This window comes from Bacillus sp. L75 (genome assembly GCF_003676355.1).
GTDB classification, from domain to species: domain Bacteria; phylum Bacillota; class Bacilli; order Bacillales; family Bacillaceae; genus Bacillus; species Bacillus velezensis.
On sequence record NZ_ML064901.1, the window covers coordinates 515,817 to 631,159 of the forward strand.

The 115,343-nt window shown below is 47.5% G+C and carries 115 protein-coding genes, 4 pseudogenes and 1 riboswitch (2 of these 120 cut by a window edge); of the genes and pseudogenes, 99 read left to right on the forward strand and 20 right to left on the reverse strand.

What is annotated here, in order from left to right; genetic code table 11:
• The 18 genes from D5S11_RS02680 to sufB form a co-directional block, all read left to right on the forward strand.
• Positions 1-1,007 carry the 3' portion of an acetyl-CoA C-acetyltransferase gene (locus tag D5S11_RS02680; RefSeq protein ID WP_003151841.1) on the forward strand. It extends 169 nt beyond the left edge of the window, so 1,007 of the gene's 1,176 nt are visible here — the last part of the coding sequence; its start codon lies beyond the left edge, outside the window; the stop codon is at positions 1,005-1,007.
• An 18-nt stretch (positions 1,008-1,025) separates the two neighbouring features.
• The gene (locus tag D5S11_RS02685; protein WP_020956311.1) at positions 1,026-2,810 is read left to right on the forward strand and encodes an acyl-CoA dehydrogenase family protein; all 1,785 of its coding nucleotides are present in this window, start codon (positions 1,026-1,028) and stop codon (positions 2,808-2,810) included.
• Positions 2,811-2,923: 113 nt separating this feature from the next.
• A complete protein-coding gene (locus D5S11_RS02690) occupies positions 2,924-3,280 on the forward strand; it encodes an arsenate reductase family protein (RefSeq protein WP_003151843.1) in 357 nt (118 codons plus the stop codon).
• A gap of 59 nt (positions 3,281-3,339) precedes the next feature.
• Positions 3,340-3,723, forward strand: coding sequence for a glycine cleavage system protein GcvH (gene gcvH / locus D5S11_RS02695; protein ID WP_003151844.1), 384 nt, complete (start codon positions 3,340-3,342; stop codon positions 3,721-3,723).
• Positions 3,724-3,777: 54 nt separating this feature from the next.
• Positions 3,778-4,014, forward strand: coding sequence for a YusG family protein (locus tag D5S11_RS02700; RefSeq protein ID WP_003151845.1), 237 nt, complete (start codon positions 3,778-3,780; stop codon positions 4,012-4,014).
• Between the two features lie 69 nt (positions 4,015-4,083).
• The gene (locus D5S11_RS02705; RefSeq protein ID WP_032868013.1) at positions 4,084-4,449 is read left to right on the forward strand and encodes a toprim domain-containing protein; all 366 of its coding nucleotides are present in this window, start codon (positions 4,084-4,086) and stop codon (positions 4,447-4,449) included.
• A 2-nt stretch (positions 4,450-4,451) separates the two neighbouring features.
• The gene (locus tag D5S11_RS02710) at positions 4,452-4,772 is read left to right on the forward strand and encodes a thioredoxin family protein (RefSeq protein WP_003151847.1); all 321 of its coding nucleotides are present in this window, start codon (positions 4,452-4,454) and stop codon (positions 4,770-4,772) included.
• A 96-nt stretch (positions 4,773-4,868) separates the two neighbouring features.
• On the forward strand, positions 4,869-5,219 hold the full coding sequence (locus D5S11_RS02715) for an SCP2 sterol-binding domain-containing protein (protein ID WP_007410085.1): 351 nt from the start codon (positions 4,869-4,871) through the stop codon (positions 5,217-5,219).
• Positions 5,220-5,327: 108 nt separating this feature from the next.
• Positions 5,328-5,434, forward strand: a riboswitch (SAM riboswitch).
• A gap of 105 nt (positions 5,435-5,539) precedes the next feature.
• Positions 5,540-6,565, forward strand: coding sequence for a methionine ABC transporter ATP-binding protein MetN (metN, locus tag D5S11_RS02720; protein WP_003151850.1), 1,026 nt, complete (start codon positions 5,540-5,542; stop codon positions 6,563-6,565).
• The gene (locus tag D5S11_RS02725; RefSeq protein ID WP_007410086.1) at positions 6,558-7,226 is read left to right on the forward strand and encodes a methionine ABC transporter permease; all 669 of its coding nucleotides are present in this window, start codon (positions 6,558-6,560) and stop codon (positions 7,224-7,226) included. Before metN ends, D5S11_RS02725 begins: the two co-directional genes overlap by 8 nt.
• A 13-nt stretch (positions 7,227-7,239) precedes the next feature.
• The gene (metQ, locus tag D5S11_RS02730; RefSeq protein WP_007410087.1) at positions 7,240-8,055 is read left to right on the forward strand and encodes a methionine ABC transporter substrate-binding lipoprotein MetQ; all 816 of its coding nucleotides are present in this window, start codon (positions 7,240-7,242) and stop codon (positions 8,053-8,055) included.
• A gap of 93 nt (positions 8,056-8,148) precedes the next feature.
• Entirely contained in the window at positions 8,149-8,526 is a 378-nt protein-coding gene (locus D5S11_RS02735; protein ID WP_031306536.1) for a carboxymuconolactone decarboxylase family protein, read from the forward strand.
• A gap of 192 nt (positions 8,527-8,718) precedes the next feature.
• Positions 8,719-8,871, forward strand: coding sequence for a YuzK family famiily protein (locus tag D5S11_RS02740; protein ID WP_003151857.1), 153 nt, complete (start codon positions 8,719-8,721; stop codon positions 8,869-8,871).
• A 176-nt stretch (positions 8,872-9,047) separates the two neighbouring features.
• Positions 9,048-9,833, forward strand: a complete 786-nt coding sequence (gene sufC / locus D5S11_RS02745) for a Fe-S cluster assembly ATPase SufC (RefSeq protein ID WP_003151872.1) — start codon at positions 9,048-9,050, stop codon at positions 9,831-9,833.
• Between the two features lie 17 nt (positions 9,834-9,850).
• The gene (sufD, locus tag D5S11_RS02750) at positions 9,851-11,164 is read left to right on the forward strand and encodes a Fe-S cluster assembly protein SufD (protein WP_015240539.1); all 1,314 of its coding nucleotides are present in this window, start codon (positions 9,851-9,853) and stop codon (positions 11,162-11,164) included.
• Positions 11,164-12,384, forward strand: coding sequence for a cysteine desulfurase SufS (sufS, locus tag D5S11_RS02755; protein ID WP_007410089.1), 1,221 nt, complete (start codon positions 11,164-11,166; stop codon positions 12,382-12,384). Before sufD ends, sufS begins: the two co-directional genes overlap by 1 nt.
• Positions 12,374-12,817 carry a Fe-S cluster assembly sulfur transfer protein SufU gene (sufU, locus tag D5S11_RS02760; protein WP_007613601.1) on the forward strand — a complete coding sequence of 148 codons (444 nt, stop codon included), beginning with the start codon at positions 12,374-12,376 and terminating at the stop codon, positions 12,815-12,817. Before sufS ends, sufU begins: the two co-directional genes overlap by 11 nt.
• A gap of 19 nt (positions 12,818-12,836) precedes the next feature.
• On the forward strand, positions 12,837-14,234 hold the full coding sequence (gene sufB, locus D5S11_RS02765) for a Fe-S cluster assembly protein SufB (protein WP_007410090.1): 1,398 nt from the start codon (positions 12,837-12,839) through the stop codon (positions 14,232-14,234).
• A gap of 34 nt (positions 14,235-14,268) precedes the next feature.
• Here the strand turns inward: sufB and csn are convergent, their stop codons facing one another.
• Both csn and D5S11_RS02780 read right to left on the reverse strand, forming a co-directional pair.
• Entirely contained in the window at positions 14,269-15,105 is an 837-nt protein-coding gene (csn, locus tag D5S11_RS02770) for a chitosanase (protein WP_053104475.1), read from the reverse strand.
• Between the two features lie 136 nt (positions 15,106-15,241).
• The gene (locus D5S11_RS02780; RefSeq protein ID WP_020956308.1) at positions 15,242-15,703 is read right to left on the reverse strand and encodes a DUF2691 family protein; all 462 of its coding nucleotides are present in this window, start codon (positions 15,701-15,703) and stop codon (positions 15,242-15,244) included.
• A 77-nt stretch (positions 15,704-15,780) separates the two neighbouring features.
• On the opposite strand from D5S11_RS02780, the pseudogene D5S11_RS02785 reads away from it, so the two are divergent.
• The 3 genes and pseudogenes from D5S11_RS02785 (at position 15,781) to D5S11_RS02795 (ending at position 18,068) form a co-directional block, all read left to right on the forward strand.
• Positions 15,781-16,475 (forward strand): annotated as a pseudogene (locus D5S11_RS02785) (class I SAM-dependent methyltransferase).
• Between the two features lie 37 nt (positions 16,476-16,512).
• The gene (locus D5S11_RS02790) at positions 16,513-17,628 is read left to right on the forward strand and encodes an NAD(P)/FAD-dependent oxidoreductase (protein ID WP_039063596.1); all 1,116 of its coding nucleotides are present in this window, start codon (positions 16,513-16,515) and stop codon (positions 17,626-17,628) included.
• A 65-nt stretch (positions 17,629-17,693) separates the two neighbouring features.
• Positions 17,694-18,068, forward strand: coding sequence for a nucleotide excision repair endonuclease (locus tag D5S11_RS02795; protein ID WP_007410094.1), 375 nt, complete (start codon positions 17,694-17,696; stop codon positions 18,066-18,068).
• A gap of 38 nt (positions 18,069-18,106) precedes the next feature.
• On the opposite strand, the gene D5S11_RS02800 is transcribed toward D5S11_RS02795, so the two are convergent.
• Positions 18,107-18,379 carry a DUF1648 domain-containing protein gene (locus D5S11_RS02800; RefSeq protein WP_007410095.1) on the reverse strand — a complete coding sequence of 91 codons (273 nt, stop codon included), beginning with the start codon at positions 18,377-18,379 and terminating at the stop codon, positions 18,107-18,109.
• 124 nt (positions 18,380-18,503) lie between these two features.
• Between D5S11_RS02800 and D5S11_RS02805 the strand changes: the two genes are divergently transcribed.
• The 3 genes and pseudogenes from D5S11_RS02805 to D5S11_RS02815 all read left to right on the forward strand — a co-directional run bounded on the left by D5S11_RS02805 (position 18,504) and on the right by D5S11_RS02815 (position 20,558).
• The gene (locus D5S11_RS02805; RefSeq protein ID WP_007410096.1) at positions 18,504-19,034 is read left to right on the forward strand and encodes an SdpA family antimicrobial peptide system protein; all 531 of its coding nucleotides are present in this window, start codon (positions 18,504-18,506) and stop codon (positions 19,032-19,034) included.
• A gap of 32 nt (positions 19,035-19,066) precedes the next feature.
• Positions 19,067-19,883, forward strand: a pseudogene (locus tag D5S11_RS02810) (sporulation-delaying protein SdpB family protein); the annotation flags it as partial.
• 84 nt (positions 19,884-19,967) lie between these two features.
• Complete coding sequence (locus tag D5S11_RS02815) at positions 19,968-20,558, forward strand: sporulation delaying protein family toxin (RefSeq protein ID WP_007410098.1); 591 nt, start codon at positions 19,968-19,970, stop codon at positions 20,556-20,558.
• Positions 20,559-20,591: 33 nt separating this feature from the next.
• Here D5S11_RS02815 and D5S11_RS02820 read toward each other — a convergent pair whose 3' ends face one another.
• Positions 20,592-21,518: a MerR family transcriptional regulator gene (locus tag D5S11_RS02820; protein ID WP_039063594.1), complete on the reverse strand. Its 927-nt coding sequence runs from the start codon at positions 21,516-21,518 to the stop codon at positions 20,592-20,594.
• Positions 21,519-21,714: 196 nt separating this feature from the next.
• On the opposite strand from D5S11_RS02820, the gene D5S11_RS02825 reads away from it, so the two are divergent.
• From D5S11_RS02825 to D5S11_RS02845, 5 genes are all read left to right on the forward strand, one after another.
• A complete protein-coding gene (locus D5S11_RS02825; protein WP_007410100.1) occupies positions 21,715-22,701 on the forward strand; it encodes an SIS domain-containing protein in 987 nt (328 codons plus the stop codon).
• A 73-nt stretch (positions 22,702-22,774) separates the two neighbouring features.
• Positions 22,775-24,040 (forward strand): ABC transporter substrate-binding protein, encoded by a 1,266-nt coding sequence (locus D5S11_RS02830; RefSeq protein WP_032865287.1) that lies wholly within the window; start codon positions 22,775-22,777, stop codon positions 24,038-24,040.
• Between the two features lie 24 nt (positions 24,041-24,064).
• On the forward strand, positions 24,065-24,955 hold the full coding sequence (locus D5S11_RS02835) for a carbohydrate ABC transporter permease (RefSeq protein WP_012118373.1): 891 nt from the start codon (positions 24,065-24,067) through the stop codon (positions 24,953-24,955).
• Positions 24,956-24,958: 3 nt separating this feature from the next.
• On the forward strand, positions 24,959-25,843 hold the full coding sequence (locus D5S11_RS02840; RefSeq protein ID WP_003151895.1) for a carbohydrate ABC transporter permease: 885 nt from the start codon (positions 24,959-24,961) through the stop codon (positions 25,841-25,843).
• Positions 25,844-25,856: 13 nt separating this feature from the next.
• On the forward strand, positions 25,857-26,711 hold the full coding sequence (locus D5S11_RS02845; protein WP_032867112.1) for a PfkB family carbohydrate kinase: 855 nt from the start codon (positions 25,857-25,859) through the stop codon (positions 26,709-26,711).
• Between the two features lie 24 nt (positions 26,712-26,735).
• Here D5S11_RS02845 and frlR read toward each other — a convergent pair whose 3' ends face one another.
• A complete protein-coding gene (gene frlR, locus D5S11_RS02850; RefSeq protein WP_020956300.1) occupies positions 26,736-27,464 on the reverse strand; it encodes a transcriptional regulator FrlR in 729 nt (242 codons plus the stop codon).
• 155 nt (positions 27,465-27,619) lie between these two features.
• Here frlR and D5S11_RS02855 point away from each other — a divergent pair, with 155 nt between their 5' ends.
• The gene (locus D5S11_RS02855; protein ID WP_032867113.1) at positions 27,620-28,726 is read left to right on the forward strand and encodes an ABC transporter ATP-binding protein; all 1,107 of its coding nucleotides are present in this window, start codon (positions 27,620-27,622) and stop codon (positions 28,724-28,726) included.
• Between the two features lie 49 nt (positions 28,727-28,775).
• On the opposite strand, the gene D5S11_RS02860 is transcribed toward D5S11_RS02855, so the two are convergent.
• Entirely contained in the window at positions 28,776-29,645 is an 870-nt protein-coding gene (locus D5S11_RS02860; RefSeq protein ID WP_108724743.1) for an endonuclease I family protein, read from the reverse strand.
• A gap of 199 nt (positions 29,646-29,844) precedes the next feature.
• On the opposite strand from D5S11_RS02860, the gene allC reads away from it, so the two are divergent.
• From allC to D5S11_RS02895, 7 genes and pseudogenes are all read left to right on the forward strand, one after another.
• A complete protein-coding gene (gene allC / locus D5S11_RS02865) occupies positions 29,845-31,086 on the forward strand; it encodes an allantoate deiminase (RefSeq protein WP_108724744.1) in 1,242 nt (413 codons plus the stop codon).
• Positions 31,087-31,104: 18 nt separating this feature from the next.
• Complete coding sequence (locus D5S11_RS02870) at positions 31,105-32,358, forward strand: pyridoxal-phosphate-dependent aminotransferase family protein (protein ID WP_108724745.1); 1,254 nt, start codon at positions 31,105-31,107, stop codon at positions 32,356-32,358.
• Between the two features lie 121 nt (positions 32,359-32,479).
• Positions 32,480-33,676 (forward strand): MFS transporter, encoded by a 1,197-nt coding sequence (locus tag D5S11_RS02875; protein ID WP_072589538.1) that lies wholly within the window; start codon positions 32,480-32,482, stop codon positions 33,674-33,676.
• A 966-nt stretch (positions 33,677-34,642) separates the two neighbouring features.
• Positions 34,643-34,834, forward strand: a pseudogene (locus tag D5S11_RS20155) (hypothetical protein); the annotation flags it as partial.
• Positions 34,835-34,877: 43 nt separating this feature from the next.
• Entirely contained in the window at positions 34,878-35,165 is a 288-nt protein-coding gene (locus D5S11_RS02885; RefSeq protein WP_032867125.1) for a hypothetical protein, read from the forward strand.
• On the forward strand, positions 35,162-35,491 hold the full coding sequence (locus D5S11_RS02890) for a hypothetical protein (protein WP_032867128.1): 330 nt from the start codon (positions 35,162-35,164) through the stop codon (positions 35,489-35,491). The genes D5S11_RS02885 and D5S11_RS02890 overlap by 4 nt, the downstream gene beginning before the upstream one ends.
• Positions 35,492-35,537: 46 nt before the next feature.
• Positions 35,538-35,800, forward strand: a pseudogene (locus tag D5S11_RS02895) (XkdF-like putative serine protease domain-containing protein); the annotation flags it as partial.
• A 140-nt stretch (positions 35,801-35,940) separates the two neighbouring features.
• Here D5S11_RS02895 and D5S11_RS02900 read toward each other — a convergent pair.
• Entirely contained in the window at positions 35,941-37,536 is a 1,596-nt protein-coding gene (locus tag D5S11_RS02900) for a PucR family transcriptional regulator (RefSeq protein ID WP_007408738.1), read from the reverse strand.
• Between the two features lie 179 nt (positions 37,537-37,715).
• Here D5S11_RS02900 and D5S11_RS02905 point away from each other — a divergent pair, with 179 nt between their 5' ends.
• The 6 genes from D5S11_RS02905 to yunB all read left to right on the forward strand — a co-directional run bounded on the left by D5S11_RS02905 (position 37,716) and on the right by yunB (position 43,522).
• Positions 37,716-39,080 carry an allantoinase gene (locus tag D5S11_RS02905; RefSeq protein WP_108724746.1) on the forward strand — a complete coding sequence of 455 codons (1,365 nt, stop codon included), beginning with the start codon at positions 37,716-37,718 and terminating at the stop codon, positions 39,078-39,080.
• Between the two features lie 72 nt (positions 39,081-39,152).
• The gene (locus D5S11_RS02910) at positions 39,153-39,506 is read left to right on the forward strand and encodes a YunG family protein (protein ID WP_031378393.1); all 354 of its coding nucleotides are present in this window, start codon (positions 39,153-39,155) and stop codon (positions 39,504-39,506) included.
• A gap of 26 nt (positions 39,507-39,532) precedes the next feature.
• On the forward strand, positions 39,533-40,384 hold the full coding sequence (locus D5S11_RS02915; protein WP_014305754.1) for a DUF72 domain-containing protein: 852 nt from the start codon (positions 39,533-39,535) through the stop codon (positions 40,382-40,384).
• A 19-nt stretch (positions 40,385-40,403) separates the two neighbouring features.
• Positions 40,404-41,225 (forward strand): sulfite exporter TauE/SafE family protein, encoded by an 822-nt coding sequence (locus tag D5S11_RS02920; protein WP_007613562.1) that lies wholly within the window; start codon positions 40,404-40,406, stop codon positions 41,223-41,225.
• Positions 41,226-41,242: 17 nt separating this feature from the next.
• Positions 41,243-42,637, forward strand: a complete 1,395-nt coding sequence (locus tag D5S11_RS02925; RefSeq protein WP_020956294.1) for a bifunctional metallophosphatase/5'-nucleotidase — start codon at positions 41,243-41,245, stop codon at positions 42,635-42,637.
• Positions 42,638-42,763: 126 nt separating this feature from the next.
• Positions 42,764-43,522, forward strand: a complete 759-nt coding sequence (gene yunB, locus D5S11_RS02930) for a sporulation protein YunB (protein ID WP_020954305.1) — start codon at positions 42,764-42,766, stop codon at positions 43,520-43,522.
• Positions 43,523-43,559: 37 nt separating this feature from the next.
• On the opposite strand, the gene lytH is transcribed toward yunB, so the two are convergent.
• Positions 43,560-44,537 carry an L-Ala--D-Glu endopeptidase gene (lytH, locus tag D5S11_RS02935; RefSeq protein ID WP_007408731.1) on the reverse strand — a complete coding sequence of 326 codons (978 nt, stop codon included), beginning with the start codon at positions 44,535-44,537 and terminating at the stop codon, positions 43,560-43,562.
• A gap of 202 nt (positions 44,538-44,739) precedes the next feature.
• On the opposite strand from lytH, the gene lipA reads away from it, so the two are divergent.
• The 4 genes from lipA (at position 44,740) to D5S11_RS02960 (ending at position 47,393) form a co-directional block, all read left to right on the forward strand.
• A complete protein-coding gene (lipA, locus tag D5S11_RS02940) occupies positions 44,740-45,636 on the forward strand; it encodes a lipoyl synthase (RefSeq protein WP_003151923.1) in 897 nt (298 codons plus the stop codon).
• Positions 45,637-45,853: 217 nt separating this feature from the next.
• Positions 45,854-46,129, forward strand: coding sequence for a YutD family protein (locus D5S11_RS02950; protein WP_003151928.1), 276 nt, complete (start codon positions 45,854-45,856; stop codon positions 46,127-46,129).
• Positions 46,130-46,154: 25 nt separating this feature from the next.
• Positions 46,155-46,589 (forward strand): DUF86 domain-containing protein, encoded by a 435-nt coding sequence (locus D5S11_RS02955; RefSeq protein ID WP_020956293.1) that lies wholly within the window; start codon positions 46,155-46,157, stop codon positions 46,587-46,589.
• A 33-nt stretch (positions 46,590-46,622) separates the two neighbouring features.
• A complete protein-coding gene (locus D5S11_RS02960) occupies positions 46,623-47,393 on the forward strand; it encodes a TIGR01457 family HAD-type hydrolase (protein ID WP_007408728.1) in 771 nt (256 codons plus the stop codon).
• A gap of 26 nt (positions 47,394-47,419) precedes the next feature.
• On the opposite strand, the gene D5S11_RS02965 is transcribed toward D5S11_RS02960, so the two are convergent.
• Positions 47,420-47,920, reverse strand: coding sequence for a phosphatidylglycerophosphatase A family protein (locus D5S11_RS02965; RefSeq protein WP_003151934.1), 501 nt, complete (start codon positions 47,918-47,920; stop codon positions 47,420-47,422).
• Between the two features lie 154 nt (positions 47,921-48,074).
• On the opposite strand from D5S11_RS02965, the gene cotNH reads away from it, so the two are divergent.
• The 5 genes from cotNH (at position 48,075) to D5S11_RS02990 (ending at position 54,657) form a co-directional block, all read left to right on the forward strand.
• Positions 48,075-49,091, forward strand: a complete 1,017-nt coding sequence (gene cotNH, locus D5S11_RS02970; RefSeq protein ID WP_007613555.1) for a spore coat-associated protein CotNH — start codon at positions 48,075-48,077, stop codon at positions 49,089-49,091.
• Positions 49,092-49,292: 201 nt separating this feature from the next.
• Positions 49,293-50,594 carry a homoserine dehydrogenase gene (locus D5S11_RS02975; RefSeq protein ID WP_003151938.1) on the forward strand — a complete coding sequence of 434 codons (1,302 nt, stop codon included), beginning with the start codon at positions 49,293-49,295 and terminating at the stop codon, positions 50,592-50,594.
• Positions 50,594-51,652, forward strand: coding sequence for a threonine synthase (gene thrC / locus D5S11_RS02980; protein WP_040238922.1), 1,059 nt, complete (start codon positions 50,594-50,596; stop codon positions 51,650-51,652). Before D5S11_RS02975 ends, thrC begins: the two co-directional genes overlap by 1 nt.
• The gene (gene thrB, locus D5S11_RS02985) at positions 51,649-52,578 is read left to right on the forward strand and encodes a homoserine kinase (protein WP_007613546.1); all 930 of its coding nucleotides are present in this window, start codon (positions 51,649-51,651) and stop codon (positions 52,576-52,578) included. Before thrC ends, thrB begins: the two co-directional genes overlap by 4 nt.
• A 102-nt stretch (positions 52,579-52,680) precedes the next feature.
• The gene (locus tag D5S11_RS02990) at positions 52,681-54,657 is read left to right on the forward strand and encodes a S9 family peptidase (RefSeq protein WP_020956289.1); all 1,977 of its coding nucleotides are present in this window, start codon (positions 52,681-52,683) and stop codon (positions 54,655-54,657) included.
• Positions 54,658-54,697: 40 nt separating this feature from the next.
• Here D5S11_RS02990 and D5S11_RS02995 read toward each other — a convergent pair whose 3' ends face one another.
• Complete coding sequence (locus tag D5S11_RS02995) at positions 54,698-55,033, reverse strand: NifU family protein (RefSeq protein ID WP_169510385.1); 336 nt, start codon at positions 55,031-55,033, stop codon at positions 54,698-54,700.
• A 79-nt stretch (positions 55,034-55,112) separates the two neighbouring features.
• Here D5S11_RS02995 and D5S11_RS03000 point away from each other — a divergent pair, with 79 nt between their 5' ends.
• Entirely contained in the window at positions 55,113-55,439 is a 327-nt protein-coding gene (locus tag D5S11_RS03000) for a YuzD family protein (protein WP_015240509.1), read from the forward strand.
• 37 nt (positions 55,440-55,476) lie between these two features.
• Here the strand turns inward: D5S11_RS03000 and D5S11_RS03005 are convergent, their stop codons facing one another.
• A complete protein-coding gene (locus D5S11_RS03005; protein ID WP_007613539.1) occupies positions 55,477-56,544 on the reverse strand; it encodes an NAD(P)/FAD-dependent oxidoreductase in 1,068 nt (355 codons plus the stop codon).
• 266 nt (positions 56,545-56,810) lie between these two features.
• Here D5S11_RS03005 and D5S11_RS03010 point away from each other — a divergent pair, with 266 nt between their 5' ends.
• The 4 genes from D5S11_RS03010 (at position 56,811) to D5S11_RS03025 (ending at position 59,818) form a co-directional block, all read left to right on the forward strand.
• Entirely contained in the window at positions 56,811-57,047 is a 237-nt protein-coding gene (locus tag D5S11_RS03010; RefSeq protein ID WP_007408721.1) for a YuzB family protein, read from the forward strand.
• A gap of 134 nt (positions 57,048-57,181) precedes the next feature.
• Positions 57,182-58,399 (forward strand): NupC/NupG family nucleoside CNT transporter, encoded by a 1,218-nt coding sequence (locus D5S11_RS03015; protein ID WP_007408720.1) that lies wholly within the window; start codon positions 57,182-57,184, stop codon positions 58,397-58,399.
• 123 nt (positions 58,400-58,522) lie between these two features.
• Entirely contained in the window at positions 58,523-59,377 is an 855-nt protein-coding gene (gene dapF, locus D5S11_RS03020; RefSeq protein WP_053104628.1) for a diaminopimelate epimerase, read from the forward strand.
• Positions 59,378-59,455: 78 nt separating this feature from the next.
• Positions 59,456-59,818, forward strand: coding sequence for a HesB/IscA family protein (locus tag D5S11_RS03025; RefSeq protein ID WP_003151967.1), 363 nt, complete (start codon positions 59,456-59,458; stop codon positions 59,816-59,818).
• A 142-nt stretch (positions 59,819-59,960) separates the two neighbouring features.
• Here D5S11_RS03025 and D5S11_RS03030 read toward each other — a convergent pair whose 3' ends face one another.
• On the reverse strand, positions 59,961-60,722 hold the full coding sequence (locus D5S11_RS03030; RefSeq protein WP_007408717.1) for an SDR family oxidoreductase: 762 nt from the start codon (positions 60,720-60,722) through the stop codon (positions 59,961-59,963).
• Between the two features lie 374 nt (positions 60,723-61,096).
• Between D5S11_RS03030 and D5S11_RS03035 the strand changes: the two genes are divergently transcribed.
• The 7 genes from D5S11_RS03035 (at position 61,097) to D5S11_RS03065 (ending at position 66,067) form a co-directional block, all read left to right on the forward strand.
• Positions 61,097-61,636: a GNAT family N-acetyltransferase gene (locus D5S11_RS03035; protein WP_032867147.1), complete on the forward strand. Its 540-nt coding sequence runs from the start codon at positions 61,097-61,099 to the stop codon at positions 61,634-61,636.
• A 258-nt stretch (positions 61,637-61,894) separates the two neighbouring features.
• On the forward strand, positions 61,895-62,467 hold the full coding sequence (locus tag D5S11_RS03040) for a hypothetical protein (RefSeq protein ID WP_007408715.1): 573 nt from the start codon (positions 61,895-61,897) through the stop codon (positions 62,465-62,467).
• A 67-nt stretch (positions 62,468-62,534) separates the two neighbouring features.
• On the forward strand, positions 62,535-62,870 hold the full coding sequence (locus tag D5S11_RS03045; RefSeq protein ID WP_003151973.1) for an uberolysin/carnocyclin family circular bacteriocin: 336 nt from the start codon (positions 62,535-62,537) through the stop codon (positions 62,868-62,870).
• Positions 62,871-62,952: 82 nt separating this feature from the next.
• Complete coding sequence (locus D5S11_RS03050) at positions 62,953-64,608, forward strand: hypothetical protein (protein ID WP_007408714.1); 1,656 nt, start codon at positions 62,953-62,955, stop codon at positions 64,606-64,608.
• Entirely contained in the window at positions 64,601-65,305 is a 705-nt protein-coding gene (locus tag D5S11_RS03055) for an ABC transporter ATP-binding protein (protein ID WP_012118340.1), read from the forward strand. The genes D5S11_RS03050 and D5S11_RS03055 overlap by 8 nt, the downstream gene beginning before the upstream one ends.
• A complete protein-coding gene (locus tag D5S11_RS03060; RefSeq protein WP_108724747.1) occupies positions 65,302-65,829 on the forward strand; it encodes a stage II sporulation protein M in 528 nt (175 codons plus the stop codon). Before D5S11_RS03055 ends, D5S11_RS03060 begins: the two co-directional genes overlap by 4 nt.
• Positions 65,830-65,845: 16 nt before the next feature.
• On the forward strand, positions 65,846-66,067 hold the full coding sequence (locus D5S11_RS03065) for a DUF5970 family protein (protein WP_003151978.1): 222 nt from the start codon (positions 65,846-65,848) through the stop codon (positions 66,065-66,067).
• 62 nt (positions 66,068-66,129) lie between these two features.
• Here D5S11_RS03065 and guaC read toward each other — a convergent pair whose 3' ends face one another.
• Positions 66,130-67,110, reverse strand: coding sequence for a GMP reductase (gene guaC, locus D5S11_RS03070; RefSeq protein WP_047936092.1), 981 nt, complete (start codon positions 67,108-67,110; stop codon positions 66,130-66,132).
• 216 nt (positions 67,111-67,326) lie between these two features.
• Here guaC and D5S11_RS19815 point away from each other — a divergent pair, with 216 nt between their 5' ends.
• Positions 67,327-67,470, forward strand: coding sequence for a hypothetical protein (locus D5S11_RS19815; RefSeq protein ID WP_003151982.1), 144 nt, complete (start codon positions 67,327-67,329; stop codon positions 67,468-67,470).
• Between the two features lie 40 nt (positions 67,471-67,510).
• Here D5S11_RS19815 and yumC read toward each other — a convergent pair whose 3' ends face one another.
• Complete coding sequence (gene yumC / locus D5S11_RS03075) at positions 67,511-68,506, reverse strand: ferredoxin--NADP reductase 2 (protein WP_020956286.1); 996 nt, start codon at positions 68,504-68,506, stop codon at positions 67,511-67,513.
• 311 nt (positions 68,507-68,817) lie between these two features.
• On the opposite strand from yumC, the gene D5S11_RS03085 reads away from it, so the two are divergent.
• The 4 genes from D5S11_RS03085 (at position 68,818) to D5S11_RS03100 (ending at position 71,468) form a co-directional block, all read left to right on the forward strand.
• A complete protein-coding gene (locus tag D5S11_RS03085; RefSeq protein ID WP_012118337.1) occupies positions 68,818-70,038 on the forward strand; it encodes an NAD(P)/FAD-dependent oxidoreductase in 1,221 nt (406 codons plus the stop codon).
• A 173-nt stretch (positions 70,039-70,211) separates the two neighbouring features.
• Entirely contained in the window at positions 70,212-70,337 is a 126-nt protein-coding gene (locus D5S11_RS03090; RefSeq protein ID WP_007408708.1) for a YuiA family protein, read from the forward strand.
• Positions 70,338-70,405: 68 nt separating this feature from the next.
• Positions 70,406-70,726 (forward strand): YuiB family protein, encoded by a 321-nt coding sequence (locus D5S11_RS03095; protein ID WP_003151989.1) that lies wholly within the window; start codon positions 70,406-70,408, stop codon positions 70,724-70,726.
• A gap of 100 nt (positions 70,727-70,826) precedes the next feature.
• The gene (locus tag D5S11_RS03100; RefSeq protein ID WP_108724748.1) at positions 70,827-71,468 is read left to right on the forward strand and encodes a 3D domain-containing protein; all 642 of its coding nucleotides are present in this window, start codon (positions 70,827-70,829) and stop codon (positions 71,466-71,468) included.
• 29 nt (positions 71,469-71,497) lie between these two features.
• Here D5S11_RS03100 and D5S11_RS03105 read toward each other — a convergent pair whose 3' ends face one another.
• Positions 71,498-71,974 carry a divergent PAP2 family protein gene (locus tag D5S11_RS03105; RefSeq protein ID WP_021495380.1) on the reverse strand — a complete coding sequence of 159 codons (477 nt, stop codon included), beginning with the start codon at positions 71,972-71,974 and terminating at the stop codon, positions 71,498-71,500.
• A gap of 147 nt (positions 71,975-72,121) precedes the next feature.
• On the opposite strand from D5S11_RS03105, the gene D5S11_RS03110 reads away from it, so the two are divergent.
• Positions 72,122-73,612 (forward strand): leucyl aminopeptidase, encoded by a 1,491-nt coding sequence (locus D5S11_RS03110; protein WP_108724749.1) that lies wholly within the window; start codon positions 72,122-72,124, stop codon positions 73,610-73,612.
• A 131-nt stretch (positions 73,613-73,743) separates the two neighbouring features.
• Positions 73,744-75,072, forward strand: coding sequence for a Na+/H+ antiporter NhaC family protein (locus tag D5S11_RS03115; protein ID WP_007613482.1), 1,329 nt, complete (start codon positions 73,744-73,746; stop codon positions 75,070-75,072).
• A gap of 46 nt (positions 75,073-75,118) precedes the next feature.
• On the opposite strand, the gene D5S11_RS03120 is transcribed toward D5S11_RS03115, so the two are convergent.
• A complete protein-coding gene (locus D5S11_RS03120; RefSeq protein WP_007408702.1) occupies positions 75,119-75,712 on the reverse strand; it encodes a biotin transporter BioY in 594 nt (197 codons plus the stop codon).
• 99 nt (positions 75,713-75,811) lie between these two features.
• On the opposite strand from D5S11_RS03120, the gene D5S11_RS03125 reads away from it, so the two are divergent.
• The 8 genes from D5S11_RS03125 (at position 75,812) to D5S11_RS03160 (ending at position 89,558) form a co-directional block, all read left to right on the forward strand.
• Entirely contained in the window at positions 75,812-76,408 is a 597-nt protein-coding gene (locus D5S11_RS03125; RefSeq protein ID WP_007408701.1) for a sulfite oxidase-like oxidoreductase, read from the forward strand.
• 175 nt (positions 76,409-76,583) lie between these two features.
• Positions 76,584-77,453, forward strand: a complete 870-nt coding sequence (locus tag D5S11_RS03130) for an alpha/beta hydrolase (RefSeq protein WP_020956282.1) — start codon at positions 76,584-76,586, stop codon at positions 77,451-77,453.
• A gap of 135 nt (positions 77,454-77,588) precedes the next feature.
• Entirely contained in the window at positions 77,589-78,374 is a 786-nt protein-coding gene (locus D5S11_RS03135) for a 2,3-dihydro-2,3-dihydroxybenzoate dehydrogenase (protein WP_020956281.1), read from the forward strand.
• A 23-nt stretch (positions 78,375-78,397) separates the two neighbouring features.
• Complete coding sequence (gene dhbC / locus D5S11_RS03140) at positions 78,398-79,594, forward strand: isochorismate synthase DhbC (RefSeq protein ID WP_007408698.1); 1,197 nt, start codon at positions 78,398-78,400, stop codon at positions 79,592-79,594.
• An 18-nt stretch (positions 79,595-79,612) separates the two neighbouring features.
• Positions 79,613-81,238, forward strand: a complete 1,626-nt coding sequence (locus D5S11_RS03145) for a (2,3-dihydroxybenzoyl)adenylate synthase (RefSeq protein ID WP_039063535.1) — start codon at positions 79,613-79,615, stop codon at positions 81,236-81,238.
• A 17-nt stretch (positions 81,239-81,255) separates the two neighbouring features.
• Entirely contained in the window at positions 81,256-82,182 is a 927-nt protein-coding gene (locus tag D5S11_RS03150) for an isochorismatase (protein WP_032869788.1), read from the forward strand.
• Positions 82,183-82,196: 14 nt separating this feature from the next.
• Positions 82,197-89,324, forward strand: a complete 7,128-nt coding sequence (locus tag D5S11_RS03155) for an amino acid adenylation domain-containing protein (RefSeq protein WP_108724750.1) — start codon at positions 82,197-82,199, stop codon at positions 89,322-89,324.
• An 18-nt stretch (positions 89,325-89,342) separates the two neighbouring features.
• Positions 89,343-89,558, forward strand: coding sequence for an MbtH family protein (locus D5S11_RS03160; protein WP_007408694.1), 216 nt, complete (start codon positions 89,343-89,345; stop codon positions 89,556-89,558).
• 44 nt (positions 89,559-89,602) lie between these two features.
• On the opposite strand, the gene D5S11_RS03165 is transcribed toward D5S11_RS03160, so the two are convergent.
• The 3 genes from D5S11_RS03165 to D5S11_RS03175 form a co-directional block, all read right to left on the reverse strand.
• Positions 89,603-90,286: a YukJ family protein gene (locus tag D5S11_RS03165; protein WP_094032812.1), complete on the reverse strand. Its 684-nt coding sequence runs from the start codon at positions 90,284-90,286 to the stop codon at positions 89,603-89,605.
• Between the two features lie 117 nt (positions 90,287-90,403).
• Positions 90,404-91,534 (reverse strand): alanine dehydrogenase, encoded by a 1,131-nt coding sequence (ald, locus tag D5S11_RS03170; RefSeq protein WP_003152011.1) that lies wholly within the window; start codon positions 91,532-91,534, stop codon positions 90,404-90,406.
• 103 nt (positions 91,535-91,637) lie between these two features.
• Complete coding sequence (locus D5S11_RS03175) at positions 91,638-92,867, reverse strand: sporulation transcriptional activator AdeR (protein WP_007408691.1); 1,230 nt, start codon at positions 92,865-92,867, stop codon at positions 91,638-91,640.
• 315 nt (positions 92,868-93,182) lie between these two features.
• Between D5S11_RS03175 and D5S11_RS03180 the strand changes: the two genes are divergently transcribed.
• From D5S11_RS03180 to D5S11_RS03255, 16 genes are all read left to right on the forward strand, one after another.
• Positions 93,183-93,476 carry a WXG100 family type VII secretion target gene (locus tag D5S11_RS03180; protein ID WP_003152013.1) on the forward strand — a complete coding sequence of 98 codons (294 nt, stop codon included), beginning with the start codon at positions 93,183-93,185 and terminating at the stop codon, positions 93,474-93,476.
• A gap of 75 nt (positions 93,477-93,551) precedes the next feature.
• Entirely contained in the window at positions 93,552-93,791 is a 240-nt protein-coding gene (gene yukD, locus D5S11_RS03185; protein WP_007408690.1) for an ESX secretion system protein YukD, read from the forward strand.
• A gap of 14 nt (positions 93,792-93,805) precedes the next feature.
• Positions 93,806-95,092 (forward strand): type VII secretion protein EssB, encoded by a 1,287-nt coding sequence (essB, locus tag D5S11_RS03190; RefSeq protein ID WP_108724751.1) that lies wholly within the window; start codon positions 93,806-93,808, stop codon positions 95,090-95,092.
• 54 nt (positions 95,093-95,146) lie between these two features.
• On the forward strand, positions 95,147-99,622 hold the full coding sequence (gene essC, locus D5S11_RS03195) for a type VII secretion protein EssC (protein ID WP_108724752.1): 4,476 nt from the start codon (positions 95,147-95,149) through the stop codon (positions 99,620-99,622).
• On the forward strand, positions 99,619-102,735 hold the full coding sequence (gene esaA, locus D5S11_RS03200) for a type VII secretion protein EsaA (RefSeq protein WP_108724753.1): 3,117 nt from the start codon (positions 99,619-99,621) through the stop codon (positions 102,733-102,735). The genes essC and esaA overlap by 4 nt, the downstream gene beginning before the upstream one ends.
• 7 nt (positions 102,736-102,742) lie before the next feature.
• Positions 102,743-103,216 carry a type VII secretion protein EssA gene (gene essA / locus D5S11_RS03205; RefSeq protein WP_007408686.1) on the forward strand — a complete coding sequence of 158 codons (474 nt, stop codon included), beginning with the start codon at positions 102,743-102,745 and terminating at the stop codon, positions 103,214-103,216.
• Positions 103,217-103,276: 60 nt separating this feature from the next.
• A complete protein-coding gene (locus tag D5S11_RS03210; RefSeq protein ID WP_094032815.1) occupies positions 103,277-104,008 on the forward strand; it encodes a (S)-benzoin forming benzil reductase in 732 nt (243 codons plus the stop codon).
• Positions 104,009-104,172: 164 nt separating this feature from the next.
• On the forward strand, positions 104,173-104,703 hold the full coding sequence (locus D5S11_RS03215) for an HD domain-containing protein (RefSeq protein WP_007408684.1): 531 nt from the start codon (positions 104,173-104,175) through the stop codon (positions 104,701-104,703).
• Positions 104,704-104,840: 137 nt separating this feature from the next.
• Positions 104,841-105,077, forward strand: a complete 237-nt coding sequence (locus D5S11_RS03220; RefSeq protein ID WP_014418770.1) for a DUF2642 domain-containing protein — start codon at positions 104,841-104,843, stop codon at positions 105,075-105,077.
• Positions 105,078-105,213: 136 nt separating this feature from the next.
• A complete protein-coding gene (locus D5S11_RS03225) occupies positions 105,214-106,320 on the forward strand; it encodes an AI-2E family transporter (RefSeq protein WP_007408683.1) in 1,107 nt (368 codons plus the stop codon).
• A 61-nt stretch (positions 106,321-106,381) separates the two neighbouring features.
• Positions 106,382-106,603 carry a spore germination protein gene (locus D5S11_RS03230; RefSeq protein WP_020956273.1) on the forward strand — a complete coding sequence of 74 codons (222 nt, stop codon included), beginning with the start codon at positions 106,382-106,384 and terminating at the stop codon, positions 106,601-106,603.
• Positions 106,604-106,675: 72 nt separating this feature from the next.
• Positions 106,676-106,924 (forward strand): YueH family protein, encoded by a 249-nt coding sequence (locus D5S11_RS03235; RefSeq protein ID WP_003152028.1) that lies wholly within the window; start codon positions 106,676-106,678, stop codon positions 106,922-106,924.
• A gap of 65 nt (positions 106,925-106,989) precedes the next feature.
• Entirely contained in the window at positions 106,990-107,388 is a 399-nt protein-coding gene (locus tag D5S11_RS03240) for a YueI family protein (RefSeq protein ID WP_020956272.1), read from the forward strand.
• Positions 107,389-107,484: 96 nt separating this feature from the next.
• On the forward strand, positions 107,485-108,036 hold the full coding sequence (locus D5S11_RS03245) for a cysteine hydrolase family protein (protein WP_003152033.1): 552 nt from the start codon (positions 107,485-107,487) through the stop codon (positions 108,034-108,036).
• Between the two features lie 17 nt (positions 108,037-108,053).
• Positions 108,054-109,520, forward strand: coding sequence for a nicotinate phosphoribosyltransferase (locus D5S11_RS03250; RefSeq protein ID WP_020954301.1), 1,467 nt, complete (start codon positions 108,054-108,056; stop codon positions 109,518-109,520).
• Between the two features lie 129 nt (positions 109,521-109,649).
• Entirely contained in the window at positions 109,650-110,873 is a 1,224-nt protein-coding gene (locus D5S11_RS03255; protein ID WP_007408678.1) for an EAL and HDOD domain-containing protein, read from the forward strand.
• A 6-nt stretch (positions 110,874-110,879) separates the two neighbouring features.
• On the opposite strand, the gene D5S11_RS03260 is transcribed toward D5S11_RS03255, so the two are convergent.
• Entirely contained in the window at positions 110,880-111,221 is a 342-nt protein-coding gene (locus D5S11_RS03260) for a YuzC family spore coat inner layer protein (protein ID WP_007408677.1), read from the reverse strand.
• Between the two features lie 462 nt (positions 111,222-111,683).
• Here D5S11_RS03260 and degQ point away from each other — a divergent pair, with 462 nt between their 5' ends.
• From degQ to D5S11_RS03285, 4 genes are all read left to right on the forward strand, one after another.
• Positions 111,684-111,824 (forward strand): degradation enzyme regulation protein DegQ, encoded by a 141-nt coding sequence (gene degQ / locus D5S11_RS03270; protein WP_108724754.1) that lies wholly within the window; start codon positions 111,684-111,686, stop codon positions 111,822-111,824.
• A 151-nt stretch (positions 111,825-111,975) separates the two neighbouring features.
• Complete coding sequence (locus D5S11_RS03275; protein WP_079891433.1) at positions 111,976-112,887, forward strand: polyprenyl synthetase family protein; 912 nt, start codon at positions 111,976-111,978, stop codon at positions 112,885-112,887.
• A complete protein-coding gene (gene comX, locus D5S11_RS03280; RefSeq protein ID WP_007613432.1) occupies positions 112,887-113,051 on the forward strand; it encodes a competence pheromone ComX in 165 nt (54 codons plus the stop codon). The genes D5S11_RS03275 and comX overlap by 1 nt, the downstream gene beginning before the upstream one ends.
• An 11-nt stretch (positions 113,052-113,062) precedes the next feature.
• On the forward strand, positions 113,063-115,343 hold the 5' portion of the coding sequence (locus D5S11_RS03285) for a sensor histidine kinase (RefSeq protein WP_108724755.1). The gene runs 8 nt beyond the window's last position; only the first 2,281 of its 2,289 coding nucleotides appear in the window; the start codon lies at positions 113,063-113,065; the stop codon falls past the right edge of the window.

Consider the following 115,343-nt stretch of genomic DNA (forward strand, 5'->3'; position numbering starts at 1 on the left):
CAACACCTGAAGCCGAACAAGGATTAAATATGGCGCGGAATATCGGTGCGCTGGCGGGGCTTCCTCATACGGTGCCGGCCATTACGGTGAACCGCTACTGCTCTTCCGGGCTCCAATCCATCGCTTACGGTGCTGAAAAAATCATGATCGGCGCGGGTGACACCGTCATTGCGGGCGGTGCGGAATCCATGTCGCAAGTTCCGATGATGGGGCATGTGACCCGCCCGAATATCGCTTTGGCGGAGCATGCGCCTGAGTATTACATGAGCATGGGGCACACAGCGGAGCAGGTAGCCGAAACGTACGGCGTATCCAGAGAAGACCAGGATGCATTTGCCGTCCGCAGCCATCAGAATGCCGCAAAAGCTCTTAAAGAAGGGAAATTCAATGACGAAATCGTGCCGGTTGAAGTATCGCTGACAGAAGTCGGTGATGACCATAAGCCGCGGAAAAAACAATTTACCTTTTCTCAAGATGAAGGCGTTCGTCCCGGCACATCGGCTGACGTCTTGGCGAAGCTCCGTCCGGCTTTTTCTAAAACGGGAACCGTGACGGCCGGGAACTCTTCACAAACAAGTGACGGCGCGGCGGCTGTCATGCTGATGGATCGCGAAAAAGCTTCGTCGCTCGGATTGGCGCCGCTTGTCAAATTCCGTTCCTTTGCCGTAGGCGGCGTTCCGCCTGAGGTAATGGGGATCGGTCCGATTGAAGCCATCCCGCGGGCGCTCAAGCTTGCCGGACTCGAATTGCAGGATATCGGGCTTTTTGAATTGAATGAGGCCTTTGCTTCACAGGCCATTCAAGTCATCAGATCGCTTGGGATAGATGAAGAAAAGGTGAACGTCAACGGAGGCGCCATCGCGCTCGGACATCCGCTCGGATGCACGGGAACGAAGCTGACCCTGTCACTCATTCATGAAATGAAACGGAGAAACGAGCAATTCGGCGTGGTGACGATGTGCATCGGAGGCGGCATGGGAGCTGCCGGCGTATTTGAACTCATTTAAAAAAAGGGGGAAACGAACATGAAACAGGAAACGGTCAACGTCAAAAAAGGCGGCAGCTTTCTGATTGAAGAGACGGGATATGATCAAATATTCACTCCGGAGGACTTTACAGACGAACACAAAATGATCGGCAAAACGACAGAAGACTATGTCGTAAACGATGTGCTTCCTTATATCGATGAAATTGAAAACCATCAGTTCGAGCATTCGGTCAGACTGCTGAAAAAAGCCGGAGATCTCGGCCTCCTCGGAGCAGACGTGCCTGAAGAGTACGGCGGAATCGGCCTGGATAAAATCAGTTCAGCCTTCATTACGGAAAAGTTTTCACGTGCCGGCAGCTTTTCGCTGTCTTACGGCGCCCACGTCGGGATCGGCTCATTGCCGATCGTGTTCTTCGGAACGGAAGAACAGAAAAAAACCTATTTGCCGGACTTGGCTTCAGGACAAAGAATCGCGGCATACGCCTTAACTGAGCCCGGTTCAGGTTCAGATGCCCTCGGCGCGAAAACCACGGCTGTTTTGAATGAAGCGGGCACACACTATATTCTTAACGGAGAAAAGCAATGGATTACAAACTCCGCCTTTGCAGATGTCTTTGTCGTCTACGCTAAAGTGGACGGAGATAAGTTTTCTGCATTTATCGTAGAAAAGAACTATCCGGGCGTGTCAACGGGACCGGAAGAGAAAAAAATGGGGATTAAGGGTTCATCGACAAGAACGCTGATTTTAGATCAGGCGGAAGTCCCAAAAGAAAACCTTCTCGGCGAAATCGGAAAAGGCCATGTCATCGCTTTTAATATCCTGAATATCGGGCGCTACAAGCTTGCCGTCGGCACAATCGGCGCTTCAAAACGGGTGATTGAGCTGTCTGCCGCTTATGCAAACCAGCGCCGGCAATTTAAAACGCCGATCTCAAGCTTCACGCTCACTCAGGAAAAGCTTGCGACGATGTCAGCTCGGCTTTACGCGATGGAGAGCTCTGTATACAGAACAGTGGGCTTATTCGAAGATAATATGAGCAGACTGACGGAAGCGGAGCAAAAAGACGGACGCGAAGTCGCGAAGTCAATCGCCGAGTACGCGATTGAATGCTCGCTCAACAAAATGTGCGGTTCTGAAACGCTTGATTATATTGCCGACGAAGGCGTTCAAATTCACGGCGGTTACGGATTTATGCAGGAATATGAAGTGGAGCGCGCCTATCGCGACTCAAGAATCAACAGAATTTTTGAAGGCACAAATGAAATCAACCGCCTGATCGTAACGAGCACGTTCCTGAAAAAAGCCGTAAAAGGTCAGCTGCCGCTCTTTGAAAAAGCAAAAGCGCTCCAAGAAGAACTCATGATGCTGATGCCTGAAGAGCCGGGCTCGGAGCCTCTTGGACAGGAAAAATACATTGTCAGACAGGCGAAAAAGATCGCCCTCTTGACAGCGGGTCTCGCGGCGCAGAAATACGGAAAAGAGATCGAAGGCGAGCAGGAAATCATGGTGAACATTGCCGATATCGTCAGCGCGCTGTACGCTTTGGAATCAGCCGTCCTCAGAACGGAAAAAGCGATTGCGGCGGACGGTGCCGAAAAAGCCGCGCAGAAGCTGTTATATACGGAAATCTTTGCCCAGGAAGCCCTTCAGAACATTGAAGCGCACGCTAAAGAATCACTGATCGCCATGGAGGAAGGAGATTCCCTCCGCATGATGCTTTCCGTGCTGCGCAAACTGACGCGCCTGACGCCGAAAAACCTCATTCAGAAAAAACGTGAAGCGGCAGCCGCCGTCTTCCGTGAAGAAAAATATACAGTCTGATCACATGCTGAAAGCGCTCCTTCATCAGGGGCGCTTTTTCATGAAGCAACGTTATAGGTTTTTACAAGTGATTGTGTTAAAATAACGACGATCATTTACAAGGGGTGAAGAAGATGTCGTTAAATTTTTACTGGTACCCTAAATGCGGAACGTGCCGTAATGCGAAAAAATGGCTGGAAGACCGCGGTAAGGAAATAAACGAAATACATATCGCGGAGGAAACTCCGTCGAAAGAAGAAATTAAAGACCTCTATGAAAAGAGCGGTCTTGAGCTGAAAAAGTTTTTCAACACGAGCGGAATGAAATACCGCGAGCTGAACTTAAAGGAAAAACTGTACCATATGTCAGAGGATGAACAGCTCGAACTTCTGGCATCAGACGGTATGCTCCTGAAACGCCCGATTACGACAGACGGCGAAAAAGTCACTGTCGGCTTTAAAGAAGACCAATTCGAAAAATATTGGATGTAATGCCAGGTTCAAAGAATTATGGTATCTTCTTATTATAAGAAAAAAATGGAGGGATTTAGATGAGCACACCGAAAGATATGCGTTATTCCAAAGAGCACGAATGGGTCAAAGTTGAGGACGGAAAAGCCCGCATCGGGATTACACATTTCGCGCAAGCCGAACTTGGCGACATCGTCTTTGTCGAGCTTCCGGAAGTCGGCGCCGAAATTAAAGCGGACGAGCCATTCGGCAGCGTGGAATCCGTCAAAACCGTTTCCGAACTGTACGCACCGATTAACGGAACGGTGACGGAAGTGAACGAAGACCTTGATGACAGTCCTGAATTCGTAAACGAGTCTCCGTATGAAAAAGCGTGGATGATCGTCGTGGAACCGGCTGATGCTGAAGAAATCGAAAACCTCATGACTTCCGAGCAATATGACGAAATGACACAAGAAGACTGATCGGATAGCAAAGGGGCCATTTGGACATTCTATCTGTAACGGGAGGTGTCTAAAATGGCTTTTGATAAACAAAAGGTCGATGTGACGGAGAACGTTACGGGCCGCTTTCAAAACGGCCGGTTTTCCTTGTTTCATGAAAATGAAGCCATCGGCGAGATGACAGGCATGGACCAGTACGAGCTCAAACAGGGCTTTTCATTTGAAAATCAAAAATTTTATAAAACAGCCGATGTCATAAACGGCAGCGATCCGAAATATGTCGATTGCGATTATGAGAATGGCTGGTGTTAACAGTTGGCGGTGAATTTCACTGCCTTCTTTTTCAATCTGACGCTAAAACAATCGGCAGGTGACGCGCTTATGTACAACGGAGATGAAAAGGTCATTATCGTAGAAGGAAAATCTGATAAAATCAAAGTCAGGGAAGTGCTCATCGAACCCGCGGAAATCGTCTGTACAAACGGAACGATCGGCCAAACCGAACTGGAAGATTTGGCGGACCGCCTGTTTGACAGAGACGTCTATATTTTAACGGACGCAGATGACTCCGGAGAAAAATTAAGAAAACAGCTGAAACGGGAGCTTCCCGACGCGCGCCATATTTATATAGACAGAACATACAGGCAAGTCGAGTCGTGCCCGGGCCATCATCTCGCATCTGTGCTGATCAGAGCCGGCTTTGATGCTGACACTGTATTTTTGAAAAAGAACGACCTGAGGTGGTAATCATGAAAGAACTCCAAGAAAATGAACTCGAATCGATTCAGGATGACGTTTATCTCCTGTATTTGTACACCCCGTTTTGCGGCACATGCCAGCTGGCGTCCAAAATGCTTACTGTCGTCGAAGAAATGCTGCCCGGCGCCGCCTTCTATAAAAACAACGTGAATTATTCCCCCGCATTCGCCAAAGCCTATCAGATTGAAAGCGTTCCGTGCTTTTTGCTGTTTAAAGGCGGAGAGCTTGTTGAGAAAGGATACGCCTTCCGCTCCGTTTCCTATTTATATGAGCTGATTAAACAAAAAACATCGCAAACGTTCCCGATGTGACAATATTTACAGGAAAATGTCGTGCGGTTTATAAAGGGTTCTGTCCGTTAAAAAGAGAAAGTGTATGTATGGCCATTAAAACGGGAGGTTATACGAGTGGAGAAAATAGAAGTTTCAGAGAATGACGGACAGCATCTGTTTTTGAAACCGCTATTAAACGCCTCAACGCTTCTGATTACATTCCAAGGAGAAACAGAAGCCTTAACGGTCTCAATTAACGGACAGGGAGAAATGAGAAAAACGTCGGTTTCAAAGGAAAAATCTAATTTGACCTTTTACGGAAACCAGACGGAAATCATTCATCTCCTGCATGGTGATGTCTCTTTGCAAAAGCTTATCCAAAGCGGAAAACTCAAAGTGAAAGGATCATTCAGAGCTCTGCTGAAGCTGGAGGCCATCCTCTGGCTGACAAACGGATTTTTTCAGGCGATCAGTAAACGGCCGTAACTCAATCTACTATGTGACAATAGCTTCCAATATTTATTTTATTGACTTTTTATCATTCGCCGTGCTATTCTACAGTAAGAATTTCCGGACGAAAATACGATATGTTTTCTCTTATCAAGAGAGGTGGAGGGAAGTGCCCTATGAAGCCCGGCAACCATCAACAATGTTGAAATGGTGCCAATTCACTCGAAGCGGTCTGCTTTGAAAGATGAGAGAAAGGCCTTTTTCAATAAGCCTTTCTGCTCATTTTTGCAGAAAGGCTTTTCTTTTGCGGAGAAACCCGGAAGATTTCTTAGAATAGTGTAAGGCGGGTGATTGCTTTGATCCATCTTCAAAATGTTTCAAAAATTTACAAAGCGAAGCATGGGGATGTCAATGCTGTCCAAGATGTCACTCTTGATATCAAAAAGGGCGAAATATTTGGAATTATAGGATATAGCGGAGCTGGTAAAAGTTCCTTAATCCGTCTCCTGAACGGCCTTGAAAAGCCGACGTCGGGAACCGTGGAAGTCGCGGGGACGGAATTAAATAAAGTAAGCAGCCGCGGGCTGAGAAAAGCGCGCCAGGAAATCAGCATGATCTTCCAGCATTTTAACCTTCTGTGGTCGCGCACCGTCCGGGAGAACATTATGTTTCCGCTGGAAATCGCCGGCGTGAAAAAAAGCGAACGGGTCCGCCGCGCTGATGAATTGATTAAACTGGTCGGATTAGAGGGGAAAGAAAAATCTTATCCGTCGCAGCTGAGCGGCGGTCAAAAGCAGCGTGTCGGCATCGCCCGGGCGCTCGCCAATAATCCGAAAGTCCTTCTGTGCGATGAAGCGACATCAGCGCTCGATCCGCAGACGACCGATTCAATTTTGGATCTTTTATCCGATATAAATGACAGACTCGGCCTGACGATCGTGCTCATTACCCATGAAATGCACGTCATCCGAAAAATCTGCAACAGAGTCGCAGTCATGGAAAACGGGAAAGTCGTTGAAGAAGGCGAAGTACTCCAAGTTTTCAGAAACCCGCGCGAACCGATGACCAAGCGTTTCGTTCAGCAGGTGACAGAACCAGAGGAGACGAAAGAAACCATCCAGCATTTTCTGCAGGAAACAGCGACAGGAAAAACGATTCAGCTTTCATTTGTCGGGCAGGCAGCCGAGCAGCCCCTCATTACGGAAATGATCCGAAACTTTGATGTGGACGTCAATATTCTGCAGGGGAAAATTTCACAGACGAAGGACGGAGCCTACGGTTCTTTATTCATTCATATTGACGGTCAGGAAAAAGAAGTAGAAAACGTGATCCGGTTCATCAAAGACAAACAGGTAGAAGCAGAGGTGATCACAAATGTTTGAAAAATGGTTCCCGAACGTTGATATAACCGAGCTGTGGACGGCCACATACGAGACCCTTTATATGACGGTCATCGCTTTAGTTTTTTCATTTATCATCGGAGCGGTTCTCGGTCTTCTGCTCTTTTTAACGGGCAAGGGAAGCTTATGGGAAAATAAAATCATTAACACCGTGATTGCGGCGGTCGTTAATATTTTCAGGTCTATTCCGTTTCTTATTTTAATTATTCTGCTTCTCGGCTTTACTAAGATTTTGGTCGGATCGATTTTAGGACCGAACGCCGCATTGCCGGCGCTGATTATCGGCTCCGCGCCGTTTTACGCCCGTCTTGCGGAAATTGCGCTCCGGGAAGTCGATAAAGGAGTCATCGAAGCTGCCAGATCAATGGGAGCAAAGACATCGACGATTATCTTCAAAGTGCTGATTCCTGAATCAATGCCTGCGTTAATTTCAGGCATCACCGTTACGGCCATCGCCCTGATCGGATCTACCGCCATTGCCGGCGCCATCGGTTCAGGCGGACTAGGAAACCTTGCATATGTAGAAGGCTACCAGTCCAATAATACGGATGTAACGTTTGTAGCGACAGTATTTATACTCATCATCGTCTTTATCATTCAGATTATCGGTGATGTAATTACAAATATAATAGACAAAAGATAAGGGAGGATTTACATTGAAAAAGATTGTATTAAGTGCGCTGCTGCTTGTGTTCGCGGGAGTTTTGGCCGCCTGCGGATCAAACGGCTCGAATAAAAAGGAAATCGTCGTCGCCGCGACAAAAACACCGCATGCTGAAATCTTAAAAGAAGCGGAACCGCTCTTGAAGGAAAAAGGCTACACATTAAAAGTAAAAGTGCTGAACGATTACAAAATGTACAACAAAGCGTTAGCTGATAATGAAGTGGATGCGAACTACTTCCAGCACGTTCCTTACCTTGAACAGGAAATGAAGGAAAATAAAGATTACAAACTCGTGAATGCCGGAGCCGTTCACCTTGAGCCATTCGGAATTTACACGAAAAAATACAAATCACTGAAAGACCTGCCTAAAGGCGCGACCATCATCATGACTAACAATGTCGCTGAACAAGGCCGTATGCTGGCGATGCTTGAAAAAGCCGGACTGATCACACTTGATCCGAAGGTGAAAACGATTGAAGCGACTACGAAAAACATTACGAAAAACCCGAAAAACCTGACATTCAAAAAAATCGCCCCTGAATTAACGGCGAAAGCATATAATGAAGAAGAAGGCGATGCAGTCTTCATTAACGTCAACTATGCGATTCAAAACAAACTGAATCCGTTAAAAGACGCGATTGAAGTGGAATCAACGAAAAACAACCCGTACGCAAACATCATCGCCGTACGCAAAGGTGACGAAAAATCAGAGAAAATCAAAGCGCTTATGGAAGTGCTTCACTCTAAGAAAATCAAAGACTTCATTGAGAAAAAATACGACGGAGCCGTGCTTCCCGTATCTGAATAAAGCGAAAACCCCGGATGAGTCATCCGGGGTTTTTTTCGGGTATTAATCGGAGAACTGTCCATAATAAAAGGGAAGGTTAACTTATTGGAGGGAATGGCAGTGGCTCAATACCAGGATAACGGCAAAAGCGTGCATGACGCGTTAAAACAATACAAAGAAGGTTTAGGCATATTTGAACAAAAAATGCCGATGATGGGGCGGAAGTTTAATGAATTTACTGAACAGTGTTTCTCAGCGGATTCATTAACTGAAAAAGAGAAACAATTAATCGCTCTGGGTATCAGCATCAGCGCTCAAGATGAATTTTGCATGATTTATCATACGAAGGGCTGCCTTGACCAAGGGGCCACAGAAGAAAACATCCTTGAGGTCATCAGCGTCGCGGCGGCATTCGGGGGCGGCGCGGCTCTCAGTCAGGGAGTGACCCTCGTGCAGCAGTGCATTCAGGAATTCGGACATACGACGCATTAGAATGAGCAATCGTGTGAATACCGTTTTTCAGATAAAGTGAGCGCCGGTTTCCGGCACATTCGAAAGGATTCAGGGGCACACTCTCTTTGGCCGGAGCAGGGGATCATTGTTACAATAGAAACAAATATATGAAGGGATTGATTCATTATCTGCACCAGCCACGAGAGACTGGACCTTGACTATACGCCTGAAATGGAAAAAGCGATGCAGAAGTCACACGGCATCGGCTACGAGGAATACGGACGGCGTCTTTCAAAAAGGATGGAAGTCGAACGGCAGAGGGAGCTTGAATATCAAAAAAGCAAGTTCCTCGCAGCGCAGCTTAATGAGAAAATCGGTCAGTAAAAAAGGGTGGATTTCCGCCCTTTTTCTGTTTCAAACAGCTTTAATTACGCCTTGATCTTTGATAAACTTTAGGAATGTTCCGGGTAATATAAAAAGTTGTATTTACTTTTCATTTGTTATAAAATTAGAATGAGAATAAATTGAGAATAATGATTATATATTTTGGAGGTATAGATATGGCTGCTTCAACATTAACGATCAAGGATCTTCACGTTGAAATCGAAGGAAAAGAGATCTTAAAAGGTGTAAACCTTGAAATAAAAGGCGGCGAATTCCACGCTGTCATGGGGCCGAACGGTACCGGTAAATCCACGCTTTCAGCAGCGATTATGGGACACCCGAAATACGAAGTTACAAAAGGCAGCATCACGCTTGACGGCAAGGATGTACTGGAAATGGAAGTGGACGAGCGCGCTCAGGCGGGTCTTTTCCTGGCGATGCAGTACCCAAGCGAAATCAGCGGTGTGACAAATGCCGATTTCCTTCGCTCTGCGATTAACGCACGCCGTGAAGAAGGCGATGAAATTTCTCTTATGAAATTCATCCGCAAAATGGACGAAAACATGGAGTTCCTTGAAATGGACCCTGAAATGGCGCAGCGTTACCTGAACGAAGGTTTCTCAGGCGGGGAGAAAAAACGCAACGAAATCCTTCAGCTTATGATGATCGAGCCGAAAATCGCCATTCTTGACGAGATCGATTCAGGTCTTGATATCGATGCGCTTAAAGTCGTTTCTAAAGGAATCAACAAAATGCGCAGCGAAAACTTCGGCTGCTTAATGATCACTCACTACCAGCGCCTTCTGAACTACATCACGCCTGATGTCGTTCACGTTATGATGCAGGGACGCGTAGTGAAATCCGGCGGCGCGGAGCTTGCACAGCGCCTTGAAGCGGAAGGTTATGACTGGATTAAACAAGAACTAGGCATTGAAGACGAAACTGTAGGCCAAGAAGCGTAAGCGTTAGGGGGATAATCATGACATTGGAAACGAAACTATCCGTAGATCAGGAATATGTCAAAGGCTTTTCCGAAAAGCATCAAGAACCTGCCTGGCTGAAAAACCTGCGCTTACAGGCTCTTGAAAAAGCTGACGATCTGCCGCTGCCTAAGCCTGATAAAACAAAAATCACAAATTGGAACTTTACAAAGTTCAACAAGCATACAGTAGAAAATGCGCCGCTTGCTTCTTTAGAAGATTTAGCTGATGAAGCAAAAGCGCTGATCGATATCGAAAACGAAGACAAAACGTTATACGTGCAGCGTGACCAAACGCCCGCTTTCCTTTCTCTTTCCAAAGAACTGAAAGACAAAGGCGTCATCTTTACGGACATCTTAACGGCTGCCCGTGAGCACAGCGACCTCGTTGAGAAGTATTTCATGAAAGACGGCGTTAAGGTCGACGAACATAAACTGACTGCGCTTCATGCAGCATTAATGAACGGCGGGGCATTCCTTTATGTTCCTAAAAACGTTCAGGTGGAGACGCCTGTTCAGGCCGTTTACGTTCATGAAAGCAATGACACGGCATTGTTCAACCACGTGCTGATCGTCGCTGAAGACCACAGCTCCGTCACTTACGTTGAGAACTACATCAGCACGGTGAATCCGAAAGAAGCTGTATTCAACATTATCAGTGAAGTGGTCACAGGTGATAATGCCAGCGTGACGTACGGTGCCGTTGACAACCTGTCAGCAGGCGTCACAACATACGTTAACCGCCGCGGAGCCGCGCGCGGACGCGACAGCAGAATCGAGTGGGCGCTCGGACTGATGAACGACGGCGACACGATTTCTGAAAACACGACAAACCTCTACGGAGACGGCACATACGGCGATACGAAAACCGTAGTTGTCGGAAGAGGAGAACAGACGGAAAACTTTACGACGCAGATCATCCACTTCGGTAAGGCTTCTGAAGGCTATATCCTGAAGCACGGAGTCATGAAAGATGCCGCATCTTCCATCTTTAACGGAATCGGCAAAATCGAGCACGGCGCGTCTAAAGCAAACGCTGAACAGGAATCCCGCGTTCTGATGCTGAGTGAAAAAGCACGCGGAGATGCAAACCCGATTCTTTTAATTGATGAAGACGATGTAACTGCAGGACATGCGGCATCTGTCGGCCGTGTGGACCCGATCCAGCTTTACTACTTAATGAGCCGCGGAATTCCGAAAGAAGAAGCGGAGCGCTTAGTCATTTACGGATTCCTTGCTCCGGTGGTAAAAGAGCTTCCGATTGAAGGAGTTAAGAAACAGCTCGTCTCCGTCATCGAAAGGAAAGTAAAATAATGAATATCACCGATATTCGTGAACAGTTCCCGATCCTTCATCAGCAAGTGAACGGACATGACCTCGTGTACCTTGACAGCGCGGCGACTTCCCAGAAGCCGCGTGCTGTCATTGAAGCAGTGGATCAGTATTACAGCAAATACAATTCCAATGTCCACAGAGGCGTTCATACTCTTGGCACGAGAGCGACAGACGGCTATGAAGGTGCGCGTGAAAAAGTCCGTAAGTTTATCAATGCGAAATCAATGGCTGAGGTCATTTTCACAAAAGGCACGACAACTTCACTGAATATGGTGGCGCTGAGCTATGCCCGCGCCAGCTTAAAACCCGGTGATGAAGTGGTCATCACCCAAATGGAGCATCATGCGAATATCATTCCGTGGCAGCAGGCTGTAAAAGCAACCGGCGCGACTTTAAAGTATATCCCGATGCAGGAAGACGGCACGCTTTCGTTAGACGACGTCCGGCAGACTGTCACAAGCCATACGAAGATCGTGGCAGTCGCTCATGTGTCAAACGTGCTCGGCACGATCAACCCGATTAAAGAGATCGCCAAAATCGCTCATGACAATGGCGCGGTCATCGTGGTGGACGGGGCGCAAAGCACACCGCACATGAAAATCGACGTTCAGGACTTGGATTGCGACTTCTTCGCGCTTTCTTCCCATAAAATGTGCGGCCCGACGGGAATCGGCGTGCTGTACGGCAAGAAAGAACTGCTTGAGAATATGGAGCCGGCCGAATTTGGCGGCGAAATGATCGACTTTGTAGGGCTTTATGAATCAACTTGGAAAGAGCTTCCGTGGAAATTTGAAGCAGGCACGCCGATTATCGCAGGCGCGATCGGATTGGGAGCTGCGATTGATTTTCTTGAAGAGATCGGACTCGACGAGATTTCCCGGCATGAGCATAAGCTTGCAGCCTATGCGCTTGACCGTTTCGAGCAGCTAGACGGCGTGACGGTATACGGTCCGAAAGAGCGGGCGGGACTTGTGACATTTAATCTTGATGAGGTTCACCCTCATGATGTCGCGACTGTCCTCGATGCTGAGGGCATTGCGGTCAGAGCCGGCCATCATTGCGCCCAGCCGCTCATGAAATGGCTGGATGTATCTGCTACTGCGAGAGCGAGTTTTTATCTGTATAATACAGAGGAAGAGATCGATAAGCTCGCGGAAGCCCTCCAAAAGACAAAGGAGTACTTTACAAATGTCTTTTAATGCAAATTTAGATACATTATACAGACAAGTGATCATGGATCATTACAAAAATCCGCGCAACAAAGGGGTTTTGGATGACAGCATCGTCGTCGATATGAACAACCCGACTTGCGGCGACCGGATCAGACTGACAATGAAGCTTGACGGCGATACCGTTCAGGAAGCGAAGTTTGAAGGGGAAGGATGTTCTATCTCCATGGCTTCGGCTTCCATGATGACGCAGGCGATTAAAGGAAAAGATATTGATACCGCCCTTTCCATGTCTAAGGTTTTCTCAGACATGATGCAAGGGAAAGAGTATGACGACTCGATAGATCTCGGGGATATTGAAGCTCTTCAAGGCGTTTCGAAATTCCCGGCCCGGATTAAATGTGCCACCCTTTCATGGAAAGCACTTGAAAAAGGAGTCGCTGGCGAAAAAGGCGGCAATTAAAAGATTGGAGTGAAAATGGATGGCTAAAAAAATGCCTGAAATTGGTGAATACAAGTACGGTTTTCACGATAAGGACGTTTCCATTTTCCGTTCAGAGCGCGGATTGACAAAAGAAATCGTAGAAGAAATTTCACGCATGAAAGAAGAGCCTCAATGGATGCTTGATTTCCGCCTGAAATCTCTTGAGCATTTCTACAACATGCCGATGCCGCAGTGGGGCGGGGATTTAAACTCTTTAAACTTTGACGAAATTACGTATTACGTAAAACCGTCTGAGCGTTCAGAGCGTTCTTGGGATGAAGTGCCTGAGGAAATTAAACAGACATTCGACAAACTCGGTATTCCTGAAGCTGAGCAAAAATACCTTGCCGGTGTTTCTGCACAGTACGAATCCGAAGTTGTTTACCACAATATGAAAGAAGATCTTGAAGAGCAAGGCATCGTCTTCAAAGACACAGACAGCGCGCTGAAAGAAAATGAAGACATTTTCCGCGAGCACTGGGCGAAAGTCATTCCGCCGACTGATAACAAGTTTGCGGCGCTGAACTCAGCTGTTTGGTCCGGCGGATCTTTCATCTACGTGCCTAAAGGCGTGAAGGTTGAAACACCGCTTCAAGCTTACTTCCGCATCAACTCTGAAAATATGGGTCAGTTCGAACGTACGCTGATCATCGTTGACGAAGAAGCAAGCGTTCATTACGTAGAGGGCTGTACGGCTCCTGTGTACACAACAAACTCGCTTCACAGCGCGGTTGTTGAAATCATCGTCAAAAAAGGCGGCTACTGCCGTTATACAACAATTCAAAACTGGGCGAACAACGTTTACAACCTAGTAACGAAACGTACGGTTTGTGAAGAAAACGCGACGATGGAATGGGTTGACGGAAATATCGGTTCTAAATTGACGATGAAATATCCGGCTGTCATTCTGAAAGGTGAAGGCGCGCGCGGCATGACGCTTTCTATCGCTCTTGCGGGTAAAGGACAGCATCAGGACGCAGGCGCGAAAATGATTCACCTTGCACCGAATACGTCATCCACAATCGTATCAAAATCGATTTCCAAACAGGGCGGAAAAGTAACATACCGCGGTATCGTCCACTTCGGACGAAAAGCGGACGGCGCCCGTTCAAACATCGAGTGTGATACGCTCATTATGGATAACAAATCAACTTCTGATACAATCCCTTACAATGAAATCCTGAACGACAACATTTCATTGGAGCACGAAGCGAAAGTATCAAAAGTTTCTGAAGAACAGCTTTTCTACTTGATGAGCCGCGGTATTTCTGAAGAAGAAGCAACAGAAATGATCGTTATGGGCTTCATCGAGCCGTTCACAAAAGAACTTCCGATGGAATACGCAGTTGAAATGAACCGTTTGATCAAGTTCGAAATGGAAGGCTCCATCGGTTAATAGTAAAACCCCGCCATTTGGCGGGGTTTTTTGTTTATTGGATAGTGAAATTACCGTATTCGCTTGACCGGACATGAATCGGCCCGTTTAAATTGTAGTTCTTCTCTTTGACAATATCGCGGAAAACGTCGACACGGGCAACCGATTCTCTCCATTCATCCTGAGTATCCTCATCTGACGGATTCATCAGATCGTCATAGCGCACATCCAAGAATTTATTGAGCCATTTCTTCTCGTCAATTCCATCTTTCGGTGACCCGCCCATTTTTTTGTTCGTGCGTTTAATCAGGGCATAAAAGGAGTCTGGATCATCGCCGTCGCCATGCTGAATCACCGTATCGTACATCACTGCTTTTGCCAAGGCCGTTTTCAGTCCGGCATTTTCTGAACGTTTCATCGCCGGCTGATAATACAAGCTGTCATTTACCTTATCCTGGGCAGCGCGGAAGGCTTTATCATTGCCAAGTGAGCGCCAGGCAGAAGCGAATCCTTTCAGATTGCTGATGTCATCGCTTTCGTCCTTCGCAAGACGCCGCAATTCAGGCAAATACTTTTTCAATTTGTTATTCGGCACCGCTTTCGTGTATACTTCGACTACTTCCAGCGCATCTCCGGTAGCCGTCGTAAAGCCGGCCCGCCCGCAAGTGTAACCTCTTCCGTCATCCAACGCTTCAATATATCCGTATTGGATTTCCGTCTTTCCGTTTTCAAAGATGCTGGTCAGCTGTTCCGCCCGGCGCTTCTGATCCTTATTCAGCCCGGCCGCAAAAACCGTACCGCTCATCATCAGGGTAAAAAACATGGTGAAAATAAGTGACGAAACCGCCGTCTTCTTCCAAAAACCTGCTTTTTTCTTCAAGCTGATTTTCATTGCCATACCCCTTTCATATGTAAGTTACGCACTCAGTATACATGAGGGGGTTGTTTTTTTGTTGAAAACACACGAATTTGTCAATATTTTGAATCCTAAGCCCTATCAGGCGCTTCATAAAAAGGACGCACCTTCATCAGACAGACAATCCCGTTCTCGCGTCATTCTCATCTGTAACATAGTCAACGCGGAGAAATCCGCATTGTACAGCCTGCTGATAAAGGGCTTCGAGCATATCCGGATCTTTGCAATATAACGTTACATACGAGCAATCTGCAATGAGAAGCACAAGCTCACAGGAACTCTCCAAATACTCCTCGTACGTATTGATTTCCGTTACCATCCCGCCCGGGAAAGCTTTCAATTCAGCAAAAATCATATAATAAGGGTTTCCTTCCAGACGCTGACGGAGTTCTTGACCCTGAATGATGCGCTGATTTTGCGGAAACAGGTCTGTATCGATGCCTTCTTTGAATTCCGTATACGCCTCTCCATCACCGATAAACCACGTATAGGAAGAGATGGGGAACGGTTGTAATATATCTGCCGCAAACCGCCCGAATTGATTTGGGATGTTAAATGTAATGCCGCGTTTCATATGGTCGTATCTCCTTTCGGCTTTTGCTAGAATAATATGGTATACCATTTGGATAAATATTGAAAGGGGTGGGTGTTATGACAACACGATACGGAATTGATGCGCCTTATGGAGCGTTTGGATTTATCTTTATTGCGCTCCTTTATGCCGCAGGCACGTTATACGGCATGATTCCTCCTTACTGGGGCTGGCTGACGGGCACCTTGTTTTTATTGCTCGGTCTTTGGATGCTCTTGTATTCAACGGCCATTAAACTTTTACACCGCCATCGCATTCTTGCGCTATCCGGTTTAAAGCCGGACATGAAGGTGCTTGATGTCGGTACGGGGCGGGGGCTATTAGCCATCGCCGCGGCTCAAAAAGGCGCTGACGTCTCAGCGATTGACAAATGGTCAAGCTGGGACCTGGTCGGAAACGGAAGAGACGCATTTGAAAAGAACAGACAGGCTGAAAGAGCGCCGGAAATTGATTTGTATGACGGACTGGCGCAAGACATGCCGTTTCCTGATGAGACGTTTGATCTTGTCATTTCGCATTTTGTCGTACACAACATTTCAGGCAGAAAAAAGAGGGAACGGGCGATTGCGGAAATGGTGAGGGTGCTGAAGCCTGGCGGCATTTTGGCCGTGTCAGATATAAAAAATACATCACAATACAGAGAGATTTCTTGAGGAAAACGGCTTTCAGACAAGAACGTATTCCTTTTATTATACGTTTCCGTTTTCGAAACTCTGTCAGGACTCCAGTAGGAACCGGGCGCTCCATTTGTTAAAATAAATAAGACAAAACAGATAGAAAAGGTGTTACACATGAAGTCTTATATAATTATCGGAGCCGGCATTCTCGGTGCGTCCGCGGCTTATCATCTCGCAAAGGCCGGTGCGGATGTAACGGTCATTGATCGGAAACACCCGGGGCAGGCGACTGACGCCGCGGCGGGGATCGTCTGCCCGTGGCTGTCGCAGCGCCGCAATCAGGCATGGTATGCGATCGCAAAAGGCGGAGCCCGCTATTATAACCAATTGATACAGCAGCTTGAAGCGGACGGAGAAACAGAAACCGGTTATCAAAAGGTCGGAGCCGTCAGCCTCCATACGGATGAAAAAAAGCTCAGCCAAATGGAGGAAAGAGCTTATAAAAGAAGAGAGGACGCCCCTGAAATCGGTGACATTACAAGACTGACTCCGGAAGAAACGAAGGCGCTGTTCCCCGCGCTGTCGGAGGAATATGGGGCGGTTCATGTCAGCGGCGCGGCCCGGGTGAACGGGAGGGCGCTTCGTAAGGCGCTGTTAAACGCGGCCGTTAAGCACGGCGCGGCGGTTTACAATGAAGAAGCGTCAATATTGACAGAGGACGGTGCCGTCATCGGTGTGAAAACCGCAGAACGCACGCTTACTGCCGATCAGGTTCTCGTAACGGCCGGCGCTTGGGCGGGAGAGCTGCTTGAGCCGCTCGGCATCCGCTTTTCAGTATCATTTCAAAAGGCGCAGATCGTTCATTTAGAGCTTCAGGGAGAGGATACGGGCGGCTGGCCCGTCGTCATGCCTCCAAACGATCAATACATTCTCGCCTTTGACAGCGGCAGAATCATAGCGGGCGCGACTCATGAAAACGATACCGGCATGGATTTGCGGGTGACGGCCGGCGGTCTCCGCGAGATTTTTGACAAAGCATTAACCGTGGCGCCGGGGCTTTCAGACAGTACTGTAATAGAGACAAGAGTCGGTTTCAGGCCGTTTACTCCCGGTTTTCTTCCCGTCATCGGCAAAGTGCCGAATATCAGCGGACTCCTCGTTGCCAACGGGCTGGGCGCCTCAGGACTGACGAGCGGGCCGTATCTGGGGGCTGAACTGGCGAAACTCGCGCTCGGGCAGCAGACGGAAATTGATTTGAGCCTTTATGATCCGGCCGGGGCGCTTGAATAAAAAATAGCTTTTGGCGCATTCTTATGATAGGATGGAGCTTTAATGAATAAGAGGACGTGACCCATTTGATAAAAATAAACCTTCCTGCTCCTGATGTAACCATTACGGAACGGCAGCAGTCACCGTCGGAGAATGAACCGGCGATTAAAGCGATTTACGGTTTCATTGATTTTCACCAAATTCCGAGAGACAAAGGCGGCATCTTTATGTTTTATAACATTCATGATGAGCTGCTGTTTGTCGGGAAAGCCCGTAAATTAAGACAAAGAATCAAAAAGCATTTTGAAGACAATGTGTCGCCTGTTAAACATCACAGGGACGAAGTGTATAAAATTGAAGTATGTGTCGTAAATGATCCGATGGAAAGGGAGATTTACGAAACGTACGCGATCAATACCCTTCAGTCGAAATACAACATTGAGAAAGTATTTTATAAATAAGAAAAACCGGAGCTTAAGGGCTCCGGTTTTCTTTATGTTTACAGTGCCAGCCACATCACGGCAATATGCACGATCAGCAGACAGTAAACGACGAGGAATAGCTGGACGACCTTTTTTCTGAATAACATGCAGATCATCATGAGCACGGGAAAAATCAGGACGCCGGCCGTTTTATTGATTGATGTATTCGGACGGTTCGACACGTCATAGTGAATGGCCATATCAGCAGGAAGAAACGGATAAAACACAATCGACAGAATAAAGGCGAGAACTACAGCTCCCCACAGCACTTTATCATTCATCAAAAACATATGAACACTCCCTTTTTTACATATAATAGTATATTAGTCCGAAAAATCTAATTTATCAATATTTTACCTGTTGATTGGTGTATAATCATGTCAATGAAATTTCCATACGCTAGGAGGGTTTCAATTGACTGACAAGAAGCAAACCAGCATGTTTTCATTCTTTCTTTTTATCATGGCCGCCTGGATCATCGTTTTGTTTTTTACCGTCATCGCGGCACTGCCAAGCTCCGCCATCCAATTAACCAAGCATCAATCCAAAACCGTTTCCATGATTTATCCGCAAAGCTGGGGATTTTTCAGTAAAGATCCGAGAGAAGACAGCTTGAATATCTATCTTCTTGATGCCGATGAGGAGCTCAGATGGCCGAATAATTCTCTGAAAAATGTCATCGGCTTAAACCGCTACGGCCGGACGCAAGGGATAGAGCTCGGCCTTATGCTGGAAAAGCTGCCTTCCAAAGAGAAGTGGAACGACTTCACGACTGGCCAAGACATTAAGGATACCACATTTTTGAAAATGAAAAATGAGTCTCCCTCCCCAAGGCTGAAAGGGAAAATGATCATTACATATGAACGCATTACCCCATGGGCATGGAGCCAGCATACCGAAACGAAAAGAACCATCCAAAAATACATCGGAGTGGATGTCAATTGATTCAGGATGCAAAAAAGCAGCTCACCTTATGGATGATGAAGAATCCGCCTTGGACAAATGTGTACGGGCTTGCCAGAAGCTTAATCGCGCTCGGCACGCTGCTGACATTGCTGTTCAATCCGGCGTCTGTCTTCTTCAAAACGCAAAATCAAATGCTCAGCTTTTCCGACACGTTCAGCCTGTTTCTGCTGTTTCCCGATTTCCGTTACATTGAGATCGTCAAAGCCGTTTGTATCTGTATGTTAATCCTTGTCGTCATTGGCTGGCGGCCCCGCCTCACCGGTTTTTTTCACTGGTGGATTTCGTACAGCTTCCAAAACTCCGCCGTTACTCTTGACGGGGGAGATCAAGTGGCTGCCGTTTTTACGTTGCTGCTGCTCCCGCTGACATTAACCGATCCGCGGAAATGGCACTGGTCTCCGTACGAGGCGTCTTTTGAGAAAAGGCCGCTTGAGCCTTATTACCGCTCCTTGTGCTGGGCGACGCTGACAATCATCAGAATACAGGTCGCAATGCTGTATTTTAACTCCGTCATTGCCAAACTGATGGAAGAAGAGTGGCAGAACGGAACTGCCGTTTATTACTATTTGAACGATCCGATGCTGGGTCTGCCGGATGCGCTTCACGGTCTGTTTGACTTTATCCTGCAGTCCAAGCTTGTCATCATCCCGACTTGGGGCACGCTTATTGTGCAAACCATTATGTTCTGCGCTTTGTTCGCTCCGAAAACATATTGGCGTCTGATATTGTTTATCTCCATTTTTATGCACGAAATCTTTGCCGTTATGCTGGGGCTTACCTCGTTTTCCATTACGGTGGCTGGTATTTTGGTCCTGTTTTTGGTGCCGGCAGAGAAAACAGTAGCTTTGAACCATTACAATCCCCTTTTTATCAGATACAATTTTTTCAATAAAAGGAAAAGGAGGAAATTATTTGGTTAAAAGCAAGAAGTCCGCAGCTGCCATGATGCTGGTGTTTGTTTTAATGGTCGCATTAGTCGGCCCGCATGCCGCGGCGAAAACTGAGCCGTCGGTCTCTTATTCGGGTGAAGACATTTTTTCCGGCATCTTTTTCGGACAAGGTGAGGTCGCAAAGCTCCTTCCTGAAGTATGGGATACCAAGGCTGTCAAAAAGATTGATCAGGATGAATTAAAGCAAGTTTCCGATCAGGTGATCGCTGATATTAAAAAGTCATCGCCGGATTATTTTAAAGAGTTGAAAGCGGCGGTCTACAGCGGCGATTATGAGAAAGTGAACAGCGTCATTGATCAAGGTTCGCAGATTATGGCGAAAGTGCTGAAAGAAGAGTTTGACAAAAAGAGCATGGACAAAGGAAAATCAACGGCCATCGGCCAATGCGCAACGGCTGTATGGGTATTTTTAAACGCGGCGGCCGCCATTGAGACGATCGCTCTTGCGGTAGCGGCCATCATTTTGACAGTAGCAAGCGTTGACGAAGATTCCGACTTAGGAAAAGAGCAGCTCATCGCTAATGTCGTTGACCGCATTAACGCGCAGCACTGAGGCTGAAGAAAGAAAACGCTAAGGAAACGAACCTTAGCGTTTTTTTGATTGAAGCATCTGTTTTAAATATGCTTCTGAATCAAAGCCGAGTTCCTCGTCGGCTTCTTTTTTCAGTTCAAGCTGAAGTCGCACGTACGTGTCATATTTCGGGCTGAGCTTTTGAAGAAGATTGCTGAAAGGCGATCCCGCCTTCAGCGCGGGCAGATCAGAAGCGGATTCTCCGACCTTGATCAGGCTTTCCCTGTATTCTTCATCTGTCTGCACTCTTTTCACAAGCTGAATGATGATGTTTTTATGAGTGTCCCAAGTGGCGGGGTCTCTCTCCAAAATCCGCTCGATAAATTGGTCATGCTGTACTTTGTGCTGCTGGAGCTGAGCCGGATCCTCCTTGCCGACCAGCTGCATCATCGGGTGTGCAGCCGGAACTTCTTCCATATCATCCAATACTTTAATAAGCTCCGCCCATATCGTTTTTTTCTCATCTGTATCAATAGAAAAGTCGAGGAACGGTTCAAACAGCGCGGCGATAAATTCTCCGAAATCTCCCGGGAACAGTTTTTTCAGCTGAAGTCCCATATACTTCGGTTCATCTATTTTGACCTCGCCGATATCATGCAGAATTGAATCGACATTTTCCGCATCTTCCACGCGCTTGATCAGCATTTCAGTCAGTTTCCGTTCCTGCTCAAGCTCTTCAATCTGCCGGCTGAGCTTTTGATGCTGCCGGCGCAGTATATCATGCAGACTGCTGCCCTCTAAGAGGAACGCTTTAATATCGCTTACAGACAGTGCCAGCATTCGGAGGGCGGCAATCATTTTCAGCGTATTCACGTTCTGAGCGGAATACTCACGGTATCCGTTATCAGGGTTTTTGCTGACGGTGATTAAACCTTCCTGCTCATAATATTTGATGGCTTTTTTCGTGAGACCCGTCTGCCTGGCGGCTTCTTTTATATTCATTCTGAATCACTCCCTGTTTTTCATTCTAAACGTGTCTCTAAGGGTCAGGTCAAGAGAGGGCGGGAAATAAGACGGGTTTATTTTATATTTTAGAAATTTCAGAAAATATGATTGACAACGCACCTTTGTTGCGATTAATATAACGTTATATAATGTTATATAACGTTATATAATAAAACACTGAGGAGTGAAGGATTTGAGTCAAACTGCCGCACAAGTGAATCACAAAGTTCAGGCTTTCTTGGATGATCTGAAAGGAAAAACGATTGACCACGTCTTTTTCGTCGCTTGCGGGGGTTCTTCAGCCATTATGTATCCGAGCAAGTACGTGTTTGACAGAGAGGCGAAAGCCATCAGCTCTGATCTCTACAGTTCAAATGAATTTATTCAGCGCAATCCCGTTCAGCTCGGAGAGAACTCTCTCGTGATTTTATGTTCTCAGTCAGGCAATACGCCGGAAACGGTGAAAGCCGCCGGTTTCGCCAGAAAAAAAGGCGCGCTTACGATTGCGATGACCTTTGAGCCTGATTCGCCGCTAGCGAAAGAAGCCGAATATGTCGCGGTGTATGACTGGGGTGAGAATGCACAGGCGATAAATACGAATTACGGGGTTCTGTATCAAATCGTGTTCGGCGCTTTACACGTGCTGGAAAACCATCCCGCGTTTGAGTCGGCGATCGACGGACTCAATAAGCTCCAGACCGTATATGACAAAGCGCTTAAACAAGAAGCGGATCACGCAAAGGCATTCGCGAAAGCCCACGAAAAAGAAGATATCATTTACACGATGGCAAGCGGTGCGAACTACGGCGTCGCTTACTCCTACAGCATCTGCATTCTCATGGAAATGCAATGGATTCATTCCCACGCCATTCATGCCGGAGAATATTTTCACGGACCGTTCGAAATCATTGATGAATCCGTTCCATTTATTATCCTGCTCGGCTTAGACGAAACAAGACCCCTTGAAGAGCGGGCGCTTTCCTTCTCAAAAAGATACGGCAAAAAACTGACTGTGCTTGATGCGGCAGCATATGATTTTTCCGGAATTGACGATTCTGTAAAAGGCTATCTGGCTCCTCTCGTATTAAACCGGGTGCTCAGAAGCTATGCGGATGCGCTGGCGGAAGCAAGGAACCATCCGTTAAGCCAGCGGCGTTACATGTGGAAAGTCGAATATTAAGAACGCGCATTATATTTCACCGGACTATAATGATATATAACGTTATAGTCCGGTGACAAAGGAGGAAAAGCATCTGAAAAAGCTCATCTGCCTGTTCGTTCTGTTAGCCGTATGTCTGTCAGCCGCCGCCTGTTCAAGCCAAAGCAGTTCCTCTGACGGAAAAGTGACTCTGAAGTTTTTTCACAGGTGGCCGAAGGAGCCGGAAAAAAGCTATTTTGAAGAAGCGGTCAAAGAATTTGAAGCCGCTCATCCGGATATTCATATCCAAACGGAAGCGGTCTTAAACGATTCTTATAAAGACAAGGTGAAAGTCATGCTCGGAACAACGAGCCCCCCTGATATTTTCTTTTCATGGAGCGACCGGTTTGCTTATAAATTCATCAAAGGAGATAAAGCCCTCGATCTGTCGTCTTACTATCAGCAGGATAAAGATTGGTCCTCACAGCTTGTGCAGTCACAAATCAAACCTTTTACGCATGACGGAAAACAGTACGGTGTTCCGTGGCAAATGGACGCTAAATCATTCTTTTATAATAAGGACATTTTTAATTCATTACATTTGAAGCCCCCGGCGACATGGGATGAACTGATCACAGTCTCTGAGAAATTGAAAGAGAACGGATATATTCCGATCAGTTTCGGCACAAAAGCGCCTTGGACCATTTCTCATTATATCGGGACGCTGAACCAGCGTATGGTGGATGAAAAAACGCGGGCGAAGGATTACAGCCCGGAAACCGGGGAGTTTACGGACGAAGGCTATGTCAAAGCGCTTGAAAAGCTTCAGGAACTTCTGCCGTACTTTACAAAGCACGTGAACTCCGTTGATCACGAATACGTGCGCCAGCAGTTTACGAGCGGCAAAGCGGCGATGATTTATGCGGAAACGGCAGAAATTAAGCTCGTCGAACCGGTCAATCTGGGCTTGTTTCCTTTCCCGAAAATCAGCGGCGAAAAGGGATCTCCCCGTGCACTGACCGGATCTCCGGAAGGATTTATGATTTCCTCAAAAACGAAGCACCCGAAAGAAGCCATGGAATTTCTTCAGTTTTTAACCTCGAAAAAAATGGGAGAGAAGCTGATAAAAGACGTCGGTAAATACAGCGCGGTTCAGGGAACGGCGACAGAAAACAATTCCACCCCGATCCAGCGTGAAGCCGTGCAGGATATCGTCCGCGCCGAAACAATGGTGCCGTGGTTTGATATGGATGTTGACGTTGAAATCGCCGATGTGTATGCGGCAGGCGTTCAGCAGATGCTCGGCGGCACAATGACACCGCGCGAGGTGATGAATTCCGTGCAGAAAGCGGCGCGTCAAGTCAAAGCGTCATCTGAATAGAACAGATTTCTTTGGAGAAAGGAGATGAGGATTTCCTTGGTCAGCCGAAAACGTTTCATTCCGTATCTGTTTCTCGCGCCCGCGCTGATTTTTCTGCTGTTCGTTTACATTCCGATTATTGAGAATGTGTTTTTCAGTCTGTTTGAATGGAGCTCATTTCAACCCGAAAAGACGTTTATCGGTTTGAAAAATTATATTGACCTGTTTCACGATCCCGTATTTTTTACAGCGCTCCGCAACAATGTGCTGTATGCGGTCATATCGCTGATTTGCCAGGTTGGCGGCGGCTTAATTCTGGCGGCCGTGCTGGAAGACAGATTGGTAAGAAAATGGTCGCCGTTTTTCCGCACGGTCTTTTTTCTTCCGGTCGTCATTTCCATGACCGTCATTGCGCTGTTGTTTGATTTTATTTATAACCCGGAAATCGGGCTTTTGAATCAGCTGCTGGAAGCCGTCGGACTTGATGAACTGACCCGGGCGTGGCTGGGCGATGAAAACACCGCTATGCTGTCTGTCATTTTTGTGTCTCAATGGCAGTCTGTCGGTTACATCGCCATGCTGTACATTGTCTCGATTCAGAGCATTCCTGCTGAATTATATGAATCGGCGCAGCTGGACGGAGCCGGAAAAATCCAGCAGTTTTTTCACATTACGGTGCCGCAGACGAAAGAAATGTCGTTTGTTGCTGTGGTGATGACGCTGACCGGCGCATTTACCGTATTTAATGAACCGTATATTCTGACCGGCGGAGGTCCGGGCAATGCTTCAGAAGTGCTGAGCACATTTTTGTATAAGAGCGCTTTTACAAAGGATATGATGGGCTACGCTTCTGCGATCGCGACGGTGGTGCTTTTGCTGACGCTTGCTCTGTCGCTTATTCAGATGAAATTCTTTAAGACCGGAAAGGAGGAGTAGCCGATGCTTCCTGAAAAGACGGACTTGCGTCATGCCCGTCAGGCCGTCAGAACAGGCGGAAAACCGAGAAAATGGTATGTCGGGGAAACGTCTGTGTGGCTGTTTCTCTTTATCTACCTCATTGCCGTTGCTTATCCGCTGTTATGGATGGCGGTCAGCGCCTTTAAAAGCTCGGATGAGATTTTTGAGCACAGCTGGTCGCTGCCCTCTGTCTGGCATCCCGAAAACTTCGTATCCGCATGGAACCAAGGGATTTCCGCTTATTTTATGAACAGTGTCATTGTGACCGTGCTGACTTGTCTCATCACCGTATTTGTGAGCGCCTGGGCGGCATACGGGCTGGCCCGTTTTCAATTTAAAGGAAAAGGGTTTGTGCTGATCATTTGTCTTGGCGGCTTGATGCTGACGCCGCAGGTCAGTCTTGTGCCGCTGTACTCCATTATCCAGTCATTGGGACTGTACAATACGTATTGGGCATTGATTCTTCCGTACGCCGCCTACCGTATTCCGTTTACCGTGATTCTGATCCGTTCCTATTTTTTGTCGATCTCCAAAGAGCTTGAGGAAGCTGCCTATCTGGATGGATGTACAAGTTTCGGAATATTTTTCAGAATATTCTTACCTATGAGCGTGCCGATTCTGGTGACATCAGGCATTTTGACGGCTTACCATACATGGAATGAGTTTATGTTTGCGATTATTTTTATCGATGATGAAAATTTACGGACGATTCCGGCCGGGCTGATGCAGTTCAGAGATGCGCTGCAGACGGATTGGGGCGTGCTGCTGGCCGGGCTGACGATTTCTGCTGCTCCGATCATCGCGCTGTTTCTATTGATGCAGAGATATTTTATCCGCGGCATTGCTGCGGGAAGCGTGAAAGGATAAGGAGGATGAAAAGATGAAACTGATAGCGGCCGGAGATAATGTAGTAGATTATTATCAGGATCAGGAGACGTTTTACCCGGGCGGAAATGCGTTAAACGTAGCCGTGCTTGCCCGGCGCTTAGGCCACGAAACTTCTTATATCGGGATTCTCGGCAGTGATGAAGCGGCGGATCACGTATTGAATGTGCTGAAACTGGAAAAGGTGAATGCCGATCTGATCCGCCGGGCATACGGAGAAAACGGGATGGCGGTCGTCACGCTTGATGAAAGAGGGGACAGGATATTTGCCGGATCAAATAAAGGCGGCGTGCAATCGCGTCTGACGCTCGCTTTTCAGGAGAATGACATCTCATTTATCGCCGGACATGATCTGCTGCATACGAGCGTATACAGCAGGATAGAACGTGACCTCCCGATGCTGAGCGGCCATGTGCCGATTTCCTTTGACTTCTCTGTAAAACGTGACGAAGCCTATTTAGAAGCGGTCTGTCCGTACGTGACGTATGCGTTTTTTTCCGGGAGTGATTTGAGTGAAAGTGAATGTATGCGGCTTGCCGAAAAAGCCCGCGGTTTCGGAGCGAAAATCGTCTGTCTGACAAGGGGGGAATATGGCGCGGTGTTATCGGATGGGGAACGCGTCTATCATCAGCCGGTGGTAAGAGCTGATATAATAGATACATTGGGCGCGGGTGATTCTTTTATCGCCGGGTTTCTTACCGATTTCTTCGAGCATCAGGATATTCGGCGAGCGCTTACTGCGGCCGCCGGGACGGCTGCCAAAACATGCGGAGGGTTCGGAGCGTTCGGTTACGGGCATCCCTACAGGCCGGGCGGCGGGAAAAGCAGTGAAAAAACGAGAATACGATAAGCATTGTCTCGTTTTTTATACTTGTTACGCATAGGGACTGTTAATGGTAAACGTAACGCGGTCGGTATGCATTAAAAACAGCGAGCTGTATATCGGCTTGTCTTTTGACATAAATGCGGTTTTGTCAATTTCAAAAAGCGCATCCCCGATATCACAAGCCAGATAGCGGCTTTCTTCCTGCTTGGCGTATACGACATTTAACAGCTTCGTATTATGGGTGGGCACCACCTGATAGTGCTGTTTCAAAATGTCATGCATCGACACGCCGCCTTTAATATGCTTGCCGATGTCGGGAAATAAACTGAGCGGATAGTGGGCGATTTCGAATGAGAGCGGCTGGTCGTCGTGAAATAAAATGCGTTTTAATTCAAGAACGGGACTTTCGGAAGCGACGCGAAGTTTTTGGGCGATGGATTTAGGCGCTTCAATGGTTTCATGGGAAAGGATCTGGTGTTTCGGTTTTTTCCCCGTTGATTCCATAAATTCTGAGTAGCCGTTGACCGCGATGAGCTCCCGCTTCAGTTTAGGGCTTTTAACGAACGTTCCCTTTCCCTGCTGCCGGACGAGCCAGCCTTCTTCCACAAGATCAAGGATGGCCTTCCTGACCGTTATGCGGCTGACGTTGTACGTTTCGCACAGCTCATTTTCGGTCGGCAGTTTTACGGACGGCGAATAAACGCCCTTCTTGATATCGTCCGCGATAATTTGTTTCAGCTGAATATATAAAGGTTTCGAGCTCCCGTTATTTAACAATGGGACGGACCTCCTTTGTCAAGTAGTAGTACTATTATATGTATTATGACGTTATAATACAAATTTGCTTTTCATTTATGAATCTGTCAGAAACCCCGAACATTTTTAACATAACAGAAAGATGTGGCGGTTTCCAGTATTGGAGGAGGTTTCGAATGGCATCATTAACATTTGACCATATCAAAAAAACATACGGCGCCCAATCGGCGGCAGTGAAGGATTTTCACTTAGATGTAAAAGATGAGGAGCTGCTGGTGCTTGTCGGGCCCTCCGGCTGCGGCAAATCTACGACACTCAGAATGATTGCCGGACTGGAGAGCATTTCTGAAGGGAAGCTTTATATCGATGGAGACGCGGTGAACGATCTGCCCCCGAAGGATCGCGATATCGCGATGGTTTTTCAGAATTACGCGCTGTATCCCCACATGACGGTGTTTGATAATATGGCGTTCGGTTTGAAGCTCAGAAAGCTGCCGAAAAAAGAAATCGCAGAGCGAGTCCGGACGGCCGCTGATATTTTGGAAATCGGGCATCTGCTCAAGCGGAAACCGAAGGCTCTTTCAGGCGGACAGCGGCAGCGGGTTGCGCTCGGCCGGTCGATCGTGCGGGAGCCGAAAGTGTTTCTGATGGACGAGCCGCTTTCCAACTTAGATGCGAAATTGCGAGTGACGATGCGCGCCGAAATCAGCAAGCTCCATCAGCGTTTGAAAGCGACCATCGTTTATGTGACGCATGATCAGACGGAAGCGATGACAATGGGCGACCGGATTGTCGTGATGAATGAAGGAGATATTCAGCAGGCCGCAAGCCCCCATGAGATTTATCATTATCCGGCGAATCTGTTTGTGGCGGGTTTTATCGGTTCTCCGAGTATGAATTTTATAAAAGGCGTCATTGAAGAAAGTCACGGGCAATGGTATTTTGCCGGTTCGTCCGTTCGTCTGCCCATTCCGAAAGAAAAAGCGGCCGTTCTTGTGCAGAAAGGATACAGCGGTAAGGAGATGATTGCGGGGCTGCGTCCGGAGCATTTGACGCTTGCCGGACAATCAGAGCACCCGCCTGAAGCGGTGTGCCGCGCTGTGGCGGAAGTATGTGAAAACTTAGGCGCGGAGATGTACGTTCATGCGGTGAGCGGAGATGACCGCATGACGATCCGTCTTGACGGCGCTTCACAGGTGAAACCCGGCGATGCCATTCTGCTTGCGGTCAATATGAACCGGGCCGTCTTTTTTGATGCCGACACTGAAAACGCCGTATATTGAAAAAGGGAGCCTGATGATCGGGGCTCCCTTATCACTTCTTATGATACGATTACCAGATTTCGTCCGCCCATTCCGGATGGTCGATAAACGGATTGCGGTTATGCTGATAGTCTTCGTAAATGATTTCGTTCCGCCGTTTTTCCTTACTGTCGACGGGGTCTTGTTGATTCCATTTGAGCAAAACGGACAGTTTTCCCATGTAAGGAGCTGAGCCGTTTCCGGTTTTATCATTCAGCTCAAGGTCGGGATACCCGTCTTCTCCTTCATAACGCACCGCCATGTAAAACAGCATGCGGGCGACGTCTCCTTTAACCTCATCGCGCGGCTCCCAGGAATCGCCGTCGTAATAATTGCCCGGCGCTTTCGGGTATTCTGAGCCGCCGTTATCAAAATCCATATTTCCTCTGGCACTGTTCACCTGAACGTCTGCAGGGCGCAGATGATGAATGTCCGTCCCGGGGCCGGCAGCTGTTCCGAAGTTTCCGTGTGACTTTGCCCACACGTGTTCGCGGTTCCAGTCCCCGGCGCTGCCGCCGTTTTTACTTTTGGCCCGTGATTCCTGGGTGTAGAGCAAGATGACATTGTTCGGGTTTGCCGGATCTTCGTCAGTTTCCTTCAATGCATTCCATACTTGGCTGTAAGACAGCTTTGTATGTCCGCTGATGATGCGGTGCAGGGCGCTCTTTAAGGCCGTTCCGCTTTTTCCGGAAGCTTCTTTGTAATATGTGTCCGTATCCGCAGACGGAGTGATGACAGCTGAGGCAGTTTGCGGAAAAAGAGTTGTGTCGCCGGCAGTTGAAACCGCCATCCGGCTGTACAGATTCGTGTCAGCCGGCGCGCCCGCAGAGGCTGACGGCGCGGCCCATCCAAAAATGAAAAACAGGCAGACAATCGGCAGAAACCAAAGTTTTTTTGTCATGACTTGCCCTCCTTTACCTCTATTATCTGAAAAATAAATCTACTATTCTATCTTTTTTGAAAAATGGTTCCTTCGGCTTATTGGTCAAAGTATCCGGAAAATCATTGATTTTTTGGAAGATAAGATAATGAACTCGTTATGCGCTCCTTCTATAATGAAGATCATCTTGTCAGTTTTTCAGTTTAAAAGGAGGGCGTGTATGGAACATCAGCAGCTTTCGGCGGCGAATATCGGGATTTCCGATGACATACAATGGCTGTCTCAATTCGGCGCTTCCGCTTCCGGCGGAGTGACGAGGCTTTTATATACGAAAGAATGGATGGACGCCCAGCTTGCCGTCAAAAAGAAAATGGAGGCGTTCGGGCTGGAAACGGCATTTGACGATGTCGGAAACGTGTTCGGCCGGCTGAACGGCACAGAATCGCCTGATGAGGTGATTCTGACCGGGTCGCATATTGACACCGTTATTGACGGCGGCAAATATGACGGTGCGTTCGGCGTGCTGGCGGGCATGCTGGCGATCCGTCATTTGCATGAGACGTGCGGGCGTCCGAAAAAAACGCTGGAGGCTGTGTCGCTCTGTGAAGAGGAAGGGAGCCGTTTTCCCATCACCTATTGGGGCTCCGGCAATATCACCGGTGCTTTCACGCTTTCAAATGCGGAAACGCCGAAAGACGCGTCTGGCATTTCTCTGAAAGAAGCCATGCGGCAGAACGGCTTCGGTGCAGGCCGTTATCCAGCACCGCTGCGCACCGATATTAGTGCCTTTCTGGAAATTCATATTGAACAGGGGCAAACGCTTGAACGATCGGGAAAGGATATCGGGATTGTCACCGGGATTGCCGGACAGAGACGCTATACCGTTACGCTTGACGGTGAATGCAACCATGCCGGCACCACTTCAATGAAATGGCGGAAAGACCCGCTCGCGGCGGGAAGCAGCATCATCCACGAACTGATGCTTTCAGCGGAAAGACAGCCGGAAGAGCTCCGTCTGACGTGCGGGAAAATGACGGTTGAACCGAATATGGCGAATGTCATTCCGGGCCGTATCCAGTTTTCCGTTGATATTCGCCACCGGCAGGAAGACGTGCTGGCAGCCTTCCATCAGAAACTGGCGTCGATTGTTGAAAACATCAGCCGCAGCAAAGGAGTCAGGCCCATTATTGATGAATATATGAGGATAGAGCCGGTTCAAATGAATCAGACACTGACGCGTACCGCAGCGGAGGCTGCAAAAGAACTGGGGGCGGACCCGGAGAAAATCGTAAGCGGAGCGGGACATGACGCCCAGATGCTCGGCAGAACCTTTCCGGCCTGCATGCTGTTTGTACCGAGCCGTGGCGGGATCAGCCACTCGCCGCTTGAATTCACACCCGTACATCAGCTTGAAACCGGCGTCCTTACGCTGGCGAATGTATTACATAAACTTGCCTATTAACGTAAAGGGGGAATCGGCGTGCCGACCAGAAAAGAATTGTGCATTCCGCAAAGAACGATTATGACACCGGGACCGACAGAAGCTGAACCGAGAGTGCTGAGGGCGATGGGCGCTCCGATCATCGGCCAGTTTGACCCGGCATTTACCGGCATCATGAACGAAACGATGCAAATGCTCCGTGAATTGTTTCAAACGGAAAACCGCTGGGCCTATCCGATTGACGGTACATCAAGAGCGGGGATTGAGGCTGTTCTCGCAAGTGTGATAGAGCCGGGCGACAGCGTGCTCGTTCCGATATACGGACGCTTCGGATACCTGCTGACTGAAATCGCCGAGCGGTACGGAGCGGACGTTCATACGATCGAGTGTGAATGGGGAACGGTCTTCCGGCCTGAAGAGATTATCAGCGAGATGAAAAAGATTTCCCCGAAAATCGTCGCTATGGTGCACGGAGAAACATCAACGGGGCGGATTCACCCGCTGAAAGAAATCGGGGAAGCGTGCCGCGCCCAAGACGCACTCTTTATCGTGGATGCCGTGGCCACGATTGGCGGATGCGCCGTAAAAACGGATGAATGGAAGATTGACGCAGTCATCGGGGGAACGCAAAAATGCCTATCGGTCCCTTCCGGAATGGCGCCGATTACTTATAATGACCGGACGGCAGCTGTCATTGCCGCGCGTAAAAAGGTAGAACGGGGCATTGCGACGGCAGCTGACGGCAAAAGGCTGTCCGGTCATCGGCCGGTTATGAGCAACTATTTTGATCTGAGCCAGCTCGAAGATTATTGGAGTGAAAGAAGGCTGAATCACCATACAGAAGCGACAGCAATGCTTTATGCGCTGCGGGAGGGTGTGCGCCTTGTCCTGGAAGAAGGACTTGAAGAACGGTTCCGCAGGCATCGGCGTCATGAAAAAGCGCTTACGGCGGGACTTGCAGCGATGGGCCTTGATTTATTCGGCGATCCGGAGGCGAAGCTGCCTGTCGTCACATGCGTGAAGATTCCGCCGGAAGCAGACGGCGAATCGATCAGAAGGATGCTTTTGTCTCAATTCGGAATTGAAATCGCCAGCTCGTTCGGTCCGCTGCAGGGGAAAATTTGGCGAATCGGAACGATGGGCTACAGCTGCAGAAAGGAAAATGTGCTGTTTGTGCTGGCTGGACTTGAAGCGGTTCTGATCAGACACGGAGTTTCAGTTAAAGCCGGGGAAGCGCTGCAGGCGACCCTTAACATATATGATCTGCCGGCTGAAACCGTTGTGCGGTCATGAGACATGAAAACGAGATTGAAATCATCTGGACTTTTTTCCCTTTTCCCCGTTATACTGAATGGTATAAAAAATGACAAATATGGAATGATCATCTGTTTGTCTGGGGAGAAGGTAAGAAATCATGGCGTACATGGGCCGATTGTCAATTTTAATGCTGAATATGTTTATTGCGATGCTTGGAATCGGATTGATTATTCCGATTATGCCCGCATATATTACCGAATTCGGAGCGACGGGGAGCACGATGGGTCTGCTTGTTGCATCGGCGGGGCTTACACAGCTTTTATTTGCGCCTATTGCCGGGGAAATAACCGACAAATACGGACGGCGGAAACTGATTATTTTCGGCATTGCCGCCTTTGCCGTGTCACAATTGATCTTCGCTTTTGCAGGAAGCCTGTGGCAATTGTTCGCATCCCGCCTTTTGGGCGGAATGGGCGCGGCGTTTTTAATGCCGTCAATGTTCGCTTACATTGCGGATATTACGACCGAGGAAGAACGCGGGAAAGGAATGGGGCTGTTCAGCGCGGCGATGACGCTCGGTGTCGTCATCGGACCCGGTGTCGGAGGCTATTTGGTTCATTACGGCATGTCTGTGCCGTTCATCGTGTCCGCAAGTCTCGCCTGCTTTTCAACGGTGCTTTCATTTTTCTTTCTGCCCGAAACGCTGGGACGTGAAAAGCAGCTGGAAGCCCGGGCAAAAACGGAAAAACGTGAGCATCTGTTTAAGCAAATGTCACGCGCGCTCAAATCGCCGTTCGCGTTTATGCTGATTCTGGTTTTTGTGCTGAACTTCGGAATTATGAACTTTGAATCCGTTTTCGGCCTTTACGTTGACCATAAACACGGATTTAAAGCGTCTGATATTGCCTTTATTATTACGGCTGCGGGTCTCATCGGCGTGTTTGTGCAGGCGGTCGGCGTCAGTTATCTCGTCCGCAGGTTCGGGGAAAAACGCGTCATTAACGTGACGTTGATCGGGGCTGCTGCAGGACTTGTGTGGTGCCGGTTTGCGGGTTCATATTGGGCCGTTTTTGCCGCGGCAATCTTTTTCCTGACGCTGACATCGCTGCTCCGGCCGGCGGTTAATACGATGCTGTCGAAGCTCGCCGGTGACCAGCAGGGGTTTGCCGGAGGGATGAACACCTCATTCATCAGCTTAGCGAATATCGCCGGACCGTCAGCCGCCGGTTTTCTCTTTGATGTAAATATGGAATTTCCGTATATGCTGGGAGCGGCCATTCTCGCCATCAGTTTTCTGGCCGCGCTTGGCTGGGGCAAAAAGACACAGACCCGGCCGTTCACGCAGCAAGGATAGAATCAAAAGCCTCCGGGTATCCGGAGGCTTTTTGCTGATTGCCGTTTATTCTTTGGCTCTGCATCTCTGAAATTGCAGAGATGCGCATAGAAGGAAAATCATATCGAACGCCATTGTGAATTATAGGGAAATCAGTTGTTCCATATGCTCAAGCGCGAATGGAAACCGGAACAGGTGTAGATAAAGGAAAACCAGCTTTATCGCTTGACGAGTCTGACGAATTTGATGCCGGAAGTTGATCAAAAAAGAAGGCAGTCAGGCGGGGACATCATTGAGCGGAAAATGCTGAGAAGGAAAAAGCAGTGGTTTGGAACTTGCTGTTTCGTATGCAGAGGGAGAGCATTCTGATAAAACGGGTCATTGAAATAATACGAACTGTTCAGATGGGGTCTATTGGTGTATTACGGAGTGGCGGTCTTATAAAACCTCTCTCGGGTGATTTTGTGATGGTTCCCCTGCACGAATTTTGCAGGCTAAAACCCGCAATTAGGCCAACACACAATTATGCAAGAGACAATCATCTAAAAAGGGTGTCGGTAAGTACAATATGGTGTACGGAAAAGGAGTTGAAAATGTTGTATTATTACCCGTCATTCCATTTGTATCAGCGGCAAGAATTTAATTCTTATCCATGGGCCCATCAATTGACCCATTCAGGGAGCTCCACCTATGTTTCCGCGCGCCCTCCTTTTTATAATTCTCCATGTTACAGAGAGTGCATAAGAAGCGGAGCGGATAGTTATTTCTGCTGCTATATCTGCGGTTTTTGTTAAAAAGAAAGACTTATAGAAGTAAGTGATCTTTCCAAGATGACAGTGAGACCATTATCCAGACAGCCATTAGCCAACATACGAAGCTTCATTACGATTCACGGAGGGGAAGCGCCCCTCCTTTTTTGGAAATTTTATAAAATCCCCTTGCACGGCCCGTCAGAAGTGGTATTTGGTCTTGATGTGTTCGACTGTTGGTATTGACAAAGAATTCAAGATACCAGGAAGCAGCGAAACTTGTATGTATCAGCGAGACACAAAGTTTTCCGCCGCTGAGCGGGTTAGTTCTCACTGCGTTCTATCTCCTGTAGTAGATAACGAGATTTTGGGGCTGTCTGCTGAAGAAAAAGAAGAGATTCGCAGTGAAGTCTTAGCAAACATGGAATAAAATAGTATAATATCCTCATTACTTTTACGAAATGAGGGAAGTTATGGATTGGTTGGAGTTTTGGTCATCAGTAATAAAATCTATTGCCTGGCCTATTATTGTTTTGATAGCAGTGTTTTTTTTGAGAAAGCCCGTTACTCAATTAATTGAAAAAATAGCTGAATGGAAGCTAGCTACACTTAAATATGGAGATTTTGAAGCAACATTTAGTCAAGGTCTTCAAAAAGTCGAGTCAGAGTTAGATGAGTCTGATACTAGCGGCAGTTCTGAGCCTGACGATTCTCAAACAAATAAAGAGCCTTCTTTAATTCAGATACTAATATCAATATGATAGCTAGAGAAGCTCCTTACTTAGCAGTTGTCCTATCTTGGGTTTTGGTTGAGCATGAACTAGACGCTGCTATGGCAAGAGTAGGTTTTGATAGTGATACACTTAAGGGGAAATTTGTAACTGCAAAATTAAAAATGAGGTACCTTATTGAAAATAAATATTTAGACAAGAGTTATTATGATGCTTTTAGTGACCTGTTACGTTTAAAAAACGTAGCTTCACACGAATATAAAGAAGCTAAAAACATTAGTTACTATGATTCTATGAAATATAACAAATTAACAAAAAAAATAATCAAAGGGCTCAAAGATATAGCTCCTTTTTAAAGATCTTCTATCATGAAGGTCTTTTTATTTTGAAATGAGTGAACACATGCCAAGAGAACTGATAAATGCAAAAATCACACATGTTTCTTACGTAGACAAGGCTGCTAATCAAAAGCAGTTTTTTTTATGAAATCAGAAAAAGAAAAGCAGCATGACTTTCAGGGCGGCGTTGGTGAAGTGGTTGAGTCTTATGTCGCTCCCCGCTGATTTTTAAATGAATGGCGAAACCATCAAAAAAGGATCATGGGTGCTTGTGACAAAGGTACCGAGGCAATTTGGGAGGAAATTAAAAAGAGTGAGATTATCGGTTGTATCCTGAATATCGAAAAAGCCTGATGATATCAACGGAAGCAGATGTTGATGGCAGCATTTTTTGAGAATTTAGCTGAATGAATTCCCCTTAAATAGGATGCGGGAGAACACCCCGCATCCCTGTCTCTAACGATTTCTTAACCGATCAGCCGCTGCATTCTCAGCGCGAGCCGCAGGCGCATCGTCGTCTCCGGATCTTTTAAGCTTTTGCCGAGCAGTTCCTCGCATTTTTCTAAACGATAGATCACCGTATTTCGATGGACGTACAGGCGCTTAGCCGTTTCTGAAATCTGGCAGTGGGTCTCCAGATAAACAGACAGCGTATGAAGCAGGCTCTGGTCCTCCTTTTGCCGGTCGGCCAGGCTTTGGAGGGTGGCTTCGTAAAATTTCTTCACATCTTCCGCCGGAAGCAGGCGGAGAAGCTCCGGCACGTCTTTGGCATGATAGATTTGAATAAACTCCGCGCTTCTGGACAAATGCCCGGATGAAATGGCGTCTGAAGCTTCAGTAAAAGCGTCAGGGACGTCGATCAGCTTTTGGCATATGTTTGAGATGCCGAAGGAGACAGTCCGTTTAAATTGCGTCCGGACCTGCTTTTGAAACTGCTCCAAAAAGCTGATGACAGACGCGTGCATTTCATTCCAGCTGTCTGTCGCTTCAATTAAAAGAATACCGACATTTCCTTTAATAAAGAGATGAGGGGGAAACGGGAAGGATGACAGCTCCCCTTCAAGCAGATCAAATACATGATCGGAAACGAGCTGATTTTCGGTAAAGCTGATCGTTTTCTCATTTCGGTCAAGCTTTCCGCAAATGCACATGTATTTCTGATCCCAGCGGAGCCGGAATTCTTTGGCGCGGCTTTTGATTTCTTCATGGCCGGTAAACGAGCGGTCGATGAAATTGCTGAAAAATTCATTGCGCGCCCGTCTGCTGAATTGTTTGACGGCATTTTCTTTCAGCAGTTCAAAGGAAATGACGTTAGCCGCCTGTTCAATAGTCAAAATCATGCCTTTATCAGCGGTCTGCACCAGCTCCGGTATCACCAGATAACCGCAGTTTTTTTCAACATTCAGAATCGGCAGGACAGAATACGCCTTTCTGTCGGACAGCATGGAAAAGCAGGTGAAATAAGGCCCGGAAAGGGAATAACAGATGTTTTTCAATAAAGACGTGTCAATGGGTATGCGGTGGGACGATGATAAGAGTTTTGTATGCTGATCCAAAAGCAGCACGGGAAGCCGGAGAATGTCTGAGAGCTTCTTAAGCAGGGATTGCAGCCCCTTGCCGCTCATGATGTGGTTTGTGAATTTTTTATGGGCGTAAATGGCCTGCTGGAGCTCATTTGAACGCATATCAAGAATATGGCTCAGTGTGGCGTTGACGATATCTCCCAGCCTGATGTCTTCCGGCAGCTCAATAATCGGAAATTCATACCGGTCGGCAAGCTCCGCGGCATCTTTCGGAATGACATTAAGATAACGCTTCGTTTTGATCCCCAGTCCCGCGCAGCCCCGTTTTGCCATGAGGCGGATCAAATCTTTCAACAGTTGCGGGCGGTCCTTCAAGTGGTAAGCCGTGGTGACGAGCAATTCGTTTTTATGTAAAAAATCAGCGATGTCCGGCGCATCCATCATGTTGACGTGCTGCACCTCCCTCCAGCCGCCGGATTTGCCTGCGATTAATGCAGCCCGCTCATAAGCGGGAATCTTCATCACGTCATAAATGTTCATCAGTCAGTCTCCTTTCAGGTTCTAAAGACAACCATTGGTTAATATGAATAAAAATCATCAAAAATTATAGCGGTTTTGCTGATGTATTACGATCATAGTAGCAGTAAACTGGCAATCATAGACGCATGTTGTGATAAAAACTGACAGAAAATCGTCATCCTTACAGGGAGGAAGATAAAATGGCCTATGACGTAATTGTAAAGGGTGCGAAAGCTGTACGAAAAGGCGGAACAGAGCGGGCTGATATCGCCGTCAAGGACGGGAAAATCGCCTTGATCGGACCCGGCATTGACGAAAACGCGGAACAAGTGGTGCAGGCGGACGGCATGTATGTGTTTCCGGGCGCGGTCGATTGTCACGTCCATTTCAATGAACCCGGCCGAGAAGAATGGGAAGGCATTGAAACCGGCTCAAACATGCTGGCTGCCGGCGGCTGTACGGCTTATTTTGATATGCCGCTTAACTGCATCCCTTCGACGGTAACTGCTGAAAACCTGCTGGCAAAGGCGGAAATCGCCGAACGGAAGTCAGCGGTTGATTTTGCGCTTTGGGGCGGTTTGATGCCCGGATATACCGAACATATCCGGCCGATGGCAGAAGCGGGGGCAATCGGGTTTAAAGCGTTTCTGTCTAAATCGGGAACGGATGAATTTCAATCAGCCGATGAACGGACTCTTTTAAAGGGAATGAAGGAAATCGCGGCGTGCGGCAAGATTTTGGCCCTGCACGCAGAAAGCGACGCCCTCACCCGATTCCTTGAAGCCGAGTACGCGCTCCAAGGGAAAATTGATGCCCGCGCTTACGCTTCCTCCCGTCCGGAAGAGGCCGAATGCGAGGCTGTGCAGCGGGCGATTGAATATGCAAGAGCGACGGGATGCGCGCTTCATTTTGTACATATCAGCACGAAACGGGCCGTGCTCTCCATTCAGCAGGCGAAAAAAGACGGATTGGATGTCACCGTTGAAACGTGTCCGCACTACTTATTATTCAGCTTTGAAGACTTCCTCAAAAAAGGGGCGGCCGCCAAATGCGCTCCGCCGCTCCGCTCAGAGGCTGATAAAGAGGAAATGATCGGGGGTTTGGCTGAGGGCCTGATTGATATGGTGTCTTCGGATCATTCTCCCTGTCATCCGTCTTTGAAACGCGAGGATAATATGTTTCTGTCGTGGGGCGGGATCAGCGGAGGCCAATTTACGCTTCTCGGCATGATTCAATTAGCGATCGATCATGGGATTCCGTTTGAACATGTGGCCCGATGGACGGCCGAAGCACCGGCCAAGCGCTTCGGGTTAACGAATAAAGGTCGGCTTGAAGAAGGATTTGACGCTGATTTTGCCATCGTCCGGCCGGAACCTTTTACCGTCACAAAAGAAACGATGTTTTCCAAACATAAGCAAAGCCTGTATGAAGGCCACACCTTTCCATACCGAATTGCTGCAACCTACAGTAAGGGACGCTGTGTGTATCAGGATGGCGGTCGTAAGCAGAGCGGGGCTTTCGGAACATTCCTGAAGCCTTCTCAAATAAAAGAGCCGATTCTCTGATGAGAATCGGCTTTTTTTGTCGTTTGGAAAGCGGGTCTCGTGGTATCTTTTTATAAAAAGGAGTAAAACACATTGTATGATCAAATCTTGAACATATTAACGGCATCCTGGTCGCGCAAGACTAGTACAAAATGGACGGAAGATTGCCCGGCCAAAGGCCAGTGCGGCGTAACGGCTTTAGTCATCCAAGATGTTTACGGCGGTGACATTCTCAAAACAAAAACCGGCACAAGCTGGCATTTTTATAACCGAATAGACGGGGAGATATATGATTTCACGAGCGGTCAGTTTTCAGAGCCGATCGTCTATCAGCACATTCTTTCTTCCAGAGATGAGGCATTTTCGGACACCAATGAACATCAGTACCGGTTCCTGAAAAGTGCATTCAGAAAAAACATGGAAAAAGAAAGAGAAAAACACCTGTGATAAACTAGAGTGAGAGGTGAAGGATTGTGATTTATATCGGACTGACGGGGTGGGGGGATCATGACAGCATCTATCCGCCTAAAACAGCGGGCCCGCAAAAACTGCAGGCGTATTCCTCCCATTTTCCCATCGTTGAGCTGGACGCGAGCTTTTACGCGATACAGCCCGCCCGCAATAATGAAAGATGGGTCAAAGAGACGCCGGAATCTTTTCAATTTGTCATTAAGGCATATCAAGGAATGACGGGTCATCAGCGCGGCGATATTCCCTTTGAATCGAAGGAAGAAATGTTTGAGGCGTTTAAGCTGTCATTATCGCCGTATATAGAGCATGGAAAGCTTGCCATGGTGCTGTTCCAATTCCCGCCGTGGTTTGACTGCAAGAAAGAAAACGTCGCATATTTAAGATGGTGCAGGCAGCAGATGGGCGATATCCCGTGCGCGCTTGAATTCCGCAACCGGTCTTGGTTTTCTCCGCCATTTTACGAACAGACGCTTTCCTTTATGAAGGAGGAAGGCTGGATTCACAGCATATGTGACGAGCCGCAAATCGGCGAGGGCAGCATTCCGACCGTCCTGAAAGCAACGGATGAAGAAAAAACGCTTGTCCGTTTTCACGGGCGGAACAAACAGGGCTGGATCAAACCTGACGGCGGACAAAATTGGCGTGAGGTCAGATATTTATACCGCTATAACAAACAGGAGCTCAAAGATTGGAAAAACAATCTTCAGGAGCTGAAAAAACAGTCGCGCAATCTGTATGTGCTCTTCAATAATAACTCAGGCGGAGACGCCGCCGATAACGGGCTTGAGATGCTTGAAATGTTAAATATCTCATATACCGGACTTGCTCCGAAGCAGCTCGACCTATTCAGCTAGAAAAGAGGTTTCAAGACACATGTCTTATCTTATTTTGATTATATTGGGATTTATCGCGGGAACGGTCGGCAGCCTGATCGGGCTTGGGGGAGGAATTATCATCGTGCCGGCAATGCTCTATTTAAGCACGATGACTCCGTTTTTCCATGACGTAACACCGCAGACTGCCATCGGCACGTCCCTTTTGGTGATTATTTTTACGGGCCTGTCATCAACTCTGGCCTATATGAAATATAAAACCGTTGACTACAAAAGCGGACTGATCTTTTTTATCGGTTCCGGCCCGGGAAGCATCATCGGCGCGTATTTGTCTAAACTTTTTAATGCGCATACGTTTTCCGTCTGGTTCGGACTTTTTATGATTTTGATTTCCATTACATTAATGCTGAAGGCGAAAGCAAAACCGGTCAATAAAGCGCATAAAGGCATGATCCGGACATATGAGGATGAATCGGGTGAGCTTTATACATATTCGTACCGTATTTTTACCGGTATCGTGATTGCCTTTTTCGTCGGTTTATTGGGCGGTCTTTTCGGCATTGGCGGCGGCTCTCTTATGGTTCCGGCCATGATGCTGTTATTTTTGTTCCCGCCGAAAGTGGCTGTGGCGACGTCAATGCTCATTATTTTCTTATCCTCCGTGACGGGTTCCGTGTCACATATCGCAGAGGGCCATGTCAATTGGCTGTATGCGCTGTGCCTCGTTCCGGGCGCGTGGTTCGGCGGCAAAATGGGCGCGTGGGTTAATAAGCGGGTGCAGACGAAAACGATCGTGCTTTTCATGCGGGTCGTCTTGATTTTGATCGGCTGTGAATTGATTTATCAAGGGATATTCAGCTAAAAGGTAGGAGAGATGGTATGTTAGAGAAGCTCCGTTTATATCATACGAATGATTTGCACAGCCATTTCGAAAATTGGCCGAAAATCGTACATTATATTGAGCAGAAGAGAAATGAACATGAAAAAGACGGGGAGGAAACACTCGTATTCGACATCGGCGATCATATGGACCGATTCCAAATGATAACGGAAGCGACCTTCGGCAAAGCGAATGTCGACTTGTTAAACCGGCTTGAGATCGATGCGGCTGCCGTCGGGAATAATGAAGGAATTACGCTGCCTCACGATGAGCTGGCGGATTTATATACCCATGCCGCGTTTCCCGTCATTGTGTCCAACCTGTTTGACGCGGATGGACAGCGGCCGGAATGGGCCGAGCCCTACGTGATCAAAACACTGAAAAACGGGATGACCGCCGGCATACTCGGCGTCACGGTGCCGTATTATCCCGTCTATCAAAAACTCGGCTGGACGGTGACGGATGCGGAAAAAAGCATTCAAGAATCACTTGACGATATCAAGGGCAAAGCGGACATCATCATTCTGCTTTCTCATTTAGGCCTGATCGATGACCGGGCCGCAGCGGAAAAATTTCCGGACATCGATGTCATTCTTGAATCACATACGCACCACCTTCTTGAGGACGGACAGGACATAAACGGCGTATTGCTTGCATGTGCGGAGAAATACGGGAACTATGTCGGCTGTGTCGAGCTGACGATAGAAAGTGAATCACGAACCATTGTCAGCAAACAGGCGTCTGTACAGAAAATGGCTGATTGGCAAGGGGAATCTGAAGATACGGCGGCTTTTCTGAAAGAGAAGGAACGGGAAGCGGAAAACCTGCTCTCCGAACAAGTCGCCAACCTGAATGAAGAAGCCGGCGTGAAGTGGTTTGAGGAATCGCCGCTCCCGCTTCTATTAGCCGAAGCGCTGAAAAGCTGGTGCGGCTGTGAAGTCAGCATGGTGAATTCAGGCGTCATTTTGGGGCCTTTACAGAAGGGGCCTGTCACAAAACTTGACCTGCACCGCATCTGCCCTCATCCGATCAATCCGGTCGCCGTGCGTCTTTCAGGCAGGGAACTCCAGGAAACAATCAGCCAGGCCGCCTCGGAACAAATGGAGCAGCTGCGGATAAAAGGCCTCGGCTTCCGCGGGGAAGTGATGGGCAGGATGGTATATGCCGGAGCGGAGGCAGAGGCCGGCATCCTTGAAGACGGTGTGACGCATCTCCTCAATGTGAAAGTGAACGGAGAAGAGATTGATCCGGAGCGGATATACTCGGTTGCCGTTCTCGATATGTTTACACTCGGAAAGCTGTTCCCTTACATCCGCGATTCAAAAGAAAAGCAATACTTTATGCCGGAGTTTTTAAGGGATCTGCTCGCCTGGAAGCTCGCGCGGCAGCCGTAATGTCATGTAGCTGCCCGCCGTTCCATTTCACCCGAATGAGTGAAAGCGGGACTTTTTAAGAGTGAAAATAAAATACTATGTCCCCTCTTACAAGCATACATTGTGATATGTAAGGGGGGATTTTTCTTGCCTAGATACCGGAGCGCTCTTCGCAAGAGAGGGCCTTTGCCTTTTCGATATGTGCTTCTTCTGTCGTTTGCTTTTTTTATCATATCGACGGTCATCAGCCTTTGGATGATCAACTCCTCAATCAAACCGGTGCTGATGAACATAGGAGAAATGGAAACCAAACGGGTGGCGACAGAGGTCATTACGGAATCCATTGAAGAATACATGTCTCACAGCGACAATGTGAAAGATATGGTCGATATGAAAACGGATGAAAACGGAAAAGTCACAACGATGGATTTTAATACACAAATGGTCAACAGTATGAAGGCGAAAGTGACAAAGCAGCTTCAGGCTCATCTGAAGGAAGCGGAGTCGAACAATAAGCAGCATGAAACGGAAAAAGGCGCGAAAACGGCCGATGAAATTATGATCGATATTCCCTTAGGGCAGGTCACGGGAAACAGCATTCTCGGAAATCTGGGGCCGAAAATCCCCGTGCGCTTTAACCTGATCGGTGATGCGTTAACTGATGTGAAAACAAAAATAAAGCCGTACGGCATTAACAATGCCCTGATCGATATCAGTATTTTTGTGGAAATAAAAGTGAAGGTCATTATTCCGTTTGCCAGTAAGACATCAGTCGTGACAAATAATATTCCGGTCTCCATTAAAGCGATTCAAGGAGAGGTGCCGCAGTTTTATAACGGAAGCGGCGGGTCAGGTGTGACGCCTTCCGTCCAGCTGCCGAGTGAAAAACAGAAGAAAGATAAATAAAAACACACAGCCGCAATCTTTCCTGGCGGCTGTGTGTTTACTTTTTCCTGCGGATTTCTTTTCGTTCCCATGCCCTTAAATGGGGATACGGATCAAAAGACCATTCCGATCTGCCGTTATCTTTATACATCCCGTAGTGAAGATGCGGCGGAAATTTTCCCGCGGTGCCCGGCGGTCCGTACCCGGAACTGCCGACAGAGCCGATCACCTCTCCGGGTTTGACGATCTGGCCTTTATGCACACCTTTTGCAAAGCCGTTCAGGTGAGCGAAGTAGTGATACGTGTTATTGATATCCCTGATGCCGATTCTCCAGCCGCCGAAACGGTTCCAGCCCTTCATTTCAACAATACCGTAGCAGGTCGATCTGACGGGGAGCCCGTAATGAGCGAACAGATCCGTTCCTTCGTGAATCCGGCGCCCGCCGAAACCCCGTGCGGCGCCCCATGTGCTGCGGTAGCTGTAATCCGTCTTCACGGGAAGCGGAAAAGCGTGCTCTCCGAGATCAAGGCGGCCGAACGTTTTAAACAGTGTCATGAATTCGGTGATAATGCCGACCGTCTGATCACGGCGGTAATAATTCCAGAGACCGATGCGGATATGGTCAAGATCGGTTCCGAATCCCGCTAAATACTGAGCAAATGTATAAAGGATATCCTCATCATTGCTTACCTCGGCTTTTCCGTCGCCGTCGCCGTCCAGGCCGATCCCGTCAAATACTTTAATGCTGAGAGGCGCATCGTCCTTAGGATTTGGATTTTCAGGGCCGCTCCACAAATGATCCGGAATATAAATGCTGATGATTCCCGCTTTTTCCGGCAGATCCTTTCGGTTCGAGCGGACATTTTCTTCATATTGATCAACTGCCGCAAGCACATACCAAGGAATCTGCGTGACTGCTTCGGCTTTGCGGTACAACTGCATCCGTTCGCCGTAAACAAGAGCCGATTGTTCTTTCCCGCTTGCAGCCGGACAGAAAACTGAAAAAAGGAGAAGAGCAGATAACAGAACTTTCACAACATGATCTCCTTTCAGGATTGAATACAAATAGTTTGCGGCAACAATCCGAGAAAATGTAAGTAATTCTCTTCCCTTGTCGAGAAATTTTTCCTATGTTAAAGTGACTATTGAATAGAAATCCGCAAGTTTTATATCCATCGTGAAATAGAAATTTTTCGCACACGAACATGAATAAAGGGTTAATGGAGATGATGGGGAAATGGCAAAGAAAGACGAGCATCTGAGAAAGCCGGAATGGCTCAAAATAAAGCTGAACACGAATGAAAACTATACGGGTCTGAAAAAATTAATGCGTGAAAATAATCTGCATACCGTATGTGAAGAAGCAAAATGCCCGAACATCCATGAATGCTGGGCTGTCAGACGTACGGCGACGTTCATGATTCTCGGTTCCGTCTGTACGAGAGCATGCCGCTTCTGCGCTGTAAAAACGGGACTGCCGACTGAGCTGGATCTGCAGGAACCGGAACGCGTAGCTGATTCCGTCGCGCTGATGAATTTAAAACACGCCGTCATCACGGCCGTAGCGCGTGATGATCAGAAAGACGGCGGAGCAGGCGTCTTTGCGGAAACGGTCCGGGCGATCCGCAGAAAAAGTCCGTTCACGACAATTGAAGTGCTGCCATCCGATATGGGCGGAAATTACGACAACCTGAAAACATTAATGGATACCCGTCCTGATATTCTGAACCACAACATTGAAACCGTCCGCCGCCTGACACCGAGAGTCCGGGCCCGCGCAACATATGACCGTTCTTTGGAATTCTTGCGCCGTGCGAAAGAAATGCAGCCTGACATCCCGACGAAATCAAGCATTATGATCGGTCTCGGCGAAACGAAGGAAGAAATTATTGAAGTGATGGACGACCTGCTTGCGAACAATGTCGACATCATGGCGATCGGCCAATACCTGCAGCCGTCGAAAAAACATTTAAAAGTCCAAAAATATTATCATCCGGACGAATTTGCCGAACTGAAAGAAATCGCGATGCAAAAAGGCTTCAGCCACTGTGAAGCAGGCCCGCTTGTCCGTTCTTCCTACCATGCGGATGAACAAGTGAACGAAGCGTCTAAAAAACGCCAGGCCCAAGCATAAGATAAGCCGAAAAAACCCAAAACGCCGCAGGTTTTGGGTTTTTTGTGATGGAGCCGTTTTTGCAGGGAAAAAGTCATTCTTGAATAAGGATCGTCTGAACCGCTACACTGGATATAAAGAGGAAAAATTCTCCGTCCGTCCGAACCGTCTCATTTTGCAATTGATGGACAGAAGTCAATGAATTATGATAGTAAAGAGTGATAAAAGAGGTGAAGACATGATTCTTATTCAAAATGCCGAGTTTGAACTCGTACACGATTTTAAAAACGGCTTTAATGAAGAAGCGTTCAAAGCCCGCTATTCGGACATATTAAATAAATATGATTACATTGTGGGAGACTGGGGATACAGTCAGCTGCGGCTCAAAGGCTTCTTTGATGACCAGAATCAAAAAGCAACCTTTGAAACGAAAATCAGCACATTGGACGAATACATTTACGAATACTGCAATTTCGGCTGCGCGTATTTTGTTTTAAAACGAATCAGAAAATAATTGATGCAGAAGGGGATGCTGTCACGTGTATTTTGTTGACAGAAATAATATCGAACAAACACTCCGTTTTTTTGAGACCCAGCTGGCGCTGTTTGACAGCACGCCTGCATGGGAGAGCGAGATCGAAAAAAGGGCGCTTGAGCGGATCAGCCATCTTATGATCGAATGCATTCTCGATGTCGGAAATGATATGATTGACGGCTTTATCATGCGCGATCCGGGGAGTTATGACGACATCATGGATATTCTGACGGATGAAAAGGTGGTAGCTGAGGATGAAGGGAATAAGCTGAAGCAACTGATCTCTTCCAGAAAGCAGCTTGTCCAGGAATATCAGCACGCCGATCATCAGGAGCTGTTTACGCTGATCACGTCAAACAGAGATGTGCTGAAAGCCTTTCCGGCCCGTGTAAGAACCTACCTGGAAACAGAATTAGGGCCTGTTTCCGCATTTAAATAACAACGAGTGAGAAAATCCACAGGAGTGTTGAGTATGAAGGATTATAAAGGATATTTGATAGATTTGGACGGCACAATGTACAACGGGACGGAAAAAATCGAAGAAGCGTGTGAATTCGTGAGAACGCTTAAAGCGCGCGGCATTCCGTATTTATTCGTGACGAACAATTCTTCCCGGACGCCGAAGCAGGTGGCGGACAAGCTGATGAGCTTTGACATTCCGGCATCTGAAGAGCAGGTCTTCACGACGAGCATGGCGACTGCGCAGCATATCGCCCAGGAGAAAAAAGACGCGTCGGTGTATGTGATCGGCGAAGAAGGCATCCGTCAGGCCATTGAAGAAAACGGGCTGAGCTTCGGTGAAGAAAACGCGGACTTTGTCGTTGTGGGAATCGACCGCGGCATTACATATGAAAAGTTGGCAACGGGATGCCTTGCGATCAGAAACGGCGCCCGGTTCATTTCAACAAACGGCGACGTCGCCATTCCGACTGAAAGAGGGCTTTTACCAGGGAACGGTTCGCTCACATCCGTTTTGACGGTGTCAACGGGCGTTGAGCCTGTCTTTATCGGCAAGCCTGAATCCATTATTATGGAACAGGCGATGCGTGTGCTCGGAACGGATATTTCCGAAACACTCATGGTCGGCGATAACTATGCAACGGATATTATGGCCGGCATCAATGCGGGCATGGATACGCTGCTGGTTCATACCGGAGTGACAAAGCGTGAGCATATGGCAGATTACGGCCAAAAGCCGACATATGCGATTGACTCTTTAACCGAATGGATTGAACATCTATAAAAAAGGGACGGCCATGACGGCCGTCCTTATTCTGTATTTCTGGCGCTGTGAGCAAGCCGGCTTGAAGCCGCTGCTGCGATTGCGCCGACGATATCATCAAGAAACGTATGGCATTCGCCCGTAGATTTATCATTTAACCGCCCGAGAATACCGGGTTTTTCTTTGTCAATGTAGCCGTAATTCGTAAAGCCGATTGAGCCGTATATATTCACGATAGAGAAGGCGAGCACCTCGTCAACCCCATACAGGCTTTCATCAATCGCCAGAATGGTCTGAAGCGGTTCAGACAGCTTTTTTTGTTCGGCGAGCACATCTAATTCTATTCCCGTTAAAATGGCGTTTTGCACCTCGCGTTTTGCGATGACACGGTCCACATTGAGCCTGCATACCTCCATCGTCAAATCAGGATGATATTTTTTTTGAAGGAAATACACCAGCTCGGCAATATCGTCCGTCTCAACCCCCCGTTCTTTTAAACGCGCCCTGGCGACAGCTTCCACCTGATTCAGTTGTTCCTTTTCTGACATTTGCTTCACCCAATCTTTTTTTACTAGTTTATACAACACTCTTCCGATGTGTACGATGTTTCTCCACTTGATTCAAAGGATTACAATATGTATTCATAATTCCGCCGGCGTATGACTACGATGTGAATAGCTCTAATTTTTCAGGCAGGTGATTATGATGAAAAGCATCATTAAAGAAAAATACGGCATCCACGTCAGACAGCTCTCCGTTTATCAGAAATACCAATGCTTCCAGACGCCTAATTCCTTCTTTCTTATAATTCCCGTTTCCGGGTTTTCGCAATCAGAGCTGACGGAGCTTTACTACATGAGTCAGTATTTACAAGAACAAAGTGACCCATACGTTTCAGTGTTTATCTTTACGAAGGAAGGAGAACTGACCTTTGAGGACGAAGGCAAAACGTATGCGCTCTTAAAAGCGCCGATTCCCGTCTCAAACCGGTCGTTTTCTGTCGGAGGGGAGCTTGCCGAATTTCACAGAAAAGGGCGGGGTTTTCCGTACGAAGTGAAAGAAGCGGGCAGGATCGGCCAATGGAAGGACTTATGGGGAAAACGGGTGGATCAGCTGGAATCATTCTGGATGCAGAAAATTCATATGTCTCCGCTTGAACCGTTCGAAAAGAAAATGATCGAAGCATTTCCTTATTATTCAGGCTTAGCGGAAAACGCCATTCAATATTTAGTGGATACGGAGCTGGATGACAATCCCGGCGCAGAAGACTCGGGGACAATCTGCCATCAGCGGATGGAACGGGATACCTGGTCGGAGGAATCATTGATCCGCATTCCGGGCGATTGGGTATTCGACCATGCCGCCCGTGATATTGCGGAATATATGCGCAGCACATATTTGTATCATCGTGACGACCTGCTCAAAGATGGGTTTTTGTTTCTGCAGGAATATGAGCAAGTTACGCCGTTATCCTCCTTTTCCAAACGCCTGTTTTACAGCCGCCTGCTGTTTCCGCTCCATTTCTTCGAGACGGTGGAGAGCTATTACATTTCTCATGATTCTGAAAAACAGTTTTACGAAGAGCAGCTTGACTACATTCTTGCCGACTGCACCCGCTATGAACAGTTTTTACAGACATGTCACAACATGATGAATGTCAGGTCGGCGCAGGTTTTTGTCCCGCCTGTGGCGTGGCTCGGAAAAGGAATCAGTTCGTAAGAAAATATGACGTAAAAATATTTAGAAAATAGGGAATCTTGTCATATCAGTGTGTTAAGCGTTTTCATAGCCGTAGAAACAATATTCAGCCGCTTGTCAAAACAAATGCGGGCTTATATAATATTTGTAACTTAAATGTCTGTGAAGGGTTAACAATTGTCCTTTTCTAGTGGACAAAAGGAAGAAAGGTGGAGTTTCTCTTTGGAAGCGATTCGTATTGGACTGTTAGGACTGGGAACCGTGGGAAGCGGAGTCGTCAAAATTATACAAGATCATCAGGATAAGCTTATGCACCAGGTCGGCTGTCCGGTGACAATCAAAAAAGTGCTAGTTAAAGATATTGATAAAAAACGAGACGCAGACCTGCCGAAAGAAGTGCTGACGACAGAAGTCTATGATGTGATCGATGACCCTGAGGTCGACGTGATTATTGAAGTCATCGGCGGTGTCGAACAGACGAAGCAATATCTTCTTGATGCCTTGAAAGCGAAAAAACATGTTGTGACCGCAAATAAAGATCTGATCGCCGTATACGGGTCAGAGCTTTTAGCCGCCGCAAAGGAAAATGGCTGTGACTTGTATTATGAAGCGAGTGTCGCCGGCGGAATCCCGATTTTACGCACGCTCGAAGAAGGCCTTTCCTCTGACCGGATCACAAAAATGATGGGAATCGTCAACGGAACGACGAACTTCATCTTAACGAAAATGATTAAAGAAAAAAGCCCGTATGAAGAAGTGCTGAAGGAAGCGCAGGATCTCGGATTCGCGGAAGCGGACCCGACCGCCGATGTAGAAGGCCTCGATGCCGCACGCAAGATGGCGATTTTAGCCCGTCTCGGCTTCTCTATGAACGTCGATCTGGACGATGTCAAAGTAAAAGGAATTTCCCGGATTACGGATGAAGACATCAGCTTCAGCAAACGGCTCGGCTATACGATGAAGCTGATCGGCATCGCCCAGCGTGATGACAATAAAATCGAAGTCAGCGTTCAGCCGACACTGCTGCCGGATCATCATCCGCTCTCTGCGGTGCATAACGAGTTTAATGCCGTTTACGTGTACGGAGAAGCTGTCGGCGAAACGATGTTTTACGGCCCCGGAGCCGGAAGCATGCCGACTGCGACATCGGTCGTTTCCGATCTGGTCGCGGTCATGAAAAACATGCGTCTCGGCGTAAACGGAAACAGCTTTGTCGCCCCGCAGTTTGAAAGAAATCTGAAGCAGCCGTCTGATATCTATGCCCAGCAGTTTTTAAGAATTCACGTCAAAGACCAGGTCGGCTCTTTTTCAAAAATCACATCGGCCTTCTCAGAGCGCGGCGTCAGCTTTGAAAAAATTCTGCAGCTGCCGATCAAAGGCCATGACGACCTCGCGGAAATCGTCATCGTCACGCATCATACATCGGAAGAAGATTTCAGTGACATTCTGCAAAACTTAAATGACCTCGAAGTCGTACAAGAAGTAAAAAGCACATATCGCGTAGAAGGGAACGGTTGGAGCTAATGTGGAAAGGACTCATCCATCAATATAAAGAATTTCTGCCGGTGACGGATCAGACGCCGGCCCTGACATTGCATGAAGGCAACACGCCGCTGATTCACCTGCCGAAACTTTCCGAAAAGCTCGGAATTGAACTGCATGTGAAAACAGAGGGCGTTAATCCGACGGGATCCTTTAAAGACCGCGGCATGGTCATGGCGGTCGCCAAAGCGAAAGAAGAAGGCAATGATACCATCATGTGCGCCTCTACAGGGAACACATCCGCGGCAGCTGCGGCATACGCGGCGAGAGCCGGCATGAAATGCATCGTCATCATCCCGGACGGAAAAATCGCCTTCGGAAAACTTGCGCAGGCCGTCATGTACGGTGCGGAAATCATCGCGATTGACGGAAACTTTGACGACGCGCTGGCCATCGTCCGGTCGATTTGCGAAAAATCACCGATTGCATTAGTGAATTCAGTAAACCCTTACCGGATTGAAGGGCAAAAAACAGCGGCCTTTGAAGTATGCGAACAGCTCGGCGGAGCGCCGGACATTCTGGCGATCCCGGTAGGAAACGCCGGGAATATCACGGCCTACTGGAAAGGGTTCAAAGAATACCATGAGAAAAACGGCACCGGACTTCCGAAGATGCGCGGTTTTGAGGCGGAAGGTTCTGCGGCTATCGTTCGCGGCGAAGTCATTAAAAATCCAGAGACCGTTGCGACGGCAATCCGAATCGGGAATCCTGCCAGCTGGGACAAAGCGGTGCTCGCTGCGGAAGAATCAGCCGGAAAAATTGATGAAGTCACAGATGAAGAAATTCTTCACGCTTATCAGCTGATTGCCCGTGAAGAAGGCGTGTTTGCTGAACCGGGCTCCTGTGCATCCATCGCCGGCGTTTTGAAACAGGTGAAATCCGGTGAAATTCCAAAAGGCAGCAAGGTTGTCGCAGTTTTGACCGGAAACGGCCTGAAAGATCCGAACACGGCTGTAGACGTATCTGACATAAAACCGATTACGCTGCCGACAGATGAGGACAGTATTCTGGAATACTTAAATGGAGCGGCGCGTGTATGAATGAGGCGGAGATGCTGTTTTCCATTACGGTTCCGGGAAGCACCGCCAACTTAGGGCCTGGGTTTGATTCCGTCGGGATGGCGCTCAGCAGATATTTGAAGCTTTCGGTTTTCCGAAACGATGAATGGCAGTTCTCGGCGGAAACCGAAACTGTCGCGGGCATCCCTCAAGGAACGGACAACCTCATCTACCAAGTCGCCAAACGGACGGCTGACCGCTATCAGAAAGAGCTGCCGCCCGCCCATGTCAAAGTGTGGAGTGACATCCCCCTTGCACGGGGTCTCGGAAGCAGCGCGGCCGCTATCGTCGCCGCCATTGAGCTTGCGGATGAGTTATGCGGCCTGCAGCTGTCGGAAAGCGACAAGCTGCACTTAGCCAGTCTTGAAGAGGGACACCCTGATAATGCCGCTGCTTCTCTTGCAGGAGGGCTTGTGATCGGCCTTCACGAAGAAGATGAAACACATATCGTGCGTGTTGCCGAAGCGGATATCGACGTTGTGGCAGTGATTCCGTTTTACGAAGTTCTGACCAGGGACGCAAGAGACGTGCTCCCGAAAGAGCTGCCGTACCGACGCGCCGTTAAAGCAAGCGCCGTCAGCAACCTTCTCGTTGCTGCGATCATGTCAAATGACTGGGCGCTCGCCGGGAAAATGATGAGAAAAGACATCCTCCATCAGCCGTACCGCGCCATGCTTGTTCCTGAGCTTTCAAAGGTGGAACATGCGGCCGAAATGAAAGGCGCCTACGGGACGGCGCTGAGCGGAGCGGGACCGACGATTCTTGTCCTGATTGAAAAAGGAAAGGGAGAAGAGCTGAGAAAGCAGCTTTCTGAGCATTTCCCCCACTGTGAGATTGCGGCGCTTACCGTCCCGTCAGAAGGAAGCGTAATTGAACGGAATCCTTTAGAGCAGGTGAAAAGTGTATAATGATAAAAAAGCGTTCTTCCCATCAGAGAAGGACGCTTTCTTTTTCTGGAGAAGGATTTTTATTTAGGGAAGCGAAATAAAAAAGAAAAGGAGGAGATACGATTGAAAAAACTCATAACCGAGGAGGACATTGCGACTCTCGTATCCGTGACAGACCCGCAATATGCCCCTGACGGCAGAAGAGCCGCTTACGTCCGGACAACAGTCAATCATAAGCGTGATTCCTATTCCTCAGCCATTATGGTATATGACACAGAATCCGGCATCTCAAACCCATGGACTTTCGGGGACAACAGAAATACAAGTCCGCGGTGGTCACCTGACGGACAGCGCCTCGCCTTTGTTTCTGACAGGGAGAACGGCGTCCCTCAGCTGTACATCATCGACGCTGCCGGCGGAGAGGCAAAGCAGGCGGCCGATATTCCTTGGGGCGTATCAGATCCGATATGGGCGCCCGACGGCAGATCCGTGCTTGTGTCCGTCAGTCTGACATCAGCGGAGCGCGCCGATGAGAAAGAAAAAAAGAAGCATGACGAGTATGAGCCGGTTGATATTCAGTCATTAACATATAAACGTGACGGGAAAGGCCTGCTGAACGGAAGCTGGGCCCAGCTTGTGCTGATTCATCTTGAAACGGGGGAGATTCAGCAGCTGACCGATCATGAAGCGGATCATTATGGCGCGGCCTTTTCACCGGATGGCAGGCAGCTTGCGTTTACCGCCAATTTATGCGAGCCGGGTGACGCCGGAAAGCCGAGCGATGTCTATCTGATGAATCTGGCGGACGGAAGCCTGAAGCAGATTACGCCGCACCGCGGTTCTTTCGGTTTCTGCGTGTTTTCACCAGACGGTTCTTATATCGCGATGCTGGGCCATGAAAATGAATTTCGCAATGCGACTTTAGAGAAAGCGTGGCTGTACGACGTGAAAACTGAGCGGCTCTCCTGCCTGACCGACATGCTGGATGTTCATTTGAGCGATGCGCTGCTTGCGGATTCAATCATAGGAGGAGTGACGCCTCGGCCGGTATGGACAAACGACGGGCAGGGTTTTTACGTTCTCGGGAGCGAGCAGGGAAGCACCGGTATTTATTATATCTCGATTGACGGCCTCGTATATCCGATCCGATTAGAAGAAGAGTATGTGAATGGTTTTGCTTTTCATCCTGATCAGAAAAGCTGTATCGCTGTCATTGCCAAACCCGCACAGCCTTCCGAGCTTTACAGCATTTCGCTCGAAGATGGGGAAGAGAAGCAATTGACATCCGACAATGATCGGTTTATTGAGGAGCGCATCATATCCGTGCCGGAAAAGCTGCAATATGAAACAAAGGACGGGCTGACGGTAAACGGCTGGTTTTTAAAGCCCGCCGTTTTTGAAGAGGATCAAACTTATCCGCTCATTCTATACATACACGGCGGGCCTCACATGATGTACGGCCATACGTATTTTCACGAATTCCAAGTGCTGGCCGCACAAGGATATGCTGTCGTGTATGTCAACCCGAGAGGAAGCCACGGCTACGGGCAGGATTTTGTCAATCGTGTCAGGGGTGATTACGGAGGCGGAGATTACCGTGATGTCATGCAGGCGGTGGATGAAGCTGTTCAGGCGTATCCGTTTATTGACAGCGGCCGTCTCGGTGTGACGGGCGGAAGCTACGGAGGGTTTATGACAAATTGGATTGTCGGGCAGACCGGCCGTTTTAAAGCAGCCGTCACGCAGCGCTCCATTTCAAATTGGTTCAGCTTCCACGGTGTCAGCGATATCGGTTTCTTTTTTACTGACTGGCAGCTCGGACATGATTTGTTTGAGGAAGCGGATAAGCTTTGGGATCGTTCTCCTGTAAAATATGCGTCCCGCGTTTCGACGCCGCTTTTGATCCTGCATGGTGAGCGAGATGACCGCTGTCCGATAGAGCAGGCGGAGCAGCTCTTTACCGCGTTGAAGAAATTGAACAAAACGACGTCGTTCATCCGGTTTCCGAAAGCCACGCATGAGCTGTCGAGAAGCGGCCATCCGGAACAGCGGATGAAACGCATCCGTTATATTTGTTCATGGTTTGATGACTATTTGTAAAAAATAAAAAACCAGGCTGTCATGCAGCCTGGTTTTATGATTAAAATACTTGTTCTACTTCAACGACACCCGGTACTTCTTCAAGAAGGGCGCGTTCGATTCCGGCTTTCAGCGTAATCGTTGAACTTGGGCAGCTGCCGCATGCGCCAAGGAGGCGAAGCTTTACAATGCCTTCGTCTACGTCAACAAGCTCACAGTCACCGCCGTCACGAAGCAGAAACGGGCGTAATTTATCCAATACTTCCTGTACTTGCTCTTTCATTTCAACCTCAGTCATGAGATTCGCTCCTTTCATATACATAAAACCATTATATTCACAGTAACGGTAAAAATCTAATGTTTGGTTTGCAAAGCTGCTTTCCCCATTATAGCATATTTAAACTTGAACATAAAAACCGTTTTTTATACAAAAGCTGCCCCGTCCTTTGTATACTGGTGTAAAGGGGATGATATACATGACAAAGCCGGTTACGCTCAGTGTTTACGGCGCTGAAACGCTTTGCGCAAGCTGCGTGAATATGCCGAGCGCCAAAGATACGTTTGAATGGCTGGAGGCGGCGCTGCAACGGAAATATCCGGAACAGCCTTTTCACATGCGGTATATTGATATTGACGCACCGCCTCAGCAAAAGGAGACAGAAGAACTTGCGGAGCGCATCAGAAACGATGAATTTTTCTATCCGCTCGTGCTGGTGGAGGATGTCATTGTGGGGGAAGGGAATCCGCATTTAAAAGATATATATGAAGAAATGGAAAAGCGCGGCTATGTTGCGGGCTCTTAAAAATGGCCGCTGATCGCAATCAGCGGCTTTTTTCTTATCAGCCGTTGTGATGCTTGTACATCCATAAAAGGCCTGATTTTAATAAACGGGGCACACGCCCGATGAGCGGACGGTCGTTGACAAGACCGAAGCCCGCTTTTTTTCCGAGTGAACCGAGAACGCCTTTCAGCTTAAATTGCGGCATTGTTTCCGGCAGCTCTTCATTGTTCCAGCGTTTCAGGAGGATCTGCACAATTTGTTCCGCCTGTGCTTCAGCCAGCTGGGCGCTCGGCGCATGCGGCAGGCTCGCGCAATCACCGACGACGTAAACATGCTCATCTCCCGGAAGGTTGTGATGCGGTGTTAAAACGATGCGGCCTTGCGGATCTTTTTCAGCGTCCAGTTCTCTGACGGCTTTATTCGGCTGAATTCCCGCCGTCCACACGATGGCATCGGCCGGTATTCCTTCATCATGATTATAAACGATCCCGTCTTCCACTTTTGTAATATTCGCATTATTGATAATGGTGACGCCGTGTTCTTCAAACCATTTCTGAACATACTTGCTGAGTCTTTTCGGAAAGCTTGATAAAATCAGGTCGCCCCGGTCAAATAACATAATCTTCAGATCGTCACGGCTCTCTCTTAATTCACTGGCAAGCTCCACGCCGCTTAATCCCGCTCCGACGATAGCGACAGATGCATTGGCGCCGAGGTTGTTCAGCTTTTGATAGGCTTCGCGTGACTGATCAATGGTCTGAATGCTGTAAGTATGTTCCGGCGCGCCGGGCACGTTATGATACTTATCCTCGCAGCCCAGTCCGATCACCGCGTCATCGTAAGAAATCGGTTCGCGGTCATGAAACAGAACCTGTTTGTTTTTCGTGTCGACGGAAGCCACCTCACCGTATTGAACATCCAGATTCGGATGCTCAGGAAAAGACACCCTGATATGATGATCAGAAATCGTGCCGGCGGCGAGCGCATAATATTCTGTTTTTAAGCAGTGATACGGGTTTCTGTCAATCAGCGTGATGGATATATCTGACGGAAGCTGGTTCGGCAGTAAGCGGTGCAGCACCCGCATGTTTCCGTAACCCCCGCCGATCAAGACCAATTTTTTCATAATGATTCCCCTTTTGCCCGAAAAATATGGTAGTCAATGTTGTTACAAAATAACGAACTATGTAAAATAACATCTTGAATTATATCGAATTTGATCTAAAACCACAATAATAGTTTTAAAATAACCTACAAATTGACCAGAAAACACGTAATAGTAAAACCTTTAACCTGAATTAATATGTTACGATAACATTGAGTGTGAAACCGGATCTTTGACGAATAGAGGAAATTCCGTTAGGATAAGGTACATATGTGAGGTGAAACCGCATGAATCCGATGATTGAATTCTGTGTCAGCAATTTAGCGCGCGGTTCCCAGGAAGCACTTGAGATCTTAGAGAAGGATCCGAACTTGGACGTGCTTGAATACGGCTGTTTAAGCTATTGCGGGAAATGCATGGAGTCCCTGTTCGCCCTGGTTAACGGCGAAGTGGTTACGGGAGGCACGCCTGCTGAACTGGTTGACAACATATATACATTCATAGAAGAAAATCCGATGTTTTAATCAGAGGCTCCGAACGGGGTCTCTTTTTTATTGCGCCCCGGGTTTTGGCAAAATAAAAAATTTGTAGACAGCAAAAATAAATATTGTTATCTTAATAAAGACTTTTTTTAAATAAAATTTTAGAGGTGGATTCATTGAATATCGTTTGGGGGCTGCTCGGGGCAGTTGCTATATTAGCCATTGCTTTTTTGTTATCAGAGAAGAAAAGCAAAATTAACCTGCGAACCGTCATTGTCGGTTTATGTTTACAAATGGCCTTCGGATTCATCGTATTAAAGTGGGACGCCGGACGGGCCGTATTTTTATGGTTCTCAAGCCGTGTGCAGCTTCTCATTGATTATGCGAACGAAGGCATCAGCTTTATTTTTGGCCCGCTGATAAAAGTGGGCAGCAGCCCGGCTTTTGCGCTGAGCGTTCTGCCGGTCATTATCTTTTTCTCAGCGCTGATTGCCGTTTTGTATCACTTGAAAATCATGCAGCTCATCTTTCGCGTCATCGGAGGCGGACTGTCAAAACTTCTTGGGACAAGCAGAACGGAATCGCTTGCGGCGGCTGCGAATATTTTTGTCGGACAGTCTGAATCACCGCTTGCCATTAAACCGCTGATTGCGGGATTGACCCGTTCCGAGCTGTTTACGATTATGACGAGCGGCCTTTCGGCTGTAGCGGGTTCGACGCTTTTCGGTTACGCCCTGTTAGGCATTCCGATCGAATACCTGCTGGCGGCCAGCTTTATGGCGGCTCCCGCCGGTCTCGTGTTCGGAAAAATTTTAATACCTGAAACGGAAAAAACGCAGACGATAAAAGGCGATTTTAATATGGACGAAGAAGGCGAAGGCGCCGCTAACGTGATTGATGCAGCGGCAAAAGGCGCGTCCACGGGCCTTCAGATTGCTCTAAATGTCGGCGCCATGCTGCTTGCGTTTGTCGCGCTCATCGCCGTAGTGAACGGAATTCTCGGCGGAATCGGCGGCTGGTTCGGTTTCAAACATATTACATTAGAATCCATTCTCGGTTACGTGTTTTCACCGATCGCATTTGTAATCGGCGTTCCTTGGCATGAAGCGCTCGGAGCGGGAAGCTATATCGGACAGAAACTTGTGCTGAATGAGTTTGTCGCTTATTCAAACTTCGGTCCGCATATTGCGGACTTTTCTAAAAAAACGTCTACGATTATCAGCTTTGCGCTGTGCGGATTTGCCAACTTCTCTTCGATTGCGATTATGCTCGGCACACTGGGCGGTTTGGCCCCAAGCCGCCGTTCGGACATTGCGCGCCTCGGATTAAGAGCGGTTATTGCGGGAACACTCGCAAACCTTCTCAGCGCGGCGATTGCCGGCATGTTTATTTAGTAAACGATAAAAGCTCCCTGCATATGCAGGGAGCTTTTATGTATGAAAAACGGGGGATATTTGTATTGTGTCCGAGCAGAAGAGCTTTTATACTAAGTAAAAGAAAAAAAGTTGGAGGCCGATATGAATTCATTCCGTTTTACCAAGATGCACGGTCTTGGAAACAGTTATATATATGTAAATCAATTTGAAGAACAGCTGCCGGAAGAACGGCTGGCTGAGATTGCCGTTAAAGTGTCCAGCATTCACACGGGCATCGGCTCTGACGGAATGATCCTCATCTGTCCGTCAGAAAAAGCGCCCGTCAAAATGCGGATTTTTAATAATGACGGCTCAGAAGGGAAAAATTGCGGCAACGGCCTTCGCTGTGTGGCAAAGTACGCATACGAACATAAGCTGACAGAAGAAACGTCCTTTTTCATTGAGACGCTTTCAGGTCTAGTGAAAGCAGACATTACAGAGGACAACGGGATTGTGCGTGAAGTCGCCGTTGATATGGGCGAACCGCGCCTCACCAAAAAAGAGCTGCCGATGCTCGGCAATGAAGATGAACGGACGATCGATGAAACCTTTGTTTTTGGAGAAACGGAGCTTTCCGGAACAGCCGTATCAATGGGAAACCCCCATATTGTTTTTCCGGTTGCGGATATCAATCAAGCGCCTCTTACAACGCTCGGTCCCGTCATTGAAAAAGACCCGAGATTTCCGGAAGGCGTCAATGTCGAATTTGTGGAATCCGTCAGCGCCGATGAACTTCATTTCCGCGTATGGGAACGCGGCTCCGGCATTACACAGGCTTGCGGAACAGGCGCCTGTGCGGCGGCTGTCGCATCCGTATTGAACGGTGTTTCCGAACGAAACCGGGATATCACCGTTCATTTAGCGGGAGGCGACCTTGTGATTAATTGGCAGGACAACGGGCACGTGCTGATGACGGGACCCGCCGAAACCGTATGCAGCGGCGTCTATTATTTGTAAACAGCTCGTTTGAGAAATACTCTCCTCAAGGTTTATAATAGATATCAGCATCCGTTTTTTAAAAAAGGAGGTCTACCTATGAGTGTTCCAGTAACCATCACTGAAGCAGCGGCTTTGCATATAAAAGATATGATGAAAGAGCATGAAGAAGAAAACGCGTTTCTCCGTGTGGGCGTAAAAGGCGGCGGCTGCAGCGGCCTGTCTTACGGAATGGGATTTGAGCACGAAAAAGGCGAAAAAGACAGCATGTTTGAACAGCACGGAATCACCGTTTTGGTCGACAGCGAAAGCCTTGATATTATGACCGGCACGATCATTGACTTCAAACAGTCCATGATGGGCGGCGGTTTCACCATTGACAACCCGAATGCCATCGCTTCCTGCGGCTGCGGTTCATCTTTCCGCACGGCCAAAAACGCCGGTACGCCGGAAGAGTGTTAAGGGTCAACCCGCCATTCTTAGGATGAAAAAATATGACGTCTTTCTTTCCGGTGGCGCTTGCACCATTGTTAAAAAAGGCGTTTATCTGTTTAATAAAAGGAAAACCCGCTCAACAGAAGCGGGTTTTCCTTTTTCAAAGAGGTTATTCGATTGTATGTTTCATAGCATGGTACATATTTGCCGTATGTTCATCGGCTTTATCCCGTGACATGCGCAGCCGTTCTTCTGAAGAACCATATCCGATTTCTTGTTTGCCCTCTTTCAGTCCTTTAAAAATCCCATCAGCGAATTCATCCAGCGGTTCTCCTTGAGTATGCAGCCCTGCTCCGCCTAAATCTGTATTCACCGCCGGAGGCGCAACTTCAATCACTTCTACAGATGAATCAGAAAGCTGATGTCTCAGACTCATTGTAAATGAATGAAGCGCCGCTTTCGTTGCTGAATAGATCGGTGCAATGGCAAGCGGTGTAAAAGCCAATCCCGAAGAGACGTTAATGAAAGCCGCATCTTCTTTTCCGGCAAAAAACGGAGCGAACAGCATAGACAGGTGGAAGGGAGCTTCAATGTTCGTTGTGATTTCTTTATTGAAATAGTCCCAATTGTCCTTCGCATCCGCTTTCAGCACATGAAAACGTTGTTGAATCCCCGCGTTGTTTACTAACACATTCACTTCCGGATAATTTTCTTTCACCCAATCAAACAGTGATATACGTTCAGATGGAATGCTCAAATCACTGACATATGTAATAAGATCCGGGAATGTTTCCTTTGCTTTTTGAAGAGCGTGCTCACGCCGTCCGGTCACGATGACTTTATTTCCCGCTTTTAAAAACCGTTCTGCGAAAGCCAATCCTATTCCGGCATTTCCGCCTGTAATCAGTATTGTATTTCCCGTCAGTTTCATATTAACTCCTCTTTTCCGATTGTTTTTACATTTCTTTGTCACATTTCAGCTTTGATCCAATCAATATATTCATCCCGCAAATAGGCATGAAATAAGACAGCAGTGATTCTGTAAAATTGATTTTAGATCATCGGGAAACCCGCCAAAACTATTCTTTCCTTGTCACAATATGATGATACGGCTTAAAGCACGGTTTAAGTCAACAAAAGAACCTTGTGCTTCCGTTTCGGTTACTCACATCAGACATAGGTCACGAAAGGAAAGGTGAACGTAAAGTCTTGGAATTTTCTTAATGCGATAAAGCGTACCGTATCACATGGGTGAGAGGCAATTAAAAAAACGTTTCTGATCAAAACAAAAGGACGGCGATGCATATGCAGGAAGGAAACAGCGTTGATATCAGGCCGCTCAGCTTGAATGATGCAGAGCAGGAACTGGTTTTGCAGACGGAAAACCGCATGTTTTTTGAACGGTTTGCCATGACGAGACAAGAGGATTTTTATACGCTGGAAGGCCGGAAAAAACGAATTGAACAATCACTGAAGAATGCAGAAAATGATACTGAATACAGCTTCGGCATTTTTCTTCAGGATCAGACCCTGATTGGCACGATCAGCCTTTTTCAGGTGGTTCGGGGTTCCCTCCAAAGCGCTTTTATCGGTTATTTTTTAGATGGCAAATATAACGGAAAAGGCTATGCGACGAAGGCTGTTAAGCTGGCAGTCGAATATGCATTCAATGAGCTGGAACTGCATCGGATAGAAGCCGGAGTTATGCCGAACAATAAGGCGTCAATCCGGGTGCTCGAAAAAGCTGGCTTTCATAAAGAAGGCATTGCGAGAAAAAATGTAAAAATAAATGGAAAATGGGAAGATCATCAGGTGCTGGCGATCATACATCCGGAGGATACATGACGATATCCTCCTTTTTTATATCCTGCGTCTCTTTCGACAGATTCTTCCTAAAACTTCAAATCAATTGTCTAAATCATACTATTTGCAAATTCGAAAAAAAATAAAGGGTACATAGCACCAAAAACTCTGAAAGTTGTGCTCTTTGTCAACGCGTTCTAAAGTCATATTTTTCGAAAGGATATTGATTTTTTGATAGGATTAAACTAAATTGTAAAAGTATAGAATAGTTAATTTATTTTGTAAGAAAAGGATGATAATATGATAGGTCAATTGAGCAATAAAAAAATATTTTTAAGTTCTTTTTTCATCATTTTGATCTGTTCATTACTCTTCCAATTCAGTATTTCAGATAAAGTTCTGCAGTCGTATTATTCTTCCGTCGGAGAAAATACCTACGATATCGGGGAGAAAAGTGTTCGTACGATTGTCATGTTTCTGCAAGGGTTTATGATCTTCACAACTTTTGTGGAAATTCTGATAGGCGGATTTCTGTTATTCGTTGCCGCTTTTATTCTCGGTACAAAAAAACCGAAAAAAATATATTTGCTTCTATATACGCTGACTTCTTTAATCTCGGCATTTAAAATGTTGATTCTTTCAGTTGTTAACTACTTAACGGCTGATTCCTCGCTTATATATTCTGCCGGCGGCACCAGCTTGAGTCTGCAGCTGCTGGATCCATTTCTGCTCATATCAATCGCGGCTCTTTATGCTGCTGCGGGAAAACTGACCGATCTCAGTAAAGGCAAGAGAATCATTTTGACTGGATGTTTTGTTTTACTAAAACTCTTTACTATTTTCTTAAACTATTTTATGGCGGATAAAATTTAGCTCGGGAGAGAGTCAATTAAGCTGAATTTTATTATAAATTAAAAAAACAGAGTAGGGAGATGTTATGATGAACTTAGTAAAATCTAATAAAAAGTCTTTCATTTTGTTTGGCGCGGCTCTTGCTGCAGCAACATTGGTTTATGCACTATTATTAACGGGAACTGAATTAAACGTGGCGGCGGCTCATGCATTCTCAGCCAATGCTGAATTAGCTTCTACTCTCGGCATCTCTACAGCAGCAGCTAAAAAAGCAATTGATATTATTGATGCGGCATCAACAATTGCTTCTATCATTTCTCTTATCGGTATCGTTACAGGCGCAGGCGCGATTTCTTATGCAATCGTTGCAACAGCAAAAACAATGATTAAGAAATACGGCAAAAAATACGCAGCTGCTTGGTAAAATCGATCAATAAATAATTGCTCTTTTTGTACAAGCTGCAAAAAGAGCCTCTCTCCCAAATACATATGTAAGGATTGAAAGTATGATAGTCAAACAAATTGCGGCTCTTATCAAATATAATACCCTGTCATCGTTTCGAAAAAGAAAGGAAGATTGGGGCATTCCTCAACTCAACAGCAAACTGCTGTCTGCCATTATTATTTCTCTGTTATGTTTATATCTCGTTTTCCTGGGATGCGGTGTTGTATTCGGGACAAAACTGATTCAGCTGCCCCTCAGCGCATGGGGGCAATTTGTTTTAATCGCCGTTTCACTTGAGCAGCTTTTTTGGGCTGCCGGCTTCTTTAAAGAACATCACAATGCCTTTCTGCTGGATACGCGCAAGGTCATTCATCAATTAAAAAAGGTTCGTTTTTTACAGCTGTTTTCTGTTTTTGCCGGCCAGGCGATCAAAAAAACCATTTTCGTATGGTATCTTTTTGTTTTTCCGGTCTTTTTATTTTTATCAAGCGCAGGCATGACCGGGTCTGCGGCGGTCATCGTATTTTTCTTGGGCTTCGTTTATTTTCTTCTCAATTTATTTTTATCTATGCTGTTTTCTTATGTTGTTTATCTTCTTACAAATATGTGGAGCAAATTGTTTTACTTGAAAATCATGAAAGGCATTTTATTCAGCGTCAGCCTGCTGGTTCCGCTTGCAGTCGGGTATGCCGTTTATCTTCTCGTGTTTGGGGAGTATACCGCAAAGGATATTTCAAGCTTTACGGAGTCACCGGCTTTCCGGAACATCCTCATGAATACGCCGTATGTATGGTTAGCATTCCGCTCACATTCCGTGCTCGTTTTCGCTGCGGTGTTTGCGGCCGCCGTCCTTTTAACGGCGGGGATGTTTAAACTATGGTCGGCCACGCTGAAGAAAATGGACCTTATTCCTTATATGTTTTTGACAAATGCAGATTTTGCGCCAAAGCTGAAATTATATAGAAATAACAAAATATTTCATGCCGTTTTTCAAAAGGATCTGCTGTTTTTATCTAGAATTGACGGGTTTTTTATCAGGAACTTCGGCAGTATGCTGTATTTGTTCATGCTGTTTTTAGGTTTTTGTATTCCGCTTCTATCGCATCATTTTATCGGGTATTCGGCAGCCGCCATCGTGTCTGCGGCGGTTATCATTGCGAACTTTTCGTATCAGCTCGTCGGAGATGCGCTCAAAACAGTATTATCAGTTGACGGAGAAATAAAAAATCAGCATCTGTTTCACCGAAATATCAAACATGCGTGGCAGCTGGTGTTTCCGAAAGTATGTATTTATAATCTCGCCGCTCTTATCTATTCGTTCATCATCACCATTTTGATTACGGTGTTTTTTCCGTCTTCCGCTGCGCTGACGATTTACTTGTTTATTGTGTTTTTATGTTCGGGTTTTTTATACAGTCTTGTCCAGATTTCAAGCACCGCCCTGTATCCTAAGAAAAACTGGGAGCATATGTACGAAATTGGAGAAGCGGGGAAAGCAAAGACGTATAACAACTTATACGGGTCTTTCATTTTCATTGTGTCGCTTCAAATCGCTGCGATCACGTCGTATTTTATCTATAAAAAGCCGGAACTTGAAACGATGCTTATTCATTCTGCATCAGGTATTTTTGTCCTGTTCACACTATTAAACTATGGAGTCATGTTTCTGTTTCTTCGCAGAATCAATATGGCGGAAAGGTTTGCGAACAATGATTAAATTAGTGAATATACAAAAAAACTATAGTGAAAAACAGGTGTTGAAAGATATTTCGTTTGAGGTGAAAAAAGGCTCAATTTATGCTTTGCTGGGGACTAATGGAGTCGGGAAAACAACGACTTTGAAAATCATTTCGGGCCTGCTTAAACCGACTTCAGGCAGCGTCATGATTGACGGTAAGGAACTGGATTCAGAAGAGGGGGGGCAAATATCGGCTGATATCGGTTTTGTGCCCGACCATGCCTTTTTATATGATTATTTAACGGGAGTCGAATACTTGCGTTTTACAGCGGAAATGTTTCAAGTGCCGTCTCAGCGGACAAATGAGTATATAAAGAATATGTTAGAGACGCTGAAGCTTGCTCAAGACGGAAATCAGCTGATTAAAACATATTCACATGGAATGAAACAAAAATTATCAATTGCGGCCGCGCTCATTCATCAGCCAAAGATATTAATTCTTGACGAACCGCTGACGGGCATTGATTTAATCAGCGGTAAAACGATACGGACGTTATTAAAGGAATACGTCAAACAGGGACATACGGTCCTGTTATCGACTCACTTGCTGGAGCTGGCGCATTCGCTGTGCGATACGATCGGTATTATACATGAGGGCGTTTTTGCGGCGGAGTATCAGTCATCCGAGCATTCATTAGAAGAGATTGAAAAATTGGCTGAGAGTATCTATACATGATGAACCGAATGTTGCCGGCAATCAGAACGTCCGCCATTCCGTTAACCGCGTCATTGCTGTTTTTTTCAGGCGGTGTGATCGCTGCGTTTTTTTCCGATCACTTTGTTTCAACCGCGTCTTACAACGGCTCGTCAGGCGCGGTTGAACTGCTGAAAAACAATGCAATCGCTTGTCTGTTTTTAGCCGCGGGTTTTTTTACCTTTGGGTTGACCTCAATCTTTTATTTATTCACCAACGGGTTTATTTTAAGCGGCTCTATTATAGAAAATCTGCATAGCGGGGTTCCTTTTTATCAGATTTTTTTACTGCTAATTCCTCATGGTATAATTGAAGTTCCTGCGTTATTATTAAGTGGCGCCATTGGTTTTAAGGGCGTTGAATTGGTCATCAGGCTGTGTTTTTCTAAGGAAAAAAAGATAATAGCTTCAATGTTCAGGCATATTGGAATATTGGTGCTGCTTATTATTTGTCTGCTGATCGCCGCTGCCATTATTGAAGCTTACATCACACCAATTTTTAAGTAAAAGGGGCAGAAATCATATGAGAAGTAAATTATCATTAATCGGTGTGCCGATTGTTATGATTATCGGTTATATCATTTCTTTATCCTTTGAGTGGCTGTTTCCTGTTCTTACTTTTGGGGTGGCAGGACTATATCTCTTTATATTTGCTCCGGTGCAAAATAAATTCATTCGTTACATCTTTTTGTTTATTTTTGTGATTAATCTGTTGGCCAGTGCGGCTCTTTATTTCGGTATTTAATAAAAAAATGACATTCATATTGAATGTCATTTTTTTATTTTTTTTTGCGGCTCTGCTGCGTGTTAAAATCTGTCGCCGTTGAAAATAGAGTTTTTTACGATCACGTAGTCGACATTGCGGATGGCTTCGAGTGTATTGCCGCCGGCGTAAGAGATGGAAGATTGCAGATCCTGCTCCATTTCAACCAGCGTGTCCTGTAAAGACCCTTTATGTTCGACATGCATTTTTTTGCCTTCGACGTTTTTCTTTTCGCCTTTTTGAAATTCAGAAGCGGAGCCGAAATATTCTTTGTACAGCTTGCCGTCGATTTCGATCGTTTGTCCCGGTGATTCTTCGTGGCCGGCGAATAATGATCCGATCATGACCAAGGATGCGCCGAATCGGATGGATTTCGCAATATCGCCGTGCGTGCGGATGCCGCCGTCAGCAATGATCGGTTTGCTCGCCGCTTTTGCGCACCAGCGAAGCGCGGCTAATTGCCACCCGCCGGTTCCGAAGCCGGTTTTAATTTTGGTGATGCAGACTTTCCCGGGGCCGATTCCCACTTTTGTCGCGTCGGCGCCCGCGCGTTCCAGCTCCCTTACGGCTTCAGGCGTCCCGACATTCCCTGCGATGACAAAGCTTTCCGGGACATGTTCTTTAATAAATTGAATCATGCTGATCACGGCATTGGAATGGCCGTGCGCGATATCAATGGTAATATAATCCGGCACAAGCTCCTGTGCTTTCAGCTCCCGGATGAATTCATAATCATTTTCCTTCACGCCGACACTGATGGAAGAAATCAGTCCGCGCACTTTCATATCCCGGACAAAAGCCAGGCGTTTTTCCGGCTCGAAGCGGTGCATGATATAAAAATACCCGTTTTCCGCGAGCCAGGCCGCGATGTTTTCATCTATTATCGTCTGCATGTTGGCCGGCACGACCGGAAGTTTAAACGTGTGTCCGCCCAATGTAACTGATGTATCACATTCAGATCGGCTGTCCACAATGCATTTTGCAGGAATCAGCTGAATATCTTCGTAATCAAATACATTTTCCATATATAACACCCCTAAAAGCGAATAATAGAATTGAATAAAATTAAAATGTTCGTCTTTTTATAATGTACTTTGTTTTGTCAGGAATGTCAAATGATTTCATGCTGCCTCATATGCGGTCAGCTTGTCATCCATTTGCAGTTTGGTTATCATAGTAGTATTGGGTGTTGTAAGACATTTGTTACGATAGATAGATTTGCAAAGAAGGGAGGGGCCGGTGTGGAACAAAAACAGCCCGGGCACAGCCCGAAAGCCCAGAAAATTCAGGACCGGATTATTTTAGGCACGATTTGGGTCGTGTCGGCGCTTGTCATTGCGCTCGTTGTCGGAACCGTCATGAATTATATTTGGATGTTTAAATAAAAAAGAGTCTGTGCCGGTATGACACAGACTCTTTTTTATATTATTTTTCAAACATGCTTGTAGAATGCATTGGCTGGACACGCGCTTTCGGGTCCATGTAGGCCTTCGCGTTGTTCACGGCTGTCGGAGCTTCGCCGAAACCGCTGGCGATCAGCTTGACTTTGCCTTCATATGTGCAGATATCTCCGGCGGCAAAGAAGCCTTCAATATTCGTTTCCATCGTGCTTTTGACGACGATGGAATTTTTCTCGATGTCAAGGCCCCAGTTTTTAATCGGGCCGAGAGAAGAAACAAAGCCGTAGTTTACGATCAGGTCATCAATTTCAATGATTTCTTTACGGTCGCCTTTCACTTCTTCGAGAACGAGCTGTTCGATCCGGTCTTCACCGACAAGTTCAGCGGGAACAAACGGTGTCAGCACGTTGACTTTAGAATTATGCAGGTTTTCGACACTGTGCTCATGCGCGCGGAATTTATCACGGCGGTGGATGATGCTGACTTCTTTCGCGATCGGCTCAAGCATGAGCGCCCAGTCAACCGCGGAATCGCCGCCGCCCAGAACGGCAACGCGTCTGCCTGCGAATTGATTGAGGTCGTCAATGAAGTAGTGAAGGTTTTTGCCCTCATATTGTTCCGCTGATTCCAGCTCAAGCTTTCTCGGCTTAAATGCGCCGTTTCCCGCGGTGATAATAACCGTTTTTGAATAATGCGTTTCTGAATTCGTGACAAGCTTAAACACACCGTCCGCCTGTTTTTCAACAGATTCAACGGCCTGCTCTAAGCAGATGGTCTGATCGAACTTTGCCATTTGCTCTTTTAAATTGTTCACAAGTTCTTGGGCGCGGATTTTCGGGAATCCGGCTACATCATAAATATATTTTTCAGGGTACAGCGCGCTGAGCTGGCCGCCAAGCTGAGGCAGGCTCTCGATGATTTTGACGCTCGCCTGTCTCATTCCCCCGTAAAAAGCGGTAAACAGGCCGACCGGGCCGCCGCCGATGACCGTAATATCATAAACCTTTGAATCCTCTTGCATACCAAATTGCCTCCTAATTGAAAATTGTTATTAATTATAACATACAATTTAAAAGGATGACGAGTGCCGAAAACCGCCCGGCCGCTTCATTCTTGAAAAAAATTGCGGCCGCCGCTAATATGGGGACAAATTCCAATCTGTTTTTTCCTGAATGTTTTCTGATTCTTCCGGATAGTATGGTGATATGCAGACATGTGCGGTTTTCTAAAAAATTTTATATTTCATTTCATAAAATCCCGCCAATAAGCTGAAGCTAATACAAATGTTGATTTGATTATGCGTCTAACAGCAAAAAAAAGAAGGTGGATGTGATGGCATTGAATAAACCCAAAATCGTGGTTTTAGGTGCAGGTTATGGTGGATTAATGACAGTAACAAGGCTTCCGAAGCATATCGGGGCAAATGACGCTGACATTACTTTGGTCAATAAACACAATTATCATTATGAAACGACATGGATGCATGAAGCGAGCGCAGGAACGCTGCATCATGACCGCTGCAGATATCAAATAAAAGATGTAATCAATGAATCACGGGTCAAATTTGTGCAGGATACGGTAAAAGCGATAGATGTGCAAAATAAAAAGGTGACGCTTTCACAAGGGGACATCCCTTATGATTATCTTGTCATCGGGCTTGGCGCCGTCCCTGAAACATTCGGGATTAAAGGCTTAAAAGAATTCGCTTTTCCGATCGCGAATATTAATACGTCGCGCCAGCTGAAAGACCATATTGAGCTCCAATTTGCGACATACAATACGGAGGCCGAAAAACGCCCTGACCGCTTAACCATCGTTGTCGGCGGAGCGGGCTTTACGGGAATTGAATTTCTCGGTGAGCTTGCGAACCGCAAGCCGGAGTTATGCAGATATTATGATATAGATGAAAGTCTTGTCCGGATCGTCTGTGTCGAGGCCGCCCCGACGGTTTTGCCGGGATTTGATCCGGAGCTTGTCGATTACGCCGTTCAATACCTTGAGAGCAAAGGCGTTGAATTTAAAATCGGCACCGCGGTTCAAGAATGCCGCGCAGACGGTGTCACAGTCGGCAAGAAAGATGAAGAGCCGGAAGAAATCAAATCACAGACCGTTGTCTGGGCCGCGGGCGTGCGCGGACATCCGATCGTGGAGGAAGCGGGTTTTGAAAATATGCGCGGCCGTGTCAAGGTCAACCCTGATCTTCGGGCGCCGGGACATGATGACGTTTTTATACTCGGCGACAGCTCGCTCTTTATCAATGAAGAGACGGAACGGCCGTACCCGCCGACTGCTCAGATCGCGATGCAGCAAGGAGAAACGGTCGCCAAAAATCTGGGCGGTTTGATTAAAGGAGGCCAGCTTGAAGAGTTCAAGCCTGACATTAAAGGAACCGTTGCCTCCCTCGGTGAGCATAACGCCGTCGGAGTCGTATACGGCAGGAAGCTCAAAGGCACGCCGGCGTCCTTTATGAAAAAGGTCATTGACAACCGCTCGCTCTTTATGATCGGCGGGCTGGGCCTGACGCTGAAAAAAGGGAAGTTTAAATTCTTCTGAAAACCCGCGGCCGCGGGTTTTCTCTTCTTTTAAAAAAGAGCGCTATCAAAAGAATGTAAAAGAAAAAAATGAATGTTTTCGCTTACATGAGTTATTTTGTTACATATTCTGACTTGGTGCTTGACAAGTAAATATGATATATTATCAGAAAATTAAGAAAAAGGGTGATCCGCATGAAAACGACAGCAAAAAGCACGGCGGCGTGTCCGTTCTGCTCAGGTAAAGGGTATTTTCAATTGCTTCTTGGCGGCTCCGAAACATGTCCCTCCTGTCAGGGAAGCGGCAAAGAGAGACGCTGATTTTTCCAGACGTTGACTTTTTTACCGCCCCCGAGGTACACTGAAAGTGCTGTAGGGGGTGGATGTTTGTGATTAGTTTGCCGGTCGTCCTGATCTCAATCGTACTATTTTTTGTACTGTTTTTCGGCATAGGCTTTCTGTTGAACATGCTGCTTAGAATGTCGTGGATTATGGCTGTTGTCTATCCGATTGTATGCCTTTTCATTATCAGCAATAAAAAGATGATCAGTTACGTGCAGGCGCCGGGGGAATCCTTTCAAAGCCTGTTTCAGCGCATCATGTCATTAGCGGTTGCGGATGTCGTGATTTTGGCGGGCGGACTGGCGGGAGCCATCATGTCAGGCATTGCCATAAAGGCGCTCAGAAAAAGAGGATATCAAATGTTTTAAGCCGCTTTCTTATTCGAGAAAGCTTTTTTTGTGCCGCGGCGCTTTTTGTATAGCACCCCACCGAGTTGGGAACAATGACTCGGAGGAGAGTGATTTCAGATTGACGATAATCAGACGCGTATTCATGATCGTGCTCTTTTTGGGCGCATGCCATGCGACATACTTTTCCATAACGGGTGTTGAAGCAAAGGATCTGACAAATTGGATGGCGGAACATCGCGGCGCCGTTTTGAAAAACATCGGCACTCCGTTTCAATCCTTACAGAATCAGCCGGAAAAGAAGGCATCAGGCAGGGTAAAATCGCTGGAAGAAGCTTTTGACTGGGAACGCTATCCGTCACAAAAGGTGACGGCCACCGGTTATACCGCCGGAGCGGAATCTACCGGAAAATCTCCGGGGCATCCGCAGTACGGAATTACATATTCAGGCGTGAAGGTCAAACGCGATTTATATTCAACTGTTGCGGCCGATCCGTCTGTTTTCCCGATCGGGACGATTCTGTTTATACCGAATTACGGATACGGGGTTGTCGCCGATACCGGCTCAAAAATTAAAGGAAGCCGCCTTGACCTCTACTTTGACACCGTCAAGGACGTCTATAACAATTGGGGCAAAAAAACACTTGATGTCTACATGATTAAAAAAGGGAACGGCACAGTGACCGAGGACGAACTTGTAAAGCTGAACGAAACCAAGTCGATGCAAGTGTTCAGAAATCAATACAAAACGGTAAAAGAATAAAAACGCTTCAGCATCCGCTGAAGCGTTTTTTACATAAAGAAATAATCTAAAATCAATGTCAGCACAATACCGGTGACGCCGCCGAAGAACACTTCAATCGGCTGATGGCCGAGCAGTTCTTTCAGTTTCTTCTGTTTTTCCTTCTCTTCCGCTTTCTGAAAGTCCTTCGCTTCGCTGACAAACCGATTAAAGTCGATGACCAGTTTATTAATGACCGTCGCCTGTTCACCCGCATGCCGCCTGACACCTGTAGCGTCGAACATCGTAATGACGGCGAAAATCGCGGCGACTGCAAACAGGGGCGAGTCCAGCCCCTGTTCCAAAGCGACTCCGGTTGACAGCGCAGTGACGGCGGCGGAATGGGAGCTCGGCATGCCGCCGGTGCTCGTCACAAGAGACCAGTCAAGTTTTTTGGATACGATAAATTGAATAGGCACTTTTACAACTTGGGCAAAAATAATGGCGGCAAAACTCGCCAGTAAAGGAAAATTCATAAGTACATCCATATGCAACATCCTTTCTGTATCTGCTGATTCCGATCGTATCGAAAAACTGCAGAAAACGCCCTTAGTTTGGTAAAATAAAATCAATGAAAAATGTTTTTTCATTATACCACTTTACATAACAAATACCCACATAAGGAGTGTGTACTCATGTTTTATGCATCTGATCAACTGCGGCATCCCGAAACACTGGTCATCGGTCTTTTTCAAAAAAGCACGCTGAACGGATTTACGAAGGAATTGGATGATAAATTGGACGGTCATCTGACCCAGCTGTTAAAGGATGGTGATGTGTCCGCCAAACGCAATCGTGTATCAAAAGTATACCCTCCGGCTGCGACCGGTATGAAACGTATTTATTTTATCGGCCTGGGAAGAGAAGCGGATTATTCGTTTGAAGATACGAAAGAATGCTTTGCACGAGTATTTCAGCAGATTCATCAAGATAAAAAACAGGAAGTATCCGTTTTGCTCGATACATTCGTCTCCGGGGAAGTGCCTGCCGCCGATGCCGCTCATGCGCTTTCAGAAAGCTGTCTGCTTGCGGTTTACGAAGTGCAGGATTATAAACATAAATCGAATGAGCCGGATCAGGAACTGAAATCAGTCTGCGCCGTGACCGAAGAAGACCTGAGGGAAGTGCAGGCCGGCCTGAACGTCGGAGCGGCATACGGCCAAGGGACGAATTCAGCCCGCACGCTTGTGAATATGCCGGGTAATATGCTGACGGCCACTGATTTGGCGTCATATGCCGCTGAGCTGGCGGCAAAATACGATTTCGAGTGTGAAATTTTAGAAAAAGATGAAATGGAAGAGCTCGGCATGGGCGGGCTGCTTGCTGTTAACAAGGGCTCATCCGAACCGCCGAAAATGATCGTTCTGAAGTATCAGGGCAAAGATCAGTGGGAAGACGTCATCGGCCTGGTCGGTAAAGGAATTACCTTTGATACGGGCGGATATTCAATTAAGCCGAAAACCGGCATCGTCGGCATGAAAAGCGATATGGGAGGGGCCGCCTCGGTATTAGGGGCAATGGAGATTATCGGCGAACTGCGGCCTGAACAAAACGTGCTCGCCGTCATACCGTCTACGGACAACATGATTTCGTCCGATGCGATGAAGCCGGATGATGTCATCGTTTCGCTCAGCGGAAAAACCGTTGAGATCCTGAACACCGATGCGGAAGGGCGTCTCGTGCTTGCCGACGGCATCACTTACGCCAAGCAGCACGGAGCCTCTGTCCTTGTAGACGTCGCAACGTTAACGGGCGGTGTCATTGTCGCCTTAGGGAACGAAATGACGGGCGCCATGACCAATCACGCCGCGTTTTATGAACAGGTGGCGGAATCGGCGAAAGAATCCGGCGAGCCGATCTGGCAGCTTCCGATTACAGAAAAGGATAAAAAACGGGTGAGAAACAGTCAGATGGCTGATTTGAACAATTCTCCGGGAAGAGAAGGCCACGCGATTATGGCGGGGGCATTCATTGGTGAATTCGCGGAAAACACGCCGTGGGTTCATCTCGATATTGCGGGAACCGCAACGGCGAATAAAGCGACATGCTTCGGCCCTGCCGGCGCAACAGGCGTCATGGCAAGGACGTTGGCTGTTTTGACTGAGCGCTTTACGCCCGAAAGATAACAGTATCCCGCTGCCTTGATGCAGCGGGTTTTTTGATTTCCAAAATCTTTAGTTGACTAAAGCGCAGAATATATGGTAACTTTAATTATCTACTACATTAGCAAACTAAAGGATTTTGGAGGGACTCATCAATGAATGCTGTTGTTGTCGCAGTATTGCTTATGCTCGTCTTAAGCCTGCTGCGTGTCAATATTATTATAGCTTTAATGATCGGCGCGCTTGCCGGCGGGCTGACCGGCGGCTTAGGCCTCGGAGAGACGGTGAAGGCTTTTACGGACGGTCTCGGCGGAAATGCCACCGTCGCAGTCAGCTACGCGCTGCTCGGAGCATTTGCCGCGGCGCTGACAAAGACGGGGCTTCCCGATGCAATGGTGGAAGCGTCTGTCAAACTAATCGGAAAAAAGGAAGATTCGCGGAAAAAAGCACTGTCAAAAGTATTAATCGTACTGATTATTTTAATCATATCCTGTTTCTCGCAAAACGTGGTGCCCGTTCACATTGCGTTTATTCCTGTATTGATTCCGCCGCTTTTAAAAATATTTAACGAACTTGAAATAGACCGCAGACTGATCGCGTGTGTGATGACATTCGGACTGACTGCGCCTTATATCGTTCTGCCTGTCGGATTCGGACAGATTTTCCAGGGGATGCTGAGAGATAATATGGCGTCAGCCGGTTTAAAGGTGCCGCTCAGTGATATCCCGTATGCTTTAATCATCCCGACGGCCGGGATGGCGGTCGGTTTAATTTTAGCCGTCATCGTCTTCCGGAAACCGAAGAAATATGAGACGAAGGAGATTGCCGGACTATCGTCTTCTCCTTATACGAAAAAAAGCATTGCCATCGCCTTGATCTCCATTGCCGTGTCGCTTGCCGTTCAGCTCTATCTGTCACAAGTGCTCGGAGTGGAAGGTATGATTATGGGCGCGCTTGCCGGCTTGTTTACGCTGTTTATCAGCGGAGTCATGAAGCGCAATGAAGCGGATAAGCTGATCACGGACGGCATGATTCTGATGGCTTTTATCGGGTTTGTCATGCTTGTTGCGGCCGGTTTTTCAAATGTATTGAATAAAACGGGCGATGTGGCTTCCTTGGTCAAAGCATCAACAGGCTTTATCGGCCACAGCCAATCATTAGGCGCGCTCCTGATGCTGGTGGTCGGTTTATTAATCACGATGGGAATCGGATCATCATTTGCAACCGTACCCGTCATTACGACCATATTTGTCCCGCTGTGCGCTCAGCTCGGATTCAGTCCGATGGCGACGATTGCCGTAATCGGAGCGGCCGCCGCGGTCGGTGATGCGGGTTCTCCTGCAAGTGACAGTACGCTCGGGCCGACGTCAGGCCTCAGCGCCGACGGACAGCACCACCACATTTGGGATACGTGCGTACCGACATTTATTTTCTATAACATTCCGCTTGTGATATTCGGCTGGATTGCCGCGCTTGTCCTGTAAAAAAAGGCTCCCGGAAAGGGGAGCCTTTTTGTATGCTGAGAACATCTTACGCCGGGTTTCTGCTGAACCCCGTCGCTTTATGAATAGACCTGTAAACGGCAGGCGCGATTGATGCCAATAACAGTGCTAAAACGATATCTTTTATGAAAAACCATATCATGTAAAACCAGGCCATTCCGTAGCTGATCGGAGCATGAAGCCATAATTTCAGCGCAATATACGTATAGGTCGTGCCAATGATATAAATGACGGCGGTACCGATCAAAGAGGCCCATGCATAATGCAGGCGGCCGGGTTTTTTTGTTTTTTCCAGCAGCCATCCGGCTGCAAATGCCGCCGGGATATAAGCGAGAATAAATCCGCCGCTCTTTCCGATAAACGGCGCAAAGCCTGCTGAGAATTGAGCGAAAACAGGCGCCCCCGCGAGTCCGGCCAATGCGTATACCGTCATTGCAATGGCTGCCCGTCTGGCGCCGAGAAGCATCGCGGCTAACAGACAAAAGAAAGGCTGCAGCGATAACGGAATTCCCGCAACTTGCAAAAAAGGAGCCATTGATGTAATGTTGGCGCCGACGGCCATCAGTGCGGCAAACATGCCGATAAGCGCCATATCGCCCGCGCGAAGGTTGCGTTGTTTCATTTGTTTTTCCCCCTTACACTTGTACCAGATTAGCGTAATCGAAGGGTGATTGATTGTCAACAAAGATTTAACACAGGTTTACTAAATGGAGGGAGCCATATGTTTTTCGGGAAAACGAAACAAACAAAACAGTCGGAACGGATTCCGCCAAATCAAAATGTCACAACGAAGTTTCCCGTGCTTCACGCCGGAAATGTTCCTTATTATGAAGATATGTCAAAATGGAATCTGCAAGTGTACGGACTTGTTGACCGTCCTATGCTGTTAAGCTTTGAAGATATCAAATCCTTTCCTGAAGCCGAAGTGAAAAATGATATTCATTGCGTTACGGGCTGGTCCCGTCTTGATAATATCTGGCAGGGAATACGCGCCAAAGACATCGCTGAGAAAGCGGGCGTGCACAAAGAAGCGGGATTCGTCATTCTGCACGCTGAAGAGGGCTGGACGGCCAACCTGCCGCTTTCTGATTTTGCGCGGGAAACATCCCTGCTGGCATATGCGCATAACGGCGAGCCGTTAACGCCAGAGCACGGCTATCCGCTCAGAGGCGTTTTCCCCCATCTTTATTTTTGGAAAAGCGCAAAATGGCTGCGCGGCATTCAGTTCACAAAGGAAAACCACCCCGGCTTTTGGGAGAAAAACGGCTACCATATGAGGGGAGATCCATGGAAGAATGAGCGCTTTACATGGGATTAAGCCCCTATCACTATATAGTTCTTAGGTACCTTATTGAAATAAGGTGCTTTTTTTATATCAAAAATCCATTGACTTTGTTTGGCAAAAAACCTATTATTTGAGGTGTCTTTTGATATTGAAAATCATTATCAATAAGCATAGATAAAGCAATTGCCGCAAAGGGGATGAACACATAATGGACGGAAAACAAATAAAGCGGGGTTTCGCGCCGGCCGGCCGATACGCGGTTCCGGGCACAGAAGTAAGAGAAATGCGCTCAAAAGGAGGCCGTATGTATCGTATCTTTGTCTCTTTTCCTCAGGAAGAACCGCCTGCATCCGGCTTCCCCGTCATATACCTGCTCGATGCGAATTCCGTATTCGGCACAATGGCCGAAGCTTTGCGGGTGCAAAGCCGACGGCCTGAAAAAACAGGCGTTGTTCCGGCGGTGATTGTCGGAATAGGCTACCCGACAGATCAGCCGTTTTCCGCCGAACGTCACAGTGATTTTACGATGCCGCTTTCTGAATCAGAACTGCCGGTGCATCCGCGCGGCGCGGCATGGCCCGAACAGGGAGGGGCGGAAGCGTTTCTGAGTTTTATAGAAGAAGAAGTAAAGCCCGCGATGGAGCGGGATTATCCGATCGACAGAGGCAGGCAGACGATTTTCGGCCATTCGCTGGGCGGTCTTTTTGTGCTGCAAGTGCTTTTGATGAGGCCGGACATGTTCCAGACCTATGTTGCCGGGAGTCCGTCAATTCACTGGAACAAGCGTTTTATTCAGGAAAAAGCGGAACGTTTGTCAGACCGGCTCTCTGCGGAAAATCTTCAAGTCAGCGTATTGCTGGCTGCGGGAGAAATTGAAAAAACACATAAAAGCAGAATCCCGCAGCACGCAGAGGCGCTGTACTCTTTATTATCCGGATTTGAAGATGATGGAGTCCGTGCTGAATACAGCGAGTTTGAAGGAGAGGGCCATATTTCTGTCCTGCCCGTTTTAATCAGCAGGGCCCTGCGTTTCTGCCTGAATCCGGGAGGACCGCATACCCCGTATTCTCCCGCATGAGAAAAAACAGGCCCTTCGAACTAAATGCGGCTGATTCTAATTTTCTAATTGACTGCGTGTTTTGATTTGGATATGATTGTCTTGAATCATAGTTGATAATGATAATCATTATCAATATAGAAAGGGAATGATAATATGGACGCATTGGGAATGAAAGGGAAAACGGCCGTTGTCACCGGCGCCGCTCAAGGCATCGGAGAAGCAACAGCGCTTGCCCTTGCTGAACAAGGCGTAAATGTGGCAGCTATAGATACAAATCAAGACTTGCTTCTCGGGCTTACTGACAGACTTCGGAAAAAAGGCGTGCAGGCGCAGGGATTTGCCGCAGATGTATCTGACAGTGCGGCTGTCAATGATATCATCGCCGCCGTTGAACGCGACATGGGACCTATTGAAATATTGGCGAACGTTGCGGGCGTGCTGCGGCCGGGTCCGGTGCAATCCCTCAGTGATGAAGATTGGGATCAAACATTTTCTGTTAATACGACCGGCGTATTTCATGTGTCACGGGCTGTAAGCCGATACATGATTGAGCGTCAAAAAGGCGCCATCGTTACGGTCGGTTCGAATGCAGCCGGCGTTCCGCGTGCTTCCATGGCGGCTTATGCGGCGTCAAAAGCGGCTGCCGTCATGTTTACGAAATGCCTCGGACTGGAGCTTGCGGCCCATCATATCCGCTGCAACATCGTATCTCCGGGTTCAACGGAAACCGACATGCAGCGGGCGCTGTGGCAGGACGGGAACGGAGCCCGGGACGTCATCAGAGGTTCGCTTGATACATATAAAACGGGAATTCCGCTTCAAAAGCTGGCGAAGCCTTCTGATATTGCAAATGCCGTTTTGTTTCTGGCTTCTGAACAGGCAAACCATATTACGATGCATGATTTATGCGTTGATGGCGGCGCTACTTTAGGCGTTTGATGTAACGAGAAGGAGGGACAAACATGACAAATCAACATTTATTGGCGGAAGTGTCTGCAAAAGAGGTGCTGGACGCTTACAAGCCCGGGGCGTTCTTTTTAGCTTCCCCGAAAAGTACGATGCTTGCGGAAGGAATGTTTGCGGAAGTGCCTGATACAGACGCGGAAAATCAGCTGGATTCACTGCCTGAACGCGTGAGACAGACGCTTCTTGAGGCAAAGCAAGCCGGCATCAAACATCCGATTGCGGCCGGCGCCATTCCTTTTGACGGCAGAAAAGCTTCCCGGCTTTTTGTACCGAAGAATGTCCATACGGCAGGCCCGCTTTCGTTTGCGGAATCTTCCGCAGAAAAGCCGCAATCCAATACATATGACATCCGTCCCGTTCCGGAGCCTGAGGGCTTTATGAGCGGTGTGGAACAAGGCGTATTCAGCATTACGGACGGTCCGCTCAGCAAAATCGTGCTGTCAAGGACGCTTCATCTGACCGCTGAAAAGGATATCGACATTCCACAGGCCGTCAAGCATTTGGCGCAGCACAACCCGCGCGGCTATACATTCGCTGCGGATGTGACGGGAACGTCAGAAACAAGAAAAACGCTTTTCGGCGCAAGTCCTGAACTGCTGCTGTCCAAAAACGGAACATCGATTCTGTCCAATCCGCTGGCAGGTTCCAGACCTCGCAGCACAGATCCCGCCGAGGATCAGAGAAGAGCGGAAGAACTGCTGCAATCAGCAAAAGATCTGCATGAACATGCCGTAGTCGTGGCCGCCGTGGCCGCCGCCCTTAAACCGTTCTGCCGTGTGCTTGATGTGCCGGAAAAACCGTCACTCATTAAAACTGAGGCGATGTGGCACCTGTCCACCGAGGTAAAGGGAGAGCTGCGTGATCCGTCAACGACATCACTTGAGCTGGCCATCGCCCTGCATCCGACACCCGCGGTATGCGGAACGCCGACGGATGCGGCGAGAGAAGCGATTCAGGATATTGAGCCGTTTGACCGCAATTTCTACACGGGAATGGCGGGCTGGTGTGATGCTGAGGGTGACGGAGAATGGATTATCGCACTCCGCTGCGCCGAAGCGGAAACAAGGTCTCTCCGGCTCTTTGCGGGTGCCGGGATTGTCGCCGGATCAAAGCCGCAGGATGAATTGGACGAGACCTCGGCCAAATTCCGCACCATGCTCCGGGCGATGGGGCTTTACCAAGATGAGTTGTAAAAAAGGAGGGAACGGATCGTGCTGACTGGATTTACGCCATGGCCGGAAGAATGGGCTGACAAATACCGAAAAGACGGCTGCTGGAAGGGTGAGACGTTCGGAGGAATGCTGAAAGAGCGCGCGGCTTTATACGGAAATCAAACTGCCGTGACGTGTAAAGATGTACATTGGACCTACAAAGAATTAGATGAAAGGGCAGATCGTTTAGCGGCGGGGCTGCATAAGCTCGGAATTCAAAAGGAAGACCGCGTTGTCGTTCAGCTGCCGAATATCGCTGAGTTTTTTGAAGTGATTTTCGCGCTGTTCCGGCTGGGAGCGCTGCCCGTTTTCGCGCTGCCTTCTCATAGAAGCAGTGAGATTACGTATTTCTGCGAGTTTGCAGAGGCGAAAGCATACATCATTCCTGATATGCATTCAGGTTTTGATTACAGGGCGCTTGCCAGACAGGTGAAAGACAAACTTCCGGATTTGGCGCATGTCATTGTGGCCGGCGAAGCTGAAGAGTTTCAAGAACTGAGCAGCCTGCATAGAGAGCCTGTTCAGCTGGAAGATATAAGCCCGGCGGAAGTCGCCTTTTTACAGCTTTCAGGAGGCAGTACGGGGCTGTCCAAGCTGATTCCGCGAACACACGACGATTACATATACAGTTTGCGCATCAGTGCGGAAATATGCGGCTTGGATCATCACAGCGTTTATTTGGCCGCTCTGCCGACAGCGCATAATTATCCGCTCAGCTCGCCAGGTGTGCTGGGAACTTTATATGCCGGGGGCCGGGTTGTTCTGTCACCGACGCCGAGTCCGGATGACTGCTTCCCGTTAATTGAAAAAGAACGTGTCACGATTACAGCGCTCGTCCCGCCGCTTGCGATGGTGTGGATGGACGCATCCGGTTCGCGAAGTGATGATTTATCAAGCCTTCAAGTGCTGCAGGTGGGAGGCGCCAAATTCAGTGCTGAGGCGGCCCGCCGCGTGAAGAGCGCTTTCGGATGCACCCTTCAGCAGGTTTTCGGAATGGCGGAAGGATTGGTGAATTATACGAGACTGGATGATCCTGAAGAGATCATTGTCAATACGCAAGGCAGACCGATGTCCCCTTTTGATGAGGTAAGGGTTTTAGACGATGACGGGCGGGATGTCGCCCCCGGTGAAGCGGGACATTTGTTTACACGCGGCCCTTACACGATTCGCGGATATTATAAAGCGCCTGAACATAATGAAAGATCATTCACAGCCGACGGATTTTATCAGACCGGCGATATCGTCAAACTGACGGCGGACGGCTATATCATCGTCGAAGGGCGTGCGAAAGATCAAATCAATCGGGGCGGTGAAAAAATAGCCGCTGAGGAGGTGGAAAATCACCTTCTTGCGCATCCTGCCGTTCATGACGCGGCCATGGTTTCAATGCCGGACGATTTTCTCGGGGAGCGATCCTGTGTGTTCGTCATCCCGAAAGGAGAAGCGCCGAAACCGGGAGAGCTGAAAGCATTTTTACGTGAGCGCGGATTAGCGGCATATAAAATCCCCGACCGGATTGAATTTATCGCTTCTTTCCCGAAAACCGGCGTCGGCAAGGTCAGTAAAAAGGATCTTCGCGAAACGATCGCCCAAAAAGTAAAGCCGGCTGAAATCAAACAATCTTAAAAAAGGAAGTGTTTACATTGGCTATACCGTCTATTCCCGCATATGCGCTGCCGACAGCGTCAGATATGCCTGAAAATAAAGTATCTTGGACGCTGAATCCGAAACGCGCGGTGCTTCTGATCCATGACATGCAGAATTATTTCGTCGATGCTTTTGCGAAAGGTGAAGCTCCGATCACAGAGGCGTCTCAGAATATCAAAAAAATAAAAGAGCAATGCAAAGCACTCGGCATTCCGGTGGTGTATACCGCACAGCCGGGCAGCCAAGACCCGGCGGACCGTGCGCTGCTGACGGATTTTTGGGGGCCGGGGCTAAAAAGCGGGCCTTATGAAGAAAAGGTCATTCCGGAGCTTGCCCCGGATGATCAGGACATTGTCCTCACAAAGTGGAGATACAGCGCGTTTAAACGGACGAATCTCCTTGAGATCATGCGTGAAAGCGGCAGAGACCAGCTCATGATTACGGGAATTTATGCACACATCGGCTGTCTCGTCACAGCCTGTGAAGCATTTATGGATGATATCCAAAGCTTCTTTATCGGAGACGCCGTTGCTGATTTTTCTTCAGAAAAACATAAGATGGCCATCGAATATGCGTCTCAGCGCTGCGCTTACACAGCTTTGACAAACGAAGTGCTGGAGCTGCTGGGCGGCGCGCCGGTTTCTGGAGGAGAAGAGAAGGTTTCCGCCGTATTGACAAAAGACCGGGTGCGGGAACAAATTGCGGCGATTCTTCAAGAATCACCGTCTGATATTTCGGATCATGAAGACCTGCTGGACAGAGGTCTTGACTCCGTCAGAATCATGAGCCTTGTCGAACAATGGCGCCGTGACGGAGCTGAAGTGACGTTTGTGGAACTGGCGGAGAACCCGACGCTGGAAGAGTGGTGGAGACTTCTTTCTTCCCGATCTCAAAAAGTCTTGCCGAACGCAGATTATTTATAAAGGGAGAGAATAGAATGCATGATACACAACAGCTGCCTCTGACAGGCGCACAGGCCGGTATCTGGTTTGCGCAGCAGCTTGATCCTGATAATCCGATTTACAATACAGGCGAGTACGTTGAGATAAACGGCGCGATCGATGTGAACATATTTAAAACCGCTCTCGAACGCGTGCTGACGGAAGCCGCGTCATTACACGCCCGCTTCGAGGAGGGAGCAGACGGGCCGAAGCAGATCATCAATCCTCCATTTGAGGCTGCGATCGATGTCATAGATGTGAGTTCAGAAGCTGATCCGAAGCAGGCCGCACTCAGACTCATGCAGACAGATTTGGCTGAGCCCGTTGATATGGCGGCCGGGCCTTTGTTCCGCGACATTTTATTTCAGGCGGGACCGGAACGCTTTTTCTGGTATCAGCGCATTCACCACATTGCGATAGACGGCTACGGTTTTTCACTGCTGGCACGGCGTACGGCGCAAATGTACACCGCAATACGGGAAGGACGTCCGGATAACGGGCGCTCCTTCGGTTCTTTGGAGGATCTGGTAAAAGAAGATCAAGAGTACCGCGCGTCTGATCAATTCCTGAAAGATCGGGAATTTTGGATGGAGAAATTTGCGGATGAACCTGATGTCGTCAGTTTGGCAGAAAGAGCGCCGCGAACGTCAACACGTTTTCGGAGAAGCACGGCTTATCTTTCTGAAACGGCTTTACAGCATGTAAAAGCGATTCCGAACTGGCATGAAGCCGTCACGGCCGCAGCGGCGGTATATGTCCATCGGATGACAAACGCAGGGGATATCGTGCTCGGTTTACCGATGATGGGGCGGATCGGCTCAATTTCACTGAATATTCCGAGTATGGTCATGAATCTTCTGCCTTTACGGCTTTCTCTCCGCCCGGATATGAATTTTCATGAGGCCGTCAGCCAAGTGGCAAAAGAAATCCGAAACATCCGGCGCCATCAGAAATACCGCCATGAAGACATGCGCCGCGACCTTAAATTGCTCGGAGAAAATCGCAGGCTGTTCGGCCCGCAAGTCAATGTGATGCCGTTTGACTACGCGCTTGATTTCGCCGGAGCGCGGGGGACCGTTCATAATTTATCAGCAGGGCCCGTTGATGATTTGTCAATTAACGTTTACGACAGAGCGGACGGAAGCGGAATGCGTGTGGACTTTGATGCGAATCCGGAAGTGTACAGCGCCGAAGATATTGAAAACCATCAAAAACGATTCCTGCTTCTGTTGGAATCCGCTGTGAAAGACCAGACACAAAAAATCGGCACACTCAACCTTCTGCTTGAAAGTGAACGTCTCCGCGTACTGGAAAGCTGGAATGACACGCGCAAGGCCGAGAAGCAGAAAAGTCTGCCGGAGCTGTTTTACGAACAGGCCGTAAAAACACCGGACCGGCCGGCAATCATCACCGAAAACGAAGAGCTCAGCTATGCCGAATTGAACAAGCGCGCGAACCAGCTTGCCGGCATGCTAAAGGAAAAAGGGCTCGGACCGGAACAATTTGCCGCTTTGCTGCTTCCGCGGTCACAGGAGTTGGCCGTGGGCATGCTGGCCGTTTTGAAAACGGGAGCCGCATACCTGCCGCTTGATCCTGATTTTCCTTCTGAGCGGATCACATACATGCTCAAAGATGCACAGCCTGCATGCCTGATTACAACGATGGAATTATCCGGCCGCATGCCGGAAGACAGTGATGCAAAAAGGATCATTCTCGATGACCCGGATACGGTAAAAACCGTTGCCGCTCAAAATGCTGACTGTCCCGCTCAGGCGGAATGTTCGCCTTTGCACCCCGCTTATATCATTTATACATCGGGCTCAACGGGCAAACCGAAAGGTGTAGTCGTCACTTTAAAAAGCGTAAGCAATTTCCTCTTATCCATGCGGGAAATGTTTACGCTCGGCGAACAAGACCGCCTGCTTGCCGTTACGACTGCGGCGTTTGATATTTCCGGACTTGAGCTCTTCCTCCCGCTCATCAGCGGGGCGGGGTGCGTCATCGCACGTAAAGAGACGATTCAGGAACCGCGGGCGCTTGCGCACATGATTCACTCATACGGTATTTCAATCATGCAGGCAACGCCGACATTGTGGCATTCATTAGTCACCAATGAACCGGATTCTCTCCGGGCGCTGCAGGTGCTTGTCGGAGGTGAGGCGCTTCCGAATGCGCTTATGCATGCTCTGCTTGAATCAGGCTGTACGGTGACGAATCTGTACGGGCCGACTGAAACAACAATCTGGTCGGCCGCACAGCCGCTTGCAAAAGGCCATACAGGGGCGCCTCCGATCGGAACGCCGATTTGGAACACGCGGGTATATGTGCTGGACGCCGCATTGCAGCCCGTCCCGCCGGGAATCGCGGGCGAGCTTTATATAGCGGGGGAGGGGCTTGCCAGAGGTTATTATAACCGTCCTGATTTAACAGCGGAAAGATTCATTGCCGATCCGTACGGGCCCGCGGGCGCGAGGATGTACCGGACGGGAGATCTCGTGCGCTGGCGTGAGGACGGCTCGCTTGATTATATCAGCAGAGCCGATCACCAAATTAAAATCCGCGGGTTCCGGATAGAATTAGGAGAAATTGAGTCAGTGCTGTCGAAATATCCGGGTATTTCGCAGGCCGCCGTCATTGTCCGTGAAGACCAGCCCGGAGATAAGCGGCTGGCGGCTTACGCTGTCGCGGATCAGCCCCTTGATATCGGCGGACTTCGTGAATATATGGGCGAAAGCCTGCCGGATTATATGGTGCCGGGCGCGTTTGTACAGCTGGAAGAATTGCCGCTGACACCGAATAAGAAGCTCGATCGCAGCGCTCTGCCTGCACCTGATTTTTCCGCTGTCCTGTCTGACAGAGGGCCGCGGACGCCGCAGGAAGAAATATTATGCGATCTGTTTGCCGAGGTTCTCGGTCTCGCGCGGGTCGGAATTGATGACGGGTTCTTTGAATTGGGCGGACATTCGCTCTTAGCCGGACGCCTGATGAGCCGGGTCCGGGAGACGATGGGCGCAGAGCTTGGCATCGGCCGTCTGTTTGATACGCCGACCGTTGCCGGGCTCGCCGCACAGCTTGACACCGCAAAGAGTGCGCGGCCTAAGCTCAAGCCGTTTGACCGGCCGGAGCATATCCCGCTGTCATTTGCGCAGCTGCGTCTATGGTTTCTCTACTGTCTTGAAGGGCCAAGCCCGACTTACAACATTCCGGTGATTGTCCGCATGTCAGGCAAGCTTGACCAATCAGCGCTGAAACACGCCTTTTACGATGTTGTCAGCCGTCATGAAAGCCTGCGCACCGTTTTTCCGGAAAATAAGGGATCATCTCATCAGCTCATTTTATCTGCTGAAGAAGCCCGCCCTGTGTTTACAGTGACACGTGCAGACAAAAACGAGCTCCAAGACATGCTTGCCGCTGCGGCACGATATCGGTTTGATCTCGCTAAAGAGCCGGCCGTCCGGGCCGAGCTGTTTGATCATGGTGACGGCGAGTATACGCTGATGGTTCTCCTGCATCACATCGCAGGTGACGGCTGGTCCTTGAATCCGCTCATGCGTGACTTATCCATAGCCTATATCGCCCGGCAAACAGGTGAAAAAGCAGAATGGGCGCCGCTGGCGATTCAATATGCGGATTATGCGCTTTGGCAGCAGCAGCTTTTAGGCAGCGCGTCTGATTCTGAGAGCTTAATTGCGCGCCAGCTGGATTTCTGGAAGAAAACGCTTGAAAATGTACCGGATCAGCTGGAGCTGCCGTCTGATTTTCCGCGTCCCGCTGAATCAAGCTACAGGGGCGGCGTCATTCCGGTCAACATCGGCCAAGAGCTTCATGCCCGTCTTCTCTCACTTGCCAGAAATCAGCGCGTAAGCCTGTTTATGGTGCTTCAATCAGGGCTTTCCGCGTTACTGACCCGGCTCGGTGCAGGGACCGATATTCCGATCGGCAGTCCGATAGCCGGCCGCAGTGATGACGCATTAGGAGACCTTGTGGGTATGTTCATTAATACACTCGTACTGAGAACCGATACCTCTGGCGATCCGAGCTTTTGTGAGCTTCTTGAAAGGGTCAGGGAAATGAATCTCGCAGCATATGAACATCAGGACGTGCCGTTTGAACGTCTCGTGGAAGAATTGAATCCGGTTCGTTCCCGGTCAAGACATCCGCTGTTCCAAGTGATGCTCGCATTCCAAAATACGCCTGACCCTGTACTCAGTCTTCCTGATATGGAAACAAGCCTGCAAATCAGCAGTGTCGGATCGTCCAAATTTGATTTGACGCTGGAATTGGCTGAACAGCGCCATGACGACGGCACGCCTGCCGGTATTGAAGGTCTGCTGGAGTTCAGTACGGACTTATTTAGAAAAGAAACGGCTGAAGCACTTGCCGGACGCCTGCTTCTTCTGCTCGAAGATGCCGCATCACATCCGGAAAAACCGATCGGAAGCTTAACCATTCTTTCTGATGAAGAGCGCCGGAAGCTTTTGCCGGTTAAACGGGCAAAACAGCATATTCAGCCTCGGCAGACACTGCCTGAACTGTTTGAAATACAGGCCGCCGCAAAATCGGATGAAACGGCGGCAGTTTTTGAAGAGAGCGGACTCACTTATAAAGAGCTGAATGAAAGAGCCAATCAGCTCGCGCACATGATGATTGCCCGCGGCGTCGGCCCGGAGCAGTTTGTCGCACTGGCGCTGCCGCGTTCTTTAGATATGATTGTCGGGCTGTTAGCCGTCCTGAAGACGGGGGCAGCGTATTTGCCGCTTGATCCTGATTATCCCGCGGACCGCATCGCTTTTATGTTACATGATGCCAAGCCTGTATTTATGCTCACCAACCGTGAAGGCGCAAGTAAGCTCTCTGGCGAAAACGGCATGCCGGCCTTCATCCTGGATGATCCGCAGAACAAAGAAACACTTCGGCAATATGCCGTCACGAACCCTGCGGACGCTGACCGGATTCGGCCGCTGTCACCGCTTCACCCGGCCTATGTCATTTACACGTCGGGATCAACAGGTGTGCCGAAAGGTGTCATCATTCCGCACAGCAATGTTATCCGGCTGTTTGAGTCGACGCGGCATTGGTATCACTTTCATTCTGATGATGTATGGACGATGTTTCACTCCTACGCTTTCGATTTCTCTGTCTGGGAAATATGGGGGCCGCTGCTTCACGGCGGACGTCTCGTCGTCGTGCCGCATGACATCAGCAGATCGCCGGAAGCGTTTTTACATCTCCTCGTGAAAGAGCGAGTGACCGTACTTAACCAAACGCCGTCAGCGTTTTACCAGCTGATGCATGCGGAAAAAGAACACAAAGAGCTTGGGCGTCAGCTCGCACTCAGATATATCATCTTCGGCGGCGAGGCGCTTGAGCTGAGCCGGCTTGAGGGTTGGTACAGCCGCCACGCGGACAATCAGCCGGTGCTCGTGAACATGTACGGCATTACGGAAACGACGGTGCACGTCAGTTACCTTGAATTAGACAAAAACATTGCCGAACTGAGAGCAAACAGCCTCATCGGCTGCGGCATTCCTGATCTGAACGTATATGTGCTTGATGACCGGCTGGAGCCTGTGCCTCCGGGCATCACGGGTGAAATGTATGTGGCCGGAGGGGGCGTGGCACGAGGCTACTTAGGGCGGCAAAGTCTGACCGCCGAACGCTTTGTGGCTGATCCGTACGGCCCGCCGGGAACGAGAATGTACCGGACGGGGGATTTAGCCCGTCTGCGGACGGACGGTTCTCTTGATTATATGGGCAGGGCGGACCACCAGATTAAAATCCGCGGCTTCCGGATTGAATTGGGAGAAATCGAAGCGGTTCTCGTCAAACATCCGGATGTCGAGGATGCCGCCGTAGTCGTCCGTGAAGACCGGCCGGGAGATAAACGGCTGGCCGCCTACCTTGTCCGATCTGCCGGCAGCACCTTGGACACAGGAAACATGCGCCGGTTTGCCGAAGAAAGCCTGCCGGATTACATGATTCCGTCAGCTTTTGTCCAAATGAATGAACTGCCGCTGACACCGAATGGAAAGCTTGACCGAAAAGCGCTCCCTGCGCCTGACTTCCAAACGGAGGTCACCGGCCGGGGACCGAGAACGCCGCAGGAAGAAATGCTGTGTGAGCTGTTCGCAGAGGTGCTTCATCTGCCGCGTGTCGGTATTAATGACAGATTTTTTGATTTAGGCGGCCATTCTTTGCTTGCGGTTCATTTAATGAGCCGTATTCGGGAAGCGATGGGAGCCGAGCTGAGTATCGGAACATTATTTGAAGCTCCTACGGTGGCAAGCCTTGCTGAAAGACTTGAGTCAGGAACGGGCACAAGCGCGCTTGATGTTCTTCTTCCGCTCAGAACGGCAGGAGAAGAAACACCGTTGTTCTGTGTCCATCCGGCCGGCGGTCTCAGCTGGTGTTATGCCGGGCTGATGTCTTCTTTAGAGGCTGATTATCCGATATACGGCTTACAGGCGAGAGGCATCGGAAAAAAAGAATCGCTTCCGCAAAGCCTAGATGACATGGCGGCGGATTATATTGAAAAAATCCGCACCGTGCAGCCGAAAGGGCCGTACCGTCTGCTCGGCTGGTCTCTCGGAGGGAATGTCATTCAGGCCATGGCGACACAATTACAGAGCCGGGGTGAAGAGGTTTCGCTTTTGGTGATGCTTGACGCGTATCCGAATCATTTTCTGCCGATAAAAAATGCGCCTGATGACGAGGAAGCCGTCATCGCGCTGCTTGCCCTGGGAGGGTACGACCCGGACAGCCTCGGGGATCAGCCGCTTGATTTTGACGCCGCGCTGACCATTCTCCGCCGTGAGGGAAGCGCATTAGCCAGCCTGGACGAGTCAGTGATGATGAATCTGAAAGACACGTACATTAATTCTGTCGGGCTGTTAGGAACATACAAGCCGAAACCGTTCCACGGAGATGTGCTGTTCTTCAGATCAACGATTATTCCGGAGTGGTTTGACCCGATTGAGCCGGATACTTGGAAACCGTATATTACGGGGAAAATCGAGCGGTATGACTTAGACTGCCGCCATAAAGATATGTGCCAGCCGGGCCCGCTTGCCGACATTGGCGCGATTCTGGCAGAGAAATTAAACGGACGGCGTACAGTCCGGTAAAGAAAGGAAAGAGATGATATGACAAATCCATTTGAACGGGAAGACGGCTCATACCATGTGCTCGTCAATGCTGAAGGCCAGTACTCACTGTGGCCGGCCTATCTGGATGTGCCGGACGGCTGGGAAACCCGCCTCACGAATGAAACCCGCCCCGTTTGTCTCGAATATATTGAAACAAACTGGCGTGATATGAGGCCGGAAAGCCTGAAACAGGCCGAAGCCGCTAAAATGTAATAAGAAAAGCCTGCCGTTATTTCGGCAGGCTTTTTATGCGGACATCAGCCGTTAAGCTGTGTATGATCACAAAATGTATAAGGGTGGCCTTCTTCATCCGTGCACCATGACTGAGACAGAAAAGCCAAAAAGACCGCGGCCCACTGGTCTGCAAACTGGATTAAAATACCGCCGTCGTGCCACGTTCCGTTATCCTTCTTCCAGCGTGTATCAATTTCAATTGGGTTTCCCTGATTCATATGAATATTATGCATGCCGTTTGTCGGCTTGAACCCGAAAATCTTATCAGCGCCCGGCTCCGGCCCGAATTTAGAGCCGTAAATATAGACGGTGGCTTTTTCTGATTTGGCTTTTTGCATGTACGTCTCAATAAAGTCATTTAAGTCATTATCCGGACCGGTGACTTCATGCGGGAGGGGCACCATGTTCCGGGGATCAAACAATCCGCCGCGGACATAATCCAGCGCCAGCTCACGGCTGGTTTCATCAATTGGGGTATATCCATACGGAATGTTGGGCAGCAGGGTGATCGCGCTTGCGTCAAAATGATCGCGTGCCGCATACAGAACCTCTGATTCTTTTGAACTTGACATGACATTGATCGCACAGCGATAGCGCGTATCAGGCTCGCCTAGCACCTCGACTTGAAAATGCGGAGAATCATCATCTGTTTCCCTTTTCATATCTGACACAGTGCCTTTTAATACACCATAGTGCTGAACAGCCATATGAATCCTCCTTTTTCTTCCGGGATATGAATTGATATTCGAGACAGGGGGCCGTTTTTCCTTTTATGAGAAAGAAAAAAGGACAGCCCGCTGATCAGGCTGTCCTCTTCATATCTATTAAGCTTTTGCAGCCGAACCTTGCATTGCTTTTTCAGCAGGCACGTAGTCATAGCCTAAGTCTTTGGCTACCGCTTCATACGTGACATGTCCGTTAGCCGTATTTAAGCCCGCTTTAAGCGCAGGGCTGTCTGCAATGGCTTGTGCCGCGCCTTTATTGGCGATTTGAAGCGCGTAAGGAACGGTTACATTCGTTAATGCGAGCGTAGACGTACGCGGTACGGCGCCCGGCATATTGGCGACAGCGTAGTGAACGACGCCGTGTTTTTCGTAAGTCGGATTATCGTGGGTTGTAATATGATCAACGGTTTCCACAATGCCGCCCTGATCGATGGCAACATCAACAATGACGGAACCCGGTTTCATTTGTTTAACCATTTCTTCCGTAACGAGAGTCGGCGCTTTGGCTCCCGGGATGAGCACGGCGCAGATCAGAAGATCCGCTTCCGCGACGGAATCTGCAATATTTACAGGGTTTGACATCAATGTTTTAATCTGATGCCCGAAAATATCATCAAGCTGACGCAGTCGGTCTGCGTTCAAATCGATCATTGTCACATCGGCACCGAGTCCGACAGCCATTTTCGCGGCATTTGTTCCGACGCCGCCCCCTCCGATGATCGTGACTTTTCCGCGGGATACACCCGGTACGCCGGCTAATAAAATTCCTTTTCCGCCCTTTGGTTTTTCAAGAAACTGAGCCCCGATTTGCGCGGCCATTCTGCCGGCCACTTCGGACATCGGCGTAAGCAGCGGAAGGGAACGTCCGTCCGTTACCGTTTCGTACGCGATAGCTGTCACGCCTTTTTCTGTAAGCGCTTTAGCTAATTCCGGCTCTGCAGCTAAATGAAGGTAAGTGAATAAGACCAGACCTTGACGGAAATACGCATACTCTTCAGCCAGCGGTTCTTTTACCTTCATGACCATTTCCGCATCCCATACTTGCTTTCTGTCCTCCAGAATTTCCGCCCCTGCTGATACATAATCTTCATTTGTAAAGCCGCTTCCGAGTCCCGCTCCGGATTCCACAAGAACCCGATGGCCGTTTCCGATAAGCTGTGAAACGCCTCCAGGTGTTAATGCCACTCGATTTTCATTGTTTTTGATTTCCTTTGGAACCCCGATAATCATGTCTGTTTCCCCCAATGTTTGTGTGATGCTTCAAGTGTAGCGCGATTTTTGCGAAAATTCTTTGTTTGAAACAGAAAATAAAAAAACACGGATTTGTGAAATTTCACGAACCCATGCTGCGAAGTTTGATATCAAGGTAAATCGTAAACTTTTCATTCACATTTTTTAAGTCGATTTCTGCGATCTGGCTGATTCTTTTCAGCCTGTAATTCAATGTATTGACATGGATGTTAAGCGCTTTAGCGGCGGTGTTGACATTGCTGTCGGCATCAATAAAATGTTCGAGCGTTTTTACCATATCGGCTTGGTGCTCCCTGTCATACTGCTCAAGCTTTGACAGGGAATAGTTCATATAGCCGCTGTGCTTGCGTTTTTCATCCAACACATCCAGGTACTGATAAATGCCGAGTTCCGAAAAGCTGAAAAGGTGTTTGGTTTCTCTCACAAACCGCTCTTTCGCTTTTAATACGGAAAGCGCTTCCTGATAGGAGCGGTAAACATAAGAAATCGATTCGTAAATACCGCCGACCGCAATCGACGCATCCTCAATTTTATATCGTTCCTTCAGCTGTTTTTGAATATGAAGGGCGAAGTGCTTTACATCTTTAAAAGGCTGATCGGTTTTCGGCGCGGCTAATAAGATTAATTCATTTGAATCAACAGTCGCCAGCATGACATGAATCTGCTGTGTCGTTTCCTGCAAATATTGCAGCTGCTGTTCCGTCTTTTCAGTCAGCTCATCATGTAAACGGATGATCATGACGCTGAACACGGACGGCAGCGCCATTCCGAGCTTATGAAACCCTTCGGCCATTTCGGCTTCCTGATAAATATGGCCGGTCAGCATTTTCCAAAAAAACTCCTGGCCCCGCTCTTCGATTTTCGTTTTGCGGATCTGCAGGTGCAAAAGTTTGTTCCGCACCGCTTTGGCTGCCAGCTGAAGTGTCTTCAGATCTTCGTCATTGAGCTTTTTTTTGATCTCAAGCGCCCAAATAAATCCGAGAACCTGACTGTTTTTCCAGATAGAAATCGCCACGCGGTTGCTCAGGCCCACCTCGTCAATTTCTTTCACTTTGATCGGCTGGTCCGTTTTTAAAAGGGCCGGAATGGTTCCGTCTTTCCAGAGTTTGTTGATGACTTTTTCCGGCACCCTCCGCCCGATAATCGTCGACGTCCGGGCCGGATCTGTACAATCGCTGTGCGTGCTGTATGCAAGCAGTTTATGATTAACGTCTTCTATTGTAATGGGGCATTGAAGAACTTCACTGATATGGTCGGCAACATCTTCAAGCCTGTCGAAACTGTACTTAAATGGATCCTTTGGATTGGTCATCTGTATCCCTACTTTTTCATAGCTTCATATCTTGATCTTACCATCTTGCTTTTCAGACTGAAAGGCATCTTTGCAGGGAAATAGACTAGGACAATAAGATCATTCGATGAAAACGAAAATAATAAGAAAATAATACTACTACATTTACAAAATGTGTAAATATACCGAAAAATCCAATATATCATAAGACTCATTTTGTAAAATTAAAACAGATTTGTTTGACTGTTCCGAATGGTTGTTTTTATAATAATGACGTTCAAAAAATAAGTGAATTAGCCCATATTTAGGCTGATGACACAGGAGGGTATAAGGAATATGTCTGGATTAATTCGTGTCACACCCGAAGAGCTAAGAGCGATGGCTAAGCAATATGGCGTTGAAAGTCAGGAAGTCATGAATCAGGTTGACCGCCTGAACCGCATGATTTCTGATTTGAAAGGCATGTGGGAAGGTGCTTCAAGTGAAGCATTTGCAGATCAATATGAGCAGCTGAAACCTTCATTTATTAAAATGTCTGAATTGCTTCAAGATGTGAATCATCAGCTCGATCAAACGGCAAATACGCTTGAGTCTACTGACCAAGATATCGCTAACCAAATTCGCGGATAATAAGATGAATGAAGAAACGGAGCGCCTGATTCAATCAAGAAGACGGCGCTCTTTCTATGTAAGGGTGATATGAATATGTATATCGATATTACAATAGATTTAACACATTATAACGGCAGCGTCTTCGATCTCAGATTGTCAGATTACCATTCTGTGAAAAAAGTCATTGATATTGCCCGGCAGGCTCAGCATGTATCCGTTCCGCCGCGTGAAGGCTATTGGATCAGAGTGGTCAATAAAGAAGCGGTTTTTTCCGGAGAACAAAAGCTATCTGACTGCGGCATTACGAACGGAGACCGCCTTGAAATTTTATGAAAGGACATGGTGGAATGACAGGTCATAACAGATCTTATTTAGAAACAGAATTAGACGCCGTCCGGGAAGAAACCGAATCAGGCTTCACGTTCACCTTCCAGCGGGAAAAAATCAAGCTTCTTGACGGGCTGGAAGCAAACGTGATTAAAGATGCTGATCCTTTTTTTCAAAAAGAGGTCTCAGTTTCAGAAGACGAAGTAACCATCACAATCAAACCTCCTTCTTCTTATCAGGCTTTCCGCTATATAAAAGGAAAAGATAAAAAAAGCAGGTGGCAATTTGCCTACCGTCTCGTCCAAGCCGTGAAACAGCATAAGCTGAAACGTCTCAATCTGATTGCCGCCCCTGAAAATATCGTGTTTGATAAAGCGCTGACGCCTTACTTTCTTTATTTCGGCGTAAAGGAGAGCCTTCCGCCTTATGAGGAAGATAGAGAAAGGGTGTTAAAAGAGCTCAAAGCCTGTGCGGCGCTTGCAGCTGACGGGGCGTACACCTTCGATGAATATTTGAAGTACAAGGAGACGCTTCACTTCTCTCCTGAGGTGAAAAGCGTGCTAGAGGCGGAGACGATTGAAGAACTGGAAGAAACCATTCAAACCGCAATTGATTCCCTCGAAGAAAGGGACAAGACATACATAAAACTGCCGAAAAAGAAATGGAAAATCCAAAGATACGCCGGTCTGGCGCTTGCCGTCCTCCTTGTGCCGACACTTCTTTACTCCTTATACGTTCTGTTTTTCGCCCAGCCGAAGCAAGAGGCAATTACGGAAAGCAACCGCTATTTTTTAAATCAGCAGTACAGCAAAGTCATTGACACACTCGCCAAATACGATGCGGAAAGCCTCCCGGAATCTGTGCAGTATGAGCTTGCTTCCTCTTATGTGGCAGTTGAAAATCTGAGGGAAGAACAGCGGAAAAATATCGGGAATCTGGTCACGCTGCAATCAGATCCGAAGCATTTCCTTTATTGGATTGATATCGGCAGAGGGGAAAATGAAGAAGCCATCAAAATCGGCCGCAATCTTGAGTACAACCCGTACATCTGGCTCGGACTTACAAAATATAAACAGCAATTATTAGCGGATGACAGTATGAAAGACGACGAAAAGCAGAAAGAACTGGACGCCGTGGAAAGCGAGCTTGCGAAGGCGAAAAAAGAGGCGGAGGAGCAGCATAAAGAAGCGGAGGAAAACGGTGACACCGCCGAAGCTTCCGCCGGACAGGATGAAAGCAAACAAGACAAAGCGAAAGATAACAAAGAGAACGACAAGAAAGATGAGAAAAAAGATGAAAAAAAATAACAGCACACATCAAATGGCCGCAGGTAACGATCAGGCTGTCAGGAGGTTCGCCATATGAGTCTGTTATGGGTCTTTTACCGAGAGCACGTACAAAAGATTCAGCTGTCTGAACTCCCGCCGTCTCAGCCGATTACGATCGGTCCGGATATGAAAGATACAATCACGGTCGGCACACTTCCGTTACGGCAAAACGCCGCAACCCTTTATCGAAAAGAAACAGATCGTTATGATGTTTTCCTGGGAAATAACTGTGCCGGCGAATTGACAATAGGAAATGAAATGCCCTGCCGGATTGAAGAAGAGACGATGCGGCTTCTGCTCACCCCTGACAAAGAAGAATCCTCCGTTTATTTTATCGGCGGGAAGGATGAGATCGTTTTCTCATCAGAAACAGAGGAAGCGGATATATACAAAGAGCCGTCCTCCGCTCAAACAGGGGCTTTTTATCTGCGAAAGTCGGGAGGATGCTGGTCTGTCGTCCCTGATGGCCAGGACGTTTATGTGAACGGAAAACTTGCAGAAGCTCCCGAAAGGCTCCGGACGGGAGATGAGCTGCTGTGGGATTTTCTGCGTGTGAGGCTGACGGAGGACGACCTTTTAGAAATCGTTCATCACGAAAAGCTTCAAACCGGTTTAACCAAAACGGTAAAACCAAGCACCGAAATGAAAAAGAAATACCCGCAATATCGAAGAACGCCGCGTATGGTCTACGATCTTCCAGAAGACCGCGTTTCATTCAGCTTTCCCTCGCAGGAAAGCGAACAGAATAACCGGGGGCTGTGGCTCGTCATTCTGCCTCCTTTGGTCATGCTGATTGTAATGGGGGTTGTCGCCATTATACAGCCGAGGGGCATATTCATCCTTGTCTCTTTGGCGATGTTTATGATGACTCTCATTACGTCCACCGTGCAGTATTTCCGTGAAAAAAACCAGCGGAAAAAACGGGAGGAAAAACGGGAGCGTGTGTACAAGCAGTATTTAGAAAGCAAGCGGAAAGAGCTTCAGACGCTGTCGGAAAAACAGCTGCAAGTGCTGACGCATCATTTTCCCCCGTTTGAAAAAATGAAATATTTAACTTCTGAAATCAGCGGCCGCATTTGGGAGAAATCGCTGGAAAGCAGGGATTTTCTGATGCTTCGGCTCGGAACGGGCACGGTCCCAGCAAGCTACGAGATTTCAATGAGCGGCGGAGACCTGGCGAACCGTGATGTGGATGACTTGATGGAGCAGTCGCAGCACATGCAGCGTGTGTATAAAGATATCCGCCATGCGCCCGTGACCGTTGATTTACAAGAAGGGCCGATGGGGCTTGTCGGGAAACCCCAGATCGTCAAAAATGAAATTCATCAGCTGATCGGCCAGCTCGCGTTCTTCAACAGCTACCATGACCTGCGATTTGTCTTTATCTTTCATGAGGACGAATATAAGGAATGGGAATGGATGAAGTGGCTGCCGCAATTTCAGCTGCCTCATATGTACGCGAAAGGATTTATTTACAATGAACAGACCCGCGATCAATTGTTATCGTCCATTTACGAGCTGCTGCGGGAGCGGGATTTGGAAGAAGATAAAGAAAAGAAGATCTTCCAGCCGCATTTTGTCTTTGTCATCACAAATCAGCAGCTGATCGCAGAGCACGTCATTTTAGAATACATCGAAGGCCGGCATGAGCATCTCGGCATCTCGGCAATCATTGCCGCGGAAACGAAGGAAAGCCTGGCAGAAAACATTCACACCCTCGTCCGCTACATTAATGAAGATGAGGGAGACATTCTCATTCAGCAGAAAAAAGCGGTGCAGATCCCGTTTAAGCTGGACAGGCATGAACGGACAAACAACGAGCGGTTTTCCCGGACGCTTCGGACATTGCACCATCAGGTCGGAATGACGAATTCCATTCCTGAAACGGTCTCATTTCTGGAGCTGTTTCATGCGAAGGAAGTAAAAGAAATCGGCATCAGACAGAAGTGGGAGACAAGTGAGTCTGCAAAATCGCTGGCTGTTCCGATCGGCTATAAAGGAAAAGACGACATCGTCTATTTAAACCTGCATGAAAAAGCGCACGGGCCGCACGGATTGCTGGCGGGAACGACCGGCTCCGGGAAAAGTGAATTTCTGCAAACGTACATCCTGTCATTGGCCGTTCATTTCCACCCGCATGAAGCGGCGTTTTTGCTGATTGACTATAAGGGCGGAGGAATGGCCCAGCCGTTCCGCAAGATGCCGCACCTTCTCGGGACCATCACGAATATTGAAGGAAGCAGAAACTTCAGTATCAGGGCGCTTGCATCCATTAAGAGCGAGCTGAAAAAACGGCAGCGGCTGTTTGATCAATATCGCGTCAATCACATCAATGACTATACAAAGCTGTATAAACAGGGAGAAACGGATATTCCGATGCCGCACCTGTTTTTGATTTCAGATGAATTCGCCGAGCTGAAAAGCGAAGAGCCTGACTTTATCAGGGAGCTTGTCAGCGCGGCCCGCATCGGACGGAGCCTTGGTGTGCATTTAATTCTCGCCACGCAAAAGCCGGGCGGCATCATTGACGACCAAATATGGAGCAACTCACGCTTTAAGGTCGCGCTGAAAGTGCAGGATGCAAGTGACAGTAAAGAAATCCTGAAAAACAGTGATGCGGCGAATATTACGGTCACCGGACGCGGCTACTTGCAAGTCGGAAATAACGAAGTGTATGAGCAGTTCCAGTCTGCCTGGAGCGGCGCCCCTTACATGGAAGATGTATACGGCACCGAGGATGACATTGCCATCGTTACCGACACCGGCTTAATTCCGCTGTCTGAGGTGGACGCGGATGATGCGGCGAAAAAAGACGCCCCGGCAGAAATAGAAGCCGTAGTCGAAGAAATCGAGCGGATTCAAAATGAAATGGGCATTGAAAAGCTGCCAAGCCCGTGGCTTCCGCCGCTTGCCGAACGTATCCCGCGCACGCTTTACCCCGCGCAGGAAAAAGACCGCTTCTTCATCGCCTGCGTTGATGAGCCTGATCAGCAAAGACAGGCGCCTCTCGCTTATACGATGATGGATGACGGCAACATCGGCATTTTCGGCTCATCCGGCTACGGCAAGTCAGTGGCTGCCATCACCTTCCTGATGAACTTCGCGGAAGGATACACGCCGGAAGAGCTTCATATGTACATCTTTGACTTCGGAAACGGCACACTTCTGCCATTGGCAAAGCTTCCGCACACCGCAGACTATTTCTTAATGGATCAAATGAGAAAGATCGAAAAATTCATGATCCGCATCAAGGAAGAAATCGAGCGGCGGAAACGGCTGTTCAGAGAAAAAGAAGTCAGCCATATCAAAATGTACAATTCGCTCAGTGAAGAAGAGCTGCCGTTTATATTTATCACAATTGACAATTTCGACATCGTAAAAGATGAAATGCATGAATTAGAAACGGAATTTATCCAGATTTCACGCGACGGGCAAAGCTTAGGCATTTACTTCCTGCTGACCGCTACGAGGGTAAACGCCGTCCGTCAGTCGCTGTTAAACAACATAAAAACGAAAGTCGTCCATTATTTAATGGATCAGTCAGAAGGATACTCCATTTACGGGCGTCCGCCGTTCAGTCTCGAACCGATCCCGGGCCGCGTGATGATCCAAAAAGAAGAACTGTATTTCGCGCAAATGTTTCTTCCGGCTGAAGCGGAAAATGACCTCGAGATGTTCCAGGCGCTGAAAGCCGATGTCAAAGCATTAGCTGAGCGCCACGCCGGAACAGCCGGCCCAGACCCGATTCCGATGCTTCCGGATAGGCTGACGGCCGGCGAATTTTCACTCCGTCTCGGCCCGGATCAAGAGCCGTTCCGCATTCCTGTCGGGCTTCATGAGGAAAAGGTCAGCCCTGTGTACTTTGATCTGGGCAAAAATAAGCATTGCCTTATCTTAGGCCAGACACAGCGGGGAAAAACAAATATCCTGAAAGTGATGCTGAATCACCTGCTGCGTGAAGGTGCGGAACAGGTCGGGCTGTTTGACTCGATTGACCGCGGGCTGTCGCAGTATGCGCAGGAAACAAAGGTCAGCTATCTGGACACAAAAGAAGACGTCCGGCAGTGGATTGAAACGGCAGAAGCTATTTTCACGGAGCGCGAAGCTCAGTATGCGCAGGCCGTCAAAAATGGCGATGTCCACAAACTCAGTTTCTCTCCGGTCGTGTTAATGGCCGACGGCATTACAAGATTCCAGCAGACGATCGACACCGCCATTCAGGACAAGCTGGCGATGTTTATGAAATCTTACGCGCATGTGGGCTTCAGTTTTATCCCGGCGGGCAATCACAGCGAATTCTCAAAAGGCTATGATTCCTTAACGACGGAAATGAAACAGATCCGCCACGCGATGCTGCTTGTGAAAAAATCCGAACAAAATGTCATTCCGCTGCCTTACCAAAGGCAGGAACCGGACATTCAGCCGGGCTTCGGCTATTTGGTTGAAAACGGGAAAGAGCAAAAAATCCAAATACCTTTATGTTCAGCGGAAAGGGAGGCCGTCAGATGACTGAACAACGAAAAAGCCTGATCAAATTAATAGCCGCGGTCGTCATCATTCTGCTGCTGCCGGTGCTGTTTTTCCGGTTTATCGGCGATGACCCGGGAAAACAAAAAATCAACGCCACCCGCCAAATCGCAGTCGTGAATGAAGACATGGGCTTACAAACAGATGAAAATGAGGAAGAGGAATCCGTCCATTTCGGCAAAGAAGTAGCGGCCGCTCTCGGCGGCCGTCCGGATTATTCATGGACGGTTGTCAACAGGAGCGCGGCTGAAAACGGTCTGGCGGCTAAGAAGTATGACGCCGTCGTTTACATTCCATCCGATTTTTCAAAAGATATCTTAAGCTATGACAAGGAGCGTCCGCAAAAAGCCACGCTGACATTCAATATTCAAAGCAACCTGAACGCCGTCAACAAAGAAAAGGTGCAGCGTGAGCTAGAAGACGCCCAAAAATCAATGAATAAAAAAATGTCGGCATTATATTGGAATTTCGTCTCGCAAAAAGTGAACAATGTCCGAGGCGATTTTGACAAGATCGTCAATAAAGAATCAGAGTTTCAAAACGTCATGTACAACTTTTACAAGCCGAGCTCCAATGACTTGGCAGGTGAAATCAAGCGGCAAAAAGACCTGATTGACGAACTGAAAAAATCAATGAATGAAGCGCAGGGCGCGGCAAAAGAAAAATTGACCTCGGCAGATGAAGCCAAAACCACGCTCAAAGACTTTGCCGATACGGTCGAGCGCTATAAACAATATCAAGAAAATCAGAAAAAACTGCTGATGGCCGCGCAGGAACAAAATCAAAAGCAAATCACAACCGGACTGAATGCCATTAAAGCACAGCAGGCCGCCAACCAGTTCAGCACGATGATGAGCGGACTGTCCTCCGGCATAAACCGGGCGCAGACACAGCTTGACCAGACGGGATCGGCTCTTTCTGCCGCCCAACAGGTGAGAGAAGCGCAGGTTCCTGATCAGGAACACGGGATGGCGAATATTCAATCCAATTTACTGGACAATTATTTGACTCAATATAAAGCTCAAGCAAGATTTGAAACACTGAACAGTATCCAAACCCTTATGAAAAGGGATCGGCCGGCATTAACCGTTCCGGAAAAGGACCCGGGTGATGACGGCTCGGATGAACCGAAAGAAGAAGAAAAACCGGAAGAAGAAAAACCCGGCGATCTGAAAATTGACCTTGACGATCAGCGTGACGAGTTAAAACGCATCTCCGCTGAAATCAATCACATTTCTGACGGATTAAAAGAACCGGAAAAAGAAAATCCGGCCCCTGAAAAACCGGGCCAAGGCGATGACGGTGAAAACTCCGGCGATACCGATCCGAATAACGGAACGAATCCCGGAGAAGACGGAAAAACGGAAGACGGCACAAAAGAAGAGCTGCCTGCTTCCGATAACACAGGCGATCAGGAGCCAAAAACCGTCCAGACCGCGACAGCCGCTAAAAACGTCACTCCGCCTGCTGATGAGCCGGCGGACGATCCAAACGATTCTGAAGAGGACGGCGGCACGGACATATCTGAGGCGAAAGAAAGGCTGAACCAAGCCGCAGAGCGGATTCAGCAAATTGAAAAAGAGCTGGAAGAGAAACAGCAGACTCATAATGAAGAACTGAAAAAACGTCTTGATGCTCTTGATGAAGAAATCCAAGGCCTTCAAGACCAGATTGATGACGTCAAAAAACGTGCAAAGAAAAAGCTAGAGGAATTGAAAGAAACGAGAAAACAAGACTTCAATACCGTTTACAGATTGATTGTAAGAACAGAACAGAACATTTTGAACTACCCGTCATTGGATAGCGGCCGCAAATCTGCTCTTGAACAGATATTTGCCGCTGACATCAATACAAAAGAAATATCCGATTTAATGAGTTACTATAATGATTTATCCCTGTATGAGGCGACACTTTATCACTCTCTTGACGCGGGCTCGCTGCCTGATGTGAAAAACAGGGTGCTGAAAGCCCAGCAAGGCGAAGTCCAAACCGTTCTTGCCATCAAACCGGTGGAAACGGCAAGCTGGGAAAATCTAAAAAACAACAAAATGCAGACAGATGAAGACATCAGCAATTTCATTAAAGGCATGACCGAATTCTCGGATAACTACAGCTCGTATATCAGAGATGAACAAGCCGGAGTGCTCGATGAGCTCGCCAGCATTTCAGACAGCGCGGCGAAAGCATCCGATCAGCTGGCTGAAGGCGCCGTGCAGGAAGCGGCCGCGTTCAGCGGAGACGGATTAACCGGAACGATGGCGCTCGGCGCTCAGGATACCGTCGGCCGCGAAGTCCTGCAAATGTCTGACACGATGGGCCATCTGTCAGAACGCCAGTCCGGCATCATCAGCTATACCGACAATATGCAGCAAAGCGTAAATGATGTCCAGCATAAAGCGGACACCCTGAACAGCAACTGGGGCAAAAACGTCGATTCCACGAAATTGATCAGAAATGACGTGTACGGCATTTTAGGGAACGCGCTCGTTGACGGACAGGAAAACGGCTATGTTTACGATTATCTCGCCAACCCGCTTAAAATCAGCGGAGAGGTGCCGGAAGACCGGGTTCAGAATGTTCCGCCGGTCGTCATTTTGGTGATCGTCCTGATCAGCAGTCTTCTGATCGGCTATTTCAGCTCGTATTATCAGCAGGCGCCGCTTCTTGTCAAAGGCGCGCTCTTTGGGATTTTAAACATTATGGTCGGATTGATGATCAGTCTGTTCGGTCTGAATATCTACTCGCTTCCGGACGATCAGACGATTAAATGGTCAGTCTTTACGATTCTCTTGCTTGCGGCGAGTTCAGCTTTTATCCGGGCAGCCTTTGTCTTCAGCTCAATCACCGGATGGATTGCATCATCCGCGCTCATTCTCTTTTATGTGGCGCCTTTGATCGACCTGATTATGCCGAACTTCACCTTTGACAGTCCGGTTTCGAAAGTCTATATCGATATTCAATACGGAACGGGCCATCTGTTTGCGATGGGGGTAACGGTTCTTGCGATTATTACGCTGATTGCGGCGGCGCTTCCGCTCGTCATTCGGCTGTTTGCGGAAAAAACGGAGGAAAGTGATCAGTCTTATGAGGCGTAACACGTTCATGGAAAAAGGATTGCTGCTGTTTGCTCTCTCCTTTTTCCTTTTCCTTCCCCAAGCCGCAGCCGCGAATGAGGAAAATACTGATGTCAAGCCGAATGAATATGAAAAGAAAGACATTGAAATTCGTACGGATTACCTGCACGACGATGCCTACTCCGAGGAAAAAACGGCGCTTCCGAAAGAACAGAAGGATATTACCTTTGATCAGCCGGCCGAAAACCCGGATGACAAACTGATATCAAAGTTGTTTACATCGTCAGACACGGAGCCGAATACGATCAAAGCGCAATCGAAAAAACTGGGTATCACATTTGCCGAGCCTGCGGTGCGGCGTACCTCGGCAGATATGGAAACGGAAGAGAAAAAGACTTCTTATCTGCTTCCTGTCATTTATGCCGTCTTGATCCTCCTCGGGATTGCGGCGATGATCTATCTGATCCCGAAAGTCACGGCGCAGGAAAAGGCAAAGCGGTAAACGAATCGCTTGTGTTTGCGGGAAGACAGCCCGTAAAATAAGAAAAAAAGGAGGAGTTTCATGCAGTTTTTTCTTATAACAGGCGCGTCAAAAGGCTTGGGCCGGGCGCTGACGGAACAGGCGCTTCAAGAAGGAGCCGAAGTCGCCGCGCTTTCAAGAACGATAAGCGGGGAAAAGCGCGAGGGGCTGACAGAATACAGTGTTGATTTAACCGATCTGGCAGATACCGGGCGGCAGATGAAGGCGATTCTTGATCAAGCAGAGGAGAAGGGGTACTCGACCGTCACACTGATCAACAATGCCGGAATGGTGGAACCGATCAAGCGGGCGAAAGAGGCTTCCGCCGAAGAATTAAACCGCCATTACACCCTTAATCTGACGGCGCCCGTTTTGCTCAGCCAAATGTTCACAAAGCGTTTCGAAGCGTTCAGCGGCAGCAAAACAATTGTCAACATCACATCGGGCGCGGCGAAAAATCCTTATAAAGGCTGGAGCGCGTATTGCAGCTCAAAAGCGGGGCTTGATATGTTTACGAGAACATTCGGGTTTGAACAGGAAGATGAAGAGCTGCCGGTCCGCATGATCTCATTCTCGCCGGGAGTGATGGATACAGACATGCAGGCCGTCATCCGTTCTTCGTCAAAAGAAGATTTCCATGACATCGAGCGGTTCCGCAATCTGAAAGAAACGAAAAACCTCAGAAGCCCGGAATACATCGCCGGCGTCATTCACTCACTGATCGCGGGCGAGCCGGAAAACGGACGGATATACGATATCAAAGAATTTTTGTAGAGCAGCTTTTACGCTGCTCTTTTTTGTTTGTACAATCACTTCGGGGTCCGGCGGCATATGATGAATGAAACAACGTATAAGGGGTATAAGAAATGTATCAGATGAATTGAGTTTCTTCTCGATTTATGTTAGGATTCTAAAAATATAAATAAGGAGGGGTTTCCATGAGAAATGTAACGTTAATGGATGTCTTCACCCATCCAATCGCACAAAAGTATTTACAGCGTTCCGGTGTCGCCCATGCGATCGCCTGCGCGTTTCATGCATACCGTCTTGCCGTAAAAGCAGGTGTCAGCCCGGACCTTGCGGCGAAAGCGGCTTTACTGCATGACGTCGGCCATTATGAATGGTACACAGACGGCAAATGGGATTATGAAAAGTACAGAAGAAACGATATCCATGCCATTAAAGGCGCGGAACGGGCGCATAAGCTGCTCATCCGGCTCGGTGAAGAACCGAAAGCGGCGAAGGACATTGCGCTGGCGATTCTGCTTCACACCGATTCCTATCTGCCTGAAGGCGAACTGGACAAGAATACGCTCCAGCAAATCGTGAAACAAGCGGATGAACTCGATGAAGAACCCGGCGGACATCACCATTACCGCCAAATGGATCACACGGCCGCGCTCAAACAAATCCAAAAGCTTGATCAGTTAATTGACCAAGCCCAATATCCCTTAAGAAGCTCAGTCTAGGCCACTCATGCGGCCTTTTCCGCTTACATAACTCCGCATGCTCACTAACACCTTTTCCGCTCCGATAGACGTACTGTGTCAAAGCCTTTGTCCGCTGCATATGCTGAAGGAAAACATAGTAAAGGGGATCAGCGAAAATGGCCCATCAAGGAAGCCCGCAAATCGTCTCGTTAGTGGATCCTTACGTTTATCAGACCATCCATAAGCTTATCGGCTCAAGGTTTATCATTCAAACCGTCAGACGCATTATCAGAGGACGGCTGATTGATGCCACTCCGGATCACATCGCCATTGAAGAAACGCATGACCGTGTATTTTATATCAGAAACCGCCATGTGGTTTCCGTCATGCCTGATTATACCGAACGCGTGTAACAGCACGAATAAGGCGCAAACCGGAGGCGGCCCTATAGAACCCCGGTGCGTCTTCTTTTTTGAGATACATAGATGCACGGCGGCTTTTTTTGGTACAATCACAGTACAAGTTCACATGACAATAGGAGGAAACCGCTTGTTGAAATCAAAGGTCCATTTTTGGACGCTGCAAATTTTGCTCGTTTTGCTCATTATTTACGTATCAACGAAAGTCTCGTTTATTTTTCAGCCGTTTTTCGGTTTTATCACCACTCTGTTTTTTCCGATTTTAATCTCGGGCATTTTGTTTTTCATTTTTAATCCGATCGTACGCCTGCTTGAGAAAAAAATCCCCCGGACATTGGCGATCCTGCTCATTTATCTCGTTTTCATCGGCCTGATTGCCTTTATGTTCACCGCCATCGGACCGATTGTGGCTTCCCAGGTCACGGGGCTGATTAACAATTTCCCTGATTACATTCATCAGATTCAAGTCTTGACGGCGCAATTATCCCATTCCAAATGGTTTACGTGGATGATGACGCAGGATTATGTGTCGATAGAAAAAGTCCAGCAGTCTCTGACGGGATTTTTACAAAGCCTTCCGCAAAATATTACGGCAAGCCTGTCGGCCGTGTTCGGCGTCGTTACGAATATCACGCTTGTCGTGATCACCGTTCCGTTCATTTTGTTTTATATGCTGAAGGACGGCCGGCGGTTTCCGCTCTTGGCGGTTAAAATCCTGCCTACTTCCTACCGGGCGGAAGGTCGCAAAATATTTAATGACTTATATGTCACATTGGCCGCCTATTTCCAAGGACAGCTGCTGATTTGTCTCTTTGTCGGAACGGCATGCTTTATCGGATATTGGATCATCGGCCTGCAGTATGCGTTAATTCTCGGGATGGTGATCGCCGTCACCAATATCATTCCGTACCTGGGGCCGTTTCTCGGGGCGGCGCCCGCGGTGATTATCGCGTTTATGGATTCGCCGGCTAAGGCGCTGTTTGCCGTTATTGTTGTCGTTGTCGTCCAGCAGCTTGACGGGAATCTGCTTTCTCCGCTTGTCATCGGGAAACGGCTCAATACCCACCCGCTCACCATTATTCTTCTGCTTATCGGAGCGGGCAGTTTCGGCGGCATTCTCGCAATGATTCTGGCCGTGCCGGTTTACGCGGTTTTAAAAGCTTTCGTCTTAAATATCGTCCGGCTTATCAAACTTCGTCAGCGGTCAAAGCTCGAAGACAGCCGCAAGCCGAAATAAAAACGGGCACAACTCCCGATGCAGCGCATAAAATGCTGTAAAGAAAAGCGGAGGTGCGGGTATGCCTGCAATTGTGGGACCGATTTATATTATGAGTTTAGCCGGAGACGCTGCGGCGAGCTTCGGTGACGTGTTTGCCATTTCTCCCAAAGCCGTTGACCACTCAGGCGCGGGGGCAGGGGCGTTTCATTCCGGAGATTTTGTCAAAGTCACTAATAAATTCAGCACAACGCGCTTTGAAGACATCGATGTGTTTGACGAACCTGATTGGTTTAACGCGTGACAGCCTCCTTTTAGGAGGCTGTCGCTTTTTTGTAGTATAATAGAATCAGTCTTTATAAAAGGGGAATTTTTTATGAAAATCAGAAAAGCGAATATTACCGTGCAGTCCGGAATGATCGGTGATGTATATCTGCATGAAAATAAAAAAGAACAGCATACCCTTGTAGCCGTTCCGGAACTTGAGTGGAGCACGATCATTTCCTATGAGGAAGAGAAAAAGGCGCTGGCGCAGCGGCTTTTACAATCATTCAGCAAGCTGATTGAAGAAGAACCCGCCGGAGAGCTCGCCGGCAAGATCTCCCATTGGGTGGCTGAAATGTAACGAAGCGGTTTACCGCGTCCCGTCCGGGGAGATAATTGTAAAACAAGCTGAGGAGGGACAGGCCGATGAGCGACAAAACGGTTGACCTTTATTTACAGCAGGGGATGTACGGCCCTCTGCAGACGAAACCGGATGAACGCCATTTATTTTTAGGCTCGCTGCGTGAAAGAGTCATCATTGCCCTAACGAAGGGGCAGGTGCTGCAAAAGCAGCCGTATGAAGAAGTGAAAAAGGCGCTGAAAAGCCGAAAAGACGCGGTGCTCTATATAAACGGAAGGCTCCCGTATCATGCTTATTCACCATATATGAAGCTTGCCGCACTTGCCGGTGTCCGAAGCTCCGTCATATCGGATCTTCAATTCGAAACGCCGCTCGGCCTGGTTTTTGCCGCCGATTATGCCGTGAACCTTGACGGCATTTACGTACAGGATGACATTTTTCAGCGCTCACTCCTGAAATCTTAAAAGGGCAAAACACCGTTTGTCATTTTACAATGCCAATTCACTTACAAGTGGAGATAGGATATAATGGTTTTCATATGAATGGCGGGGAGGCCGGCTATGAAAAAAGCATTTATATGCATTGATTATACGAATGATTTTGCAGCAGAGAACGGGGCATTAACCTGCGGAGAACCCGCGAGACAGATTGAAGATACGATTGTCAGTTTGACGCAAGCATTTATAGAAAACGGTGATTACGTTGTCTTTGCGGTAGATTCGCATGATGCAGACGATGACTTTCATCCCGAGACACGCCTTTTTCCTCCGCATAATATCAACGGCACGGAGGGCAAAGAGCTGTACGGAAGGCTATCGCCTCTTTATGAGAAACATAAACACGCAAAAAACGTAAATTATATGGAAAAAACGAGATATTCTGCTTTTGCGGGAACGGATTTAGAGCTGAAACTGCGGGAACGGCAGATCACTGAGCTGCATCTTGCGGGCCTGTGCACGGACATCTGCGTTCTTCACACGGCGGTTGACGCCTACAACAAGGGCTTTCAGATTGTCATTCATCAAAACGCTGTGGCCAGCTTTAATCCGGAAGGGCATGAATGGGCCCTGTCCCATTTTAAGAACAGCATCGGAGCGCAAGTGGCAGAGTAAGGAAGGGGAAAATAATTTTGGTGGAGCATGGTTTTAAAGACGACAGTTTGTCTTTACATACAGATCTTTATCAAATTAATATGGCCGAAACGTATTGGAGAGACGGCATTCATGAGAAAAAAGCGATTTTTGAGCTTTTTTTCAGAAAGCTTCCCTTTGAAAACGGCTATGCGGTATTTGCGGGCTTAGAAAAAGCAATCGAATACTTGGAGAACTTCAAATTTACCGACAGCGATCTGAATTATTTAAAAACGGAATTGCACTATGCTGATGATTTCATTGAGTATTTACGGGATCTTTCTTTTACCGGATCTCTTTACAGCATGAAAGAAGGCGAGCTCGTTTTTAACAACGAACCGATTATGCGGGTCGAAGCGCCCCTGATCGAAGCCCAGCTGATTGAGACGGCTCTGCTTAACATTGTGAATTACCAAACATTAATCGCCACGAAAGCGGCCCGCATTAAAGGCGTTGTCGGTGACGAAGACGCCCTCGAATTCGGAACGCGGCGCGCCCATGAAATGGATGCGGCCATGTGGGGAGCGAGAGCGGCTTTGATCGGCGGCTTCAGCGCAACGAGTAATGTAAGAGCCGGAAAGCGTTTTAATATACCCGTATCCGGCACGCACGCTCATGCGCTCGTACAAGCGTACCGCGATGAATATACGGCATTTAAGAAATATGCGGAGACCCACAAAGACTGCGTGTTTCTCGTAGATACGTACGATACGATCCGTTCGGGCATGCCGAATGCGATTAAAGTCGCAAAGGAATTCGGCGACCGGATCAACTTCATCGGCATCCGCCTGGATAGCGGGGACTTGGCGTACCTGTCAAAAAAAGCGCGTGAAATGCTTGATGAAGCGGGTTTCACAGACGCAAAGGTCATTGCTTCAAGCGATCTTGACGAGCACACGATATTAAATCTGAAATCCCAAGGAGCGAAAATCGATACGTGGGGCATCGGCACGAAGCTGATTACCGCATACGATCAGCCGGCCCTCGGCGCGGTTTACAAGCTTGTCGCCATTGAAGAGGACGGCAAACTGACTGACACCATTAAAATTTCGTCAAACCCTGAAAAAGTGACAACGCCGGGAAGAAAGAGAGTATACCGGATTATCAACAAGCTGAATCACCACTCGGAAGGTGATTATATCGCGCTTTATGACGAGCGGGTAAATGATCAGAAACGCTTAAAAATGTTCCATCCCGTCCACACGTTCGTCAGCAAATTCGTCACTGATTTCTATGCGAAAGACTTGCATGAGCCGATTTTTGAAAACGGCGTTTTATGCTATGATAATCCCGAAATTACCGACATCCAGCAATACGTGCAGGATAACCTCAAACTTCTGTGGGAGGAATACAAACGGATCAGCAAGCCGGAAGAATATCCGGTCGATTTAAGCGAAGACTGCTGGAGCAACAAGATGCAGCGGATTCATGAAATCAAAAGCGAGCTGAAACGGGAACTTGAATAGAAGACAAAGCGGCCTTTCCTTTCTCTGGAAAGGCCTTTTTGTTGTGATAATATTTTTCACATTTAGACAAATTTCGTCAAGTTATTTGATATACTTATGTTCGAAGGCCGCATCTAAGGGGGTAAATGAATGAAGGTGTTTGTTGCGAGACAGCCTATCTTCAACAGAAACGAACAGGTTGTTGCTTATGAACTTCTTTACCGGGAGAGCGAAGAGAACCGTTATTCGGCCGCTGACGGAGATAAAGCTACGACGGATCTCATTATTAACAGCTTTATCAACATCGGAATCGAAAAGCTGACTGAGGGGAAACGCTGCTTTGTGAATTTTACAGAAAGCCTGATGTTTTCAGATCTCCCTACCTCCTTTGATCCTGACCAGCTTATTATCGAAATTCTTGAGGACATACCGATCACTCCGGCACTCATCTCAAGATGCAGACAGCTGAAGAAATTAGGATATACATTAGCACTTGATGATTTTTACGCCATCAATCCGGAAAATGAAGAGTTAGTGGAACAGCTGATGAAATATATTGATATTTTAAAAATCGACTTTTTGCAATCCTCGCGTCTGGAGCGCAAAAAAATCATTCAGACGTACAGCTGTAAAAGTCTGATTTATTTAGCGGAGAAAGTGGAGACGAGAAAAGATTATAAACAGGCGGCCATAGACGGCTTTCACCTGTTTCAAGGATATTTTTTCAGTGAACCGCGTGTCATCAGCGGAAATGATCTGACGTTTCATTTTCATTCTTACTACCAGCTTTTAAGCGAATTAAACAATGACCAGCCCAATATACAGCGCGTGACGGAATACATAGAGCGGGACGTCAGCTTATCGTATCAGATTCTGCGTTTTTTAAACGGATCGCAAACAAGGCTGAAAAAAAAGATAGACAGCATCCAGCAGGCCATCATGATGCTTGGGCTGAATGAGATTAAGCGCTTGATTTACATTCTTTCATTCAGAGATTTAACGGCGAAAAGCCACTCAAGCCAAAAAGAAATCATTAAGATTTCCTTAATCAGGGCCAAACTGTGCGAACTGCTGGCGAAAAGAACCGGAAGGCCCCAGCCCTCTTCTTACATGCTGATCGGCATGTTTTCGCTCATCGATACGCTTCTCCACAGGGAGCTGGAGGATATCATCAAAGAACTGCCTTTAATCGATGAAGTCGGACAGGCGCTGCTCGGTTATGAAAACGATTATTATAAGATGCTCGCGTTCGTCAAAGCCATTGAATGCAACAACTGGGACTGTGACGAGTGGGGAAAAGAACTGAACAAAGAAGAAGCGTATGAATGTTACTTACAGGCGATCGAATGGTGCCGGCAGCTGATCGTGGATTGAGCCGCTTTAAGCCGACCACCTGAGGGCGATGGTAAACCGGCTTTGCTCTCTGATCAGACTGACACGGATGCCGTCGGGATTATACGTCACGTCAAAGTCATTTTTGATGCCGGTCTGCTTAATGAGCCGCTTGACCGCTGCGGTGTCAGATGATTGCGCTGCGGTGAGGATACGGCGCGCAAGCTCTTTTGACGCCGACAGCCGCGCAAGGAGCAGGCGCGCATCCTCCAGCATGCCCGCAGCCTCTTTTGCGGACGCTGTCAAAATATCTGCGTGAACCGGGGCACTGGGCGCAGGATGCCGGTATGGCGCGGCGAAAACAGGACAGCATGGATACACATAATGCATACGGCGGCCTCCTTCCTGAGAAAACATTCGTTATAGAGTATAGGCGGCGTGATAACGAGTTATGACATGCAAAAAGACCACAATGCGGGGGTTGCGGTCTTTTCGGTGTTTGTCGGTGGTTATGCGACGCTGTTCGCCCATTCTGTTTTGAAATTGCGACGGCAGGGACTATAGTCCTTGCCGGTTTGTCGGAAAACCGTTAAAAAAACAGCAGAACCGCCAGATTGGTTTGCTTCATCCTAAACGTCTGCCTTTCTGGTAGTTATATAGTCCTGTTCGCTAAATGCTCCGTTCGGGACTATGGGATTACCTCGGTTTGCGGTGTCACGCAGATACTTTTACACATACTTTTCGGTGAAAAATCCCGCAAAAACGTTTACACTATTAGTAACAGATCAAATACCTAGGACTCGTTCACCATACACAATTCATTGATCTTTCAAAAAAAGGAGTGTGGAAACGGTGGAAAACAAATTAGAAGAAGTAAAGCAATTATTATTCCGACTTGAAAATGATATCAGAGAAGCAACCGACTCATTACGAAACATTAACAAAAGCATTGATCAGCTCGATAAATTCTCATATGCAATGAAAATTTCTTAAAAAGACTTGGAAACAAGTCTTTTTTTTGTGCATTTTTTATCCATTTCATGGATAAAGTATTATACGATTGTTAAAAAACGAAAAACCTGCTGTCTTTCATCACCTGCATTTAGTAAAATAGAATGGGAGGGTGAAGACAATTATTGAGCAAATGTGTTTAGATGCCGAAACGATTAAAGAGAAGATGAAGGAAATTGTGGAGCACAATATATGCAATACTAACTTGAAAATGTACCTTCTAAAATTTATTGCATCAAAAGATTCATTCGGATTTGCTGAATTGGCATATCAACATTACAAAGCGTTCAATGGCAGAGACACAGAGGCAATTTTAAAGTTAGCCGTAGGCATAGAATTATTAGTCCTGTCATACGACATTTATGATGATTTAGAAGATAATGATAATCTGAAAATGGAATGGATGAAAACAGGTCTCCCCATTACGCTGAATACTGTAACGGCCCTCTATACATTAAGTATACAGGTTATGAATCAGATTAGTGAAAATCCGTATTTTCTTAAGCAAATATTAAACTTTGCTTTGAATTCAATTGAGGGCCAGCAAGATGATATTTTGAATGCACCGCAAACTGAAGAAGAGTGCTTGAAAATGATTAAGAATAAATCTGGCTCTTTAACTGCAATGCCTTGCGTTATGGGCGCGATGCTGGCTACAGGAAAGTTAAATCCAATCGTTCAATCATATTCATATGAACTCGGAATAATATCCCAGATTGATAATGATTATCAAGGTTTGTTTTACTTGAATAATGATTTTGTTCAACGCAAAAATACACTTGCTTATTTATACTTAAAAAAGAGATTCAATAAAGCTTCTGAAGAAATCTTACAATGGTATGAAAACCCGGAGTTATTCAAAACCTTAAAGACTCGAGACATAAAAAAGAAATTAATTGAAGCAGGTGTAACCCAATACTTATTGGTTTTGAAACATTTGTCGTTAAAAAAAATAAAAAGTAAGATATTTGAATTGGAAATAGAAAGAAATAAAACGGAAACTTTATTAAATGCGATTGTTAATTTAGAGGAGGATGAAAAATAATGCAGGAAATTGTAGGATACTTAACCAAAAATCCAGAAGTTTTAAATAAAGTGATTGAAGGCAATGCTAGTCTGATTGGAGTTAGCCAGGATCAAACAGATTGTGTTATAAATGCGTTTAAGGGTATAGATGTTATTTCTTTCGGCGGTGATTGGAAATATTGAGGATGATATAAATGAAGTCCAAGTACAATAAGATTTCAGTTGTCTTAATTCTGCTTACATTGGTATATGTCATTTATCTGACTTATATAAGCACAAATAATCTTTTAGTCGGCGCCACAATTTCTGAAAATAAACAGGGCGAAATTAAAATAAAAGATGTAGAAGATTTTACAATGGCATATTACGCCGGAGTGCAAAAGGGAGATATAGTAAAGAATATTAACCACCAAAATGTAAAGTCAATTAATATTCAAATGAATAAGCTGAAAAATGTAAACTCGATGGTCGTTGATAGAAACGGTCATGATATTGAGATTAAGCTCAATTTATTTAATGATAGGAACTTCAGTACTTACTTAATACCGATAATTTTTTATGTAGTATGTTTATTTTGCTGTTTCTTCATCATCAAAATAAATGAAGAAAAAAACTTGAAATCTGCTTTGGTGCTAATTGTATTTCTTTTGTCTGCTTCAATCGCATATATTAGTGCTGGAGGATCGGCAAAAGGCGATTTGCTTAGCAGATGCATCATGTTGTTAACATTAATAACTGTACCTTTAAATTATCTTCTGTTTCTTTATCATTACTTTAAAGAATTAGGTACAGTGCTTTTCAGCAAAAAAGTTTTCGCTTTGTATTTATTTCCAACTATAAATATATTATTTGAATTATTCCGGTCGCGATTATCTTTTGGTGATTTTATTCCAAAATTTAATTTGATTTCGTTTTTTCTTCTTTTTTTGATTGTAGCATATTACTTTATTGTTATTTTGAGAAGAAACAAAGATACTGATCAGGCACATATTATAAAGGTGCTTGTGGTTATAAATATATTGGCATTTTCGCCTTTTTTATGTCTGTATCTTATACCGTATGTATTTTTTAATGATTATTATGTCTCTTCTTTCTTAACAGCATCATTTATGCTGCTGATACCTTTTTCACTTGTATATCAATTCATGTCGAATAAAATATATAACGTTGATTTTATCTTAAGTAAGTTAAAATATTACGGCTTTTTAGCGTTAACCCCAACTATAATTCTGGTTACGACAATAGAGTTATTACGTGAGCCGGAAGAAAATTTTTACAATCTCAAACTGACATTTTTAATTTATATTTTAATGTTAGCTGTTTTTTATTATAAAGAAATACTCGATTTCCGGTTTAAATTAAAAAGGGTTTCTGAAAGGTTCAATTACCAAGACAGTATTTATAAGTTTACCCAATTAATCAGAAACTCGTCTTCTTTAACTCAGGTTTTTGGAGAATTAAAAACCACCATTCTCGAAGTAACTCTTACAAGTAAAGTGTATATATTTGAAGTTACGTATGATGGGAATGTAAAGGCATTTGACGAAAGAGATTCAAGTTTGATAGATGATTATCAAGTGCTTTTAAATAGTACTGGTGAAATAGGAAAAATAACGGAGTTTAATCAAGGTTTCGCAATGAAAGTAGGAGAACGGGGAGATAGATCATTCGTTGTTCTCTGTTTGTCTAAGATGAATACGCCCCGTTTATCACGTGAAGAAATTTCTTGGTTAAAAACATTATCTTTTTACGTTAATGTTTCAATAGAAAACGTGATGAAAATCGAAGAACTTATGAATCATCTCGAAGATTTAAAGAAACAAGAGACAAACCCGGTCTGGCTCAAAAAGCTGATGTTTACGATCGAGGAAAAGCAGCGTTCGGATTTGGCCCGTGATCTGCATGATTCAGTGCTGCAGGACTTGATTTCTTTGAAGCGCCAGTGTGAGCTGTTTCTGGCCGATTTTAAGAAAGAAGAGCCTTGCCAGTTAGAGGTGCAGGACAAGCTTCATCAGATGAATGAGCAGATGTCGGATGTCATTTTGATGACCCGGGAGACGTGCCATGAGCTGCGTCCTCAGCTGCTGTATGATTTGGGTCTGGTCAAGGCGGTATCCAAGCTTGCCGCGCAGCAGCAGGAGCGTGCGCCGTTTCATATCCGTCTGAATACGGGCCGGTTTACGGCGGCGCTGGATTTGGATACGCAGCTGAATTTGTACCGCATTATTCAGGAATTTCTTTCGAACGCCATGAAGCATTCACAGGCGAATGAGGTGCTGATTATGCTGATCAGCATTCAAAATAAAGTGATTCTGCATTATGAAGACGACGGTGTCGGCTGCAATCAGGAAAAAGGCGGCGGCCAGTCGATGAGCATGGGTCTTTCGGGTATTAAGGAGCGCGTCCGTGCGCTTGACGGACGGATGAAAATCGACACAAGTGAAGGAAACGGTTTTAAAGTAGATATTGAAATGG

Bases quoted from the DNA above. Each gene is read 5' to 3' on its own strand.
- D5S11_RS03030 (WP_007408717.1), bottom strand. From the start codon at position 60,722: ATGAAACTGACGGGAAATACAATACTGATTACAGGCGGAAATGCCGGA.
- D5S11_RS02890 (WP_032867128.1), top strand. From the start codon at position 35,162: ATGATAGCTAGAGAAGCTCCTTACTTAGCAGTTGTCCTATCTTGGGTT.
- essA (WP_007408686.1), top strand. From the start codon at position 102,743: ATGGAAAAAGGATTGCTGCTGTTTGCTCTCTCCTTTTTCCTTTTCCTT.
- D5S11_RS03055 (WP_012118340.1), top strand. From the start codon at position 64,601: ATGATTAAATTAGTGAATATACAAAAAAACTATAGTGAAAAACAGGTG.
- D5S11_RS02800 (WP_007410095.1), bottom strand. From the start codon at position 18,379: ATGTTTTTGATGAATGATAAAGTGCTGTGGGGAGCTGTAGTTCTCGCC.
- D5S11_RS03105 (WP_021495380.1), bottom strand. From the start codon at position 71,974: ATGGATGTACTTATGAATTTTCCTTTACTGGCGAGTTTTGCCGCCATT.
- D5S11_RS03245 (WP_003152033.1), top strand. From the start codon at position 107,485: ATGAAAAAAGCATTTATATGCATTGATTATACGAATGATTTTGCAGCA.
- D5S11_RS02860 (WP_108724743.1), bottom strand. From the start codon at position 29,645: ATGACAAAAAAACTTTGGTTTCTGCCGATTGTCTGCCTGTTTTTCATT.
- D5S11_RS02740 (WP_003151857.1), top strand. From the start codon at position 8,719: ATGGAAAAAGCGATGCAGAAGTCACACGGCATCGGCTACGAGGAATAC.
- essC (WP_108724752.1), top strand. From the start codon at position 95,147: ATGAGTCTGTTATGGGTCTTTTACCGAGAGCACGTACAAAAGATTCAG.
- D5S11_RS03135 (WP_020956281.1), top strand. From the start codon at position 77,589: ATGGACGCATTGGGAATGAAAGGGAAAACGGCCGTTGTCACCGGCGCC.
- D5S11_RS03045 (WP_003151973.1), top strand. From the start codon at position 62,535: ATGAACTTAGTAAAATCTAATAAAAAGTCTTTCATTTTGTTTGGCGCG.
- D5S11_RS03155 (WP_108724750.1), top strand. From the start codon at position 82,197: ATGCATGATACACAACAGCTGCCTCTGACAGGCGCACAGGCCGGTATC.
- D5S11_RS03210 (WP_094032815.1), top strand. From the start codon at position 103,277: ATGCAGTTTTTTCTTATAACAGGCGCGTCAAAAGGCTTGGGCCGGGCG.
- D5S11_RS03065 (WP_003151978.1), top strand. From the start codon at position 65,846: ATGAGAAGTAAATTATCATTAATCGGTGTGCCGATTGTTATGATTATC.
- D5S11_RS03025 (WP_003151967.1), top strand. From the start codon at position 59,456: ATGAGTGTTCCAGTAACCATCACTGAAGCAGCGGCTTTGCATATAAAA.
- D5S11_RS03085 (WP_012118337.1), top strand. From the start codon at position 68,818: ATGGCATTGAATAAACCCAAAATCGTGGTTTTAGGTGCAGGTTATGGT.
- D5S11_RS03180 (WP_003152013.1), top strand. From the start codon at position 93,183: ATGTCTGGATTAATTCGTGTCACACCCGAAGAGCTAAGAGCGATGGCT.
- D5S11_RS02965 (WP_003151934.1), bottom strand. From the start codon at position 47,920: ATGTCAGAAAAGGAACAACTGAATCAGGTGGAAGCTGTCGCCAGGGCG.
- D5S11_RS03060 (WP_108724747.1), top strand. From the start codon at position 65,302: ATGATGAACCGAATGTTGCCGGCAATCAGAACGTCCGCCATTCCGTTA.
- cotNH (WP_007613555.1), top strand. From the start codon at position 48,075: ATGATGAAAAGCATCATTAAAGAAAAATACGGCATCCACGTCAGACAG.
- D5S11_RS02725 (WP_007410086.1), top strand. From the start codon at position 6,558: ATGTTTGAAAAATGGTTCCCGAACGTTGATATAACCGAGCTGTGGACG.
- thrB (WP_007613546.1), top strand. From the start codon at position 51,649: ATGAATGAGGCGGAGATGCTGTTTTCCATTACGGTTCCGGGAAGCACC.
- esaA (WP_108724753.1), top strand. From the start codon at position 99,619: ATGACTGAACAACGAAAAAGCCTGATCAAATTAATAGCCGCGGTCGTC.
- gcvH (WP_003151844.1), top strand. From the start codon at position 3,340: ATGAGCACACCGAAAGATATGCGTTATTCCAAAGAGCACGAATGGGTC.
- D5S11_RS03035 (WP_032867147.1), top strand. From the start codon at position 61,097: ATGCAGGAAGGAAACAGCGTTGATATCAGGCCGCTCAGCTTGAATGAT.
- allC (WP_108724744.1), top strand. From the start codon at position 29,845: ATGGAACATCAGCAGCTTTCGGCGGCGAATATCGGGATTTCCGATGAC.
- D5S11_RS02705 (WP_032868013.1), top strand. From the start codon at position 4,084: ATGTACAACGGAGATGAAAAGGTCATTATCGTAGAAGGAAAATCTGAT.
- D5S11_RS03050 (WP_007408714.1), top strand. From the start codon at position 62,953: ATGATAGTCAAACAAATTGCGGCTCTTATCAAATATAATACCCTGTCA.
- essB (WP_108724751.1), top strand. From the start codon at position 93,806: ATGACAGGTCATAACAGATCTTATTTAGAAACAGAATTAGACGCCGTC.
- D5S11_RS02780 (WP_020956308.1), bottom strand. From the start codon at position 15,703: ATGAAACGCGGCATTACATTTAACATCCCAAATCAATTCGGGCGGTTT.
- sufC (WP_003151872.1), top strand. From the start codon at position 9,048: ATGGCTGCTTCAACATTAACGATCAAGGATCTTCACGTTGAAATCGAA.
- D5S11_RS03165 (WP_094032812.1), bottom strand. From the start codon at position 90,286: ATGGCTGTTCAGCACTATGGTGTATTAAAAGGCACTGTGTCAGATATG.
- D5S11_RS02855 (WP_032867113.1), top strand. From the start codon at position 27,620: ATGGCATCATTAACATTTGACCATATCAAAAAAACATACGGCGCCCAA.
- D5S11_RS03000 (WP_015240509.1), top strand. From the start codon at position 55,113: ATGACAAAGCCGGTTACGCTCAGTGTTTACGGCGCTGAAACGCTTTGC.
- D5S11_RS02920 (WP_007613562.1), top strand. From the start codon at position 40,404: ATGTCTTATCTTATTTTGATTATATTGGGATTTATCGCGGGAACGGTC.
- sufS (WP_007410089.1), top strand. From the start codon at position 11,164: ATGAATATCACCGATATTCGTGAACAGTTCCCGATCCTTCATCAGCAA.
- D5S11_RS02905 (WP_108724746.1), top strand. From the start codon at position 37,716: ATGGCCTATGACGTAATTGTAAAGGGTGCGAAAGCTGTACGAAAAGGC.
- D5S11_RS02685 (WP_020956311.1), top strand. From the start codon at position 1,026: ATGAAACAGGAAACGGTCAACGTCAAAAAAGGCGGCAGCTTTCTGATT.
- D5S11_RS02710 (WP_003151847.1), top strand. From the start codon at position 4,452: ATGAAAGAACTCCAAGAAAATGAACTCGAATCGATTCAGGATGACGTT.
- D5S11_RS02950 (WP_003151928.1), top strand. From the start codon at position 45,854: ATGATTCTTATTCAAAATGCCGAGTTTGAACTCGTACACGATTTTAAA.
- D5S11_RS02690 (WP_003151843.1), top strand. From the start codon at position 2,924: ATGTCGTTAAATTTTTACTGGTACCCTAAATGCGGAACGTGCCGTAAT.
- ald (WP_003152011.1), bottom strand. From the start codon at position 91,534: ATGATTATCGGGGTTCCAAAGGAAATCAAAAACAATGAAAATCGAGTG.
- D5S11_RS03110 (WP_108724749.1), top strand. From the start codon at position 72,122: ATGTTTTATGCATCTGATCAACTGCGGCATCCCGAAACACTGGTCATC.
- D5S11_RS03215 (WP_007408684.1), top strand. From the start codon at position 104,173: ATGAGAAATGTAACGTTAATGGATGTCTTCACCCATCCAATCGCACAA.
- comX (WP_007613432.1), top strand. From the start codon at position 112,887: ATGCAGGAAATTGTAGGATACTTAACCAAAAATCCAGAAGTTTTAAAT.
- D5S11_RS03175 (WP_007408691.1), bottom strand. From the start codon at position 92,867: ATGACCAATCCAAAGGATCCATTTAAGTACAGTTTCGACAGGCTTGAA.
- D5S11_RS03235 (WP_003152028.1), top strand. From the start codon at position 106,676: ATGAAAATCAGAAAAGCGAATATTACCGTGCAGTCCGGAATGATCGGT.
- D5S11_RS03255 (WP_007408678.1), top strand. From the start codon at position 109,650: ATGAAGGTGTTTGTTGCGAGACAGCCTATCTTCAACAGAAACGAACAG.
- D5S11_RS03220 (WP_014418770.1), top strand. From the start codon at position 104,841: ATGGCCCATCAAGGAAGCCCGCAAATCGTCTCGTTAGTGGATCCTTAC.
- sufU (WP_007613601.1), top strand. From the start codon at position 12,374: ATGTCTTTTAATGCAAATTTAGATACATTATACAGACAAGTGATCATG.
- D5S11_RS03010 (WP_007408721.1), top strand. From the start codon at position 56,811: ATGAATCCGATGATTGAATTCTGTGTCAGCAATTTAGCGCGCGGTTCC.
- dhbC (WP_007408698.1), top strand. From the start codon at position 78,398: ATGACAAATCAACATTTATTGGCGGAAGTGTCTGCAAAAGAGGTGCTG.
- D5S11_RS03090 (WP_007408708.1), top strand. From the start codon at position 70,212: ATGAAAACGACAGCAAAAAGCACGGCGGCGTGTCCGTTCTGCTCAGGT.
- D5S11_RS02700 (WP_003151845.1), top strand. From the start codon at position 3,778: ATGGCTTTTGATAAACAAAAGGTCGATGTGACGGAGAACGTTACGGGC.
- D5S11_RS02845 (WP_032867112.1), top strand. From the start codon at position 25,857: ATGAAACTGATAGCGGCCGGAGATAATGTAGTAGATTATTATCAGGAT.
- D5S11_RS03115 (WP_007613482.1), top strand. From the start codon at position 73,744: ATGAATGCTGTTGTTGTCGCAGTATTGCTTATGCTCGTCTTAAGCCTG.
- D5S11_RS02885 (WP_032867125.1), top strand. From the start codon at position 34,878: ATGGATTGGTTGGAGTTTTGGTCATCAGTAATAAAATCTATTGCCTGG.
- D5S11_RS03260 (WP_007408677.1), bottom strand. From the start codon at position 111,221: ATGCATTATGTGTATCCATGCTGTCCTGTTTTCGCCGCGCCATACCGG.
- D5S11_RS02735 (WP_031306536.1), top strand. From the start codon at position 8,149: ATGGCAGTGGCTCAATACCAGGATAACGGCAAAAGCGTGCATGACGCG.
- sufD (WP_015240539.1), top strand. From the start codon at position 9,851: ATGACATTGGAAACGAAACTATCCGTAGATCAGGAATATGTCAAAGGC.
- D5S11_RS02840 (WP_003151895.1), top strand. From the start codon at position 24,959: ATGCTTCCTGAAAAGACGGACTTGCGTCATGCCCGTCAGGCCGTCAGA.
- D5S11_RS03240 (WP_020956272.1), top strand. From the start codon at position 106,990: ATGAGCGACAAAACGGTTGACCTTTATTTACAGCAGGGGATGTACGGC.
- D5S11_RS03005 (WP_007613539.1), bottom strand. From the start codon at position 56,544: ATGAAAAAATTGGTCTTGATCGGCGGGGGTTACGGAAACATGCGGGTG.
- D5S11_RS02900 (WP_007408738.1), bottom strand. From the start codon at position 37,536: ATGAACATTTATGACGTGATGAAGATTCCCGCTTATGAGCGGGCTGCA.
- lipA (WP_003151923.1), top strand. From the start codon at position 44,740: ATGGCAAAGAAAGACGAGCATCTGAGAAAGCCGGAATGGCTCAAAATA.
- D5S11_RS03130 (WP_020956282.1), top strand. From the start codon at position 76,584: ATGGACGGAAAACAAATAAAGCGGGGTTTCGCGCCGGCCGGCCGATAC.
- D5S11_RS02960 (WP_007408728.1), top strand. From the start codon at position 46,623: ATGAAGGATTATAAAGGATATTTGATAGATTTGGACGGCACAATGTAC.
- D5S11_RS02835 (WP_012118373.1), top strand. From the start codon at position 24,065: ATGAGGATTTCCTTGGTCAGCCGAAAACGTTTCATTCCGTATCTGTTT.
- guaC (WP_047936092.1), bottom strand. From the start codon at position 67,110: ATGGAAAATGTATTTGATTACGAAGATATTCAGCTGATTCCTGCAAAA.
- sufB (WP_007410090.1), top strand. From the start codon at position 12,837: ATGGCTAAAAAAATGCCTGAAATTGGTGAATACAAGTACGGTTTTCAC.
- D5S11_RS03125 (WP_007408701.1), top strand. From the start codon at position 75,812: ATGTTTTTCGGGAAAACGAAACAAACAAAACAGTCGGAACGGATTCCG.
- thrC (WP_040238922.1), top strand. From the start codon at position 50,594: ATGTGGAAAGGACTCATCCATCAATATAAAGAATTTCTGCCGGTGACG.
- dapF (WP_053104628.1), top strand. From the start codon at position 58,523: ATGAATTCATTCCGTTTTACCAAGATGCACGGTCTTGGAAACAGTTAT.
- D5S11_RS03275 (WP_079891433.1), top strand. From the start codon at position 111,976: ATGTGTTTAGATGCCGAAACGATTAAAGAGAAGATGAAGGAAATTGTG.
- D5S11_RS03230 (WP_020956273.1), top strand. From the start codon at position 106,382: ATGCCTGCAATTGTGGGACCGATTTATATTATGAGTTTAGCCGGAGAC.
- D5S11_RS03160 (WP_007408694.1), top strand. From the start codon at position 89,343: ATGACAAATCCATTTGAACGGGAAGACGGCTCATACCATGTGCTCGTC.
- csn (WP_053104475.1), bottom strand. From the start codon at position 15,105: ATGAAAATCAGCTTGAAGAAAAAAGCAGGTTTTTGGAAGAAGACGGCG.
- D5S11_RS03120 (WP_007408702.1), bottom strand. From the start codon at position 75,712: ATGAAACAACGCAACCTTCGCGCGGGCGATATGGCGCTTATCGGCATG.
- D5S11_RS02820 (WP_039063594.1), bottom strand. From the start codon at position 21,518: ATGAATATAAAAGAAGCCGCCAGGCAGACGGGTCTCACGAAAAAAGCC.
- D5S11_RS02790 (WP_039063596.1), top strand. From the start codon at position 16,513: ATGAAGTCTTATATAATTATCGGAGCCGGCATTCTCGGTGCGTCCGCG.
- yukD (WP_007408690.1), top strand. From the start codon at position 93,552: ATGTATATCGATATTACAATAGATTTAACACATTATAACGGCAGCGTC.
- yumC (WP_020956286.1), bottom strand. From the start codon at position 68,506: ATGCAAGAGGATTCAAAGGTTTATGATATTACGGTCATCGGCGGCGGC.
- D5S11_RS03040 (WP_007408715.1), top strand. From the start codon at position 61,895: ATGATAGGTCAATTGAGCAATAAAAAAATATTTTTAAGTTCTTTTTTC.
- D5S11_RS02875 (WP_072589538.1), top strand. From the start codon at position 32,480: ATGGCGTACATGGGCCGATTGTCAATTTTAATGCTGAATATGTTTATT.
- D5S11_RS02925 (WP_020956294.1), top strand. From the start codon at position 41,243: ATGTTAGAGAAGCTCCGTTTATATCATACGAATGATTTGCACAGCCAT.